This is a genomic window from Chryseobacterium sp. TQ-BC-N36 (genome assembly GCF_058382295.1).
This window is the reverse complement of record NZ_CM178175.1, coordinates 2,364,532-2,479,874: the sequence shown is the minus strand read 5'-3', so window position 1 is coordinate 2,479,874 and position 115,343 is coordinate 2,364,532. Positions and strand designations below refer to the sequence as shown.

At 36.1% G+C, this 115,343-nt stretch carries 99 protein-coding genes and 1 riboswitch (1 of these 100 running past the window's edge); of the genes, 44 read left to right on the top strand and 55 right to left on the bottom strand.

All coding sequences use genetic code 11. The features are described from left to right. Positions 1 to 119: 119 nt before the first annotated feature. From AC3FI7_RS11030 to AC3FI7_RS11020, 3 genes are all read right to left on the bottom strand, one after another. Positions 120 to 2,888 (bottom strand): outer membrane beta-barrel protein, encoded by a 2,769-nt coding sequence (locus AC3FI7_RS11030; RefSeq protein ID WP_491462038.1) that lies wholly within the window; start codon positions 2,886 to 2,888, stop codon positions 120 to 122. Positions 2,889 to 2,983: 95 nt separating this feature from the next. Then, complete coding sequence (locus tag AC3FI7_RS11025; RefSeq protein ID WP_142724818.1) at positions 2,984 to 3,403, bottom strand: SH3 domain-containing protein; 420 nt, start codon at positions 3,401 to 3,403, stop codon at positions 2,984 to 2,986. Between the two features lie 6 nt (positions 3,404 to 3,409). Then, on the bottom strand, positions 3,410 to 3,901 hold the full coding sequence (locus AC3FI7_RS11020) for a BON domain-containing protein (RefSeq protein ID WP_142724817.1): 492 nt from the start codon (positions 3,899 to 3,901) through the stop codon (positions 3,410 to 3,412). Positions 3,902 to 4,123: 222 nt separating this feature from the next. Here AC3FI7_RS11020 and AC3FI7_RS11015 point away from each other — a divergent pair, with 222 nt between their 5' ends. Then, on the top strand, positions 4,124 to 5,374 hold the full coding sequence (locus AC3FI7_RS11015; RefSeq protein WP_491462037.1) for a dicarboxylate/amino acid:cation symporter: 1,251 nt from the start codon (positions 4,124 to 4,126) through the stop codon (positions 5,372 to 5,374). 8 nt (positions 5,375 to 5,382) lie between these two features. Further along, positions 5,383 to 6,105, top strand: a complete 723-nt coding sequence (locus AC3FI7_RS11010) for a phytanoyl-CoA dioxygenase family protein (RefSeq protein ID WP_142724815.1) — start codon at positions 5,383 to 5,385, stop codon at positions 6,103 to 6,105. A 146-nt stretch (positions 6,106 to 6,251) separates the two neighbouring features. On the opposite strand, the gene AC3FI7_RS11005 is transcribed toward AC3FI7_RS11010, so the two are convergent. Then, positions 6,252 to 9,053 carry a GH92 family glycosyl hydrolase gene (locus AC3FI7_RS11005; RefSeq protein ID WP_491462036.1) on the bottom strand — a complete coding sequence of 934 codons (2,802 nt, stop codon included), beginning with the start codon at positions 9,051 to 9,053 and terminating at the stop codon, positions 6,252 to 6,254. Positions 9,054 to 9,149: 96 nt separating this feature from the next. Between AC3FI7_RS11005 and AC3FI7_RS11000 the strand changes: the two genes are divergently transcribed. After that, the gene (locus tag AC3FI7_RS11000; protein WP_491462035.1) at positions 9,150 to 11,492 is read left to right on the top strand and encodes a TonB-dependent receptor domain-containing protein; all 2,343 of its coding nucleotides are present in this window, start codon (positions 9,150 to 9,152) and stop codon (positions 11,490 to 11,492) included. Between the two features lie 112 nt (positions 11,493 to 11,604). Here the strand turns inward: AC3FI7_RS11000 and AC3FI7_RS10995 are convergent, their stop codons facing one another. Next, on the bottom strand, positions 11,605 to 12,060 hold the full coding sequence (locus AC3FI7_RS10995) for a hypothetical protein (RefSeq protein WP_491462034.1): 456 nt from the start codon (positions 12,058 to 12,060) through the stop codon (positions 11,605 to 11,607). A 151-nt stretch (positions 12,061 to 12,211) separates the two neighbouring features. Here AC3FI7_RS10995 and AC3FI7_RS10990 point away from each other — a divergent pair, with 151 nt between their 5' ends. Continuing rightward, positions 12,212 to 13,318: an Mrp/NBP35 family ATP-binding protein gene (locus AC3FI7_RS10990; RefSeq protein WP_142724810.1), complete on the top strand. Its 1,107-nt coding sequence runs from the start codon at positions 12,212 to 12,214 to the stop codon at positions 13,316 to 13,318. A 47-nt stretch (positions 13,319 to 13,365) separates the two neighbouring features. Beyond that, complete coding sequence (locus AC3FI7_RS10985; RefSeq protein ID WP_002977212.1) at positions 13,366 to 13,614, top strand: NifU family protein; 249 nt, start codon at positions 13,366 to 13,368, stop codon at positions 13,612 to 13,614. A gap of 124 nt (positions 13,615 to 13,738) precedes the next feature. On the opposite strand, the gene AC3FI7_RS10980 is transcribed toward AC3FI7_RS10985, so the two are convergent. The 7 genes from AC3FI7_RS10980 to ppk1 form a co-directional block, all read right to left on the bottom strand. Beyond that, on the bottom strand, positions 13,739 to 14,446 hold the full coding sequence (locus AC3FI7_RS10980) for a barstar family protein (protein ID WP_491462033.1): 708 nt from the start codon (positions 14,444 to 14,446) through the stop codon (positions 13,739 to 13,741). 22 nt (positions 14,447 to 14,468) lie between these two features. Continuing rightward, positions 14,469 to 14,861 (bottom strand): DUF3060 domain-containing protein, encoded by a 393-nt coding sequence (locus AC3FI7_RS10975; RefSeq protein WP_491462032.1) that lies wholly within the window; start codon positions 14,859 to 14,861, stop codon positions 14,469 to 14,471. A gap of 185 nt (positions 14,862 to 15,046) precedes the next feature. After that, positions 15,047 to 18,085: a choice-of-anchor I family protein gene (locus tag AC3FI7_RS10970; protein ID WP_491462031.1), complete on the bottom strand. Its 3,039-nt coding sequence runs from the start codon at positions 18,083 to 18,085 to the stop codon at positions 15,047 to 15,049. A gap of 137 nt (positions 18,086 to 18,222) precedes the next feature. Beyond that, positions 18,223 to 18,372, bottom strand: coding sequence for a hypothetical protein (locus AC3FI7_RS10965; protein ID WP_172617085.1), 150 nt, complete (start codon positions 18,370 to 18,372; stop codon positions 18,223 to 18,225). Beyond that, complete coding sequence (locus AC3FI7_RS10960; protein WP_491462030.1) at positions 18,369 to 19,022, bottom strand: NAD-dependent epimerase/dehydratase family protein; 654 nt, start codon at positions 19,020 to 19,022, stop codon at positions 18,369 to 18,371. The genes AC3FI7_RS10965 and AC3FI7_RS10960 overlap by 4 nt, the downstream gene beginning before the upstream one ends. Positions 19,023 to 19,330: 308 nt before the next feature. Then, positions 19,331 to 20,215 (bottom strand): Ppx/GppA phosphatase family protein, encoded by an 885-nt coding sequence (locus tag AC3FI7_RS10955; protein WP_142724805.1) that lies wholly within the window; start codon positions 20,213 to 20,215, stop codon positions 19,331 to 19,333. Beyond that, entirely contained in the window at positions 20,212 to 22,284 is a 2,073-nt protein-coding gene (ppk1, locus tag AC3FI7_RS10950; protein WP_142724804.1) for a polyphosphate kinase 1, read from the bottom strand. The genes AC3FI7_RS10955 and ppk1 overlap by 4 nt, the downstream gene beginning before the upstream one ends. Before the next feature lie 236 nt (positions 22,285 to 22,520). Between ppk1 and AC3FI7_RS10945 the strand changes: the two genes are divergently transcribed. The 10 genes from AC3FI7_RS10945 (at position 22,521) to AC3FI7_RS10900 (ending at position 34,815) form a co-directional block, all read left to right on the top strand. Next, positions 22,521 to 23,759, top strand: a complete 1,239-nt coding sequence (locus AC3FI7_RS10945; RefSeq protein ID WP_172617084.1) for a zinc-dependent metalloprotease — start codon at positions 22,521 to 22,523, stop codon at positions 23,757 to 23,759. 152 nt (positions 23,760 to 23,911) lie between these two features. Further along, positions 23,912 to 25,810 (top strand): molecular chaperone DnaK, encoded by a 1,899-nt coding sequence (gene dnaK / locus AC3FI7_RS10940; RefSeq protein WP_142724802.1) that lies wholly within the window; start codon positions 23,912 to 23,914, stop codon positions 25,808 to 25,810. A 238-nt stretch (positions 25,811 to 26,048) separates the two neighbouring features. Next, entirely contained in the window at positions 26,049 to 26,618 is a 570-nt protein-coding gene (locus AC3FI7_RS10935; protein ID WP_260124465.1) for a helix-turn-helix domain-containing protein, read from the top strand. Further along, positions 26,615 to 27,862 carry a site-specific integrase gene (locus AC3FI7_RS10930; protein WP_336667678.1) on the top strand — a complete coding sequence of 416 codons (1,248 nt, stop codon included), beginning with the start codon at positions 26,615 to 26,617 and terminating at the stop codon, positions 27,860 to 27,862. Before AC3FI7_RS10935 ends, AC3FI7_RS10930 begins: the two co-directional genes overlap by 4 nt. Next, positions 27,859 to 28,638 (top strand): hypothetical protein, encoded by a 780-nt coding sequence (locus AC3FI7_RS10925; RefSeq protein ID WP_491462029.1) that lies wholly within the window; start codon positions 27,859 to 27,861, stop codon positions 28,636 to 28,638. The genes AC3FI7_RS10930 and AC3FI7_RS10925 overlap by 4 nt, the downstream gene beginning before the upstream one ends. A gap of 125 nt (positions 28,639 to 28,763) precedes the next feature. Beyond that, the gene (locus AC3FI7_RS10920; RefSeq protein WP_491462028.1) at positions 28,764 to 29,141 is read left to right on the top strand and encodes a helix-turn-helix domain-containing protein; all 378 of its coding nucleotides are present in this window, start codon (positions 28,764 to 28,766) and stop codon (positions 29,139 to 29,141) included. Beyond that, on the top strand, positions 29,138 to 30,367 hold the full coding sequence (locus AC3FI7_RS10915) for a primase-helicase family protein (protein ID WP_260124466.1): 1,230 nt from the start codon (positions 29,138 to 29,140) through the stop codon (positions 30,365 to 30,367). The genes AC3FI7_RS10920 and AC3FI7_RS10915 overlap by 4 nt, the downstream gene beginning before the upstream one ends. A gap of 221 nt (positions 30,368 to 30,588) precedes the next feature. Next, positions 30,589 to 31,572, top strand: coding sequence for a DUF8464 domain-containing protein (locus AC3FI7_RS10910; RefSeq protein WP_491462027.1), 984 nt, complete (start codon positions 30,589 to 30,591; stop codon positions 31,570 to 31,572). Between the two features lie 278 nt (positions 31,573 to 31,850). Continuing rightward, positions 31,851 to 33,008: a plasmid recombination protein gene (locus AC3FI7_RS10905; RefSeq protein WP_260124468.1), complete on the top strand. Its 1,158-nt coding sequence runs from the start codon at positions 31,851 to 31,853 to the stop codon at positions 33,006 to 33,008. Between the two features lie 103 nt (positions 33,009 to 33,111). Further along, on the top strand, positions 33,112 to 34,815 hold the full coding sequence (locus tag AC3FI7_RS10900; protein WP_491462026.1) for an SEC-C domain-containing protein: 1,704 nt from the start codon (positions 33,112 to 33,114) through the stop codon (positions 34,813 to 34,815). A 341-nt stretch (positions 34,816 to 35,156) separates the two neighbouring features. On the opposite strand, the gene AC3FI7_RS10895 is transcribed toward AC3FI7_RS10900, so the two are convergent. Continuing rightward, positions 35,157 to 36,251, bottom strand: coding sequence for a hypothetical protein (locus tag AC3FI7_RS10895; RefSeq protein ID WP_260124469.1), 1,095 nt, complete (start codon positions 36,249 to 36,251; stop codon positions 35,157 to 35,159). Positions 36,252 to 36,271: 20 nt separating this feature from the next. Further along, entirely contained in the window at positions 36,272 to 37,066 is a 795-nt protein-coding gene (locus AC3FI7_RS10890; protein WP_238557195.1) for an RNA polymerase sigma factor, read from the bottom strand. 379 nt (positions 37,067 to 37,445) lie between these two features. Here AC3FI7_RS10890 and AC3FI7_RS10885 point away from each other — a divergent pair, with 379 nt between their 5' ends. From AC3FI7_RS10885 to AC3FI7_RS10845, 9 genes are all read left to right on the top strand, one after another. Next, positions 37,446 to 37,727 carry a helix-turn-helix domain-containing protein gene (locus tag AC3FI7_RS10885; protein ID WP_238557196.1) on the top strand — a complete coding sequence of 94 codons (282 nt, stop codon included), beginning with the start codon at positions 37,446 to 37,448 and terminating at the stop codon, positions 37,725 to 37,727. A 212-nt stretch (positions 37,728 to 37,939) separates the two neighbouring features. Continuing rightward, positions 37,940 to 38,965, top strand: coding sequence for a type IV toxin-antitoxin system AbiEi family antitoxin (locus AC3FI7_RS10880; RefSeq protein ID WP_238557197.1), 1,026 nt, complete (start codon positions 37,940 to 37,942; stop codon positions 38,963 to 38,965). Next, on the top strand, positions 38,955 to 39,794 hold the full coding sequence (locus AC3FI7_RS10875) for a nucleotidyl transferase AbiEii/AbiGii toxin family protein (RefSeq protein ID WP_491462025.1): 840 nt from the start codon (positions 38,955 to 38,957) through the stop codon (positions 39,792 to 39,794). Before AC3FI7_RS10880 ends, AC3FI7_RS10875 begins: the two co-directional genes overlap by 11 nt. A 2-nt stretch (positions 39,795 to 39,796) precedes the next feature. Next, a complete protein-coding gene (gene mads2, locus AC3FI7_RS10870) occupies positions 39,797 to 41,812 on the top strand; it encodes a methylation-associated defense system DNA methyltransferase MAD2 (RefSeq protein WP_238557199.1) in 2,016 nt (671 codons plus the stop codon). Between the two features lie 3 nt (positions 41,813 to 41,815). Next, entirely contained in the window at positions 41,816 to 43,162 is a 1,347-nt protein-coding gene (gene mads5 / locus AC3FI7_RS10865; protein ID WP_238557200.1) for a methylation-associated defense system restriction endonuclease subunit S MAD5, read from the top strand. Next, positions 43,147 to 47,274 (top strand): methylation-associated defense system protein kinase MAD6, encoded by a 4,128-nt coding sequence (gene mads6 / locus AC3FI7_RS10860; protein ID WP_491462024.1) that lies wholly within the window; start codon positions 43,147 to 43,149, stop codon positions 47,272 to 47,274. Before mads5 ends, mads6 begins: the two co-directional genes overlap by 16 nt. Before the next feature lie 2 nt (positions 47,275 to 47,276). After that, positions 47,277 to 48,833: a methylation-associated defense system protein MAD7 gene (gene mads7 / locus AC3FI7_RS10855; RefSeq protein WP_491462023.1), complete on the top strand. Its 1,557-nt coding sequence runs from the start codon at positions 47,277 to 47,279 to the stop codon at positions 48,831 to 48,833. A gap of 10 nt (positions 48,834 to 48,843) precedes the next feature. Continuing rightward, positions 48,844 to 54,231: a methylation-associated defense system ATP-binding protein MAD8 gene (mads8, locus tag AC3FI7_RS10850; RefSeq protein WP_491462022.1), complete on the top strand. Its 5,388-nt coding sequence runs from the start codon at positions 48,844 to 48,846 to the stop codon at positions 54,229 to 54,231. Further along, on the top strand, positions 54,231 to 54,920 hold the full coding sequence (locus tag AC3FI7_RS10845; RefSeq protein ID WP_491462021.1) for a PP2C family protein-serine/threonine phosphatase: 690 nt from the start codon (positions 54,231 to 54,233) through the stop codon (positions 54,918 to 54,920). Before mads8 ends, AC3FI7_RS10845 begins: the two co-directional genes overlap by 1 nt. Positions 54,921 to 55,388: 468 nt before the next feature. Here AC3FI7_RS10845 and AC3FI7_RS10840 read toward each other — a convergent pair whose 3' ends face one another. After that, positions 55,389 to 55,751, bottom strand: a complete 363-nt coding sequence (locus AC3FI7_RS10840; protein WP_142724801.1) for a winged helix-turn-helix transcriptional regulator — start codon at positions 55,749 to 55,751, stop codon at positions 55,389 to 55,391. A gap of 93 nt (positions 55,752 to 55,844) precedes the next feature. Between AC3FI7_RS10840 and AC3FI7_RS10835 the strand changes: the two genes are divergently transcribed. Both AC3FI7_RS10835 and AC3FI7_RS10830 read left to right on the top strand, forming a co-directional pair. Then, complete coding sequence (locus AC3FI7_RS10835) at positions 55,845 to 56,288, top strand: DUF3291 domain-containing protein (protein ID WP_228451267.1); 444 nt, start codon at positions 55,845 to 55,847, stop codon at positions 56,286 to 56,288. A 150-nt stretch (positions 56,289 to 56,438) separates the two neighbouring features. Further along, positions 56,439 to 57,581: a cytochrome-c peroxidase gene (locus tag AC3FI7_RS10830; protein ID WP_491462020.1), complete on the top strand. Its 1,143-nt coding sequence runs from the start codon at positions 56,439 to 56,441 to the stop codon at positions 57,579 to 57,581. A 49-nt stretch (positions 57,582 to 57,630) separates the two neighbouring features. Here AC3FI7_RS10830 and AC3FI7_RS10825 read toward each other — a convergent pair whose 3' ends face one another. Together AC3FI7_RS10825 and AC3FI7_RS10820 are read right to left on the bottom strand one after the other, a co-directional pair. After that, entirely contained in the window at positions 57,631 to 58,464 is an 834-nt protein-coding gene (locus AC3FI7_RS10825) for a C10 family peptidase (RefSeq protein WP_491462019.1), read from the bottom strand. A gap of 83 nt (positions 58,465 to 58,547) precedes the next feature. Beyond that, entirely contained in the window at positions 58,548 to 59,708 is a 1,161-nt protein-coding gene (locus tag AC3FI7_RS10820) for a helix-turn-helix domain-containing protein (protein ID WP_343659427.1), read from the bottom strand. A gap of 229 nt (positions 59,709 to 59,937) precedes the next feature. Between AC3FI7_RS10820 and AC3FI7_RS10815 the strand changes: the two genes are divergently transcribed. Continuing rightward, a complete protein-coding gene (locus AC3FI7_RS10815) occupies positions 59,938 to 61,047 on the top strand; it encodes a heparan-alpha-glucosaminide N-acetyltransferase domain-containing protein (RefSeq protein WP_491462018.1) in 1,110 nt (369 codons plus the stop codon). Positions 61,048 to 61,118: 71 nt separating this feature from the next. On the opposite strand, the gene AC3FI7_RS10810 is transcribed toward AC3FI7_RS10815, so the two are convergent. The 3 genes from AC3FI7_RS10810 to AC3FI7_RS10800 form a co-directional block, all read right to left on the bottom strand. Continuing rightward, positions 61,119 to 61,472, bottom strand: coding sequence for a cupin domain-containing protein (locus tag AC3FI7_RS10810; RefSeq protein WP_491462017.1), 354 nt, complete (start codon positions 61,470 to 61,472; stop codon positions 61,119 to 61,121). A gap of 12 nt (positions 61,473 to 61,484) precedes the next feature. Then, positions 61,485 to 61,910, bottom strand: coding sequence for a DoxX family membrane protein (locus AC3FI7_RS10805; protein ID WP_142724794.1), 426 nt, complete (start codon positions 61,908 to 61,910; stop codon positions 61,485 to 61,487). 168 nt (positions 61,911 to 62,078) lie between these two features. Next, entirely contained in the window at positions 62,079 to 62,870 is a 792-nt protein-coding gene (locus AC3FI7_RS10800; RefSeq protein WP_142724793.1) for an AraC family transcriptional regulator, read from the bottom strand. Positions 62,871 to 62,993: 123 nt separating this feature from the next. Here AC3FI7_RS10800 and AC3FI7_RS10795 point away from each other — a divergent pair, with 123 nt between their 5' ends. Further along, the gene (locus AC3FI7_RS10795) at positions 62,994 to 63,506 is read left to right on the top strand and encodes a thioredoxin family protein (protein ID WP_142724792.1); all 513 of its coding nucleotides are present in this window, start codon (positions 62,994 to 62,996) and stop codon (positions 63,504 to 63,506) included. A gap of 131 nt (positions 63,507 to 63,637) precedes the next feature. Here the strand turns inward: AC3FI7_RS10795 and AC3FI7_RS10790 are convergent, their stop codons facing one another. The 4 genes from AC3FI7_RS10790 to AC3FI7_RS10775 form a co-directional block, all read right to left on the bottom strand. Beyond that, the gene (locus AC3FI7_RS10790; protein ID WP_142724791.1) at positions 63,638 to 64,033 is read right to left on the bottom strand and encodes a DUF7674 family protein; all 396 of its coding nucleotides are present in this window, start codon (positions 64,031 to 64,033) and stop codon (positions 63,638 to 63,640) included. Between the two features lie 51 nt (positions 64,034 to 64,084). Then, positions 64,085 to 64,216 carry a hypothetical protein gene (locus tag AC3FI7_RS10785; RefSeq protein ID WP_262484568.1) on the bottom strand — a complete coding sequence of 44 codons (132 nt, stop codon included), beginning with the start codon at positions 64,214 to 64,216 and terminating at the stop codon, positions 64,085 to 64,087. Positions 64,217 to 64,298: 82 nt separating this feature from the next. Further along, positions 64,299 to 64,655: a DUF7674 family protein gene (locus AC3FI7_RS10780; RefSeq protein WP_142724790.1), complete on the bottom strand. Its 357-nt coding sequence runs from the start codon at positions 64,653 to 64,655 to the stop codon at positions 64,299 to 64,301. A gap of 11 nt (positions 64,656 to 64,666) precedes the next feature. Beyond that, positions 64,667 to 64,831 carry a hypothetical protein gene (locus AC3FI7_RS10775; RefSeq protein WP_228451266.1) on the bottom strand — a complete coding sequence of 55 codons (165 nt, stop codon included), beginning with the start codon at positions 64,829 to 64,831 and terminating at the stop codon, positions 64,667 to 64,669. Positions 64,832 to 65,173: 342 nt separating this feature from the next. On the opposite strand from AC3FI7_RS10775, the gene AC3FI7_RS10770 reads away from it, so the two are divergent. The 3 genes from AC3FI7_RS10770 (at position 65,174) to AC3FI7_RS10760 (ending at position 68,101) form a co-directional block, all read left to right on the top strand. Next, positions 65,174 to 66,187, top strand: a complete 1,014-nt coding sequence (locus AC3FI7_RS10770; RefSeq protein WP_142724789.1) for a nucleoid-associated protein — start codon at positions 65,174 to 65,176, stop codon at positions 66,185 to 66,187. Positions 66,188 to 66,248: 61 nt separating this feature from the next. Beyond that, entirely contained in the window at positions 66,249 to 67,211 is a 963-nt protein-coding gene (locus tag AC3FI7_RS10765) for a hypothetical protein (protein ID WP_491462016.1), read from the top strand. Between the two features lie 116 nt (positions 67,212 to 67,327). Then, entirely contained in the window at positions 67,328 to 68,101 is a 774-nt protein-coding gene (locus tag AC3FI7_RS10760) for a cyclase family protein (RefSeq protein ID WP_142724787.1), read from the top strand. Positions 68,102 to 68,187: 86 nt separating this feature from the next. Here the strand turns inward: AC3FI7_RS10760 and AC3FI7_RS10755 are convergent, their stop codons facing one another. The 6 genes from AC3FI7_RS10755 to AC3FI7_RS10730 all read right to left on the bottom strand — a co-directional run bounded on the left by AC3FI7_RS10755 (position 68,188) and on the right by AC3FI7_RS10730 (position 75,367). Further along, a complete protein-coding gene (locus tag AC3FI7_RS10755; RefSeq protein WP_491462015.1) occupies positions 68,188 to 68,940 on the bottom strand; it encodes a succinate dehydrogenase/fumarate reductase iron-sulfur subunit in 753 nt (250 codons plus the stop codon). Between the two features lie 14 nt (positions 68,941 to 68,954). Then, positions 68,955 to 70,871, bottom strand: coding sequence for a fumarate reductase/succinate dehydrogenase flavoprotein subunit (locus tag AC3FI7_RS10750; RefSeq protein WP_142724785.1), 1,917 nt, complete (start codon positions 70,869 to 70,871; stop codon positions 68,955 to 68,957). An 11-nt stretch (positions 70,872 to 70,882) separates the two neighbouring features. Continuing rightward, positions 70,883 to 71,539, bottom strand: a complete 657-nt coding sequence (locus tag AC3FI7_RS10745; protein ID WP_142724784.1) for a succinate dehydrogenase cytochrome b subunit — start codon at positions 71,537 to 71,539, stop codon at positions 70,883 to 70,885. Between the two features lie 16 nt (positions 71,540 to 71,555). Further along, complete coding sequence (locus AC3FI7_RS10740) at positions 71,556 to 72,986, bottom strand: anion permease (protein ID WP_343659414.1); 1,431 nt, start codon at positions 72,984 to 72,986, stop codon at positions 71,556 to 71,558. 19 nt (positions 72,987 to 73,005) lie between these two features. Further along, the gene (locus AC3FI7_RS10735) at positions 73,006 to 74,172 is read right to left on the bottom strand and encodes a porin (RefSeq protein WP_142724782.1); all 1,167 of its coding nucleotides are present in this window, start codon (positions 74,170 to 74,172) and stop codon (positions 73,006 to 73,008) included. 145 nt (positions 74,173 to 74,317) lie between these two features. After that, positions 74,318 to 75,367, bottom strand: coding sequence for a linear amide C-N hydrolase (locus AC3FI7_RS10730; protein WP_491462014.1), 1,050 nt, complete (start codon positions 75,365 to 75,367; stop codon positions 74,318 to 74,320). Between the two features lie 381 nt (positions 75,368 to 75,748). Here AC3FI7_RS10730 and AC3FI7_RS10725 point away from each other — a divergent pair, with 381 nt between their 5' ends. From AC3FI7_RS10725 to AC3FI7_RS10715, 3 genes are all read left to right on the top strand, one after another. Continuing rightward, complete coding sequence (locus AC3FI7_RS10725; RefSeq protein WP_232720973.1) at positions 75,749 to 77,947, top strand: ATP-binding protein; 2,199 nt, start codon at positions 75,749 to 75,751, stop codon at positions 77,945 to 77,947. A 20-nt stretch (positions 77,948 to 77,967) separates the two neighbouring features. Further along, positions 77,968 to 78,519: a biliverdin-producing heme oxygenase gene (locus AC3FI7_RS10720; protein ID WP_142724779.1), complete on the top strand. Its 552-nt coding sequence runs from the start codon at positions 77,968 to 77,970 to the stop codon at positions 78,517 to 78,519. Positions 78,520 to 78,636: 117 nt separating this feature from the next. Further along, positions 78,637 to 79,563, top strand: a complete 927-nt coding sequence (locus AC3FI7_RS10715; RefSeq protein WP_002977420.1) for a malate dehydrogenase — start codon at positions 78,637 to 78,639, stop codon at positions 79,561 to 79,563. Positions 79,564 to 79,718: 155 nt separating this feature from the next. On the opposite strand, the gene AC3FI7_RS10710 is transcribed toward AC3FI7_RS10715, so the two are convergent. The 13 genes from AC3FI7_RS10710 to AC3FI7_RS10650 form a co-directional block, all read right to left on the bottom strand. After that, a complete protein-coding gene (locus AC3FI7_RS10710) occupies positions 79,719 to 80,636 on the bottom strand; it encodes an alpha/beta fold hydrolase (RefSeq protein WP_491462013.1) in 918 nt (305 codons plus the stop codon). A 45-nt stretch (positions 80,637 to 80,681) separates the two neighbouring features. After that, a complete protein-coding gene (locus AC3FI7_RS10705; protein ID WP_142724777.1) occupies positions 80,682 to 81,155 on the bottom strand; it encodes a PaaI family thioesterase in 474 nt (157 codons plus the stop codon). 913 nt (positions 81,156 to 82,068) lie between these two features. Beyond that, positions 82,069 to 82,650, bottom strand: a complete 582-nt coding sequence (locus AC3FI7_RS10700; RefSeq protein ID WP_491462012.1) for a hypothetical protein — start codon at positions 82,648 to 82,650, stop codon at positions 82,069 to 82,071. A gap of 2 nt (positions 82,651 to 82,652) precedes the next feature. Continuing rightward, positions 82,653 to 83,828 (bottom strand): RHS repeat-associated core domain-containing protein, encoded by a 1,176-nt coding sequence (locus AC3FI7_RS10695; RefSeq protein WP_491462091.1) that lies wholly within the window; start codon positions 83,826 to 83,828, stop codon positions 82,653 to 82,655. Positions 83,829 to 83,974: 146 nt separating this feature from the next. After that, positions 83,975 to 86,107, bottom strand: a complete 2,133-nt coding sequence (locus AC3FI7_RS10690; protein WP_491462011.1) for a DUF6443 domain-containing protein — start codon at positions 86,105 to 86,107, stop codon at positions 83,975 to 83,977. 6 nt (positions 86,108 to 86,113) lie between these two features. Next, positions 86,114 to 89,545, bottom strand: coding sequence for an RHS repeat domain-containing protein (locus tag AC3FI7_RS10685; RefSeq protein WP_491462010.1), 3,432 nt, complete (start codon positions 89,543 to 89,545; stop codon positions 86,114 to 86,116). Positions 89,546 to 89,553: 8 nt separating this feature from the next. Continuing rightward, on the bottom strand, positions 89,554 to 91,143 hold the full coding sequence (locus AC3FI7_RS10680) for a T9SS type A sorting domain-containing protein (protein WP_491462009.1): 1,590 nt from the start codon (positions 91,141 to 91,143) through the stop codon (positions 89,554 to 89,556). 283 nt (positions 91,144 to 91,426) lie between these two features. Next, on the bottom strand, positions 91,427 to 91,978 hold the full coding sequence (locus AC3FI7_RS10675; protein ID WP_491462008.1) for a putative glycolipid-binding domain-containing protein: 552 nt from the start codon (positions 91,976 to 91,978) through the stop codon (positions 91,427 to 91,429). 46 nt (positions 91,979 to 92,024) lie between these two features. Then, positions 92,025 to 92,597, bottom strand: a complete 573-nt coding sequence (locus AC3FI7_RS10670) for a Crp/Fnr family transcriptional regulator (RefSeq protein ID WP_491462007.1) — start codon at positions 92,595 to 92,597, stop codon at positions 92,025 to 92,027. Positions 92,598 to 92,715: 118 nt separating this feature from the next. Beyond that, the gene (locus AC3FI7_RS10665; RefSeq protein WP_142723082.1) at positions 92,716 to 92,949 is read right to left on the bottom strand and encodes a hypothetical protein; all 234 of its coding nucleotides are present in this window, start codon (positions 92,947 to 92,949) and stop codon (positions 92,716 to 92,718) included. A 112-nt stretch (positions 92,950 to 93,061) separates the two neighbouring features. Then, on the bottom strand, positions 93,062 to 93,598 hold the full coding sequence (locus tag AC3FI7_RS10660; RefSeq protein WP_142723083.1) for a GNAT family N-acetyltransferase: 537 nt from the start codon (positions 93,596 to 93,598) through the stop codon (positions 93,062 to 93,064). A 16-nt stretch (positions 93,599 to 93,614) separates the two neighbouring features. Beyond that, the gene (locus tag AC3FI7_RS10655) at positions 93,615 to 94,007 is read right to left on the bottom strand and encodes a VOC family protein (protein ID WP_343659397.1); all 393 of its coding nucleotides are present in this window, start codon (positions 94,005 to 94,007) and stop codon (positions 93,615 to 93,617) included. A gap of 22 nt (positions 94,008 to 94,029) precedes the next feature. Next, a complete protein-coding gene (locus AC3FI7_RS10650) occupies positions 94,030 to 94,815 on the bottom strand; it encodes a hypothetical protein (RefSeq protein WP_491462006.1) in 786 nt (261 codons plus the stop codon). Positions 94,816 to 94,919: 104 nt separating this feature from the next. Between AC3FI7_RS10650 and pafA the strand changes: the two genes are divergently transcribed. Then, a complete protein-coding gene (pafA, locus tag AC3FI7_RS10645) occupies positions 94,920 to 96,566 on the top strand; it encodes an alkaline phosphatase PafA (protein ID WP_142723086.1) in 1,647 nt (548 codons plus the stop codon). A gap of 59 nt (positions 96,567 to 96,625) precedes the next feature. Here pafA and AC3FI7_RS10640 read toward each other — a convergent pair whose 3' ends face one another. Together AC3FI7_RS10640 and AC3FI7_RS10635 are read right to left on the bottom strand one after the other, a co-directional pair. Continuing rightward, the gene (locus tag AC3FI7_RS10640; RefSeq protein ID WP_491462005.1) at positions 96,626 to 97,759 is read right to left on the bottom strand and encodes a tetratricopeptide repeat protein; all 1,134 of its coding nucleotides are present in this window, start codon (positions 97,757 to 97,759) and stop codon (positions 96,626 to 96,628) included. Then, a complete protein-coding gene (locus AC3FI7_RS10635) occupies positions 97,756 to 99,384 on the bottom strand; it encodes a helix-turn-helix domain-containing protein (RefSeq protein ID WP_491462004.1) in 1,629 nt (542 codons plus the stop codon). The genes AC3FI7_RS10640 and AC3FI7_RS10635 overlap by 4 nt, the downstream gene beginning before the upstream one ends. A 155-nt stretch (positions 99,385 to 99,539) precedes the next feature. On the opposite strand from AC3FI7_RS10635, the gene AC3FI7_RS10630 reads away from it, so the two are divergent. The 3 genes from AC3FI7_RS10630 (at position 99,540) to AC3FI7_RS10620 (ending at position 104,097) form a co-directional block, all read left to right on the top strand. Beyond that, on the top strand, positions 99,540 to 100,853 hold the full coding sequence (locus tag AC3FI7_RS10630) for a T9SS type A sorting domain-containing protein (protein ID WP_491462003.1): 1,314 nt from the start codon (positions 99,540 to 99,542) through the stop codon (positions 100,851 to 100,853). 132 nt (positions 100,854 to 100,985) lie between these two features. Continuing rightward, positions 100,986 to 101,163, top strand: a riboswitch (cobalamin riboswitch). Positions 101,164 to 101,194: 31 nt separating this feature from the next. Continuing rightward, on the top strand, positions 101,195 to 103,021 hold the full coding sequence (locus tag AC3FI7_RS10625; RefSeq protein ID WP_491462002.1) for a TonB-dependent receptor plug domain-containing protein: 1,827 nt from the start codon (positions 101,195 to 101,197) through the stop codon (positions 103,019 to 103,021). Positions 103,022 to 103,041: 20 nt separating this feature from the next. Then, positions 103,042 to 104,097: a YncE family protein gene (locus AC3FI7_RS10620; RefSeq protein ID WP_142723091.1), complete on the top strand. Its 1,056-nt coding sequence runs from the start codon at positions 103,042 to 103,044 to the stop codon at positions 104,095 to 104,097. A gap of 170 nt (positions 104,098 to 104,267) precedes the next feature. Here the strand turns inward: AC3FI7_RS10620 and AC3FI7_RS10615 are convergent, their stop codons facing one another. From AC3FI7_RS10615 to gldB, 10 genes are all read right to left on the bottom strand, one after another. Next, complete coding sequence (locus AC3FI7_RS10615) at positions 104,268 to 105,686, bottom strand: CCA tRNA nucleotidyltransferase (protein WP_491462001.1); 1,419 nt, start codon at positions 105,684 to 105,686, stop codon at positions 104,268 to 104,270. A gap of 39 nt (positions 105,687 to 105,725) precedes the next feature. Further along, complete coding sequence (locus tag AC3FI7_RS10610) at positions 105,726 to 106,070, bottom strand: nuclear transport factor 2 family protein (protein WP_491462000.1); 345 nt, start codon at positions 106,068 to 106,070, stop codon at positions 105,726 to 105,728. Between the two features lie 106 nt (positions 106,071 to 106,176). Beyond that, positions 106,177 to 106,725, bottom strand: a complete 549-nt coding sequence (locus AC3FI7_RS10605; RefSeq protein WP_491461999.1) for an L-threonylcarbamoyladenylate synthase — start codon at positions 106,723 to 106,725, stop codon at positions 106,177 to 106,179. A 108-nt stretch (positions 106,726 to 106,833) separates the two neighbouring features. Then, positions 106,834 to 107,430 carry a hypothetical protein gene (locus AC3FI7_RS10600; RefSeq protein ID WP_491461998.1) on the bottom strand — a complete coding sequence of 199 codons (597 nt, stop codon included), beginning with the start codon at positions 107,428 to 107,430 and terminating at the stop codon, positions 106,834 to 106,836. A gap of 6 nt (positions 107,431 to 107,436) precedes the next feature. Further along, complete coding sequence (locus AC3FI7_RS10595) at positions 107,437 to 107,883, bottom strand: hypothetical protein (protein WP_343659382.1); 447 nt, start codon at positions 107,881 to 107,883, stop codon at positions 107,437 to 107,439. Then, the gene (locus AC3FI7_RS10590) at positions 107,874 to 108,386 is read right to left on the bottom strand and encodes a DinB family protein (protein ID WP_343659380.1); all 513 of its coding nucleotides are present in this window, start codon (positions 108,384 to 108,386) and stop codon (positions 107,874 to 107,876) included. Before AC3FI7_RS10590 ends, AC3FI7_RS10595 begins: the two co-directional genes overlap by 10 nt. Before the next feature lie 100 nt (positions 108,387 to 108,486). Then, positions 108,487 to 108,936, bottom strand: coding sequence for a GNAT family N-acetyltransferase (locus tag AC3FI7_RS10585; RefSeq protein WP_343659379.1), 450 nt, complete (start codon positions 108,934 to 108,936; stop codon positions 108,487 to 108,489). A gap of 66 nt (positions 108,937 to 109,002) precedes the next feature. Further along, complete coding sequence (locus AC3FI7_RS10580) at positions 109,003 to 110,142, bottom strand: cystathionine gamma-synthase (protein WP_291895318.1); 1,140 nt, start codon at positions 110,140 to 110,142, stop codon at positions 109,003 to 109,005. A gap of 111 nt (positions 110,143 to 110,253) precedes the next feature. Then, the gene (gene gldC / locus AC3FI7_RS10575; RefSeq protein WP_123872449.1) at positions 110,254 to 110,577 is read right to left on the bottom strand and encodes a gliding motility protein GldC; all 324 of its coding nucleotides are present in this window, start codon (positions 110,575 to 110,577) and stop codon (positions 110,254 to 110,256) included. A gap of 32 nt (positions 110,578 to 110,609) precedes the next feature. Beyond that, on the bottom strand, positions 110,610 to 111,593 hold the full coding sequence (gene gldB / locus AC3FI7_RS10570) for a gliding motility lipoprotein GldB (RefSeq protein WP_142723099.1): 984 nt from the start codon (positions 111,591 to 111,593) through the stop codon (positions 110,610 to 110,612). Between the two features lie 52 nt (positions 111,594 to 111,645). Here gldB and AC3FI7_RS10565 point away from each other — a divergent pair, with 52 nt between their 5' ends. The 6 genes from AC3FI7_RS10565 to AC3FI7_RS10540 form a co-directional block, all read left to right on the top strand. Next, positions 111,646 to 112,284, top strand: coding sequence for a leucine-rich repeat domain-containing protein (locus AC3FI7_RS10565; protein ID WP_491461997.1), 639 nt, complete (start codon positions 111,646 to 111,648; stop codon positions 112,282 to 112,284). Positions 112,285 to 112,289: 5 nt separating this feature from the next. Further along, on the top strand, positions 112,290 to 112,820 hold the full coding sequence (locus AC3FI7_RS10560) for a GNAT family N-acetyltransferase (RefSeq protein WP_228451188.1): 531 nt from the start codon (positions 112,290 to 112,292) through the stop codon (positions 112,818 to 112,820). Continuing rightward, positions 112,817 to 113,350, top strand: a complete 534-nt coding sequence (locus AC3FI7_RS10555; protein ID WP_142723102.1) for a GNAT family N-acetyltransferase — start codon at positions 112,817 to 112,819, stop codon at positions 113,348 to 113,350. The genes AC3FI7_RS10560 and AC3FI7_RS10555 overlap by 4 nt, the downstream gene beginning before the upstream one ends. A gap of 15 nt (positions 113,351 to 113,365) precedes the next feature. Further along, positions 113,366 to 114,160 (top strand): NAD(+) synthase, encoded by a 795-nt coding sequence (nadE, locus tag AC3FI7_RS10550; protein WP_142723103.1) that lies wholly within the window; start codon positions 113,366 to 113,368, stop codon positions 114,158 to 114,160. Between the two features lie 107 nt (positions 114,161 to 114,267). Next, positions 114,268 to 114,777, top strand: a complete 510-nt coding sequence (locus AC3FI7_RS10545; protein ID WP_491461996.1) for a ribonuclease domain-containing protein — start codon at positions 114,268 to 114,270, stop codon at positions 114,775 to 114,777. A gap of 90 nt (positions 114,778 to 114,867) precedes the next feature. Then, positions 114,868 to 115,343, top strand: the 5' portion of a protein-coding gene (locus AC3FI7_RS10540; RefSeq protein ID WP_228451190.1) for a Zn-dependent protease. Its footprint extends 151 nt past the window's final position; 476 of the gene's 627 nt are visible here — the first part of the coding sequence; it begins with the start codon at positions 114,868 to 114,870; its stop codon lies off the right edge, out of view.

The window sequence follows — 115,343 nt, the reverse complement described above, 5'->3', positions numbered from 1 at the left end:
CACCCCTCCAAAGGAGGGGAATATTACGTCTTCAGTTGTAATGAAATTAAGGCTATTCATAGAAATAGCCGGGAAATATCCGGCCATTATCAGAAATTATATAAAAGTATGGTGTTGCTTTATTGCGTCTTTTTTCCTGCAAACTTATTCAGTTTCATGCTGATGGAGAACATGATATATCTTTTCAGAATCAGGTCTTCACGGTCTTCAAAATAAGAATCGGTGATGGTTCTTCTCACACTTTGATTTTGGTTCAAAACGTCATAGATTTTTACTTTTGCCGTAAACTGTTTTTTGTAGAATGAGTATCCCAGACTGGTATTCCAGAAGTAGAAATCTTTTTTAAAGCCCGGGGCAATATTGGAGTTGGTATTATATTCAAAATCATTTCCAAAAACAAGCCTTCCCTGCAGCATATAATTGGTCAGTTCCAGCTTTAAGGATTGATTGGCTGTATTTACATTCGTTACATTGTAATTGGTATAATTTGAAAAACTGTATCCAAGTCTGTAAGAAGGTTTGATGGTCATTTTATCCTTGATTTCATAGGTAAGATTAAGTCCCGGATTAAGACTGTATGAGTTGCTGGTAAAGGGCTGTCCGTCTATAAACCCATTATTATATGCATATACCATGCTGAATCTCGGGTTGATGGTAAGCTTGTTGTTTTTCCATTTCAGGGTTTTACTGAAACCTCCGCCTGCGTTGATGTTTTTATTTCCGCTTACATTGCTGTAAGTAATTACTTGCTTTCCTGCATTATCATAGGTGGAAAAATTGATGATGTCATTATTTCTGTACGTAAAACCAATATTGAAATAGTAGCTGAGGTCTTTTACTTTATTATAATTATTGAAATACAGATAAAGATTGTTGATCCAGGTATTTTTCAAATCAGGGTTTCCCTGATAGGTAATCAAAGGATTTGATTCATCCTTATACGGAGTAAGCTGTTCTGCTGTAGGAATGGTAAAGTTGGAATAGTTATAAACACTCAGGTATTTTCCTTCTCCCATCTGGTAGTTAAGATTTACATTATACTGGGGGAGTACAAAATTTTTCTGCAGGTCATATTGCTGTCCGTTATAGATAGAGTTTACTTTCATGTCTGAGATGTCAACATTCATGGAAGCCCAGAAATTCAGTTTCTTTTTATTAAGCTGGTAGGTGAACTCAGGAGAGATCTGATTAATTCTTTGCTTCATATTGTTGGATAAAAGCTGATTGAATTTAGTGTAATCTCCGGTCGTATTATCAAAATCATTGACATTCCTCAAATTTCTGGCAGATCTTGTTTCATACTTTACTTCAAAACTTACACTGGCCGAATCGGAAACAGGTTCTGTATAACCTGCAGTAAAATTAAAACTGCTGTTCTGATTTTTATTCCTTGCCAATTGATCCCTGTTGTCTACAGTTACTCCATTAGTTTGATAGAAAGTGTTCTGGGACTGGTTCAGGTTATCCCTTCTGGATTCTGAAATGGAACTGTTCATATTGGCTGTAATAGAACGGCCTTTTTTCCTGAATTTTCTGGAAAAATAGAGATAAGGATTGAATGAATTGTTTTCAGAATCATTGCTTGAATAAGAATTACTTTTATTCAACAGACTACCGTTATTTAAGGTAGAAGATTTTGAATTATTAAAATTAAAACTGCTGTTTTTTGTAAATCTTGGAGAAAGGTAAATACTGGTCATGGAATCCAGTTTAATTTTGGCTGAAGTATCAAAACTGTATTGTTTCGATTCATTCTCTCCATTACTTTCAGAATTCGTCTGAAGGGTATAAGTGGGCAAAAGGGTAGACCTTGAAACTTTGGATCTTGTTTCTGTATTGGAATCGGAATGCATAAGGCTGAAAGAATCCAGATCAGCATCTTTTCCCAGTTTGTCACTATAGTTTAACCCAATGGTGGTAGACCTTTGAATTCCTTTCGTGCCGCCTCCCTGGTTAAAGTAGGTAACATTTCCTACTGTTGAGACAGATCCTCCCTGCATCATCCAGGCATTTCGTCCGTTACCCATACTGTCAAAGACCTCATCTCTGGAAAATCCCTGTGAATTGATGTTATTGGAAGAGGCCAACAGACTTATTTTTGTATCTCCTTTAAAATAGCTGGCCAGTCCGCTTGCTTCATATCGTTTGTCAGATCCGTAGCCAACAGTAAGCCTGGTCAGCAAACCTTTATTTTTCTTTTCGTCAATGGTAAAGTTGATGGTGGTATTCTGCGATTTGGCTGTTTTTCCGCTGAGTTCTTCTTCCTTTGTTTTGGTGGTGGTAAACTGAATATTCTTGATGATATCTGCCGGTAAGTTCTGAAGGGCAATTTTACCGTCTTTATCAAAGAAAGGTTTTCCGTTGATCATGATCTGATCCACCTCTTTTCCATTCACCGTAATTTTTCCCTCATTACTGATTTCCACACCGGGAATCTGTTTCAGAAGCTCCTCTATTTTACTGTCAGGTCTTACTTTGATAGCAGCAGCATTGAACTCAATCGTGTCTTTTTTAATTTTTACGGGAGAGACAGTGATCTTTACCTCATCAATAGCATTCACCAGACCTTGCTTTTCAAGCTGAATATCCCCCAGAGATAATGACTGGTCTATTTTTTCAAATTTTCTGGTGTAAGAAGATAATTTCTCAGCATCAATTTTAAGAATGGAGGGTTCTTTTACATCGTCTATTTTCAGAGAAAATTTTCCCTCTTTATTGGTTGCCGTGTAATTGACAATAGATGAATCTTTTACTTTCAAAAGATAGACGGTCGCATTTTCTATCGCTTTCTTTTCAGAATCTGATATTTTTCCGTCAATGTGTAGTTTTTGGGCGTGCAGTATAATGACTGTGAACATCAAAGTCAGTAGCAACAGAGTTTTCTTCATTAGTTTTTTTTCAGAGCCGTAAAAATATAAAAACATCCCAATTTTGGGATGTTTCTATGCTTTTTTTGTGAAAATTTATAATTTTTTAATAAAAATTATGCTCTTAAATATCTTGAATAAGCATATCCTTCCTGACCGTCTGCCGTTTTCACTTTCCACCAGTCATCAGAAGTCTGCTCAATAAGAGTTACAGAAGATCCTTTGGCAGCTTTACCTACCACAGCAGCTTCAGTAGAAGGCTCCTGTCTGATATTAAGATTAGATTCTTCCGTAGCTACTGTTAAAGAAGCGCCTGAAGCAAGACCTGCAACCTGTACATCAATATTGATATCTGAAGCAGAATAAGTAGAATCGATCGCTCCTAAGGCATTCCATACAGCATCTTTAGCCGCAGTATTGGAAGCACTTCCGGAAACATAAAGAATTCCGTCCTGCTCCTGAACCTGAAGATTTGAGATCCCTGCAGACTGTGCTGCTGAGACTACGCTTGAATATTTATCTTGTAATTCGCTCATTTTAAATTATTTTACGATTAGGTTGTTGTTATACTTTCCGATTTTCAAAGCATCTACTGATTCTTTGATTTTTCTGGCCTGCTGGCTGGAAACATTTCCTGTAAGCGTAAGCTGTCCGTTTACCACTTCCACTTTTACAGAAGGGAAATCCTTTACAGCATCCTGAACTTTTTTCTGAACAGCAGGATCTACAGCAGAAGCTGTTTCCACAGGAGCTGCTGGTGCAGGAGCCGCTGCTATAGTAGACATATCCATGACGTCTTTTACTCCGTTGATTGCTTTTAACTTGGCAATCATCGCGTCTTTAGACTGTTGATCTGTGAAAGTACCACTTAAGTGAGCTACACCTTCTTTTACTTCAACAGAAGCATTGGGATTAGAAGTTACTACAGTTGTAGCCTGAGTCTGAAGGTCGGCATCAGAAACTTTCTTTTTACAAGAAATAGCACCGAAAGATACAGCTACAGCTAATGCAGCCATTGCAATAGTTTTTTTCATATTGTATATTTATTTTAATGTTGTTATACACTCAAATGTAATAATAAAATTTATACCAAATGAATAAAATTTAAATAAATGTTTCTTAATTTTTTTACAATATTTTCTGTACCAGGGTTTTAATTTTCAGAGATTATAAACCTAAAGTAAAATTCATCCTCACAGAAGAAAATCTTCTGCCAATTGAAAAACCATTATATTTGCGCAAATTGAACTATATATATGAAAGGACAGAATAAACTTTTTATAGCAATTATCATTGCCCTTCTTCTGGGAGTAGGAATCGGAGGTATTGTACATGTAAATTACCCGGACAGTGCCGAACCTTTTTCCAAAAATATAAAACTGTTGGGAACCGTTTTTATCAGGTTGGTACAGATGATTATTGCTCCATTGGTTTTTACAACCCTGGTAGTAGGAATCGCCAAAATGAGTGATATCAAAATGATCGGAAGAGTAGGGACGAAAGCCATGCTGTGGTTTATTTCCGCTTCTCTGGTTTCTCTTTTCATTGGGTTGATGCTTGTTAACTGGCTGGAACCGGGACATGTCACAAAACTGCCGATTCAGGATGTAGCTTCTGCTGATGAACTTCTTAAAAGCAGTAAAAGTTTTTCAATGGAAGATTTTGTAAAGCACATGATCCCTAAAAGTTTATTTGAAGCCTTTGCTACGAATGAAGTATTACAGATTGTTGTATTTGCGGTTATGTTTGGAGTTGCGCTGGCTAATTTAGGAGAAGAATATTCAAAGCCTGTTGTGAAACTTTTTGATATTATTGCTCATGCCATCCTTAAAATGGTAGGATATATCATGTGGTTTGCCCCGCTTGGAGTATTGGGTGCTATTGCAGCCGTAGTGGCAACCAATGGTTTTGAAATCTTTAAAGTATATGCTATTTATTTAAGAGATTTCTTCTTTGCGATAGCATTTCTTTGGGTGGTCCTTTTATTAGTGGGGTATTTCATTTTAGGAAACCGTCTTTTTGATCTCTTAAAAAGAATTAAAGAGCCATTACTGATTGCTTTCTCCACTACAAGCTCGGAAGCAGTATTCCCGAAATTGGTTGAAGAACTTGAAAAGTTCGGGTGTAACAGCAGAGTAGTATCTTTTATCTTACCGTTAGGATATTCATTTAACCTGGACGGAAGTATGATGTACATGACGTTTGCTTCTATCTTTATTGCTCAGATCTACGGAATCGAAATGACTCTGGGGCAACAGATTACGATGCTTTTGGTATTGATGCTTACCTCAAAAGGAATTGCAGGGGTTCCGAGAGCTTCTCTGGTAATTATTGTAGCAACATGTTCAATGTTCGGTATTCCGCCGGAAGGTATTGCTTTGATTTTACCAATTGACCATTTCTGTGATATGGGAAGAAGTATGACCAACGTGTTAGGAAATACTTTGGCAACTTCAGCGGTTTCAAAATGGGAGGGACAATTAACTGAGCCATTAGACAAAATTTAAAAACAATCATGAGTTTAAATAACTTAGACAATCATAAAAGCCATATTCTTGAATATGGCTTTGCTGTTATCAATAATGTGTTTTCAAAGCAGGAACTTGAAGAAATAAATACTGTTCTGCAAAGTATAGACACTTCAAAAGAAAATTTCAGAAAATCTGAAGATCTGTTCGCCATAAGACAGTTTTTAAAAGAAGTTCCGGAAATCAAAGACCTGATTTTTAATGAAAATATCAGGAAAGTGGTACAGGAAATCTTTGGAGAGAAATATTTTGTAGTCAAAAGTATCTACTTTGATAAACCTGAAACCTCCAACTGGTATGTTGCCTATCATCAGGATCTGACGATTTCTGTAGATAAAAAGCTTGAACTCCCTGGCTTTGGCCCGTGGACGACCAAGCAGAATCAGTTTGCTGTACAGCCTCCGCTGAATGTTCTGAAAAATATCTATACCATCAGAATCCACCTGGATGATACTGATGAAAATAACGGAGCTTTGAAAGTGGTTCCAAAATCTCACTCAAAAGGTATTTACAGACCAGAAACCATTGACTGGACCGTAGAAACAGAAGAAATCTGCAGAGTAGAAAAAGGTGGAATTATGCTGATGAAACCTTTGACGCTTCATGGTTCCAACCGAACGACGAACGGAAAGAAAAGAAGAGTTATCCATATTGAGTTTTCTGATACAGAACTTCCGGAAGTCCTGCAATGGTCTGAAAGAATGAATTGATTAAAAACGCCCTTCGAATTTTTCGAAGGGCGTTTTTATATTGGGAAGCCTGGTACTGGGAGAAGGAAGTTTTGAAAGTCTATAGATCAATATCAGCCGGACTTCAGGAAGTCAAATAGAAACTTCTATCTCTTCTCCCATCTTCCTTACTTTATACCAATTTCATCAATAAAGATATAAGCATCACCGCCTGCTCCCTGATGCCATTCCGGAAGTTTTCCGAAGTAGTACGCTTTTACTTTGATGTATCTGGCTTCGGTAGGAAGAATTTCAGTAGAGAAATCTTTGATCTGTACTTTCTCATCTTTAGGATCAATATCATTATCAACAGTTTTCAGAAGAACAAAATCTTTTCCGTTCATAGAAGCATAATATTCTACTTTTTTAGGCATCAGAATCCATGCTCTGCTGTCCTGAAGATAAGTAGATGATAATGACTTGATTTGCTGAGGAGATTTAAAATCGATAATTGCTTCAAAATTCTGCCCCTGATATCCATGCCATTCACCTTTTCTCCAGTTCACATCTCCTCTGATTCCGTCGATAAGAGCAAGATTTCCGGCAGCACTGTATTGCGGAGTAACTTTAGACAGGATATTAATGTTCCAATAATTGGGTCTTCTGTTAAAATTAGCGGTTGTTACTGAACTTTTTTCGCCGTTTCTTTCAGCATAAGCCATTACCTGAGTAGTTTTGGTAATGGAGAATGGAGCTTTATACGTAGAGAAAGTCTTTCTTTTATTGTTGTCATTCTCATCCATTGTCACATAATATACTTTGTCATTCGGATTCAATGGAGTAATCTCAACTTTGGTAGAAAAGTCGAAGATTCTGTCAGCTGCAATTACCGGTGAAGCTGTCTGCTCAGAATATTTAAAATCTTTAACAGGTTTTACATTTTCGAACCCCAATTTTTTAAGTTCTGCTCTGCCGGTATTTTTAGTAATCGTTTTTGTGCTGCCATCTTCAAGATGAATTTTAATTTCATCAAAATAAGGAGTGGTCGTTTCCCATTCCGGTAATCCCGGCGTTACAGAATAAATTCCCATTGAGCTTAAAACATACCAGGCACTCATCTGGCCGCAGTCTTCATTTCCGATCAGTCCATCAGGAGTGTTTTTATAAAAATGATCAAGGATGTATTTGATTTTGGCATCTGTTTTTTCTGGTTTATCTACGAAATTGTACAGGTAGGCAATATGGTGGCTCGGTTCATTTCCCTGTGCATATTGTCCTATCAGTCCTGTGATGTCTACCTGTTCTCTGCCCGTGGTTTTATCAGGAGCGGTAAAGATGGCATCAATGAACTGTTCGAATTTTTCTTTTCCTCCATGAGCTGCAATAAGTCCCGGAATGTCCTGCTGTACAGAATAAGAATAATGCCATGAATTTCCTTCCGTATAATTGTTGTTGACCTCTCTCGGATCAAATGGCTCATACCAGTTTCCGTTTTTTCTTGGCTGCATGAAACCTGTCTTAGGATTGTAAAGATTTTTCCAGTTCTGAGAACGTTTCATGAAATACTGATACTCTTCTTTTTTGCCTAAAATTTTTGCCATCTGGGCAATGCACCAGTCATCGTAAGCATATTCTACGGTTTTGGAAACACTTTCATGCTCATCATCAATACTGATGTAATTATTCTGTTTATAAGCATTCAGTCCAAAAATATCCTGCATGGCTGAAGCTTTGGCAGCCTGAAATGCCTTTTCGTAATCAAACCCCTGAATTCCTTTACTCATAGCATCTGCAATGACAGAAACCGAGTGATAGCCAATCATACATTCCGTTTCATTGGAAGCGAGTTCCCATACCGGAAGTTTCCCTCCCTGTTCATATTGCTTGATGAATGTATTGATAAAATCAGCAGTTCTTTTTCTGTCTATTAAAGTCATCAGCGGGTGGGCTCCTCTGAAGGTATCCCAAAGTGAGAATACCGTATAATAATCAAAACCATTGGCAATATAAAGCTTGTTATCCCTGCCTCTGTACTTTCCATCAACATCCATATTGATGTTCGGTTGTGTAAAAACGTGATAAAGCGCAGTGTAAAAAACAGCTAATTTGTTTTTATCATCAGACTTTACTTCAATCTTTGAAAGTTCTTTGTCCCAGTCAGATTGCGCCTGTTTTCTTACCGCGTCGAAATCTTTGGACTGTCCTTCTGCCAGCATATTTTTTTCTGCTCCTTCATAGCCGGTTGGAGAAACAGAAACTTTTACATTGATCTTTTCTCCTTTTTTAACATTGGCTGAAAACGCCAGAGCTAGCTTTGTTCCTGTAAAAAGGTTGCTTTCCTGCTTTCCGTTGACTTCCTTTTTTGAAATTTTCATCGGCTTTGAAAACTCAATTCTGGCGTAGATATACTGGTTAGTAGCCCATGCTTCACTTCTTCGGAAGACTTCAATGGTTTTATCATCAATGATCTTTACTTCACCTTCCAGAAGTTTATCCCTGTGGTTGAGGTCCAGGATAATATTAGCGTTCCCTGCGTTGTTGAAAGTATATTCGTGGTAGCCGACTCTTTTGGTAGCAGTAAGACGAACATCAATATTATTTTTATCTAATCTGACAGCGTAGAATCCTGCTGTTGCTTTTTCATTTTTATGCGAGAATTTTGAAGAATAACCTTTACTGTCCAAGCTTGGATTTCCCATGGTAGGCATCAGCATAATATCTCCATAATCCGAAACTCCTGTTCCGTTCAGATGGGTGTGGGAAAAACCATAGATTACAGAATCTGAATAATGATATCCGCTGCATCCGTCCCAGCTGCCGTCAATTCTTGTATCAGGAGACAGCTGTACCATTCCGAAAGGAACGATTGCCCCCGGAAAAGTGTGGCCATGTCCTCCGGTTCCTATGAACGGATTGACATATCGAGAGTAATTCTGTGCGAAGATGATCTGAGTAATACCTATAGAAAATGCAATAAGCGCTTTTTTCATATTCTGATTTTATAACAGCGAATATATCGAAAAAACGATAAAAGAGATGTAATAAAAGACGTTAACGGTTTGTCTTATTAAAAAACAATATCATTCATGAAGAAGATAGTACTTGCTGTGGTCATGCTGTTGCCTTTAGCTGCAATGGCTCAAAGTATAACAGGGAGAATCACTCAAACCGGAAATGCTGTTCCTTACGTTGAGGTGGTTGCCATAAAACACCAGAAGAAACAGACTGCTATTTCAGATGAAAAAGGAAATTATTCACTGAAACTTTCAGAAAACGGTAACTATAATATTACGCTTATCCAGGACGGAATAGAGATCTCCTCTAAGCAGGTAACCATAAACGGAGAGGTGAAGCAGGATTTTTTTATCGGAAAAAATAAAGAAAAACAGATAGAAGGTGTTACGCTGACTGCCAGAAAAAAGCTGATTGAGAGGAAAGCGGACAGGCTTGTATTTAATGTTTCCAATTCTGTTGCTTCACAGGGGATGGATGGAGCAGATGCCTTGGCCACAACACCATTGGTAAAAGTAGATGATAATACCGGTGTCTCAATTGTCGGGAAAAGTGGAGTAGCAGTGATGATCAATGACCGGATCCTGAACCTGTCAGATGCCGAACTGGTTACCTATCTGAAAAGTCTCAGGTCTGAAAACATTGAAAAAATTGAAGTCATTACTGCACCTCCAGCGAAATACGAAGCCCAGGGAAACAGTGGACTGATCAATATCGTTTTAAAGAAAAATCAGAACCTGGGATGGAGCGGAAGTCTTACGAGTACGCTTCAGCAACAGACCTATACAGGTAATTCCAACAGTGTGACCATCAATTATCAGAACGAAAAATTACGGACTTCATTAAAGCTGAGACAAAATAAGAATGAAAAACATTCTTATGAGAATTATTGGATAGAAGGCGTGGATGGTCTTAAAAGTAATGATAACAGAAGGGATTTTGGAGATGGACTTGGAGCGAACTTAAGTCTGGATTATCAGCTGAGTAAAAAGTCTAATATTGGATTTATTTATGATTTAGGATTCGGGCATTCCAATATGGATATCACAAATACTTCCAACTATTTCCAGAATGGTAATTATACCAATACACTGCTGACTTATGCTGAACACAGAGCGACCAGCAGACAGCATACTGCCAGTGCTTACTATGATCTTAAATTCGGAAAACAGGATAATAAACTGAGTATTACAGGAAATTATTTTTCCAATACACCAGAAACAACTATTGATTTTAACACTACAGAAAGCTCGGGAGACCGATTTGTCGTAAAGTCGCCATCTAGTGTAGATTATAAAATTTATTCCGGGCAGGCGGACCTTACATTGCCTTATCAGTTTGCAAAGACAGAAACTGGAGTGAAGTTTACTAATTTTGATAATAATTCCAATATATTCTATCAGAATTTAACCAATGGAGAATACATTACGGATCCTTTGAAAAGTAATGAATTTGAATATCATGAGAAAAACTATGCTGCATATATCAGTTTTGAGAAATCTTTCAATGAAAAATGGTCAGCAAAAGCAGGCTTACGGTATGAGTATTCTGTAGTCAACGGAAATTCTCTGACTTCCGGGCAACAGACTGAAAATTCCTACGGGAAATTTTTTCCTACAGCTTATATCAGCTATAAAAGCAATGAAAACCATACCTTCAACCTGAATTATTCCAAAAGAATTAACAGACCTGGTTTCCGAGCAATCAATCCATACCGCTGGTACATCAATATCAATTCTTATTTTACAGGAAATCCTTTCCTGAAGCCGTCTATCAATCATAATTTTGAGTTTTCCTATGTTTATAAAGGAAAATTATCGGCATCAGCTTATTTTCAGAGAACATTGGAGGCTTTTGGGCAGCTGGCCACTTTGAAAGGGGAAAACAGAGTAAGTACCTTTGAAAACTATTACAATCAGAATAGTGTTGGGATGTCGCTTAACTATTCTGATACTTTTTTCAAAAAATGGGAAGCGAATTATTCTGCCAATTATTCTTATATGAGTACTGATGTTTTTGCAACAGATGCCCTTGCCAGAAAAGGAAACGGCTATGATTTTGATTTTCAGAATAATGTATCGCTCAATCAAAGCAAAACCGTACAGCTGATCCTGAATTACTGGTTCCGTCTGCCTTCCAATTCCGGGAATTCTTATATGAAATTTGCAGGAAACTTTACATCAGGTGTTAAGATAAATCTTATGGAAAAAAGCCTACAGCTGAATGCTTTTGTCTCAGATATTTTCAAACAAAGTAAAAGCTTGGGTGAAATCTATTATACGACAGGAACGCATTCCTACAATAATTACTATGATGCCCGAAGACTTACGGTATCTGCAACCTATACTTTTGGAAATAAAAAAGTAAAAGGAATGGACCGTAATGTAAGATTTGATGAAAAAAACAGAGCGAACTGATAGTCTGGATTTAGATTGTTTTTTATACTTATGTCATTCCGAATAAAACGGAGTGGAATGAAGAAGCTCTTCTTTTTGTGAGATTCTTCATTAGAATGATAATGCAAAATATTTAAACTTCTCCCACAAAGAAATCCTTAAGATATTCATCTTTGTTTTTTCCTTCCCGTCCGGAGCCCAGATATTTTTTCCAGGATTGAGATTCATGATAGACAATTCCCATTTCCCAGACGCAGTACGTGGGAAGGTGGGTTTTGCTTCTGTCCCATACTTCAAACTTTCCGGAACCGTCATAATATACACTTTCCCACAGTTCGTTTTCGCTTCGCCAGGTACAAACAAGCAGAAGATAATGTTCTCCGCAACGGTGCATAATGACGAATCCGAGATCATCAATATTCTGAAAGTTTTCCCGGGAATTTTCAATACAATTCTGTGCATTATTGATATCCTGTTGGGAAATTTCTGCAGGATCAGATGCCAGATCATACCATTTGAATCTTGTTTTTCCAAGGTTGAAAATCCCTTTTGGTTGTGCATATTTGGTAGGATAAGACGAAGTTTTCATATCAATTATTTTCTAAAACTTGATGTGGCATCAGAATATAAAACAGAAATAAAAAATTTTTAATGATCTGATTTATCACCTGATATTATAGATTTTATTGATTCTAAATTACCGAAAAAAATGCGTAAATTTGTAAACAATTTATATTTATATGTTGACGAAAGAAAAGGTTCAGGAATTCCTTAAAGAAATAGAAGTAGATGATTTGGTGAATAATCTTCAGATTATGGGTGATGATGTGTATATTGACATGACTGCTCATTCTCCTGCAATGCACGAAAAGAAAAAACTGGAGGCAGCCATGAAACAGGCTTTTGCCAGTGAGTTTGGAGAAAACGTTCATTTGAAACTTAAAATCGTTTCTCCGGAACCTAGTGAAATTCAGCAAAGCCAGATCAAAGGAAAACAAATTCCGGGAATTCAAAATATTATCGCTATTGCTTCCGGAAAAGGAGGCGTAGGGAAATCTACAGTGTCTGCAAATATGGCAGTAACACTAGCTAAAATGGGCTTTAAAGTAGGATTGTTAGATGCTGATATCTATGGTCCTTCAGTGCCTACCATGTTTGATACAGAAGGTGAAAAACCAATCTCTGTAGAAGTTAATGGTAAGAATCTGATGAAGCCTATTGAGAATTATGGGGTAAAAATGTTGTCAATAGGATATTTTTCAGGGGCTAATCAGGCTGTAGTATGGAGAGGTCCCATGGCTTCAAAAGCATTGAACCAGATGATCAGAGATGCTGCCTGGGGAGAGCTGGATTTCTTATTAATTGACCTTCCTCCGGGAACAGGTGATATCCACTTATCAATTATTCAGGAAGTACCGGTAACAGGAGCGGTAATCGTAAGCACACCTCAGCATGTTGCATTGGCAGATGTAAGAAAGGGAATTGCGATGTTCCAGATGGAAAGTATTAACATTCCGGTTCTTGGTTTGATCGAAAATATGGCGTATTTTACACCGGAAGAACTTCCTGACAATAAATATTATATCTTTGGAAATCAGGGAGCACAATATTTAGCTGAAGATCTTGGAATTCCTGTATTGGGAGAAATTCCATTGATCCAAAGCATCAGAGAGGCAGGAGATGTTGGAAGACCTGCTGCGCTTCAGGAAGGATCTAAAATTGCAGATATCTACACAGAAACTGCCAGAAAAATGGTGGAAAGCTTAGTGGAAAGAAATAAAAATCTTCCTCCTACTGAAGCAGTGAAGATTTCTACGATGGCAGGATGCTCACCCAAAGCAAAATAATAATAATTTCAATAAAATTTGAAGAAACCGAATTGAACTGAAAAAATATGGAAACAAACATAACGCACGAAGATACAGTAACAAGAGTAATGGAAGCTCTGGAAAGCATCAGACCGTTTTTGAATAAAGACGGGGGTGATATTGAGCTTATTGATGTGAAAGATAATCAGGTGTTTGTGAAACTTTTGGGTAACTGTTCCGGGTGTTCATTGAATTTTTCAACCTTAAAGCTGGGTGTTGAAAATACCATTAAACAACATGCTCCGGAAATCGAAAAGGTAATCAACGTAGAGTAATTATATCTGAGATATTTTTAAAAAGACAGGCTTTTTTATTAAGGCTTGTCTTTTTATTTGTATTAACAGTAATAAGTTTAACCTGTTAAGCTTAACCAAACCCGTCAGGTTTCTGATAATAAATTTAATTCAATAGAACCTTTATATTGTGATCTTCAAAAATCTGAACGATTTGTATAAATTTTGTTTTCAGGATTTTTTTACTTCTTTTATGATTGATCCAATTGAGTTCCGAAATGGATTTTACTCCGAAATCTCCCCGGAGACAATCATACAAAGCATATAGACTTCGTCCGAAATATCCAGAAACTCCATGGATTTCTTCTCCCAGTATACAGAAAAAGCCATCTAGACTATGAAATTCATTTCCATCAATCTGAATGCTGATATTTTCCCTGTTTATTTTAGGGTTATGGGAATGTAAAGCATAAACAAGCCACCCCTGCAGTTCATCTTTTCTGAAACTTTTCCAGATATTCTTTTTATTAATTTCATTATTGAGTTTCATATCCAGAGCTTTTTGATACCCTTTTGGACTTGTCCATGCAAAACCGGTTAGAATAATGTTTTTTTTGGACTTACTTATTTTAATGCTTTTGATAAAAGTACCAGATATAATATTGTTTTGTGAATCAAGTTTACAAATAAGACCATTATTCTGGTAAATTTTAGAGGCATTTTCTATAGCAGAAATAAGATTGGAAATGTTATGAACATTTACCAGCCTGATTTTTTTATAAGCAATAGGATTAGATCCCTCAATATTCTTTACCTGATCTATTAACGTAATGATTTCAGGTTCATTTCCTGTATCTAATGCAAATCCGAACATGCAACTTATCTTTCTAAATATTTTACTGTTTTACAGCTTTATTTCCTATTCCCGTAATTGAAACATCAGGTTTCCCTGATTTTGTTCCGGAAGTACGATAGTAGACTATATTATCACCACCCTCCATGGATATTTTATCTACTTTGTCAATGTATACTTTATTGCCTGTTCCCGATACTGTAATTTTTTTTGCACTTCCTTTGATGGTTACAGTATTACCACCTCCTTCTACTTCTGCAACTCCTCCATTAAGAGTATAATTGAGTTTGTGTCCTACACCTTCCACCTGTACGATTTTATCATTGTCGGTTTTTTCTACCCCTTTTGCAGATTCTGTTTTTCTGGACTGTGAAAAAACGGTCCCTGTTCCTAATAACAGGATGGCAAGAATTCCTGCTCGTTTAATATTTTTCATTGTGAATTGGGTTTTTGTTAAGGGTAAATATAGAAATAAAATGATTTGTGCAGGTATCTCAAAAGTTAAATCATATTAATTAAAATGCTTTTTAAGGATTACTTTTAATGAATTTCTTTGATTTCCCCATAACAAAAAGCTCCGGAAGTCCGAAGCTTTAATCTGTGATATACTGTGATGTATATTTATTTTACAATGACTCTTTTGATCTGTCCTTCCGAAGTTTTTACAAGATAAACACCTGTAGAAAGATGGGAAGTGTTTATTGTTAAGGCATTCTTTTCTTTTCCAATTAATTTTCCGGACATATCGTACAATTCGTAATCCTGTTTTCTGTTGAAATAAAGTGTATTTCCTTTGATTACAGGATTTGGGAACACATTGAAGGTAGCCTGTTCAGCCTTTATCTCACCTGCTCCCAGTGTAGCAGGTGTTGACACTTCATACATGGATAATGTTCCACTGATTTCGTTGGCAACAATTACATATCCCTTATTGGTAGTTGTATTTTCAGGAGCAATGTAGATGATTCCTTCAGGACCATTATCACCTCCGTATGCGGATGTAGAGCGGGAATGCTTATAATCGGTGAAAGTAGGGTTGTTAGGATCTGTGATATTATATGCCATAACACCGCCGGTTCTTTCTAATGTGATGAAAGCGTAAGTCTGCCCGTTGATGTTTCCTAATGCTATCCCTTCCGGTTCAGGTCCTTTTGCACGGCTTCTGCTTTTAACTGCGTTCGATTCATTATCTGCATTGAAAATCAACGGATGATAGGCTGCAATATATCTTTCAAACTGATCGCCACTGTCATATACAATCTGTCTGGTATCTGCATTGAAAATAGAGAATGAGCGTGCTCCCAAAGCTGCCATTTCTTCAAACTCTGAATCTCCATCTGTATTTCCTGTAGCCGATGAAACCCTGAATCTTCCAAGGTTATGTGAAGCTTTTAAAATGCTTGAATTAGGGAATATAACAGGATCTAAAATATAATTAGCTGCTCCCACAGTGGTTCTTTCGCTATAACCTGAAAGATCTTTTTCATCTCCTTCATTGGCTGTTACAATATAATGGGTATTTCCTACTTTATAATTCTGTACCGCATCAGGAACGTAATAGGCTTTTACCGGCCAGTTGGCAATGAGCACCTCACCATTGTTATCTGAAGCATCAAAACCATTCCCCGGAAGGCTCATATCTTTTTTACCTAATCCCCAGATTCCTGTGATGGTTTTGGTAGCCAGGTTAATTTCTGCCACTGCATTATTTTCCTGAAGTGTTACCCATGCTTTCTGGCTGTCTGCGCTGATGGTAACATATTCAGGTTCCAAATCCTGGGAAAGCGTATTGTTGGTTCTTACCTTTCTTAAACCAGTCGCAGTCAATGCAGCCAGTTGAGATTCAAAACCGTTGAAATTAAGCGTTGTCACATTACTTTGGGTAAGATTTCCGATACCTCCTGAAATATCAATGATACTGATTGTCCCTTCAGGATCTATCGTGTATGCATCATTAGGCTCACCCTCGTTGGCAGTAACGACTTTTGTTCCGTCAGGAGAAAAAGTTACCATATCAGGTAAAGCCCCTACAGTCACCTGTTTAATGAAGTTTCCGTTGATATCAAAAAAGACTACAGATCCATTTTGCTGAGGATCGGTATTGGGAGATGCCGCCGCAATAATTCCGTTTTTCACAGCAATGCTTGTGATCCCGCCATAAGGAGCCATATTCACTGTCTTTACAACTGAAGGTATTGCCGGATTACTAAAATCAATAATATCGAAAACATCCGTAATGGAACTGATGGTGAACAGACGCTGAGTTGATGGATCATGAACTACAATTTCTGTAGAACTGTTATTATTTCCTGACGGGTCAAAACTTCCCAGGTAATTCAGTTGGATCTGATGTGAAGGAACCGGTGCCGGTTTATCGTTATCTACAATATAAACAGTTGCCGTATTGTCTCCGGAAATAGTTGCACCAACAGGGTTTTCAAGGCTTACTGCAAAGTATTCTGCCTGTTGTTCTGCCACTGTGTCATCAATAATTGGGATATTAACGGTATAACTTGTAGTGGAAGGCGTAATATTGATCGTCTGATTGGCTAACGTAAAATCATTACTGTCTGCTGTACTGAAAGGTACGGGTTTTACGACAAGATTTACCGTAGAAGCTGAAGGATTCGTGACGTTGATTTTAAAGGCAAGATTTCCTGCGTTCTCATTGACTTTGATGAAATTCTTTTCCAAAGAAATTGTTGTCCCTGCAGTGGTGAAAGTACTGGATGTAACTGCGGTAACACTGTTATCACTGAAGTCCTCTACCATATTGGGTTTAAGGGCTACATAATAAGTCTGCCCAGGTACCAGTATGGATGCTGGAATCACGGTGATCATATTGTTACTGAAAGTCGTAGTAAAGGGAACTTGTGTACCTGTAACATTTCCAAGACGGAAATCTATAAGGTTTTGTGCATTAGAATCGTTGATCGCGGAATTGTCTGTTAATCTTATATTTTCGTTAAAAGATAATGTAGGATGTACAGCAATTGATGCGTTATTGGTATTATTGACCGGAAGATAGGTAACCGTTGGCGGAGTAGTATCAACACCTCCTGTAGGAGTAGCATCTACTGTAAAGTTATCAAAGCGGTTGTTTCCTCCCGTTCCGCCACCTGTTGCGGAGAATTCAACCTTTAATTTAAAATCAGGATTGTTGTTAGCTCCCTGAATGGCAGAAAAATCAAGTGTAATCAATTGTGGATCATTATCCAGAGGATTGACAGTCTGGAATGGGACAAATGTAGTTCCGTCTGTAGAATAAGACCAGGTCTGAGTTCCTGCTCCCTGTGCAGATCTCCTGGTGGTAAACTTAGCAATGACATTATTATATCCTGTTGTAGGAAGGTTAAACTGCAAAGCTCCTCCGATCGGATTATTGAATCTTAAATGGGTACCGGGTACATCACCGTTTCTGGCATTTAAATTCTGAGAACTAAAATTCTGCCCTGTACCTCCTGCAAAATCAATGGCACTTGTACCTCCTGCTACCGCCGCAAGAGAACCATTCACCAGCGTAGAAGAAGGTGCGGTAATAGCTGCTGCGGAAGTATTATTGTTAAAATTCCAGTAATGAATCAGTGTCTGTCCGAAAAGTCCGCTCTGAAAAAAGAATGCGGCAATGACAGACCCTTTTAATAGGTAGTTGTTAATCATTTTTACTTCAATTAGATATGCAAAAATGAACTTTCTGTTCCGCAACTATTTTAATGGAATCTTAAGAAATGTTTAAAAAATAGGTATATTTCCGATAGAAGATAAAATTATTTTCAAAAGAGTATTTTAGGATTCAGCTATTTTCCTGACTTTCCTGAAAAGTTTAAAATCTTTCCTGATTTATTTCCTTCCAAAGGATGTTTCTGCATATAAAAATATCCTGAAACAGCAGTCACAAGCAAGAGTACAAAAATAACCAGAACAATTCTTTTTAACATGTCTCTCATATCGCTAAATTTTTAATATCTCTAATTTCTAAAGTAGCTGTAGGGTATCCATTTTGTGTTACATTGATCATTGCTCTACCCACTTCCTGTAAAGTTAATGATTTTGACTGAAAAAATACAGGAAAAATCCAAATAAAAGGTTTAAAAAACCATTTTACATTCGATTGACCTTCAATAGGTTTCATGAACCCGGGACGGAAATTATAAGCTCCTTTGAAGTTCATTCTTTTCAAATCATTCTCTGTCCGGCCTTTTACGCGTGCCCACATCAGTTTTCCGCTCTCTGTGCTGTCTGTACCGGCTCCGGAGACATAGCTGAAAACCATTCCCGGATTTTGGTTCAATACAGTTTTTGCAAAATGCAGGGTAGTATCGTAAGTGATTCTGGTATAGTCTTCTTCATTCATCCCTATACTGCTGATTCCCGCACAGAAAAAACAGGCATCATAACCTTTTAGCTGTTCATCATTAAGATCTATTGACAGGAAATCAGGAATAAGGTATTCCTTCAGCTTAGGATGTGTTTTTCCGGAAGGCTTCCGGCTTATACTCAGTATTTCAGAAACACGAGGGTTATCAAGGCATTCCATTAAAACACCTTCGCCTACCATTCCTGTAGCTCCTGTAAGAATTATTTTGATTGGATTCATTGTTTTACTATTGCTATTGGTATGACGGATGGGGGAGAGGTTTTACTTTAAAATTTTAGATAAAAGATAAAAGATAAAAGATAAAAGATAAAAGATAAAAGATAAAAGATGTTGTTGATAAAATTCAATAGGGGTGGGCTTTGGCCCGCCTTAAAAAATGATCTACCTTCCATTGGCTTTAGCCAAAATCTAATAAAAATTGTAAAAAACCATCTGAGAGCATAGAGATTGCTTCGTCGCGTTGCTCCTCGCAAAGACAAAATAAAAGCCAGCACAAAATGGCTGGCCTTCAATACTATTGTTTGCTGTTACTTTTTATGTTGCAGCTGACTGTAGATATTATGAATCAATCCGTCTGCTACCGAGATTTTAGGAACAAATATTCTGCTGATATCAGACCATGACATCACATTGTTGAAAATACTCAATGCATGTACCAAAACATCGGCACGGTCTTCTCTGAGGTTATATTTTGTCATTCTCTCTTCTACAGAAAGCTCGTTGAACTCTTTGTATGTTTTTTTCAGGTGAGAAAGAGACATGGGCTTTCCGTCTTTGGTTTTGCTCATAGAGAATACTTTATTAATATTTCCTCCTGAGCCTATGGCAACGATAGGTTTTTTACTGACAATATTTTTCTTGATTTCATCTTTCATTTCTTTCCAGTTATCCATTGTTACAAGATTATTGAGAAGACGGATGGTCCCGATATTGAAAGACTTTTCGTAAACCATTTTACCGTTTTCGTAAAAGGTAAGCTCGGTAGAACCTCCTCCTACATCAATGTATAGATAGGCAAATTCTTTATCAAGACCTTCTGCAACATGATTTTCATAGATCAGGGTTGCTTCTTCATCTCCGGAGATGATTTCGATATTGATTCCTGATGCTTCTTTTACCTGGCTGATAATTTCAGTACCATTGGCTGCATCGCGCATAGCACTGGTAGCGCATGCTCTGTAATGGTCTACTTTGTATATTTTCATCAGATCACTGAAGATTTTCATAGAATCAATAACCATTTTTTCTCTTTCCGGACCTATTTTACCGATGGTAAAAACATCCATTCCCAGTCTCAGAGGAATTCTGAGAAGGTTCAGCTTGATAAATTCAGGTTTTCTGTTATTAATCTTTACTTCATTGATAAGAAGGCGGGCTGCATTACTCCCTATGTCTATCGCTGCTATCTTCATTTTTTGCTTGTTTTAGCTTTTAAATATGTATAGGTTTCTATTTGTGAACGGCATTCTTTTTTATCATTCCTTACGTATTCATTGCTCAGTTTCTTGTCTAAAATCCTTGCTTTTACATTATCTCTGAGCTGAATATCAAGAATGTCTTTTAATTCTTTCTTCAGATTCTTGTCAGTGATTTTAGCGGCTGCTTCAATTCTGTAGTCAAGGTTTCTGGTCATCCAGTCTGCAGAAGAAATGTACATATCCTCAGCCCCTTTATTGTAAAAATACATAACTCTGGCGTGTTCCAGGTATTCGTCTACAATACTGATGGCTTTTATTTTTTCTTTGAATTCCTTTTGATTTACGGCACAATAGATTCCTCTTACGATCATTCTGGTCACCACTCCGGCTTTGGCAGCTTCATATATTTTCTCGATCAGGGAACGGTCACTCATAGAGTTTACTTTCACGATGATCTCAGCTTTTCGTCCTGCTTTAGCCTCCTCAATTTCCTTATCGATATGATGAACAATCTTTTCACGCATAAACTGGGGGCAAACTAATAAATTTTTACATGTTTTCAAAACAGGAAGATAATCATCTTTCGGTTTTTTCAGCACATTGAAAACTTTATTGATATCTGCCATGATGCCACGATCGGCTGTCATCAGCAGATGGTCTCCATATATTCTTGCTGTTTTTTCGTTGAAGTTCCCTGTGCTTACGAATCCATACTGAATGGTTTTGTTATGGGCTCTTTTTTTGATCACACAGAGCTTGGCATGTACTTTTTTGTTGGGAAGCCCAACCAGAACGGTAATTCCTTCCGGTTCCAGCATATCTTTCCATTCCAGATTGGATTCTTCATCGAATCTGGCCTGAAGTTCCAGCATTACTGTTACTTCCTTACCGTTTCTTGCAGCATAGATCAATGCATTGATAATCTTTGAGCTGCTCGCCAGACGGTAAGCGGTAATCTGTATTGATTTTACGTCCGGATCCATCGCGGCTTCACGAAGAAGGTCTATTACCGGATTGTATTTGTGGTAAGGGAAAGTAAGCAGGACGTCTTCTTTCAGGATAACATCTGTCACTCTTTCTCCATGTTCAAAGGCCTGATGGGTAAAAGAAGTTCTCTCCTCCGGCCTTTCATAGGCTTCAAAAACATCAGGAAAATCCATAAAGTGTTTGAAATTATGGATTTTTCCTCCTGGAATGATACTGTCTTTTTTCGTTAAGTTCAGTTTCCTGATGAGGAGCTCCAGCAAGGCTTTATCCATATCTTTATCAAAGACGAAACGGGTAGGCTTTCCTTTTCTTCGGTTTTTGAGTCCTTTTTCTATTTTTTCTGCGAAGTTGGTTCTGATGTCATTGTCCAGATCCAGTTCGGCATCTTTTGTCACCTTAAAAGCATTGGCTGCAAATTCATCATACCCGAAATAAGAAAATATATGCGGAAGATTGAAGGTAATAACATCTTCCAGCAGCATTACATTTTTTTCTTCCGGATCTTCCGTTGGCAATAATACGAATCTGCCTACAAAGCGGGAAGGAATTTCAATAATTGCATAATTACTGGAATACTGCCAGTCTTTCTTTCTCATGGCTACTCCCAGATAAAGACTTTTGTCCCTCAAATAAGGCATCGGTGTATTTTCATGAAGAAGGATCGGGATTACATTGGATTCTACCACTTCATCAAAATACTGTCTGACAAATTCTTTTTGTTTTGCGGTCAGGTTTTTGGAATTCTTAATGAAAACTTTATGTTCAGCCATTTCGTTCTGGATTTTTTTCCAGGTTTTATCGAAGTTCTGTTGCTGTCGCATCACTATTTCGTTGATGCGCTGAAGGATCTTGGAAGGGGGCTGGTAGAAAGATTCAGCAATTACTTTTTCTTTAAAATCCATGGCGCGCTTTAATCCGGCTACACGCACTCTGAAAAACTCGTCTAAGTTGTTGGAGAAGATTCCGAGGAAACGTATTCTTAGATGTAAAGGAACCTTTTCGTCCATGGCTTCCTGTAAAACTCTTTCATTAAAGGCAAGCCAAGTAATATCCCGTGGATTAAAGTGTAATGACATTCTGAATGTGTATATTTTATCAAAAATAATAATTCGTAAAGATTCTTCCTCTATTTCTTAGGTTAAACTTTGATTAATTTTTAAGAGGAGTGAATTGCTTCCTATAAAACTGAGAAATAATTATGTTACCAGACATATTATTATTATTTATTTCTAAAAAAAACGAGGATTTTTAGTTTTACGAAGTAAAATTTAGAATAATGATTATATTTGCCGGTTATATATATAATATTTCCATGAAAAAAATTTTACTATTGACCGCCGGCTTTCTTATGGCTAATGTGTATGGTCAGAGAGCATGTGCCACTGATTTGAAAATGAAGGAGTTTTATGCGAGAAATCCGCAGGCTCTGGCAAAAAAAGAAGATTTAAGAAATTATTTAACGAGCAAAAGTGCAGCAGCGAATACCACAGCTAAAAATGGCCAGACTGTAGTGACTATCCCGGTTGTAGTACATGTCCTGTATGGAAATGCAGCACAGAATATTTCTGATGCTCAGATTGCTTCACAGATAGCTGTTCTTAATAATGATTTCAGAAAGCTGAATGCGGATTTTAATTCTGTAGTGCCTGCTGCATTTCAACCTTATGCCGCAGATATGGAGCTGAATTTCTGTATGGCAACAAAAACTCCTACCGGAGCTTCTACAACAGGAATAGAAAGAAAGTCTGTTGCTTCAAATTTTGATTTTGCCAACCAATATTATCTGTCTTCAGGACTTACAGCATGGGATCCTACCAAATACCTGAACATATGGGTAGGAAATATGCCTAGTCCATACCTGGGATGGGCGTATTTGCCAGATGCAGCCGGATACCCGGAAGACGGTCTTGCCATTGGTTATAAATATTTCGGAACCACCGGTGCTGCTACATATCCTTATAATGGAGGACGAACTGCAACGCACGAAATTGGACATTATTTCGGATTTCTTCACCCATGGGGAGAAGATGGAAGTGCATGTGGAACACTGGATAATGATGATGGCTGTGCAGATACGCCTGCTATTAATGATGCTCATTATGGAGGGAATGTTTTTCCGGATAACTCTTTTATGTGTACGCCTACTGCAAATGGCGCTATGTTTATGAATTTTATGGATTATGTGACAGATACAGAGATGGCTTTCTTTACCAATGATCAGAAAACAATCAAGACCAATACAATGGCAGGGCCGAGGGCAAGTCTTCTGAATTCCAATGCATGCGCATTTTTATCAGTAAATGAAGTTGAAAAGGCCAATTCTATCAATCTTTTCCCGAATCCTACCACGCAGTATATTTCTATTGCTTCTCCTTTGGCACCGATCAACGAAGTGGAGATTTTCAATGCTGAAGGAAGATTAGTTAAAAAAGCGTTCATTAAGAATGAAACAGATAAAATTGATGTGAAAGATTTTGTCAGCGGTGTTTACTATGTAAGAACTTATAATGGCAAAGACTTCGTGAAATCCATGAAGTTTATCAAGAAATAATGAAAATATTTCCATGTAAAATTATACAAAACCTCGATTTTATCGGGGTTTTTATTTTTATTGTGTCATTTTGTCATATTTCTTCGAATGGTACAGATATTGAGAAATTGAGAGTGTAAATTAAATTAAAAATAGAAAAAATATAAAATATTATGAGTAAAATAATTGGAATTGACTTAGGAACAACCAACTCTTGTGTTGCTGTAATGGAGGGTAAAGACCCTGTTGTTATTCCTAACGCTGAAGGTAAAAGAACAACTCCTTCTATCGTAGCATTTACGGAAGATGGAGAAAGAAAAGTAGGTGATCCTGCAAAAAGACAGGCGGTAACGAATCCAACCAAAACTGTTTACTCTATCAAAAGATTTATTGGAACACACTTTAAAGATGATGCTTCTGAGATTACAAGAGTACCTTATAAAGTAGTTGCCGGACCAAACGATACTGTAAAAGTAAAAATCGACGATAGAGAATATACACCACAGGAAATTTCTGCAATGATTCTTCAGAAAATGAAGAAAACTGCTGAAGATTACCTTGGACAGGAAGTAACAAGAGCAGTGATCACGGTTCCTGCATACTTCAATGATGCACAGAGACAGGCTACTAAAGAAGCTGGTGAAATCGCTGGACTTAAAGTAGAAAGAATTATCAACGAGCCTACAGCTGCAGCATTAGCTTACGGTCTTGATAAAAATCATAAAGATCAAAAAATTGCAGTATATGACCTTGGAGGTGGTACTTTTGATATCTCTATCCTTGATTTGGGAGACGGTGTATTCGAAGTATTGTCTACAAATGGAGATACTCACTTAGGAGGGGATGACTTCGATGATGTGATTATCAACTGGATGGCTGACGAGTTCAAAGCCGAAGAAGGTGTAGATTTAAAAGCGGATGCAATTGCTCTTCAAAGATTGAAAGAAGCGGCTGAAAAAGCTAAAATTGAATTATCTTCTTCTCCTCAGACTGAAATCAATTTACCATATATCACAGCTACTGCTACAGGTCCTAAACACTTGGTGAAGACTTTAACAAAGGCTAAGTTCGAGCAATTATCTGCGGATCTTGTAAGAAGATCTATGGAGCCTGTTGCTAAAGCATTAAAAGATGCTGGTTTATCAACTTCTGATATCGATGAAGTAATTCTGGTTGGGGGATCTACAAGAATCCCGATCATCCAGGAAGAAGTAGAAAAATTCTTCGGTAAAAAACCATCTAAAGGAGTGAACCCTGATGAGGTGGTAGCAATTGGTGCTGCTATTCAGGGAGGTGTATTGACAGGAGATGTTAAAGACGTATTACTTCTTGACGTTACACCACTTTCTTTAGGAATCGAAACGATGGGTTCTGTATTCACTAAATTAATTGAAGCAAACACGACGATCCCAACCAAAAAATCTGAAGTATTCTCTACAGCTTCTGACAACCAGCCGGCTGTAAGCATCAGAGTTGGACAAGGAGAAAGACCCATGTTCAATGATAACAAGGAAATCGGTAGATTTGACCTTACAGATATTCCGCCAGCACCAAGAGGAGTTCCTCAGATTGAAGTAACTTTCGATATTGATGCTAACGGTATCCTAAGTGTATCTGCTAAAGATAAAGGAACCGGTAAAGAGCAGTCTATTAAAATCCAGGCTTCTTCAGGTCTTTCTGAGGAAGAAATCGAAAGAATGAAGAAAGAAGCTCAGGAAAACTCTGCAGCAGATGCTAAAAGAAAAGAAGAAGTTGAAATCTTCAACAAAGCTGACGGATTGATCTTCCAGACTGAAAAGCAACTGAAAGAATTCGGTGAAAAACTTTCTGCTGACAAAAAAGCAGCTATTGAGGCAGCTCATGCAGAATTAAAAACAGCTTTCGAAGCTAAAAATGCGGATGATGTAAAAGCTAAAACTGAAGCATTAGATGCAGCATGGATGGCCGCTTCTGAAGAGTTATATGCAGCTGGTCAACAGCCAGGTGCTGATGCAGGTGCAGGAGCTCAGAACCCTGGTGGTAATGCAGGAGGTGAGGATGTACAGGATGCAGACTTCGAAGAAGTCAAATAAGTAGCAATTATCATCGATTAATATCGATTGAAATAAATTAGCAAATCGCTGTAAATGTAATGTTTACAGCGATTTTTTTTGCTTTTGTAATTTTTGATAATAGTTGATTTTAATCATTTTTTATTGTATTTTTGTCTCTTATTTGTACCGAGCGTTATTTGGATAGTATGTGCGTCTTATGCGCCTTATTTTATTTTAGAAACCGAAAAACAGAAAATGTGCAGGATGTTATTTCAGAATGGGATTTAGTAAATTAAAAATACCGAGGGTTTGTGAGCATTGCTCGAAACCTTTTGAAGCAAAGACAGTTACAAGTCGTTTTTGTTCTACTTCTTGTAACAATAAAGCATTAAAAGCAAAGAAGAAGCTTGAAAAAGAAAAAGTAGAAAAAGAAATTCTTTTACAAAAATATAAAAACAAGATTGCTGAAGTACAAACAAGGGATTTTATTTCGGTTGCTGAAGCTACAGTTATGTTTGGAATATCAAAAGATACCATTCACAGATATATAAAAAGAGGAGTAATTACTGGGACTAACCTTGGAACAAGACTGACTCGCGTGAAGCGATCAGATTTGGAAGCTTTGTTTTCAGCCGTTGAAATGCCAGAGAAAAAAGAAATAGTAGTTGAGAAACCCAATTTTGAAGTTGGTAATTGCTACACAATTTCCGAAATTAGTTCAAAATTCCATGCTGATCCAGGAACCGTAACAAACCTTATTAAAAGAAACAAAATTCCGACAAAAAAAGTTGGAAGTTTCGTATATGTGCCTAAAAATTTAATCGATAAAATTTTTGACGGAAAATGAAAGAATTATTGAAAACTAAAGTTACAGTAAGATTGCGAAAAGCCGAGTTCCGAAAAGAATGGTTCATTTATTTGGAAAGTTATCCTGTTATTGTGCCTGGTAAAGAGAAAGCACAACGAGTTCGGGAATATTTAAACCGAAGTGTCACAACTGTAGATTTTGACAAAAAAAGGCCTGCAAGAACTAAGCAAGATTCAGTTTCATATAAACCTAAAAGAGATGATAACGGTATCATCATTTGTAAAAGTGAAAATGACCGAGAAACAATGATCTACGCAGATTCTCTTCGCAAATTACGTCAAAGAGAATATGATAATATAGAACTCTACAGTGAACTTGACGCAATAAAGGCTGAAGAAAAAGAAAAATCTCAGCAGGATTTTGTTAAATATTTTGATTTGTTAGTCACTAAGAGGCATAAAAACAGTTCAGAATCTATACAAATAAATTGGTATCGCTCCATTAAATTTCTAAAAGATTTTGGAGGTGAAAAAATTACCTTTTCACAGATAAATACAAAATTCTGTGAAAAATTTAAATCATATCTTTTGACTGCAAAAAATGGAAATAATAATGAGAATACTATTTCTCAGAATACCGCTTCAACATATTTTTCCGTTTTTAAAGCTGCGTTAAAAGAAGCTTTTATTGATGGTTACTTTACTTCTGATATTTCTGCTAAAGTAAAATCGATTCCACACGAGGAGTCAAGACGAGAATATCTAACTCTAGAAGAACTTAATACCTTGGTTGAAACACCTTGCGAACTTGATGTCCTTAAACGTGCAGCATTATTTTCAGCTTTAACCGGTCTACGGCATTCTGATATCCAAAAACTAACATGGGACGAAATAAGTATTGAAAATGAGCAAGCAAAAATCAATTTCACGCAGAAAAAAACAAAAGGTGTAGAATACATGCCGATTTCTAAACAAGCATTACAGCTTTGTGGTGAAGTAGGTCTTCCTACTGATTTGATTTTTAAAAATTTGACTAATCCAGCTTGGATTTCCCGACCACTTAAAAAGTGGATTGAAAGTGCAGGAATTACCAAAAAAATAACTTTTCATAATTTTAGACATACTTTTGCTACTCTACAGCTATCTAGTGGAACAGATATTTACACCGTGAGTAAAATGCTTGGTCATACAAATGTAAAAACTACTCAAGTTTACGCAAAAGTGGTAGATGAAAAGAAAAATAAAGCTTCACAAGCCATTCATCTAAAGAATTTACAAAAATGAATTTGAAATATTTTGAATATATAGTTATTTATCTTTCGGTTCTGCTCGTATGTGTAGTTGCGGGGACATTGGCGAGACTTTCTTTTCTTCATAAAGGTGGAGATGAATATACTGCGAATATTGTTTTTTGGTCAATTACCGCTTTTAGTGTTTTGATTTATGGTATTATTATTTTATTTCTGGATGTAATTTTGGTAGGTATTAAAAAATTTATACAGAAACGTAAGAATTCAAAAAACACCGTGATAAAATCAGTTCCAGCTAATAATTTAGATGAAAAAATTGAGGTGCAAGAAACAATAATAAACGATAATTCATCAATTCATTTCAACGAAGATTCACAGGAAAATAATTTAGCTCAAACTTCTGTATTGGTAAATTTGGAGTCTCTAAGAAAAGTTCAACTTCAAGAAAAGCAACAGATTGAAAATCAAAAATTACAAATAGCTATTGATTATACCCGTAATCAATTTGCTTTATATGTAACTGACGAAAGTCTTGCTGAAATTTGCAAATCAATAAGTCTCTATTCAAAACAAGAAGAAATCCCACCTCACACTTCAGTCGTTACTAAAGAACTTTCAAATCTTGATCTCTATCATTTTGGTTGGAATATTTGGAATCATTTTAAACCTATAAAACAAGAACGAGTTTCGAAATTATTAAAAACTGTGTTCGTTTCGCTTGATGATATTGATGTTGATACCATCAAATCACATTTAAAGGACGAGCCTAAAAAAGGCATAATCAAAATTCAAGAAAATTTGACGTACTAATAAAACTTATAAAAAATTACAAAACAAAGTGTTTGTAGAGTGATTCCTCTGTAATTGCGTGTTTACGGTTATCACGGAGGAATCACTTTTTTTCTTTGCACCATAACAATTAAAAACGATTAGTTATGGATAGTAACGAAATTTCATTTGAAAACCTGCCAAGAGCAGTCGCACATTTAGTTAGCGAAATCGCAGAGATTAAGTTTCTTGTAGAAAGAAAAGAAGTTCCTATTATTTCTCAAAAGAGAGTTCCGATTGACATTGATGCAGCTTGCCAATTAATTGGCAAAGCAAAACCAACTGTCTACACATTGGTCAGAACCCGAAAAATTCCCTGTTATAAAAATGGGAAGAAACTTTATTTTTTTGAAGATGAACTTTTAGACTGGATTTCTAAAGGTAAAAAGAAAACTCTACAGGAAATTCAATCAGAAGCTGAAGCCAGCTTCAAGAAAAATTCACGACAGTCAAATATAGGTTCTAATCAAAATCTGTCAAAATGAGCAAGAAATCCCCTTATTTGAGAGTTGGAACCACTTACTATAAAAACATAGAAAAGCCTTTAATCTCAGGTGATACAACTTCGGTTTTGGTTCGTTGGAATCGGGAAACAATTATCAACGACCACGGAAAAAGTTTTGTTGGGGATATTCCGAAATATGATGGGTTTTGCTGTATTCCGGAACATTTAGATTATCAACAAATCGTTAAAGGTTTTTATAATATTTATAATGAAATTCCTTTTGCTCCTTCTTGTGAAAAGGAAGATTTAAAAAACTTGATTCCTTTCTCGTTAAAGTTTGTCGACCATATTTTCGGCGAACAGCTGGAAATGGGTTTGGATTACTTAAAAATTCTGTTACAATTTCCGACGCAAATTCTACCAATTTTATGTTTGGTTTCTAAAGAAAGATCAACCGGAAAATCTACATTCATCAAATGGTTGAAAGAGATTTTCGGTTTGAACATGACCTACATTAAAGGTGATTCTTTTGGAAGTCAATTTAATTCCGATTGGGCAGCAATGCTATTGGTGGCTATTGATGAAGTTTTCTTCGATAAAAAAGAAATTACCGAACGATTAAAATATCTATCGACAACCAATAAAGATAAACTCGAAGCCAAAGGGAAAGACAGAGAAGAAATCGACTTTTTCGCCAAGTTTATTTTGTGTTCCAATAACGAAGAAAATTTCATTCAAATTGATGAAAATGAAATACGATTCTGGATACTGAAAATCAATCCCATTAAAACTGAAAATACAGAGTTTCTTAGCAATCTTATTTCTGAAATCCCCTATTTACTTCGGTTTTTAATTGATCGACCATTTTCAACTGAGAAGAAAACCAGAATGTGGTTTTCTGCCGATGAAATAAGAACTAAAGCACTTCAAAAATTAGTTTTTAAGAATAATAATAAACTGGAATCTAAGATAATTGAGTTGCTGTATGAGTTTTTTGAAAGCAATAATGATGAGCAGATCAATGTTGTTCCACAGGATTTACTGAATATGATGAATCGAATGTTCAGACCAACGTATTGGACAAGAAATGATATTCGAAATATACTCAAAGAAACTTGGAAATTAGTTCCACAAACTAATGGTTTGACTTATATCAGATACGATATTGATTTTGCTGGAATCTTTTACCAAAACAATTCAGTTGGTCGGTTTTTCACCATAAACAAGGATTTTATTCTAAATAAATATGTTGAAATGTTGAGTTGATTGATAATGAAAACAAAATCAAATATTTAACAGTCAACAAAATCCTCAACAAACTTCTAAACCAAAATTTTTGTTGAATGTTTGTTGAGCGCAAAAACTCTTGTTTGTTGAATTGTTGAGACTTTGTTGAATATCCAAATTGTATTTAATCAATAGGTTACAATGTTTACTCAACAATTCAACAAAAAAAATTACACTCAAAACACGGAAAATTTAACTCTATGAACTGCAAACAATTTAACAGCATATCGTTGGAGGAAGTCCTCCTTTCTCTCGGACACCTTCCCACGAAACAAAATGAAAAAGAAGCTTGGTATCTCAACCCCTTTGCCAGCGAATTCCAAGCCTCTTTTAAATTGGATAAAAGACTCAATGCTTGGTATCTTCATTCAGAAGGCATCGGTGGTAATAACACTGATTTTATGAAGAAATATTTAAAGACCTCGGTAAATGAAGTTTTGGACTGGGCGAAAAAACAAAATTTTTCTTCTTTTCATCAGCAAGCACAGGTGAGAAAGTCAGAACCAAATTACAGAATTAATGAAATACTGAATCTCCAGAATCCAAACCTAAAACAATATTTGCAGGGACGTGGATTAAGTTCTAAAACTTATGAGTACATAAAAGAGGTGCGATTTACAATCGGAGAAAAAAAACTCTATGCAATTGGCTTCGAAAATTTATCCGAAGGCTTTGAGCTTCGCAATTCTTTTTATAAAGGTTCATTGTTGAAAAAGGATATTTCAATAATTAATCTCAATAGTAGTGTACAGGATAGATCAAATGTTCAAGATAAAAATATCAAATCTGTTGCAGTTTTTGAAGGTTTTATGGATGCCTTGTCTTTTGTAGAAATGCAGAAATCTTTCTCAGGAGATATTCTCGTAATGAATTCCATTGCTCTTTTAAAAAAATCCATAGAACATCTGAATAAATATTCTGATATCAATCTTTTTTTAGATAATGATAATGCAGGAATTAAATGTAAGTCTTTAATCATAAAATTTTTTCCGGAAGCAAAAGATCATTCCGATATCTATTCAAACCATAAAGATCTGAACGAATTTTTGATGCATCGGATAATCAATGATGTCTCGATTAACTTAGGTAAGAATTCTATAAAATTTCCTGAAGCTGATAAAACAGAAGAGAGAAAGCCGGAACCAGAAATTAGAAATTCAAATGGTTTTAAAATGAAACGTTGATAGAGCGTGCTGTATGTTTTTATCAACTACCGGCAGAAGTTAGGAGCGCATTCGCAACTTTGAAGGTCGTTCCTCCCAACAAAGTTTCAAATACGCTCTGCGAGGCTTCTAACCTGAGTGAAATAGACTAAGGTTGACTGATGAAAACCTGTGTAAAAAACACACAGGTCTATTTCAAAGGTGCGTAAAATATCCACAGGTAAATTGGAATTCTGCATAATATTTTGCAGCAATTTTAATCAAAGAAATCTTTGATAAATTTTTAAAGATGAAAAATAATGAAGACTTCAATTAATTTTAAAGCTGTCAAATCGGATTCTGAAACTCATAATTTCAGAAAGAAGACTTTCGACTATATCCGTAAAGATCTGACATCAAAGAATGAATATTGGATTGAGCAGAAAATAGCAGACCGAATCCAACAAATCGAAGCATACTGTAAAGAAAAGTCCGGAAGAAAATTGCAGAAGAATGCAATGCCAGTTCGGGAAGCTGTAGTTGTAATTAAAGAAGATACAACCATGTTGGAACTTCAAAATTTGACGAAGAGATTGGAAGAAGAATTGAATATTCGTGTTTTTCAAATTGCTATTCATAAAGACGAAGGTCATACCGATAAAGACACGAAAGAATGGAAGCCAAATTATCACGCTCATCTTGTAGCTGATTGGCAGGATTTGGAAACTGGTAAAACACTTAAGCATCAATCTTACCACTACTCAAAAATGCAGGATCTGACAGCTGAATGCCTGAATATGGAAAGGGGGATTTCTGGATCGAAAGGAAGATTAGAGGCTATTCAATTTAAAATTCAGCAAAAAGAAGAAGATCTTAAAGTTTTGGAAGAAAGATTCAATACGATGAAATCTGAGATGAGTTCCAAAAAATCGGAAGAGCTGATAGTAAAGGAAAATGATTTTTTAGGTTTTAAAAAAATTAAGACTGACAAAACAATTGCGAATTATGAAAAAGCATTTCGAACTTACAAAAGCACAATTCTTAAAAATAAAACTGAGTTAGAGTCTAAGTCAAAACAAATTGTTGAGCTTAATACAAAGGTTGATGATTTAAAAAAACAGGTAAATCTATTCAAAAACAAAAACGCCGTTCTATTGTCCAATCCGACCGTCTTTGCTTCTGAAAAGAAAAAATATTTAGATTCTGTCACCAATATTCTTGAAAGAGAGATCAAATTTTCAAGATATAGAAGTCCAAACCTAGATAAAACAGATAAGCAAAAGCTTATATCAGAAATGGGGCAGATTGCAGAAAAAATTTGTAAAGAAAATAATATCCCATTCTCTGCTATTAATGAGGTTTTTAAAAATAATGAGATGGCAAATCAGCTTTTCAATTTCCTACGATTCGGTAATAATATAGACTATGACGCTGAGAATATTGCAATGCAAAAGAAAAAAAAAGGTAGAAAATTTTAATACGACTATAATCCAAGAAAACTTAAGATAAATAATATGTCTAAATCTTCACAAAATTAAATCTTCAAAATAAAACTTTATATTAGCAATAGAAATACAAACAATGAATATCTCAATAATAATAGATAAATCAACATTCCAATCATTAAGTTTTGAGGAATTGTATAGATTAAGTTGCTACTACAAGCACATAATCACTCCAGTGCTCACTATGGAAATCTTAGGGGACTTAAAAAAGGAAGTGCAGGAAGGAAATACACCATCTGAAGATAGAGTTAAAGATTTTGCAAATAAACTGTTTCCTATGGAGACAATTGTAAACTTACATTACAAGACTATTATAAAGAGTGAGCTTTTAGGAAACACTATTTCATTTGATGGTAGACCTCATGTTGGTATGAAGAAAGCTGTTACTTCTGAAAGTGGAATGAAAGGTTATCTAATTGAAGAGTCAGAAGAAGAAAAATCTATCTATAAATGGAAAGAAGGAAATTTTACTGAAGCAGATCACGAACTATCTGCACTTTGGCGGATGACAACAACTCAAGAGGATTTACTGGAGCGATTAAAAAAATCTTTAAAACCTGATAAATCTTTAAAGTTTGTAGATTTTAAAGAACTAGATAAATATGTTACTGAGGTTCTTAATGACCCGAATATACAAGAATTCCTATTAATTTCTTTGCTTGAAAATTATGATATTGAAGCTGATGCAGCCGTTCAAATTTTTGGAAGATGGTATCAATCAGGCAACCCCTTGATAAAAGAATTTGCACCTTATGCATTTCATTGCCTAAGAGTTGATTCATTATTTCTTTTTGGCCTAACTAGTGGATTAATTGGAACCAGACCAACCAATCGAGTAGATTTAGAATATTTCTATTATTTACCTTTTGGGAACGTGTTTACATCAAATGATAAATTTCACAAAAGTCTCATACCTCTTTTACTTAGAGAAGATCAAAAGTTTATAGTTGGGCAAGAATTAAAAGAGGATTTAAAAAACATTGTTACGTTTCTTAATACTCTTGAAACTGATGAGAGAAAAAAATATAAAAATGTTCCGCCGATTATTGAATCATCATTTACTTTTCAACTATGGAAAGAGTTTTTCAATTATCCAATAAAAAGTAATTGGAACAGAGAACTTTCTGAAGCAGAAAAAGAGATGATGAAAGAAAAGATGCAAGAATTTGAAAGAGCGTTAGAGGGTGATAGTATAAATCTTGAATCAGGCGATGATGCAGAATTTATTGTTAAAAAATCGTGGCTAAGTAAAACAGATCCTTGTTTTTGTGGTAGTGGGAAAAAAGTGATTGATTGTTGTATTTCCGATGATAAGTTTAACGAGATGGCTATAGAAGAAAAAAGGAAAAAGATAAAGGAAGAAATTATAACATCTTATAGTAAGGCTGACCATGTGAGATTTTCGTATGCAAAAGGTGCTCAACCTCCCACTATTATTTTTGTATACAAAATGTCGAATTTGGATCCCAATGGTCTTAATGGTCTTATTCATTGCTATCAAAATGAAGATTTGAAAATATCTGCCTCTCTCAATGGAAATATGATAACTATTTCCTTCCTTGATAACGATGGGAATAAAGTTATTACTCTTCAACCACTTCCTTGTAATTTGAGACAATTAGAAAGCTTTTTAGAAAATAAATATAGTAAAATTAGTATATTAGATGGTTTACTAAATCCTCAAAATGAAAGAGATATCATTATTGTTGTTCCAGAAGAAGGAGATTCACCTAAGCAAATAATAATTAATGGGATTGAGCTTAATAATATAGGCGGCTAACGGTATTATTTCTACTATTTATCAGTTTCCAACTTAATCTAAAAACCGATAATACTTAAAATCAATAATACATTTACTATTATAGTTTTTAGGTGTTAGTTCATAAAAAGTTTGTTGGTTAAACAAACAAAATAAAATTAAGCTTCCTAGCAATCTTTAATCTTCCCTGTAATGGAAATTATGAAATTATGTTCTGTGATTTTCTTCTTTTTCTTATTTACCATTTTTGTATTCCATGCTATATTAAAAAAAAGAACCCACGCCGTTGTATATACTTTTAAAGTATTTAGTGAGAGTTAAAAACCTCACCCCACGGGTTTACAAGCACCCTCATTTTTTAGCTATCCGATGATCAATTCGATACCAGCTTTTTCTGCTTTGTATTTTATTTTGGTCTGCAGTTCATAATAGCTCCAGTTGCGAAGCACAAATTCCTGTTCTTTTGCAATCCCGATTTTTTCTTCCTGATTTTTAAGAACAAGTGTGCCTGCCTGTTGTCTTATGCAGAAATCTATAAGTTTTCGGCTATACAGGTGAAGCCGATGACTTACATATTTACTTTCCATATTATCTGATTTATATAATGCTTTCTGTTTGCGTTTAGTTCCATTTCCTGAACGGGCATAGGCTATGCCGTCTTGAATCCTTTTTTGGCTTGCCTGAATCGCAAGCCTGCGATACAAAAACTCTTCCTTCGAGCCAATATTGATTGTTACATTGTTGGCTTTTACAACTATTGGATGTTCCAAAGAGAGAGAAGCTTCCGCAATGATTTCGGGTTTTAACAAGTTTTTCTCTTTTTCAAATTCAAAAACTGCAAGCCAAAAGATTTTCCTGTCTTTTAATTGTATCTGCGAAGTGCATAGTTTTATCTCTTCTTTTAGCAGACGTTCCATTATCACTCGCTTATCTGTGTAGTCTTTTCCTAAATATGTTTTAACAGGTATTGCAAACATATTGAAGCAAAAGGCTTTCGTTTCTTCCACGTATCTAATTTTGCTGAGGCATTTAACCGGAAGAGGAATTGGAATGTCTTTTTTAAAATTTCTCAATGATTTTGTTCCTTGCCAATAGTCGGCTTTATTTTTAGAAAAAGTAGACTGAATTGTATTGTTTAGGCTTCCTAAAATATCAGTCGGAATCTCTCCTTTGAAACGGTCAAATACCATTCGTGCGGTAGTTCCAGTTTTCGAACGGTTAAACATTCCCATCTCATCTTTTTTTTCATCAGCCAACTTGTATTGAAGTTCTTCTGTAAGGTAAAAGAAATCTTTGATCATTTCCTGAACATACAGATGAGAAGCGATTAAGTTAGCTGCTCTGAAACATCGATTCTGATATCGATAGAGTTTTTCCCACATTTCATTCTTTTGATCTGATGGAACATCGATCAGCAACTGAATTTTTCGGGTAAGTGTAATCGTCGATTTTTCCATATCAAATAGATATTTCAGAGTTATTTCGTCTGTAAATAATGGTAGGCATAAAGAAACTCCTGGTGGACTTCTTTTTCAGAAAGTTTTAGTTCTCGTGCAATAACTGCAAATGAAGATTTCTGTTCAAATCTTCTATTTATAATGTCGAGTTGCTGACTACTTAGTTTTTTAGTTTGCTCTTTGTTACCGAAAGCTTTTTCCGTTGGAAGTTCTAGAGAACTTCTATTAAGAATTTTCCGAAGATCATTTATAGCTCTGCTCACCTCATTGCTGATGCCTGTCACACTACTTCCCATTGCTTCTGCGATTGGTTTGTATTGAAAACCATATTCAAGACAAAGTTCAATAAGGTGTTTTCTTTTGGGATCGAGTACGTTTACAACCTTTTTAACTTCATCAAATTTCTTTTGTTCAGATTCCTGATCGAGGAGATTCTCTTTATCATTTTGGGGATCAAAACCTATAAGATAATCCTGATAGTTCTCAAAACTTTCAAGTGAAGCCGTTAGGCGTGCGAATTTATTTTTCGGAGCAGTGAAATAAGATATGCAGTCTCTTTTTAAAACAAACCGTAAAAAGCCAAGAATATGATTTGGAGTTTCAATGGTATCACGGTGTAGCCAGAGTTTAAGAAATGTGTCCTGCACCAAAGTTTCTACAACAAAATCATCTTCAAGCATCTGTTTTCCAATCCAAAAAAGAAGTCTTTTGTATCGTAAATGGATATGTTCTAATGAGGTGGGATCACCTTTTTTCAGCAGTTCATATAACTGAAAATCAGTTAGCTTTCGGGGTAGTGAGTATGATCTTTTCATAAGCGGTATTTTTCAGCTTAATGATTGCTAAAAGAAACTGCTTAGATCCGAATGAATTATCTGTACCACTTTATGCACTATCTCACTACATCTTGCCTCCAAATAAATGGCGTGAAACTCAACATATCCGAACTGGGGCACTGGTATACCTTATATGCAGATAAGTGAGCTCACGCCTAGGTCGTGAGCTACTTACTTATCCTCTCGCATATTAAAAATTACCAGTTTTCAGTTCGAGATTCTAAGCAATAGCTTCTATATTTCTTTGAAGTATCGCAAAGTTACATTTCAATAACTTATTTTACAAATATAAAAACATTTTCTATAATATGTACTATAGTACATAATATTTTTTGATGTTTTTCATTCACTTTGATTTATGAATGAATCGTTAGAGGAAATAGAAAGATATGTTATAAAACGTGTTAAAGAAATACGAGAATCAAAGAGCATTACCCAAGAGGAGCTCTCTCTTTCTATTGGGAAGAATATTGGATTTATTTCACAGATAGAAGCCCCATCTAAAAAAGCAAAATATAATTTAATCCATCTGAATTTAATTGCAATAGCATTAGGATGCTCGATTAAGGATTTTCTTCCTGATGAACCAATCCTAGATAAGAAATACGATATTAAAGAAATTAAAAATAAAAAATCCTGACTTGACTAATGTTGGGATTTTTGTTAATAGTGATGAGAATATTATATATTTCGATTCTAAATTTTACTGGTAATGTAATATTCTAGTAAAGACATACTGATATTGGTGTAATCCCGAATACCTAGTTAATGCATAAACTTATATTTTTCTTTTCTATCATAAAATTTAATCTTGTAAAACTTGTATAGTATATTTTTGTTCATTATTTTTGAATGTTCATTCCTACTGAACACTTAATTTTATTGAACAAAGAAATGTATAGAGACAATGATTTTGTTTATGAGGCTATTGCTTCCCTAGAAGACACAACAGGGCTTTCTATCACAATTGAAAGTGTTAGAGAAACCTATGATGTGGTGCTTCAAATTAACAATGAGACCTTTTATTGCATTGCTAAAAAGAATGCAAAAAATGCAAATTACGGCATCATTATGTCTTCTTTGAAGGACATTAATAATTCAAAAAATAATATTGTCATTGCTGATTATTTAACTAAAAAAACAGCAGAAGAACTTAAACAAAATAGCATCAATTATCTTGATGCGTCCGGAAATGCCTTTATTAAGACAAGGGATTTTTTTGTATATGTAGAAGGCAGAAAAACAAAAATCAATAAAAAAACGAACCAAACCCGAGCATTTCAGGAAGCAGGTTTGAAATTACTCCTATTGCTTATCTCTAATCCTGAAACATTGCAATTTTCTTATAGAGAATTAGCAGAAAAAACAGGAATTGCTTTGGGGTCTGTAAGTAATATCTTTAAAGAACTGGAGGAAAGCCATTATTTATTAAAAACAAGAAACAAAAGGGTTTTAAAAAATCAGGACGACATCACTGAACGTTGGATAATTGCCTACAATGAATTATTAAAACCCCGCTCTTTAAGGAAGAAGATGAGGGCGATAGGAAATGAATTTAATACAAATAATATTATAAATAAGAATAACATAAAACTCTACTTCGGAGGAGAGCCAGGAGGAGAACTTCTGACTGGTCATTTAAAACCCAAAGATTATATCATATATACGGACGAAGAGACAAGTAAAGTTGCAAAAGAACTGAAACTTGTCCCAGACGAAGAAGGAAATATTGAATTGTATAATAAATTCTGGACAGATAGTCTTCATTTGAAGAATGAACATACTGCACCTCCGTTGGTCGTATACGCAGATTTACTAGGAACCGGAAATAATAGAAATATAGAAACAGCTAAAATTATTCTAGAAAATGGATTATAACATATCAAGTGAAAAACTAGAACATCCATTATTAAAAAAATTATTGGATGAGCTAATTCCTGTATTTCAAAAATTGGAAATCAAGTTTTTTGTCATCGGTGCAACAGCTCGGGATATCATTATGGAACTTCACGGAGAAAAATCTGGTAGAAGAACACAGGACATAGATATTGCCATAGTTGTAGATAAATGGGAGGAGTTTTCAACTATAGAGAAAGAAATAATACAACTTACTGATTTTGAGAAAGATCCAAAGCAACAGCAGCGATTTTTGTATCTAAATGATTTTCAATTAGATGTAGTTCCGTATGGTGGAATTACAACTGCTGAAGATAAGATCTTCTGGCCACCAGACCAGTCTTTTGCAATGACCGTATTGGGGTTTGAAGAAGCAGAAAGGGATTTAGTCAGAGTTAAGATAGATGATACACTGGAAATAGATATTGTTTCATTGGCTGGAATTTTCATTTTGAAATTGGTTGCCTGGAAAGACAGGCATCATAAAGGAAATAAAGATGCGGATGATATGGGATTTATTTTTTTAAACTATCTAAACATCCACGAAGAGAGAGCAGCTACAGAACATTATGAAGAGGTGTATGAAATAAAAGACTTTACCACAACAAAAGCTGGCTCAGCTCTATTAGGTATTGATATTAACAACCTTTTGACTGACAATGAAGCCAACAAAGCAAAATTAAAAGCAATTATCGAAATAGAAATAAATGCAAAAGAAAACAGTGTTTTATTCAATCAAATACTAGAAACAAATCATATAAAATTTGATGATATACAGGATTGCTTTCAAATCCTCAACCAAAAAATATAATAATGGCAACCAATAATACAAAAGAACAAATATTAGAAGACAATCAGGTGATGTGTATTCTTACGGAAAAACCAAGAAAAGCAACATCGCAAGAAAACAATCTGCAGTCCATTATCCGTATGCTCAACGAAGAGTATGGTTTTGATCTGACCGATATGGAAAGGGATTTCAATATTATTTATACTGATCCTGACACTGGAAAAAATAAAAAACAAAAGATTGAACTCGTTATTTTTGAAAAAAGCAAATCACACGAGCAAAATCATATTATTCGAATTGCCATCGTACAGGACGAAAAGATAAAAGAAAATGATAAGAAGAAAGGTGTAACCATCACATTGGAGAATGCTCTTGCTGCTGTCGATAATTGCGAATTTGGCTTGTGGACAAACGGAACAGACATCAAATATTTACAAAAAGAAGATGACGCTGTTGGTTTTGATTATACTTTTTCTGATTTATCGGATTTCCCTGGATTTGGAGAAAACTTAGACGATTTAAACCGTGGCGATCGTTCACATAGTCGTAAGCCCGCAAACGATTCCTTAATCAAAGTTTTTAAGCGTTCACACGATTATATTTATGGAAACGAAGGTCGTAAGAAAGATGCTTTTTGGCAATTGCTCTATCTTATTTTCTGTAAATTGTACGATGAAAAAAGACGTTTTATGCCTCAGCCAGACGGTGTTTCTTATCGTCGTTATTTTTGGGTGGGTGTAAAAGAACAAAATACGGTTGAAGGTAGAAAAGCCGTTGCAGAAAGAATTAAGAAAATATTTGAAGAGCTAAAAACAGAAGGCACTTTTTCGGATGTCTTTGATGGGAATGAAGCAATAGAATTAACCGACAAAGGAATTGCATTTATTGCAGGGGAATTGGCAAAATACTCCTTCCTTGATGCTTCTGTAGATGTGAAAGGCTTGGCTTACGAAACAATTGTCAGTAATACCTTGAAACAAGAGGCTGGTCAATTCTTTACTCCTCGCAACATCATCAAAGCGATGGTGGAAATGATGAATCCAACTGAAAATACCCGAGTGCTCGACCCTGCATGTGGTTCGGGTGGTTTTTTGGTAATGGTGTTGGATCATGTTCGTAAACAAATAGCAGAAAAACTGTATCCAGAAATTACAGATGAAGTATTACTTGCTGCAAAATATAATACTTACCAAGTAAACGAAAGAGTTCGTGAATATGCCGAAAACAGCATTTTCGGTTTTGATTTTGATCCGGATTTAAAGAAAGCGGCACGAATGAATATGGTAATGGCTGGTGACGGACACGCCAATATCTTTCATGTTAATTCTTTGGCTTATCCTAACTGGGAGCATCCTACCGAAATTGAAAAGATTGAAAAAGCAATCAATCGGAGTTTAAAGGCAATGAAAGATGATGAAGGAATGTATGGAAATAGTGCGAGAGAAAAATTCGACATCATATTTACCAATCCGCCATTTGGAGCTAAAGTAAAAGTAGATGAAGATATTGCGGTTAATTATGAATTATCCAAGTATTCAAACGCTCCCGAAGTGTTGTTTATAGAAGCCTGTTACAATTTTTTGAAAGAAGACGGAAAAATGGCTATTGTATTGCCTGATGGTATTTTAGGTAATCCGAATACATTGCCTGTCAGAGAATGGATATTGGATAAGTTTAAAATATTAGCTTCGGTAGATTTAGCTGTAGAAGCATTTTTACCGCAAGTTGGTGTGCAAGCTTCATTATTGTTTTTACAGAAAAAATCTGCCAATGAACGCAATATTGCTCACGAAGGAGAAGAAGATTACGACGTGTTTATGGCAATAGCCGAAAAGTTAGGTAAAGACCGAAGAGGAAACCCTATCTATTTGCGAGATGAAGACGGAGCTGAAATTATTTTCCCAGTGGAGAACAAATATGTAGCCTATCGACCGGAAGATGGGAAGCCAATTGTAAAAACTCGTGTTGAAAAACAGCGTATGTTGGATGATGATTTGCCAAAAATTTCAAAGGCATATTTGGAAAATTTAAATAATTAGGAAATGATAATACAAAAGGTTAAAAAGCAACATATAATTGAATCGTTAAGATTCGATGGAAGTTATCATCTTTCCGATGGCACTTTGTATTTAAGAAAGTTACGAAAAATGCCACATCAAGAATTACAAAGTTTATGTTCTGATATTTTTACCGCAGGTAGAAGTAAAAGAATATATACAGAAAAAAATAAAGGATTTCCTTACTTGAGCAATTCAGACGTTGTTAAGGGAAATCCTTTAGAGGGTTGCAAATATAATTCTAAAAAATATGCTTTTGATGAACCTTCTTTTCTGAAAGAAGGGATGATTGTAACGGGAAGGGTTGGGGCAATAGGTCAAACAGCCTATATTACATCTGAATTAGAAGATAATCAGGTAATGGGTTCTGATAACATTATTAGAATTGTCTGCAAAGACAAAAATATATCGGGCTATGTTTATAGTTTTCTTACCTCAAAATATGGAAATACACTAATTAATAGATTAGCTGCTGGAGGTGTTCAACCCTATATATCTGAAGATATGTTGAAAGATATTCCTATACCTATCTTATCAGCAGAAACACAGCAACAAATTCATCAGCTTATAGTGGAGGCATCTGAATTAAGAGTTGAAGCGAATAGGTTGCTGGACGAGGCTCAAAACAAAATTACATCGAAATTAAATTTTAGAAAAAGCACAATTTATCAGAAAACTTCTATAACAGATATTATTACATCTCATCAGAAAAGATTTGAATCTCAATATCACAAATCTATCGGAAGCAATTATCGTGATAGAATATTAAATTCTGACCATATTCTTTTAAGGGATGCTTCGGAAGATATTTTTAGACCTGGTATTTTTAAACGAAATTATGTAAAGCAAGGAGTAGATTTTTTAGGGGGGGCTGATATTACTAAATCCATTCCTGATAGTGATAAAAAATTATCTAAAAGAAATACACCAAACTTTGACGAACTGACATTAAAAGAAGATTGGATTTTGGTTACTTGTGGTGGTACAATAGGAGCGTCTGTACTTGTTAATTCCTATTTGGCAACAAAATTAGCATCACAACATATTTTAAGAGTTATTCCAAAGGGCATTAAAACTGGTTATCTATTTGCATTTCTCTCATCAGAGATTGGGGTAAAAGTAATTCAAAGTTTCACTTATGGTTCAGTAATACCACAAATAGAACCTCATCATCTTGAATTGGTTCCAATTCCCTTATTAAATGATGAGATAATGAATCAAATTGATTCAGATGTTATGAGATATAAGCTCAACATAAATGAAGCTATTCTCAAAGAAAACCAAGCCATTGCATTAATAGAAAAAGAGATTGACCTATGGCAAGTATCATAAAACCGCCTTATTTCGAATCGGTCGTTAATGCCGGGGAAAAGAGATTATTGGATTATCTGGAAGTTCATCTTCCGGATAATTACTATTTAATTCCCAATGTGGAGATTGCTTCTACCAATCCCAAAAACAATCGTACCCAATACTGGGAATACGATTTAATTTGCGTAGCTCCGCATGGTATTTACAATATCGAAAACAAAGATTGGAAGGGACGTATCGAAGGCGATGACCATTACTGGTATCTCAATGATCGGCAAATGCCCAATCCACTTAAAACAGGTCGGCAAAAGACAGCGATATTAGCATCCAAACTCAAAGAAGCCAACTTTACTTGGGGGAAGGCGTGGATTCAAAATATGCTTACGCTTTCTTTTAATAACACTTATCCTCCTGTTATTTCCCACGAAGCTCAAAAGCTTACCTTCGGACTGAATAAAAAACTGATTGACTTTATTACCGATGCGTATAGCATCGGGAAATTAGGAGATGATATTGCTGACATTCAACAAGCAATAATGCAATTCTTAATCGGTCAACAATCAAAGAAATCTCCCGAACAAAAAAGAGAAATTGAAGGTTATGAAGTGTTGGAAATCATTCAGCAAGAACCAAATTTTACGGAATATCTAGTAAAGCCAAAAGGTGTTACTTCGGTACGTCGTAGAATTAAAGAATACGCCTTACAAGTAAGCGGTTTATCTGTAGAAGAGCTGAAAAAGCGGGAAGACAAAATCAAGAACCAATACCACGCACTCAACAAGTTAAAGGCAAAACCTTTTATCCTCAATGTCGAATTTCGTATTGACGAAGTCAATCATTTGTTCTATGAAATTTCAGATTTCTTGGAAGAAAATTCTTTACGTTCAGAAGCTCGTGTAAAAACCTTTACGTTCAAAGAAAAGATTGATATTATAACCAATGTGATGGTAGCTCTGAAAGAAGCTCATAAAGAAAGCATCTTCCATCGTGACATCAATCCTGATAATATTTATTTGAGTAGTGGCTACGCCTATTTGGGCAATTTTGGTAAATCTTATTTCATTGATCACAGCGAAGAAGGATATACCGTTATGCCGACCATTAACCAAAATAATGCAACGGCATATCATCCTTTGGAATTGACGGTGAACGATGCAAGTGCGGTTTCGGATATTTATTCATTAGGCGTTTTAATCTATTGGTTATTTACGGATAAAGAACCATTTAGTACACCTTATGACTTAGATAAAATGGGTGGTAAGCTGAAAGCGGATTTACTCCCAACACATATCAATTCCAATTTGCCTAAATGGATTGATGAAATCTGCTCACAAACCATTTTAACAGACGATTTAAAGCGAATAGAAAGCATAGAAACCTTACAGGATTTTATTGCCAATGCCATAGAAAGCAAATCTATTGCAGAAGTAGCTCCTGTGGTTGCACCTGTTGTAAAATCATCCACTTTTGAAGAATTAAAAGAAGGCGATTCTATCGGAACGTATTCTATTCACAAAACATTGGGCAAAGGCGGTTATTCCAAAGTATTCAAAGTAAAACACCGCATTCAAGATACTTTTTATGCTTTGAAATTATTCAATGAAAGTGTAAATTTTAGTTCTGTAAAAGACGAATACGATGCGTTAATCAATTTAAATCATCCCAACATTGTTCAATTCAAATGGAATGATGAAGCGGCTTCGGGACAGTTTTTTACAGTAATGGAATTTTTAGATGGGGAGAATTTAAGCATTTACACACGTACAGATGCCAAATTGCCTATTCACAAGATATTTCAAGTAGGTAAGGAAATTCTTTCTGCTTTGATAGCAATGCAGTCCAAAGAAAAACCTGTTTTGCACAGAGACATTAAACCACAGAACATTATTTGGGACAAAGGAGAACGTTTTGTGCTGATTGATTTTAATGTGGCTTCTTCCAATCAAACCAACAAAGATTTTGTTGGTACCAATCCGTATTTAGCTCCTGATATAATTGCTGACAATTATAAGGTAAACTGGGATTTATCGGCTGATACTTTTGCTCTCGGAGTAACTTTGTATGAGTTGGTTTGTAAACAATATCCGTGGCATCCATCTAAAATGCCGATGAGCAGCAGACAACCTAATAATCCGAAAGCATTTGAATCTAGAATATCAAATGAATTTGCTTCTTTTTTATTGAAAGCCATTGCTACTGATGCTTCTCAGCGTTTCCAAAATGCACAGGAAATGTTTGATGCCTTGGTTGCCATAGAAAATAAAATTTTAGAAGATATTGTCCCAAAAACTAAAGAGAGTTTTATTTCCGATGTTAATATAATTCAATACATCAACTCGCTGTATAGCCAATCGAAATATGGAAATTTTGGAACGAGAGTAAATAGCAATGCTCATCAGTTAGACGAGCAAACCTACACGCCTACCAAATTAGATAAAAGTTTAATTCCGGCTATTGTAGATGGACAATATAAATTGGTCATCATAACTGGAAATGCAGGGGATGGAAAAACAGCATTTATCAAGAAAATAGAACAACATACTTCAGTAAAAGATGTTGAACACTTCACCCATCATAACGGAGCAAAGTTCAAAATAAATAGTGTTGCTTATGAAAGTAATTATGACGGTTCGCAAGATGAGGAAAATAACATCAATAATGATGTTTTAGAAAGCTTTTTTCAACCTTTTGAGGAAGTGAAAGATTATGATAAAGCCACCGAAGGACGGATTATCGCTATAAATGAAGGACGTTTGGTTGAGTTTTTAACCACTTCAAAAAAACATCAAAAATTAGCAAAGCTAATTGAAGACTATTTCAATAATGAAGGGCATACAGAGCTTCCAAAAGGAATAATGATTGTCAATTTAAATCTTCGCTCGGTAGTAGCTGATGATTTAGGGACAGGAAGTTTGTTTAAAAATCAGGTAAAAGTATTAACACAAAAATCGCTTTGGACAAAATGTGAAGGATGTGAGCTGGCAAAAGATTGTTTTATCAAATATAATGTTGATACGTTAAACGATACAGCTTCTGGAGAAACGGTAATTAACCGATTGGAATGGTTGATAAGAACGGTAAGCCTAAAACGAGAATTGCATATTACAATGCGTGATATACGGTCGTTTATTGCTTTTATGCTTACCCGTGATGTTTCTTGTGAGGATTTATCAAAAGTTGAAGAACTGAAAAATACGGCACCTGAAAAATATTGGCAGTATTATTATTTCAATATTACCAATCCTAATTTAGATGATAGCGGTAATAGAGACCGTTTGATAAAACTGTTGCGAGAAACAGATATAGGAGAAGTTGCTATTCCGCATTGGGACAGAGAATTATTTTTCAGCAAGCACAATCCAAAAGATTACGTTGAGTTTTCGGAAAGAGAGCAGAATTTGTTAGATTCTTTTAACGACGAAAAATCATTTATTCCAGCACACGAACAAACTCCAGAACTCATTCGAGAAATAAGAGAAAAGCACAAAGTGTTTGCAAGACATCATTATTTCGAGGGAAAAACGGCTTGGTTCAAAGAAGATGAAACGCTTGAAGATAAAACCGAAAAGACCAATAAAAAAGGGCTAAAACCTTCCTATTTATTACGCTTACCTTACAAGTCGGTTTTTGATTTTGTTTCTATACTATCTCAATCAACTATAGATGAAAAAACAAAGCAGGTGATTTCCAGAGCGGTTTCATTAAATGAAGGTTGTGATAATGAGGCATTGGACAAAGAAAATTTAATCCTTGCCTCTACCGATGTGAAGGATATTCGAGGAAAATCGTTCAAAATGTTTCCTTTAGAGGATTTTGAATTGATTGTAAATCGTACCGATCATTTAATCAAATATCTAGAATATGAACCAGACAGTTTAATCTTCAGACATACAACGAATAAGCAGATACAATTGGCTATTTCATTAGATCTTTATGAGATGTTGTATTTTATAAAGAAAGGTTTTAGTCCGTCTTTGAATGATTTGAAAGGCAAATTCATCGAATTAATTGTATTCAAAAATTTATTAGAAAATCTAAACTACGATGAGATTGTGGTAACAGCAGACAACCGTTTGTTTTATTCCATTAAAAAGAAAAACAACAAAATTGCTATTAACAAATTAACCTATTAGATATGGCAATCAAATTAAACAAACAGGAAAGCACATTCAGAAATGAGCTTCTTTTTACCGCTGATGCCAAAACGATTAGAATTGATAATACGTTGGTCAACCTTTTTATGCTTTTGAAGCACGAAGGTATTCGTCCCAAACAACGAACCAGAAGAGGAGATAGTGTTTTCATTGAACTGGATAAACTCAAAAACATCTTTCAAAAATTAGAGGAAAATAACGAATTAGAAGGTTTTAACGAAAATCCTGAAGCGGTGGAACTTTGGTTACGTACCAACCTTGTTAATATGGTAAACCGTGGAAATTCGGAGAAAGAAAAAGTATCTTCATTAAGACCTATTCATTTGGAAAGTTATCGGGTACGGAACGTTCCGAACACAAGAGATTATTTCACGGCAGACCAAGTTTACCTGATGTTAGGACAAAATTCTATCGTAAAGGATGAGCTTCGGAATTTTTTAGCCGAAGGATGGGATAAAACAACAAACACATTGCTACATTCAAAAGAGTTAGATGTGGATAGTTTGGGTATTCTTTATTTAATCAAGAATGTTAATCCCGGTTTTTTGGAAAGTAATACAACCCTTAATAAGATAAAACCACTTTTAGAAAAACAAGCCGAATTGTTTTGTGATGATGTTAGAAGACTATTGGTGTATAAATCTAAAATCCCTCGAAATGTGCTGATAGATTATCTGAAAACAATTACTTCGTTTCACCTCTCTTTGTATGTGCACAAAGTTATTTATTTGTTGCCAAAAATGGTGGAAGAAGGAACTAAAGATATTGTTGATGATTGGAGTATAGTATTGGATACCACAGACAACTTTGAAAGTAAAGTTGCTTTCATTGCAATTGCAGATGCCGAGCGAACCTACAATTCCCTATATGAATACATCAAGGCTACGTTTAAAGTTAACAGCGTTATACAAAAACTAAAGTTAGATGAAGCTAATTCAGATAGCGTTGAAAAAGCATTGGACATTCTGAAAAATGAAATAAGCCAATACGAAACAAAATTTGAGGCTTATTGGGATATTGTGTTTCAAACACAGGACGAAGACGATAAAAACTTACTGGCTGAAATGGTAAAGTATGAAACTACATATTTCGACAGGTATGTAGAGTTGTTGTTAAAAGTGAGAGGGAAATATCAACATAAATCTTACATAGAATTATTGGATAGTTTATCTCAAAAGAATAACGAAAGAGGTTTTTTGGCTCAGGGAAGAAGCAAAAAACATCCCAGAAGATATGTGCTTGGTACCAGATTGTTAGAAGCTTTGGTTCAAATACAAGTTTTGCATCTCGAAGAGAATAAATTTATTACCCAAAGTTTGTCTATTGAAGAATTGATGAATAATCTGCGAAACCGTTACGGGCTAATTATAAATGGATTGGAAGAAGAACGTTTTAAAAATGTTGATATCCATACGCATTTAGCATTTAAAGAAAATGTAGAAGCATTCAAGATTAAATTGAGGCAGATAGGATTTTACAATGATTTAAGCGATGCTTACATCTTACAGAAAATAAGACCTCGTTACGAATTATCATAATTTAGAAAGAATGGACGTAAATATTTTAACTCGTTATTATCAATACATCATCGAATTGATTGTAGCTATATACAAGAAGGAATTTGAAGATGCAAAACCCGGTCACTGTATGAAAATTACAGGATTGGGAAATGAGCAGTTGTTTTCGCTTTGGAAATTGATAACCAATCATTTTGAGAATTTAGATACTTATATTGTTGATGAAACACTACAAGGGGATTGTTATATTTCTGCAACAAAACTAATAGAATTGCGTAATCAGCAGAAAAAACCCTTGCTCATACTTGTTCCTTCAAATAGCCGAACCGCAGCAGAAGATTCTTACGGTAATGCAACCTTTAAAGAAATTTCTTTAGATAGTATAGAACCTGTTTTGGTAAAAAAATTGAAAGAAAAACTTCCTATTGAGGTATCTGCATTTGTTAATACCATAACGAATTATGTAAATCCCACTCAATCAAATTTGTTAAGCTATTTATTAGCCGTAGAAGAGGAGTCTTTTACCAAGGAAAGTCTCGGAAAAAATTTATTCCATTTGGAGTTGTTTCCTGATTTAAAGTTAATTGCTGATGAAAATTTAATTCGTTCCCGACTTAACTTAAATACTACGAGCTGTAATATTCTGACATCATTTAATAAATCTGTCTATGAAAGAGTAGATGAACTTCAAATAAAGAAAGGAACTTTTCAAAAAGATTTCATACAGTTATTTAGAAATGGGCATAGTATCACTTCATTAAATGGTCTTGTAGAAACTGTTGCAAGCAAACATCCAGAACTTTGGTTTGACAAATGGGATATCCCGAATCTTAATTTTCAAGAAATCAAATTGGAAATTGTTGAAATAAGATCAACAGATTTTACTATTGAGGAAGGCAAAAAAGTTCTTTTGTCTGATGGTGCATCAAATTCCAAAGTTACTATCCGCTTTAAAACACTGCCAGAACCCAAAGATATTGAAGAATTAAAATATTTTAGAGTTGTTTTGATGGCTGTAGATGGTTTTTCGGGACAAGAGATAACAACATTAAGAAAGTTAAAAAATACCAACTCCAAACAATCTTACAGAGAAGCTAAAATTGAACTTAATGCCAATAATCTTGAAGAAGGCTCTTACTTCTTTAAAGTACTTGCTGAAGATGAATTAGGGAATGTTCTAAATGTAAATGATAATTTTTATGAAGATGCTATCCAAAGAGTTTGGGAGGAAAATAACCATTCTCTTGAGAGCAAAAAAGATCTGAATTATAAACTAAAATGCGATTCTGAAGATTTTGATTATTTTATTGACATCAATACCGAAAAAGAAGAAACAATACGCAAGGATAAATTAAATAATGTTCTTCAAGCATTCTTTAAATATAACATTGATAGATTACGACAAGAAGCAGCATTGGATATTCCTCAGCCAAGTGAACAATCTAATGTGTGGTTAAACGATGATAAAACAAAGTTGTCATCAGTCTTTCATATTAATTATTCTAACAAGCATAATTACCAAATTATTTTGTCTTCAAAACTTAGAATGATTGAAAATGAGATTCTAAATAATAGTAATCATTTTGGCTTTGTAAATACTGTAATTAGTAATAACAATACATCCTTAGGTTTACAAAACAGCGAGTACACAATCAGTAGCCTAACAGAAATAGCTCCCAAAAAGCTATTAGAATTACGAAAAATTGTTTTTGAGAAAATTAAAAAATCAAATGATGCTGAAAACGGAGTATTTGAAACTGTAAATCTATATACTATCAAAGAAGATATTAAAACCTATCTGGAACATTACAATAATTGGTTGGTAAGTCTCAATAAAAAAATTGAAAAGACCGATGTTTCTATAGGAGAAAAAGAAAATATCAAACTTCTATACACCGAAGTTCAATTTTTAGATACCGTAAAAGTAAAAACAAAATTGCCAACCGGAGGTTCTATTTCTGCGGTTTTATTATCTCCGTTACATCCTATTAGATTAACTTGGTTTATGAACCTAATAGATCAATTTGATGAATGGTTAGCTAAATCACTTTTATATAATGATCATCTTCGTGAATGGCAACAATTGGAGAACTTGTTTTTAGGAGAACTGAACCCAAGCAACAATCCGTTTGTACTGGTTGATCCAAACCAGTTTATAAATTATGAATACCTTGGAGAGTTAAGTTTTGGTTGGGGAATATATATTAATGCATCTACTCCTAATTCAAATGATTCACTTGTTCCTATTTCGCACCAATTAAAGTACTATTTCAGACATTTACTGAATATTGATTCTGGAAATATTGTGAATAATGATGTTAGTAGAGCATTGGTAGTAAAGCATATAAAAAACTTTTTAATACAGCACCCCTACACAGATACATTAATAATAAACCTATTTAATGTTGGTGATGCAGAAGTTTTTGCAGATGCGTTTGTTGATTTAAGTAAATATTCCGAATACTATAATACTAAATTTGAAGTTCGGATTTTTGTAGGGCAAGAATCCTTGATTGAACACGGATTGGCTCTAAAGGCATTGCTCAACCCAGAAACGAATATTAGTGAAGAGGCAGAGTTGTTTTCACAACCTTCTCAAAATAGGTTATTCCCTAAATTAAGATTTTCTATTAATAACATTGAAGATTTTGTTGAAAATCCGATTGTTTATAATGCTCATATTAGCTTTTTGGTCAATCCATTTGCTGCAAAAATTACTTTATACAAACCTTATAGGGAATATAAATCTACTTACCTAAATAGTTTAATTATTGATCGGGCAACAGATGTTGAGATGGTTCAAGAACCCCAAAGAATTACTTGGAATAATTATGTGAAAATAGAAAACCCAAAAGAGAACTTAATAAATAAACTATATGCTTCATATCAAGTTTTCACATCAGGATCTTTGGCAGCGCACGCTACAGATTCTATTCCTGCCACACAATTAAGTTTAACCAATAGAGATCAGGTATTATTATCTCATTTACACGAATATTCGGACTGGGTTATAACTTTTGACAAAAACTTAGGTCCACATTTTTTTGATCAGCCGTCTGAAAATGGAAAAACACCATTTCTGCTAGACTATATTCCAGGAGAGGAAATCTCAGGAATTTCTTCTTATCTTACAACGAAGCCCTCAAGTGAGATAGTAGGATTATTAAGTCCACATTTTGAATCGTTCGGAGTAGATATTAATAGTCCCGAAGGTATAAGTAAAATTCAGACCATCCTTGAGGATTTAAGAGCAATTAGCAGCTCTTTAGTTCTTCAGCTAAATTCTTCAAAAAGCAAAGCTTTTGAAGCCATAGGAACAGCTTTTTCTAAAAGAATTTTAGAGAAAAAAGGATTATTGGACAATGCGTTCCTGATTCCAATTGATTTACATCAAAATCTTTTCGAGAATTTAGATACAAATTCGAAAAGCAGAGCAGATAATCTTTTTATTTCTATCAATAAAGAGAAAAGAGAGATTAAAATAGCAATATTAGAAATAAAATGTAGAAGCTATTTGGGGGCATCAGAACGTGATGAACTTAAAACCAAAATGGTAGAACAGATTGATAATACAATCGTTGCCATTAAACATCATTTTGACCCAAATGATTACAAAAGTAGTGACCGCTTAGATCGAGAAATAAAAAATAAGGAATTAAAATCGCTATTTAGCTTTTATATAGAACGAGCATACAGATATAATTACTTGTGTGAAAATGCTTATAACAGTTATATTGATTTTATTCAAACCTTAAATAATGGATTTGAATTTAAATTCACTCGATTAGGTTTCATCTTCGACTTCTCTTTTGAAAAAAAGCATCAAAAGCAAAATATTGATGATAAGACCATCATTTTTACTTTTGGGCATAAATTAATCAGCGATATATTAGACCCAAATTCTGATCTGAATACCAAAAGATTGGAAGATACAGAACTTAATAAAGAATTGGTTTCTGCTTTTGAATCTAATAACAAATTAAAACCGTTTATACAAAAGTTTAAGTCAAAGCTTAAACCATCTTCTAATGAGGAAAAAGAAGAATATTTAACAAATGAAATTCAAGATTTACCTGAAAAGGAAACGACAAGTTTAATTGAAGCGTATGTTAGCGAACAACCAAAAAATACTGAAGTAGCAGAATCTAACGAAGAGGAATATAGTAATCATCAAACTGTACCTGAAAATAATGGCGAAACTCATACCATTCCAGAATTTGACATTATTGTAGGGAAGAATAGTGTTTCTGACCAATTTGGCATTATCGGTACGTCAATACACAATAAAAAAATCGCAATTGATTTGTCTGAAACCAATACGATAAGTTTATTCGGTGTACAAGGTGGTGGAAAAAGTTATACTATCGGTACGATTAGCGAAATGGTCTTGAAACAATTTTCAAATATCAATAAACTTCCCGCTCCTTTAGCAGGCGTTATATTCCATTATAGTGAAAGTATGGATTATGAACCAGAATTCACTTCGATGATTAATGCTAATACGAATCTTCCAGAATTAGAAAAGCTAAAGGAATTATATGGTGCTGAACCAGATGCTATTGAAGATGTTATAATATTAACTCCTTCTGATAAGGTTGAAGAGCGTAGAGAGGAATTTCCATCTATACAAGTTGAGTCAATAGCTTTTAATTCTAAAGAACTCAATGTTCAAGATTGGATGTTTTTATTAGGCGCAATTGGAAACGACTCATCGTATATCAAACAGTTGAAATTTATGATGAAAGAACAGCGTAGAAACATAACGTTGGATGGATTAAGGGAAAGCGTGGAAGCATCAGAATTACTTTCGAATACACAAAAATCTTTAGCAAGGCAGAAACTTAGTTTTGCTCAAGAATATATTGACGATAGATTTTTCTTAAAAGAAGTTTTAAAACCAGGACGATTGGTCATTGTAGATTTGCGCGATGAGTTTATTGTTAAGGATGAAGCTCTAGGATTATTTGTGATTATGCTTAATATCTTTTCAGGAGTCAAAACCTTTAATGGTAAGCACTTTAATAAGTTCATTGTTTTTGATGAAGCTCATAAATATATGGACAATAAAGATTTGACAAATAATATAGTTACTGCAATTCGAGAAATGAGACATAAAGGAGTAAGCATCATGATTGCAAGTCAGGATCCGCCTAGTTTACCCAACGAAATTATCGAATTGAGCAGTATTGTTCTACTTCATAAATTTAATTCACCTCAATGGTTAAAGCATATTCAAAAATCCTTGACCCAGTTAAATAGCTTGACTGCTTCTGATATGAGTGTTTTAAAACCAGGCGAAGGTTTTCTTTGGGCTTCTAAAGCATCAGAACAAAGTATAACAACAAAACCAGTAAAAATAAGTACAAGACCAAGAGTAACGAATCACGGAGGAGCAACAAAAAAAGCAACTGGAAACTAATGGAAGTAAAACAGTTAACAGGAATAGGAAAAAGAGAAACCAATCAAGATTTAATTTATGTGGATAAATTAGAGTCTGATGCTTCTTTTTTTCTGATTGCCGACGGTATGGGAGGTTATGAGAAAGGCGATGAAGCGGCAAGAATTGTTACTGAAAACATTTTCACCTTCCTAAATTTTGTCGGTAGCATCAACAAACAAAATATTCAACAAGCTGTTCAAAAAGCCAATTTAGCTATCAAACAGTTCAATAGTAAAAATAACATAAAATCTGGCGCTACAATAGGTGGTATTATTGTAGCAGAAAATACTGTTCATCTTTTTTGGATTGGCGATGTGATGATTTATCAAATAAATAAGGAGAATGTTTTGTTTCAGACCAGAAGCCATACATTGGTAAACAGCCTTTTAGAAACGGAAAGCATAAAAGAAGAAAAGTCTTTGGAGAAATATAAGCACATCGTGACCAGATCTATATCAGGCAAACCTTCGGAATCCAGTATTGGATATCAGCTTATTCAGTTTTCCAAAGATGATTCATTTATTATCTGTTCAGATGGAGTTCACAATACGGTTTCCCTTGAACAGATTCTTATGTATATCAATCAAGAAAATGGTTTACAGCAATTGGAAAGGGAATTCCTTAAAGATTCGCAAGATAATTATTCAATTATTACTATAGGGTTTTAGACATTTAAAAAAAAGTACTTTCTATGATGCGTCAAAAGTTAAAATGGCTTTTAGTAGAAAATTAGGTCATAACCAAATGATTTTTTTCAAAAAATGTAATATAGATTTGTGACAGGATATGTGTAACAATATTTTATTCTGTACCTTATTTGTACCATAATTTCGTAAAGTGTTGATTTTCAAATATAGTCATTTTTGAAGAAGTAAAATAAGTATTAATTAAACCATTAATAAAATATAGAACAATCCCATAAACAGCTGTTTATGGGATTGTTCGTTTTGATATTTATACCGGAGTTTTTAAGTGATATTTTGTAAAATTGTAATCTAATGATAAGCAGTAAATGAATTTGAGATTATCCTTTGTCTAAACACTAACATTTATAATAAACCCGCAGTAAACTTGTTTAGCGCGGGTTTTATTTTACAGAATATTTACTGCCCAGTCAAAAGTCTGAGTGCGCATTTTTAAGTATCTTTTTTATCTTTCAGAATCATTTTACCCCAATCATTGATGTGATCCAATAATGGAGTAAATGACAACCCCAAATCTGAAAGACTATATACAACTTTTACAGGAGGCTTTGTTCCGAATACAGTCCGTGTTATCAGCTGGTCTCTTTCCAGTTGTCTCAGCTGGATACTTAACGTTGTTTCTGTAATAAAAGAAAGGTCTTTCTTCAGTTCGCCAAACCTTTTATCCCCATTTTTTAAGTGGCATAAAATGACACCTTTCCATCTTCCTCCAATGAGATCCATGACGTAACTTACTGCACAGGGATAAGATTTTTGATCAACATTGATATAGGAAGTCTCACATTCTTTTTTCATTTTTTTAGTAGTATCTATATGGATAGTTATTTTATACTCATGGTACAGGACCTATTTTTACACAATATTAATCAGAATAAAAGAAATAAAAAAATGTACCACTTAGCACAAATTAATGTTGCCAGAATGATCGGGGCCAACATTGAAGACCCTGTAATGAAAGAGTTTGTAGACCACCTTGATTCAGTAAACCAATTGGCCGAAGAAAGTGATGGGTTTATCTGGAGACTGAAAGATGATGAGAACAATGCTACAGGCTTTAATCCGTTAAATGATGAGCAGGTTATCATCAATCTATCCGTATGGAGAAATATAGAATCGCTGGAATATTTTACTTATAAGACATTTCACGTTGATTTTCTGAGAAGAAGAAAAGAATGGTTTCAAAAATATGGAAAAGCTTACTATGCACTTTGGTGGATTAAAAATGATGAATATCCAGATATAGAGGAAGCATTGAAACGTTTAAAATATTTGCAGGAAAATGGTCCCTCTTCTTATGCATTTAATTTTCAGTCTGTTTTTCAAAATCCGTAGAAATACACTGTCTGCCAGTTTTTAGTTAATAATAAACAGTACAAATTATTTTTCTCTGATAATTTTTTCTGATGTTGTAGAATTCAACTTTTTTGTAGCAGCGATTAATAAAGCTATCTTTGTAATGCTCAGTATTTATCATTAAAATAAATGAAAGACAGATATATTGCTTTTCTGGCGGTTACCGGTATAATATGTTTACTAAGCTATACTTCTAATGATTCTACAGGATATACCGTGGAGGAGCTTCGTGCATTATATGGCAGCGGAGATCAGAGTAAATGGCCTGCTCCTCAATTATTTGATGAGGTGAAAAAGGACTTTCAGGATATCGGGCCTTTGTCAGAAATGAGCTTTCCTGAGGATAATCTTTATTCTGAAGATAAAATGGAACTGGGGAAAATGTTGTTCTTTGATCCGAGGTTATCAGGAAGCGGACAAATTTCCTGTGCAACCTGTCACAATCCTGAAATAGGATGGTCAGACGGCAGTAGGGTTTCTCTGGGACATAACAAACAGACAGGAACCAGAAATGCACCTACACTGATGAACATCGGATATGCCAAAACATTCTTCTGGGACGGCCGTGCAGCCACTTTGGAGGAGCAGGTGAAGGCACCTATTGAAAACCCGATAGAAATGAATCTTCATATGTCAATGGCTACAAAGAACATCAGTAAGATCAAGGAATATAAACCCTTCTTTGTGAAAGCTTTCGGAAACGGAGAAGTGACGGAAGAGAAAATTACAAAAGCCATTGCTACATTTGAGCGCTCTCTGATAAGCCCGCCTTCGAGGTTTGATCAATTTGTTGCCGGAAAGAAAGAGGCGTTAACGGATTCTGAAATCAACGGTCTGCATTTATTCCGGACCAAGGCAAATTGTGTTAATTGTCACAACACACCATATTTTTCTGATCAGAAATTTCACAATCTGGGTTTGAGTTATTATGGAACACAATATGAAGACCTGGGAAGATATGTTGTGACTAAAAAAAATGAAGATGTAGGAAAATTCAAGACCCCTACACTAAGGGAAGTTTCTGTGAGTAAACCTTATATGCATAATGGCTTTTTTCCTGAGCTGGCCAACGTTGTTATGATGTACAATACAGGTATGATGGATGAAACTTCAAAAGAGAACCTTATCAATGATCCCAAATTCCCTCACAAATCAGGTATGGTAGAAAAACTGAATCTTACGGACGATGAAGTTTTTGATATTGTAGCCTTTTTGAAAACTCTAAGCACCAACCGATACAAAATACACCCGGCAGTGTTGCCTAAGTCATAAAAAACTCTTCCAGGGGGAAGAGTTTTACATTTTAAATTATTGTTTTAATTTATTTCTGTATCGGCTCTATGGTAACAAATGCGCGTAAACGGATATCATCTTCTACGTCAATAGGTCTGAATAAATCATACCAGCCTGTACGGAAACCACCCGAACCGTAATTAATATGCACATAAAAAATATTGTTTTTTTCCAGATATCCGTCTATGACTGTCGAATGTCCGTATGTTGTAAAATTTCCCATATGAAAGTAGACGGGTCTTTTTTGGCTGATCTCTTTTTTGATGAGCAGAATGATGCTGTCTTTGTCTATTAAATGTTTGATTTCTTCTTTTTCAGCAATATGCTGCATTTGCTCCTGTGAAAAAGGGATCTTTCCGGTAAAGCTTGCATAAAAGGTAGCTTTACAGGTGAAATGTTTTTCTATCTGAGGTGCAGGATTGATCATTTCCAGGTATTTGGGAGTCCCGAAATCTTTCCCGATGGCTATAGCGGTAAGATAGGAATAACGGGCCACAGCATTTATGGTTTCCGGTTTGCTTCTGTTATTGATATCTGTTGCAAAATTCTTCCATTCCGGAGAATAATCTGATAAAGTATCCTTAATGAGATACCCTTTGGAACAGCTGTAGGAAACAGTACCTGATGGTTTTAAGCGGTGATAGTAAAGGATCTGCGCCAGAGCAGTGCTCCAGCATCCCAATACCTGTTTTTCAGGAGTGTATTTTGCATATACCCCCCACTGGTCCCAGTTGGTTTCCAACAGGAAAGGTGCGTCAATTCCAGCAGGCTTTTGTGCAGGAGTTTGTTCTGTACTGATCTGAGAGCAGGCAGGATTGGCAGTCAGTAAAAAGATGACGGATAATAAGTTGATAAGCTTCATAAGTGAGATTTTATGCAGCAAATAAACAGCATCCTGAATCCTCAGCCCACTCAAAACAGGTTTTGAGAGTGATTAAAATACTCTCATTTTACAGATTGAAGATATGTTTTGGGAGAATGTCCCGTATGTTTTCTGAAAATTCTGTAAAAACTGGCCTCAGAATTAAAACCGCAGTCAAAAGCGATACCTGTAAGGCTGAGATGCCTGTATTCCGGATTGTTCAGTCTTTTCTTTACTTCTTCCACGCGATAGCTGTTGACCCAGCTTCTGAAATTCATATTAAACTGAGCATTGATGGCAGCAGAAACCTGCCCTGTCGGAAATCCGGTTATTTTTGCAACATCCTTCAGACTTAATTCCGGCTCCAGAAAGAGATTTTGTTTTTCCATGAGTTCCAGCAATAATAATTGAATGGTATGAAAATATTCTTCATTTACAGGAGCTTTTATATCCCCATGTGTAACTTCCGGCTGAACTGTATTCACTGAGGTCCGTATGATCTGCATTTCGGCTGCAAGCAGAGTCCGGTATCCCTGAAAAGATAGAAAATAAATCAGAAGAGTAATGTATCCATAAAATATTTCCAGATAGAGAAATGAATTATTGAGCTGTAAAATATTGGATGATATAGAAGATAAAAACAATACAAGTACAAGTATTCCGGTTCCGATAAGAAGATTCCGAAGCCACGTCAGTTCCGGATAATGGGTTGAAGATTGACTGGTAAAAAGCCATTGCCGGTACATTTGTATCTTTCGAAAGCTCAAATACCAATAAACACCTGCTGAACAAAGGGCAAAAACATCTTCTGCCCATTTCACCGCATTATAAAACAGATATTTTTCAGCAATGATATCCATTGCGTGTATATCAGGTTGCATAAGACTGGCAGCATACACAATGATTGCATGAAACTGAAAGACCAATGCAGGAGCAAAATGCCACCATTGCCTCCGTTTCAGTGTAAAGTTATTTTCCGTGAGCAAACAAGTATACAGATAAAAAAGCGGCTGAATGAGAGTATCAATGGCCAGAGGAAAATAATGAAAACCGATATATTGCCACAATCCCAGCGTATGCAGCAATATTTTACTGCTTAAAAAAGCGAGGGTAATTAGTATAACGGACAATATTTTTTTCCCTGAAGTAAGGGAAGGATAAAGCCCGATAGCTATTGCTGCAGCTATTCCCTGTATAAAGCCTACGATAACAACTGTATCAAAAATAGTAAAGGTTCCGCTCATCTATAGAAAGCTATCAATAATGTCCCACTAATATACAGACTTCTATGATTATTTATTAACGAAAATTGTATCCCGATATTCTTTGTTTCTGTAATAACTGTTTTATTATTAATTGGTTATAATAAATTTATCAGTAAAAGATGTAATGTCGTTTTAATTTGTATATTTGATTTTATTTAGAATAAATAAAAATATTTTATCCATTAATCCACAATTTTCACTAAAAACTATGCAACAATTTAACAAAAGAATCCTCACTCTGGATTTAATAAAAGGGATAAGTGTTATCGGAATGATCATTATCCATACTTTATTGGTATATGCCGACGTAAAATCACAGTATGAAACAGCCATTGGCAGTTTTATTGTTTTTCTCGGAAGGGGAACTTCCATTTTCCTGATCTGTATGGGCATCACCTTCATGACTTCCAGCCATCAAAGTCTTAAAAGTGCTTTAAAACGAGGTGCTTTGCTGGTATTGGCGGGGCTGTTTATGAACTTCATGAAGTTTATGATCCCTGTAATTTTTAATTTTGCTCCTGATAATTTTATTCAGAAATACGGATGGCATGCGCCTATAGAACAGCAGTATGTATATCTGGTACAGCTAGGGGATATTTTACAGCTGGCAGGAATGTCTTTATTATTCGTTGGGTTTATCAGAGAATATGTGAAAAATAAATATATTATTCTGGCTATTGGTTTATTCGTTGCACTGGTATCCAGGGAAGTAAGCGGAATGAATCTTGATTATCCTGTGATCAATTATGTTCTGGATCTCCTTTTCAGCACTGATTATCCAGCATACGTCTATTTCCCTGTTTTCCCGTGGATGGCTTTTATCATCATCGGAATGTTCTTTGGTAAATGGTTTCAGGAGCTGAACTACGATAGCCAACAGATATTTAGAAATATGCTCTATGTGGGATTGTTGTTCATTGCAATAGGAGCACCGTTGGTTTTTCTTTATGGCGATTATCATTACAATGGTTTTTATCACATGGGACCTGGTGGTGTTATTTATTTTGCAGGCTGGACTTTATTCTTTTTATGGCTGATTAATACGATTACGGCCAATGTTAAGGAAAATGGCTTTATGCGTGTCCTCAAATACTGCAGTAAAAATTTAACCTCAATGTACATGATCCAATGGATATTAATTTCATGGGGAAAAGGAATTTTCGGATACAGACAACATGAAGTCGGTTATGTATCTGTGCTTATCCTACTGTATATTATTCTCACTTTTTCAGTACAGACTTTGGTGGATATCATAAGAAAGAAAAAAACATTAATCGATTTGAGACCGGTACCATCGGATAAAACAGTTTTGAAGTAGTAATTTCCATCTTGTCATTTAAAATTATAAAGCCACAGTAAATTTTTACTGTGGTTTTATTTGTAATAGATTTAAAGAATTTCCACTTCTTCCGGTACAACAAAAAGAATGGTACAACCCCGCTCAGATTTTACAGAATGTTTAAAATTGGACGGAGTATACAGATAATCCCCTTTCTCAAGATGTGCTCTTGCTATAAAAGCATCACCTTCCATGATAAAAAGTTCCTCTCCTGCAGGGTGATTGTGATAAGGATAGCTGGCTCCCGGTTCAAATTTTAATAGAATGCTGGTAGAACGGTTTTTTTCAGGATCGAATTTCAGAGACTTTACAAAAATCCCCTCATAATGAATACCTTTTTCAATCAAAGGCTGCCATTCTTTCTGTTCTGTTTTTACGATGTAATCGTGAATGTTGGTGTTCATGATATATAAATTTTAATTGTTATGGATATAAAACTGGTCTAAACTCCATTGGTAATGGGAAAAGGTACTCAGAAGAAAAGCTCCTGCACTAAATGCAAAAACTGAATAATCCAGAGGTTCTTTAATACCAAAAGAAATACTCATTGCAACAGCAAATAATAAAGTGAGAAGAGAAGCGCACCATGCCGTCCTTTTTGTCTGAAAACCCAGCAGAAGCAGGATGCCCAATGATAACTCAGCGCTAGTGGATAATACAGCAATAGCAGGTGACCAGGATTGAGGTAAAAACGAATTCGTTTCAGCAGCATAGTCTACAAATTTTTTCCAGCCGGAAGATTGGGTTCCCCAAAGGCTCAGCCTGCTTGCCACTGCCGACAAAAATCCGAAAGCCAGAGCTATTCTTAATAGAAAAACGGCGATATCCTGTTGCGTTTTCATACGTATAATATTTTTGGGTTTTAATTACAGTACAAAGTTCAGCAAAAGCTATTGCCTAAAGAATAGACAATTCAGGAAAAAGCATGTAATATCTGGGGGAAGAAGGAAGCCGGAGGATGGGAGTTAATAAGAGACTGTTAATTTTTTCTTCAGACTAAAACTCCTTTTTTACATTTCCTTTACTGCTTTCTGGTAGTCCTTGGGAGAGCGTGAAGTATGTTTTTTAAAGAAATTTGAAAAATAAAACGGATCGTTGAAGCCAAGCAGATAGGCAATTTCCTTTACGGTCAGTTTTTCATACAGTAAAAGCCTCTTAGCTTCAGAAATCGTAAGGCTGTAGATAACATTCTGAGCGGTCTTGTTGGTGTGAAGTTTTGAAACCTCATTCAGTTTCGCTTCGGTGGTTCCCAGAAGATCAGCAAAATCAGAGACCTGATAATTGCTTTTAAAATGATCCCTCACACTTTCAAGGAACTTTAAGAATAAAGCATCCGGTTTCCAGATTTCATCGCCATTGGCAATTTTGCTGCGGTTGATTTCTACCAGCAGCAATTCAACCAGGGAATGCACAGAGATCAGATACTGATAGGGCTGTTCCTGGATTTCTTTTTCAATGGTGTTCAGCGTTTCAGTGAAAAATAAAGGATTTTGTACAGTGATCATTTCATTCATTCCGAAGTGGCAAAAGAGCCCGTTGTGGAAAATAAGCTCAATATCACTGTCGCTTTTACAGAAAAAATCCAGGGTGAAATCCAGGGCTGTAAGCTCTCCTTCAACAGATTTTAGCTGATGAAACTGTCCTGATGTAATGGTTACGGTCTGTCCGGTTTTCAGGGTGAAAATATTTTCGTCGATCAGGATCTCAGCACTTCCCTGGCTGCACCAGAATAAAGTGTATCTGATGACCCGTCGCGGTTCAGGATATCCTGTCTGGTTGGAGTATTTTCTTATTTCAATCATTTTGGAAAATCGGTGCTTTAGCGCTGACTAAATTACACAATGTTTAAACAAATTTATAAAAATATGCAGTTATATTATTAGAGGAAATACCTAAATTCGTGTAGATTTAAACAAAAATTCAGAATGAAATACTCCAAAATTATTATTGTTGTAACGCTGCTGCTGTTTCAGCTGGGAGCAGCACAGGAAAAAGCGGATGTGGTATTAAATAAGGCTTTTACAGAGGCTAAAGCAGGTAAGAAAAATGTTTTACTGGTGTTCCATGCTTCATGGTGCAAATGGTGTAAGATGATGGAAAAAAATATGGATCTTCCTGAAACCAAGCCCATTTTTGATAAAAGATTTGTCACAGCTTACGTAGATGTTCAGGAAAGAGGAGATAAAAAGAGTCTTGAAAACCCCGGCGGCCAGGAACTGATGAATAAGTATAAAGGTGAAAATGCCGGACTCCCTTTCTGGCTGATCCTGAATCCAAAAGGAGAAGTTTTAGCTGATTCTTTTGATGCCAAAGGAGAAAATCTGGGCTCACCGGCAACACCGGAAGAAGTAACCACTTTCATTGCCAAACTGGGAAAAGCATCAGCCCTGAATAAAGAAGAAGCACAGATGATAGAGAAAGTGTTTGTAAAGAAATAAAGAATATATAAGTCTCCAAAGAAATTAATTTCCGGGAGATTTTGTCTCATTAATGTAATCACATTTTTTGTGATGCTCAATTTATATAAAAGGACGAAAACAACATTGTTTTCGTCCTTTTTACTTTTAAGTTATTTTCCAAAATACATCTGATCCTGCTTCTGCTGTTCATTATAAATGATCTGGAAGCTTACAGGCATATATTGATAAAGAAGTTTCCAGTGCTGGATCTTTGCGTGTTTTTTGAAGCTTTCGAAAGACCTTACAAAAAGGTTTTCAATCATACTTCTTACATAAGAATTTCCGTTTCTGTAAAGCCAGTCCATCAGCTTGATGTGATGGGCAATGATATTGATCTTCGATTCCTGCAGCAGGTTTTTCAGATAGTTCACGGTAGCCTGCATGATCCCGGCGAAATTGTCCTGTACAGACAACTGTGTGATTTCATTGCGAAGTGGCGGATAGAAAAATTTTAAGTATTCAACAGCTATTTTTTGATTAATAGTTTGCATTTGTACTTTCATCATAATTAAGAATTTTTCAAACACTTTGTATTGCAGCGAAATGTATACCAAAATTTAAAGACAGGCTGCAAAAATAAATACCCCTACGATCACAGCGATGTGAGTGAGTAATATCTCTGTATTGTGTCTGTTGGTCGTTGTTTTCCAGGTTTTCCAGTCTGAAATTCTTCGGATTTTATTTTTCATAATCTATTGATTGTGAGTTATTTTTAATTTTGTTTAATTTAAACACTTTGTAATGAAACGGATAAAAAATGTAATAAAACCTTTATATGCCGTGACTGTAAATTTGTCTTGAATACACCTGCTGAAGGTTGGCAGAAATGTGACTGAAAATCACTTTTCTGTATTCCTCACCGCAGAAAGCGGTACAATTGTCCAGAGAATAGATAAAAGTAGTCTCAACAGCATTCTTTAATACTGTATCCCCGTCAGTGTAGATTTTGTCCATTTTCTGTAAACTTCTGAACAGCAGATTTCTGTCATTCTGGCGGATCATATTTTTAATGCGTTCCGTGAAGGTACGGATAATGCTGTATGAGTTTTGAATTTTGATTGCTTTTACTTCTTTTTCAAAATCAGGAACCACATCAGTGATTTCCTTTACGGCTTGTAAATAGTTCATAATACGATATTTTAATTTGGATGATGTTCTAACAGTTTGATGATGCCACCAAAAATGAAAACGGTTAAAAAAGCAAAAAAGAGCAGGTGATAAGGCTTCAGCCATTTTGGCGTTTCAGGTCCTCTGCTTTTCAATCTTCTGAGCTTGTCGAGTCTGTTTAAGGTCTTTAAGTCCATTTTACTATGTTTTCAAATCATGATGCCAATAATATTCCTCTGAAAATAAATATTATATAAGGTATTGATATATAATTATTTATGATTTTTGAATCTGATTTTTTTGAATAAAAAAACATTTCAAAATGATAAGGTTTTTATCAATTTGGAAAAGGGGAAGGCAAAAGACTATGTTACCTGCCATAACAAATGAACGACTGATCATTCTCCTTCCTTGGAGGGGTGGCGGAAATTCAAAGAATTTTTGACGGGGTGGCCAAAAGAGAGTAGTATAAAATGGCATTTTTAATTTTCGCAGAAAGAATTAGAATGAATATCTTTGCAGTCCAAATATTCAGAAAAATGTTTTCAAAAATAATAGTACACAGAGTCGGAAATAAGATCAACGGAGATTCCCTGACACTTTCTCAGGAAGAGTTGAAGTTGGAAGAAGGAATGGCAGAATTGCTGGAAGATTACTTTTTAGGTTCTTTTAAGTCAGAAGAAACTTTTCATTTTTACAGCGATACCTATCTGGTAAATAATCCGGTTTACAGTGCGGTATCTGAAATTTTTGATGATAAATCCAAGTTTATCTGGGAATCTGAGAATATTGCCAAACATCTTTTTGAAGCTGCAGAAAACCCAAGGGTTCAGAGCGGAGAACTTTTCATCGTACTTTTTGAAGATGAAAGTGACAGACCTGATAAAGTAGACAAAATCGGGATCTTTAAAACAGAAAAGAGAGAGTCTTTCCTGAAAATCAATCCTGGGGAAGAAACATTTGATATTGAAAAAGATCAGGGAATCGGTTTATCCAAAATTGATAAAGCTGCTTTGATCTATAATAACAATAAAGAAACAGGATATGTACTGTCTGTGGTTGACAACAACAAAAACGGCGATATGTATTACTGGTTCGAAGATTTCCTGAAAGTAAAACAGCGTGATGATGAATATTTTCACACACAGGAAGCTTTGATGGTGTATAAAGATTATATCACCAAACAGCTTCCTCAGGAATTTGAAGTTTCCAAAGCAGACCAGGCAGATTTCCTGAATAAGTCTATCAATTTTTTCAAAGAAAAAGAAGAGTTTAAGCTGGATGAATTTGCTAATGAAGTACTGGGTGATGAACATGTAATTGAAAGTTTTGTGAATTTTAAAACAGATTACGAACAGGATATGCAGGTGAATATTGCTGAAGAATTTCCCATCAGTGAAGCTGCTGTGAAAAAGACACAGAGACACTTTAAAAGTATCATTAAATTAGACAAAAACTTCCATATCTATATCCACGGAGACCGACAGAAAATTGAAATGGGTGAGGATGATAAAGGAAAATACTACAGACTTTATTTCGAAAAAGAAGTATAAAAATAGATCTCCGGTTCCATAATAATATCATAACTTTATTGCTGATTACAAAATAACAGCTATGAAATTTCTGATTATTTTCTGGGGAGCTTTTTTCATTTTTTTCTGTGCTCCTTTTCCGATTTTATTGTATATGCTGAATGAGGAGCTGACAACAGAACCGAGAAATTCATTAGCGGTGAGCTATGGATATCTCGGTTTTTCTTTGTTAATATGGGGATATGTGATTATTTTCTTTATCAATAAGCTTTTCATTACCACTTTTAAAGAGAAAAATACGATAAAATCTATTCTTCGGAACGGAATTCCAAGAGAAGCCAGAATCATTGATTATAGACTCCTCAAATACATTCCTAAAAAAAACATGAATCTTATTCAGGTTACGCATTCATTCCCCAATCTCAGCAATACTGTGATAGAACATAAAATGATGTTTCATGATTCCAAGCCACACGAAAAAAGATTTGATGTCGGAAATAAAATCAAAGTAATGCTGAATCCTCAGGTATCAAAGGAACCTTACTTTATTTTAAGTGATCAGAAAGTGGAATTCAATACATCCGGGATGATATTAAGAATTATTTTTACCGGATTGCTTATTGCTTATGTCATTGGTTTATATTGCTATTTTTATATGAGGGAATCCTTTGATTTTGGCTGGAGGTTTCTGACATTCATGCACCCGATTATTTTCAGCGGTGTGATGACCATGATCTATGTATTGGTTTTTCAGTTGATTTTCGGCAGGTTTTTTAAAAATACAAAAGAAGAACGGATCCTTTTTTCGGGAAGAAATGCTGAAGCCAATATCATCAGTGTCAGTGAGACAGGGCTCACAGTGAATGATCAGCCTCAAATCATGTTTCAGCTAAGTTTTAAAGATTTCAGAGGAACCGAACATATTGCGGTGCATAAGAAAATTGTCAGCCGTCTGAATCTGTCTTCTGTTCCTAAAAAGGGAACCATAGAAATCATGTATGATGAGAATGACCCGAAGAAAATTATAATCCCCAGAGGGTTTTAGATTGCAAAAAAAAGTAAAACTACAAAAGTGCAAATTTGCTGATTTGACAAGGATTAGCTTTTTACCCTTTTGTCCATTTACCTTATTCGCTATCTTTGTATCCTTAGCTAAATCATATGAAAACAACAATTGTTGATCTGACGAAACCTATCCAATACAATGCCGGAGACCCATGGTTCATGCGGGTAAAAATTAAACATAAGGCACACCGTCAATCACATTGGCTGATACGCCTGGCGTTGAGATTGCCATCAAGGCTTTTTCCTAAAAACTGGATTGGATGGGCTGATGATACCATCAAAAATATGGGACTTCATGCTACTACTCACATTGATGCTCCGTGGCATTACGGTCCTGTTGTAGAGGGAAAACCTGCCAAAACCATAGACCAGATTCCGCTGGAATGGTGTTATGGAGATGGTATTGTGATCGACTGTACCCATAAAGAAGATTTTGTAGCCATCACCGTAGATGATTTGAAAAAAGATCTTGATAAAAACGGAATTACCATCCGGGAAGGAAATATTGTTCTGATCAGAACCGATCGTGACAAAATGATGGGAACTCCTGATTTTGTGGAAAAAGGAACAGGAATGAGTAAAGAAGCTACCGAATGGCTGATTGATCAGGGGGTGAAAGTCATGGGAATCGACCAATGGGGTTGGGATCTTCCTCTGAAATATATGGCTCAGAAAGCCAAAGAAATGAACGACCCCGAATTCTTCTGGGAAGGTCATCGCGTAGGAATTGAAAAAGAATATTTACACATAGAACAACTTACCAATCTGAGTGCATTGCCTCCATGCGGATTTAAAATCTGCGTATTTCCGCTTAAAATCGTTGGTGGCTCTGCAGCTCCGGCAAGGGTAGTGGCCATGATGAATGAATAGAACATAAATAAAAAAAGAAAGAGCAAACCTGCATTGCAGATTTACCCTTTCAAACATTATCATTTTTAGCATTATTTTTTATTGAGCTAAGCTTTTTTCCTAAAAAATAAAGCCCTGTTATATTCAAAATTCATTCTGGCAATATTCAGTACAGAAATTCCCTGAGGACATTCCACTTCGCAGGCTTCTGTATTGGAGCAGTGCCCGAATAATTCAGTATCCATTTGGGTTACCATATCCAGTACTCTTTTGTTTCGCTCTTCTTTTCCCTGAGGAAGGAGTGCCATATGGGTGATTTTTGCTGAGGTAAACAGAGCTGCACTTCCGTTTTTACAGGTGGCAACACACGCTCCACATCCGATACATGCTGCAGAATCAAAAGCTTCTTCAGCCGTCTGATGGGTAACCGGAATAGCAGTCGCATCAGGCGCCTGGCCCGTATTCACCGATACAAAACCTCCCGAAGATATAATTCTGTCAAAAGCAGAACGGTCTACTTTTAAATCTTTCTTCACTGGGAATGCTTCAGCACGGAAAGGCTCTATCAGAATGGTTTCCCCATCTTTAAATGATCGTAAATGGAGCTGGCAGGTCGTTGTATTTTTTAAAGGACCATGGGCAATACCATTAATCATCATACCACATTGTCCGCAGATTCCTTCACGGCAGTCGTGATCAAACTCAACGGGTTCATCTCCTTCAATAATCAGTTTTTCATTTAAAGTGTCCAGCATTTCTAAGAAAGACATATGAGGATTCAATCCTTTCAGGTCGTAAGGGACCAGTTTTCCTTCACTTTTTCTGTCTTTCTGTCTCCATATCTTAAGATGTAAATCCATAATTTTCTGTTTTTTTATTTGTAACTTCTTACCGTTGGCTGGATCTCTTCAAAAATCAGAGGTTCTTTAATCAGTTCAGGTTCTCCATTTTCCCCTTTCCATGCCCAGGCAGAAATAAATTGGTATTCCGCATCATTTCTCATGGCTTCACCATCCGGAGTCTGGAATTCTTCTCTGAAATGAGCGCCGCAGGATTCGTTACGGGTTAATGCATCGTAGCACATCAGTTCTCCTATTTCGAAATAATCGGCTACACGGCCGGCTTTTTCCAGTTCTGTATTCATTTGATCTCCCTGTCCGGAAACTCTTACATCTTTATAGAATTCCTGTTTTAGTTTTCTGATTTCCTGAATGGCATACTTCAGACCTTCTTCATTTCTGGCCAGTCCGCAATAATCATAGAGGAGTTTTCCTAATGTTTTATGGAAATAATCAACGGTTTTGGATCCTTTGATATTAATAAAATGATTAATCTGTTCTTTAACTGCTTTCTCAGCCTGCTCAAATTCAGGAGTATCTGGTGAAATTTTTCCGGTATGAATTTCATCCGCCAGATAATTGGCAATGGTGTAAGGCGCGATGAAGTATCCGTCTACTGAAGCCTGTAAAAGTGAGTTGGCACCTAATCTGTTGGCACCATGATCGGCAAAATTAGCTTCACCTAAAGCAAACAGTCCCGGAACCGTTGTCATCAGTTCATAATCTACCCAAAGTCCACCCATTGAGAAGTGGGCAGAAGGGGAGATCATCATGGGTTCTTTATAGGCATCGTATCCTGTTATTTTAAGATACATATCGAATAAATTCCCATATTTTTCCTGGATCTTCTCTTTTCCCTGTTCCTGTATTGCTTTTGAAAAATCAAGATAAACAGCATTTTTCAAAGGCCCGATTCCGAAGCCTGCATCAATTCTTTCTTTCGCAGCACGGGAGGAAATATCTCTCGGAGCAAGGTTTCCAAATGCCGGATATCTTCTTTCAAGATAATAATCCCTTTCATTTTCCGGAATATCATTCGGTAATCTGTTTTCCCCTTCTTTTAAAGGAACCCAGATTCGGCCGTCATTACGTAACGATTCAGACATTAAGGTCAGTTTAGACTGATAATCTCCGGATTGTGGAAGCGAAGTAGGGTGCACCTGAATCCAGCTAGGTGAAGCCATTAAAGCGCCTTTTTTATGAGCTCTCCAGATGGCAGAGCCGTTACATCCCATTGCCAGTGTAGATAGATAATAGATCTTTCCATAACCTCCGGTCGCCAATATTACAGCATGGGCTGCATGTCTTTCAATATCTCCGGTATCTAAATTCCTTACGATAATTCCTCTGGCTTTACCATCAACAGTAACCAGATCAAGCATTTCATGTCTTGAAAATAATTGTACAGAGCCTTTTCCAACCTGTCTCATCAAAGCCTGGTAGGCACCCAGAAGCAATTGTTGTCCCGTTTGTCCTCTTGCATAGAAAGTACGGCTTACCTGAACACCTCCGAAAGAACGGTTGTTCAGATATCCCCCATATTCACGACCGAAAGGGACGCCTTGTGCTACAGCCTGGTCGATGAGGTTCAGAGAACATTCTGCCATTCTGTATACATTGGCTTCACGGGCCCTGAAGTCTCCTCCTTTTAGTGTATCTACAAACATTCTGTACACACTGTCGCCATCGTTTTTATAATTTTTTGCAGCATTCACCCCTCCCTGTGCTGCTACAGAGTGTGCTCTTCTCGGGCTGTCCTGAAAACAGAATGATTTGACATTATAGCCCATTTCTCCCAGAGAAGCTGCAATGGAACTCCCCGCCAGGCCTGTTCCTACAACAATGACATCTAGTTTTTTACGGTTGGCAGGATTAACGAGTCTCGCTTTCTTTTTATAATTTTCCCATTTATGTTCCAATGGGCCTTGTGGTATTTTTGAATCTAAAATCATGATCATTCTGTTTATTGATAAGTAAAAAATACATAGATGGGCATCAATGCAAAACCCACACAGATAATGATTGAATAAGCAATCCCAACAGCCTTGAACCATTTTACGAACTTAGGATGGTAAAGTCCCAGCGTTCTTACGGCACTGTGTATCCCGTGAATAAGGTGATAACACAGAGCGATCATTGATAAAACATAAATGATAACGTACCACCATTCTTTAAAGATATTCACTACCAGAATGTAGAGGTCTTTATTCCCATTCTCGTCCAAAGGAGGATTTCCGAATTTGTAGATATACCAGAAATTCTGGAAATGGATCACCAGGAAGATCAGGATTAATGTTCCGAGGATTCCCATATTTCTGGAAGCCCATTGGCTGGCCCTTCCTCGTCTGTCAGTCTGGTAACCACCACCGGATTTTTTATTTTTCAAAGTAATAATCAATCCGTCAACTGCATGCAGAATAATACTGGCATACAAAACATAAGAAACTATTTTGATAATGATATTTCCTGATAAAAAATGCGAATAGGCATTAAACTGCAGGTGCGCCTGTTCTTGTGGAAGGAAAAGCTGAAGATTTCCAAGGAAATGAATCAACAGGAAGAATCCCAAAAAGAGTCCTGTAAGGCACATCAGCATTTTTCTTGACAATGTTGATAACATATTTTTGATTTAAAAATTAATAATATCCTAAGACTTTCATCCACAATCCTCCTACAACCATATAAATGATCAATAGAACTATTCCTATTTCAAGACCTCTGAGCCACCAGGCTTTCAGATCAACATATCCGCTTCCGAAGAATACCGGAGCAGGGCCGTGACCGTAATGAGTAAGTACTCCATAAATAGAACCCATGAAACCCAACATCATAGCCAACAACATAGGAGGAATTCCCAAAGAAACACCCACACCCAGCAATGCTGCATACATGGCAGCCACGTGAGCGGTAGCACTTGCGAAAATATAATGACTGAAGAAATATACTACAATAATAACAGGGAATGCTACCTGCCAGCTTAAACCTCCGATCTGTACTTTGATAAGATTGCTGAACCAGCCAATGAATCCCAATTCATTCAGTGAACTTGCCATCATCACCAATACGGCGAACCAAACAATAGTGTCCCATGCCCCTTTTTCACCTTTTACATCCTCCCAGGTTAACACTGAAGTTAGTAGCAACAATGTCAATCCAATAAATGCAGTAGTCGTGGCATCAATTGAAAGCGCTCCTCCAAAGATCCAAAGACCTAAAAGAATGAAGAATGCTAACAGCATCAGCCATTCGTTTCTGGAAATAGGGCCCATTTCTTTTAATTTCTCAGCCGCCATTTTCGGAGCATCACCTGTTTTTTTCAGTTCAGGCGGATACAATTTGTACAATACCAAAGGAACTACAAAGAATGCTACCGCACCGGGAATAAAACCTGCAGCAGCCCATGACATCCAGGTAATATCAATCCCAAGGTTGGCGGCAAACTTCTGACACATCGGGTTACTGGCTGTCCCGGTAAGGAACATGGATGAAGCGATGAGGTTCATATAGTAACTGTTTAAAGTAAGGAATGAACCTAATTTTCTATGGGTTTCCGGCTTTTCAGGAACGGAATCAAAGCTTATGGCCATAGATTTCATAATAGGATAAATAATTCCGCCACCTCTTGCAGTATTACTCGGAATAGCGGGAGCAAGGCAAACATCGGCAAGTCCTAATCCGTAAGCCAGTCCCAGTGAGCTTTTCCCAAAAACTCTGATGAATAAAAAGGCAATACGGTTCCCAAGTCCTGTTTTGATAAATCCTCTGGCAATAAAGAATGAAATCCCGATCAGCCAGATTACTTTATCTCCAAAACCGGAAAGAGCTTTGGTTATAGATTTTCCTGCATCTCCAGGAGCAACCACCTGGGTAAGAGCTGTAAAGGCAATCGCCATCATACACATCGTACCCATTGGAGCCGCTTTAAGAATGATTCCTAAAATAGTTGCAGCAAAAATAGCAAACAGATGCCAGGCATTCTCGGCAACTCCTTCCGGTGCAGGAATGAACCATATGATCAACGCAACGACAAATGTGATCGCTACGTTTTTGATATTAATTTCTTTCATGATACTAACTGTTTAATCTTTAAAATCTACTCTGTACCTGTACAATGAATAGATTATTGTTGTATTGTGATGTGTTTTCTATCTGATGTTTGTAGCGGTCAAACTGTACTCCCAGCTGAATTCTTGCGCCATAATTTTTCAAAAATTCCAATCCGAACATCGGGGTGATTGTCTGTCTTGGGTTGGAAGCCATTCTGAAATTAGTATCAAGATATTCGTATCGGCAGGATAATTCGAAAGCACTGAGATTTTTATGGTTGATCTCATACCTCAGATTTGGCAGGAAATAAACGCCGCGGATCAGGTACTGATCCGGATTCTCAGGCCGCAGCTCTGGGGCTATGGAATTATACAGAACATGATTGGTGGCCTGCTTGCCTTCCAGCTGCATATCAAGGCTCCATTTCGGGTCAAAATGGATCAGTGAGCTCAGGTCTACTCCCAGCGCATATACTTTTTTGCTGAAAACTTCCCCGATACCACCATTTAAACCTACATTGAAATTATATTTTTTAGATAATCCGAAAACAAGACGGGTGGAATACTGTTTTCCGTTGTCATTGTCATTGATCTGATTTTTCCCGTTTCCGTTAACCACTGAAACCGCATATTGGAAGGGGATTTCTCCCAGCTGAAGCTGTCCCGTGGCAGACATTCCGATCTGGAAGCTTGTCCAGCCCAGTTTTCCGAATTCTGTGTATTGATTAGACCAGTCTAAAGACTTAATAATATCAATAGGATAAGTTTCTTCAATGCCGAACCAGGGTCTGAACTGTCCTACGGTAATCGCTAATTTAGGATTGAAAGTATATTTCAGGTAAGCATTTTCCAGGACTCTGCTCTTTGGATCATTTTTAAAGTCAGCAAGATTGGCCAATACAACCACTTCTGTACGTTTACTGATCTGCGCGCGTACCTGAACCCTCATATATTTGAGCATGAAATTATTATCTGTTCCGGATCCATCGGTATGATGAAGTCCGTTGACGTCAACATCTTTGCTCATTCCTACAAGATAACGTGCCTGGAAAAGGCCCTTGATCTGCAGCTGTGGATATTTTATATTATCTTCTTCCTGTGGAGGAGGCGTGGTCTTCAGAGAATCCTGATTCTGTGCGTAGGCAGATAACCCGCAGGCCAGCATGCACAGGATCAGGCTTTTCTTTTTAATTGAAAAAAAGGCCATATCTATTTTTGTTTTTTATTGAGAACTTTATTCTATCACGAGCTTTTATAACTGCCGACAGATCTTTATGATCGGATTTTTGCTTAGCACCTGTCATCTGTATAGAGCAGATTGATGGGATGTTAAGCGTTTTTGTGATAAAATATTACTTTAATCCTAAGAATGCAAACGGTGCAGATTCTTTAAATTCTGTATTGGATTTACCGTTATAGGTGCGGTTGTTACTCAGATCCAGTTTCATCACTTTTCCTTTAGGGCTCAGGTCAAAATCCTTAAGGTCTACCCAGAAAGTATTTGGGGTGAAAACGGTTTCAAAATAATATACCAGGTTTTTCTGATCCGAAACAGAACGCCATCTTGTTGATGAAATATTAGGTTCAGTCGCGGAAGTAATTCCGTAAGGCACTGAACAGTTTCTGATCACACTGAAAACGCTGGCTACCGCTGTACGGGTATCAGCTGTCTGCGGAATTGCATTGATGTAGTAAGAAGCTCTTACGAAACGGTCGGCTGCACGGTTGGTCCCCGGAAGCATAACCGTTCCCGGAATCCCTTTCCAGTAATTGTTGAGTGCCAGCTGTTCTTCAAAAATAGGAGAATTGGTCATTACAGTATAAGATGGATCATGGTGAATCACCAGCTTTCCGTCAATATATTCAAATACTGCATTATCCCCTGAGGCATCGGAAATAGAAAGATGGACGGTTGTAAACCTTTCTGTTCCCGGAATATAATCACTTACAATAACGAAAGGTTCCTTTCTGGAAAACTCTACAGCTTCTTTTACGGTGGCAAAATTATCAAGATAATACTGGGCCCATAATGAAATGGCAATGCCTTTTTTACTGCCTTTTCCATCAAATTTAGGATATTGAGATTCTCCCAGCCAAAGCAGGTTGGCAACCAGTCCTTTTTCGTTCATGCCGTCAGCTGAAGCAATATCCCATGAAGAGCTTACAAGACTTCCGTATTTGGCGGTCCATTTCACAGATTTAGAGCCTACCAGTCCATTTCGTTCTATTCCTTTTGGGAGAACCCAGAGATTGACAGGGATTTCGTCACGCCAGTCCATAGAACGGGCTGTAATAACGGTATTCTGCGGACCTTTGTACACTACTCTTGTACATGCTTCAGAAGGATTCCATAATCCTATAGAAAGGGTCAGAGAAAATAAAATTAATGGGAACTTTTTCATAATAGTATTATTTGAATTTAAATTTTATATTGAATTTATTGTGAATAATTCAATGTATTTTAATCATATTCATTATTTGGTGATATAAATTTAGCAAAATTTGTTTAAATAAAGTAATCATTTAGGTTAATATTATGTAATTTATGTTATGAATCATGGTTAAAGAATGATAATTGGATGGTTACAATTTTTTTTGTATATTTTAAAGATATGATATAAAACAGAGGGTAAAATAAAGAATGTTTTAATGCTTATTTTCTTCTGTTTTTTCAATGTTTTACATTGTAAAACATTGTTATACTGTATTTTAAAATTAGGTACCACAAAATAGAAAGCTGTTCAGAAAAATCGTTATATTTGATTAACAGACTGAAAAGACATATGAATTTTATAGAATGCCATGAAGAGCCTATCCATATTCCGGGTTCTATACAAAGTTTTGGCTATTTGATTGGCATTGACGCAGAGTTTCGTACCATTACTTTTTTTAGCAGGAATATTTCGGATCTATTTAAAATCGGGAGCCCGGAACAGCTGTTCGGAAGAAAGCTCACTGACTTTCCGGAAAGTTTTCAAGGCATTATAGACTCAGAAATCTATACTTCACTGGACAAATTTACAAGACGTAAAAATGAAACGTATTTTGATAAAATTTTTATCAATGACAGAGAGTATCATTTTTCTGTTTTCAGAAGTGAGCTTTATATTTTCCTGGAGTTTGAAGAAGTTATCATAAATCCAAATAAACGGATTTCCAATAAGTATGATAACTTTTACATCATCGATAATGAAAAAGAGCTGTGGAATCATCTTCTGGAAACCCTTTCAAAAGTGGTCAATTATGACCGGATGATGGTCTATAAATTCATGATGGACGGTTCCGGGAAGGTAATTGCCGAAAAGAAGAATGAGGATATGGAAAGTTTCCTGGGACTTCATTATCCGGAATCTGATATTCCGAAGCAGGCGAGAGATCTCTACCTGAAGAAAAGGAAAAGGATTTTCAGTAATGTATATGCTGATGCAGTTCCTGTTCTAAGCAAGAGTCCTGACCCTATTGATCTTACTTTTTCAGCATCCAGAGGAATGTCACCTGTTCACGGACAATATCTTAAAAATTCTGGTGCAGCTTCCAGTTTCAGTATCTCAATTATTATTGATGATCACCTCTGGGGATTGGTAACATGCCAGAATGTTGAACCCAAACATATTGATCTTGAAGACAGGGTACAGGCCGGGATTTTTACGGCTTTGGCTGCCAATGCTTATTCCTCTTTTAAATCAAAAAGCGAATTGAATTACCGTCTGGAATTGAACGAAAGAATGTCTCAGCTGAAAACGGAATTTTTAAAACATAATATTTTGTTTGATTCTCTTATTGAATGTAAAGAAGAGATCAGAAACTTACCTGAAGCAGACGGGTTAGCTATTGTTTCTGAAGAAAATATTATAACGGATGGCAGTACGCCTGATCTGGAAACTATTAACAGAATCGCACAATGGGCTCTTGGTAATACTGCAGAGGGGATCTATGTAAGCAGGAGTTTTCTTAAAGATCATGGTGAAGCGCTTGGGTTGTCTGAAAATGCTGCCGGAATCATTGTTTATTTTATTGAAAGAGATAAAAATGAAATGCTGGTCTGGTTCAGGAAAGAGTTTGATGAGCACATCAACTGGGCCGGAAATCCTGAGAAAAAAATAGAGGTATTTTCTCAGAACGGAGAGGAAAAGCAAATGGTATCACCAAGAACTTCCTTCCGTATTTTTACCGAAAATATAAAAGGACATTCTAAAAGATGGAATTCCCGAAATATAAGTGCAGTGCAGGCTGTAAGGGATCTTATTTTAGAAACCTCCCACAAAAATTATAATGCAATAAAAAGGCTTAATGATGAGCTTAAAAAAGTAAATGAAGAGCTTGACAGCTTTTCGTACACCATATCACACGATCTTGGAACACCGCTTACCGTAATGAAGCTGAATGCACAGATGCTTTTGGGAAATCTTGCTGATCATTCTGAAAAAAATAAAACCAAAATCAATACAATTATCCAGGAAATCGATAACATGGCTGAAATGATGCATGATGTGCTGCAGCTCAGCCGTGCCAAGCACAGCGAAATCCAGCTTGAAAGCCTGAAAACAGCTCAGACGATTGAGAAAATATCTGAAAATGCTAAAATGACCTACGGGAGTCCAAACAGTGAGATTATCATTAAAGAATGTCCCGATGTGCTGGCTGATAAAACATTGCTTCACCAGGTATTTCTGAATATCATTAATAATGCTGTGAAATATTCTTCTCATAAAGAGCTGCCAAAAGTAGAAATTGAAGGGACAGAAGACGGACAGACCATTATTTACCGAATTTCTGACAATGGTATCGGGATCCCTCAGGAGGAAAAGCATAAGATGTTTAAAATCTTTAACCGAATGGATAATGCCAAAAAATTCAAAGGAAATGGAGTAGGATTGTCTATTGTACACCGTATTATGAAAAGAATAGGGGGTAATGTTGATTATGAAAGCAATAATGAAGGAACTTCCTTTATTTTAACTTTTAAAAAGCCTTACATTTGAGAAACTTTTAAAATGTTATTATGGTATCAGAATATCTTAAACAGAATACGGCAGACTATCACGATGCAGCAGAAAAACTTTTTAATTCTGAAAAGATTTTCAATAAGACTTTCACTTTAGAGGATTATAAAAAAATCATCCATACCAATTACCTGATGCTTCTCCACAGCGAAGATAAAATATTCAGCAGTCTTTCGGATAAGTATGCCGCAAAACTTCAGCTCGATGCAAGAAAAAAGCTTTCCCTCATTGAAAAAGACCTTAAAAGCCTTTCTCTGAAAAATCAGGAAGCTTCCCATCATCTTGAATTTGATAATGAGCATGAAGCCCTTGGCGCTATGTATGTGATTGAAGGTTCTACGCTGGGAGGGAATGTTATTGCAAAACAGCTTTCTAAAACAGACGGTTTCGATGAGGTTACTTTCAACTTTTTCGGATGTTATCAGGAAAATACAGGGCCTATGTGGAAAAACTTTAAAGAAGTCCTGGATACGGAAGTGGCTGAAGAAAACTACAGCAAAGTGCTTTCAGGAGCGAGAAAACTCTATACGTTTTTACTGAACGTTAATTAATTCATTTAATTCTAATTAAATTTCTGAAAAATTGCGCATTTTTTCAGGAATTGTTAAATTTGGGGAGTTTCAAATTTAAAACTTAACTAACAAAAAAATAATTTAAAAAGTAACAATATGAAAGTAACTGTAGTAGGTGCAGGCGCTGTAGGAGCAAGCTGTGCAGAATACATCGCAATGAAGAACTTCTGTTCAGAAGTAGTTTTGGTAGACATTAAAGAAGGGTTTGCTGAAGGAAAAGCAATGGATTTGATGCAGACAGCATCTCTTAACGGATTTGATACAAAAATTACGGGTACAACAGGAGACTACAGCAAAACTGCAGGTTCTCATGTAGCAGTAATCACTTCAGGGATTCCAAGAAAACCTGGAATGACAAGAGAAGAACTGATCGGTATCAACGCTGGTATCGTGAAAGACGTTACTGAAAACTTAGTAAAACACTCTCCGGAAGTAATCATTATCGTAGTTTCTAACCCAATGGATACTATGGCTTACCTTGTTCACAAAACTTCAGGTCTTCCTAAGCACAAAATCATCGGAATGGGTGGTGCATTAGACTCTGCAAGATTCAAATACAGATTGGCCGAAGCATTAGAAGCTCCGATTTCTGATGTTGACGGAATGGTAATCGCTGCTCACAGTGATACAGGTATGCTTCCATTATTAAGCAAAGCTACAAGAAACGGTGTTCCTGTAACTGAGTTTCTGAGTGATGAACAACAAAAATATGTAATCGAAGAAACGAAAGTAGGAGGAGCTACTCTTACCAAATTATTAGGAACTTCTGCGTGGTATGCTCCAGGAGCAGCTGTTTCTGTAATGGTTCAGGCCATTGCATGTGACCAGAAGAAAATGATCCCTTGTTCTTTAATGCTTGAAGGAGAATACGGACAAAACGATATCTGCTTAGGTGTTCCGGCTATCATCGGAGCTAACGGAGTAGAATCAATCGTAAATGTAACATTGACTGCTGAAGAGCAATTGAAATTCGCTGAAGCTGCTAATGCGGTAAGAGAAGTGAATGGAGATTTGAAATTTTAATGATTTACCTGCCTTTTAAGCAGAAATTAACAGATAAAACCCGGCTGTTTCAAATTTGAAACAGCCGGGTTTTTTTATGAATGTTTTTATGGGAGAATTTTATGGCGCGGCCGGAGGCCGCGCCATAAAATTGATTATAAAAATAAAAGCTGCTATTACTTCGTTGTTTTTACGAAATGAGTAACAGACTTCGCAAATTCTTTATTTTTCTCGTAGTACAAAAGATGTCCGCCATCAATAGAAACTACTTTTTGATTGGGAAACTGGAAGGTTTTATAATGCTGAGTTCCGACTGCTTTATCATTTTTTCCGGTAATGATAAGTACCGGAACACGAATGTCCCTGGTGATGGGTGCATAATCGGCATAATATTCAGGGAAATCTTTGGGTTTTGAGATCACTGCCATTCCGAAGTCGATGATGCGGGGATGGAGAGAATCTATTTTATCCATCTGCTTTATGGTTTCGATATCTTCAGTAAGAAATTTATACCCGATTCTTTTTTTCCTTAATGCACTGCTGATTTTAGAAAGCTCTAAAGAAAGGCTGTCTTTAGAAATAAGTCTGTTTTTTGCCTGTAGAAGACTGTTTCCATATTCAATCTGTTCTTTGACGGATTCTTCATTCAGAAAATGAAGCGTAACGTTGGCCAGAATGATTCCTTTGGTATACTGAGGATATTTTTTTGCATAATTGACTGCTATGATTCCGCCAAAGGAATGAGCCAGTAAGAATACCTTGTTCAATTTCAGATGCTGTCTCAGTTCTTCAATATCCTGAACCATTTTATCAAGATGATAATTTTCCGATGTGCTGGATTCCCCGGAACCCCGCTGATCCATGTAAACCATCTGCATGTTTTTTTCAAGGGTATTGCCTCCCATCAGTTCAAAAGATGGATATCCCTGCCCCGGACCGCCTGGAATATAAATACAGGTTTCTCCTTTTCCGGAGACTTTATATTTGATCTTTACATGATCTGAGGTTTCAAAGTAACCTTCTGACGGGTGATTCTGAGCTGAAACAACGGTCAGAGAAACGAAAAAAAAGAGTAGGAGTGCAACTGTTTTCATATTAGTATAACAATTGTAAAGGGGGATTTATTACTAAATACCAGATTATCTTCCTTTTGCCTTATCACCTCTTAAGGTCATAACAGTGCTGGTTACTGCTGCCACCAGTTTTCCTTCGGTATTGGATATTTCGCAATGATAGACAGTGATGGTTTTACCTGATTGTATGGGCTTTGCATAAGCCGTAAGTTTATCTTTCCAGGTTGGACGGAAAAAATTGATCTTAAGTTCAATACTGGTAAAGCTTTCACCTTCATTCATCAGAGTAGAGTGAGCTGTTCCGATGGCTGCATCTGCCAGTTCACATAGTAATCCGCCATGGATGGTTCCCTGTTGATTTCCATGTATTTCATGATCTGCATTGATGGAGACTTTGGCTTCTCCGGAGGCAACATCAGTTATTTGAAATCCAAGTGTTTTTGAAATCGCGGTAGGATAGATCTGATAGGTTGTAAATTCATCTACATTTTCACTGTTGACTACTTTGGTAAGGTAATCCAGAATAGGAATTTTTGTCATGGATACAGGATATTTTTACAGATAAATATACAGATCTTTACATGAGAAAATCTGAGGTTAACGAAGGTATTTATTTTTTCTATTGAACTAAAATTCTCTAAGAGCAGTAGCTTTTTTTCATTCCTGACAGCGCATCATTTGTCTGGGAGAGAAAATATTCCAGTTTCAATATTCTACTGCTGTACAAAGTTGTGAAACTTGCTTTATCAGGCTATGCTGCTTGACCGTGGAAATGACTTTCTCAATCCAAAATAAACCACTGCAGTTTAAACTAGCAGTGGTTTTTATTTATATGCATATGTACAAGGAAGATTATGGTGTTATCAAGGATTTCAAAATATTATTTAGGAAGTTTACCAGAAAAAATGAATAATATCCAAAACAAAAAACCAAAAATAACATCAAATATTATGTTAGCTGATTTTAATTGATGAAACACTGCAATATTATATGTAATATCGATCAATATGATAATTCCACAAAATTTCAATAAGTATATAATTGATTTTACAATTCTATTATTCATAATTATTTTTATTTTGTCTCACACACGAATCTTTTCGTGTGGTTTAATTTAAAACTATAGATCAAACCATCAGGTTGAATTCCTAAAAATTTTTGTTTTTTATGATCTTATATTTTAACAGATGCTCTTTATTATTCTGAATTACTATATCGACATCACACACGATAGATATTGATTTGATAGTATAAGTTCCACACGAATGATTCGTGCGACAGCAAGGGGTCTGCCACACGATGCAATCGTGCTGTAGGGGGATTTTTTTGCTAAAAAAATGCTGCTGCTTTATAAAAACATAAAACCCACCGCAATGCGGTGGGTTTTATTATTATCCGCGCAAAGTCGGAAGACTTTGCGCAGCGCGGGGGATTACAAATCCGCGACATCGGGTTATTTGTTAGATCTTAAAGTCTCACTCAACTTTTCTATTAAAAAATCATCAGCTCCTGTCAATGGACGATACACAATAATTTTGTCATTAGGATTTCCTGACAAAATTAAATTATGCCCATTTTTATTAAAATATTCTTTTGTCATTTTTACAACTATAAATATTACATTCTTTTCTGTAACCTTTAATATATCATATTCTTCTCCCTTCTTAAATGGTTTTTTTTCAATTTTTAAGCTATCCATATAATGAGTAATCTCTACTGGTATTTTAATATGATTTTTAGAGTCAATAATAGATTTCAAAGGAATATCAATATCATTATTTACAATCGTATCTTTTTTTAAAACTTTGAAAACTTTTCCTCTCTTTTGCTTTTTAACTCTACTAAAATTCATGCAAGAATTAGTAATAAGAGAAAGATTCTTCCCTGTTGTGTACTCATCATATTTTTTAGAATCTATATGATAAAATGAGATATATTTTAAAGAAGGAGAGTATTTAATGTCTATAATTTCTATTTCTTGCGAAGAATAGAAAAAAGGTATTATTACACATAGTAAATTAATTATTTTTCTCATAATTATCTGCCTGTCGCTGTTGTTGTTTCAACTCTACGGTCTGTAAAATTACCTGGTCCAGTGTAAGTTCCACTTACATTTATGATAACATTAGGTGTATTTGTAGTATTTGTAGCTTTACTTCCTTCCGTATTTAAAGTGCTTGGAGTTGTGGCTTTATTCATTGCTCCAGTCAATACACTTTGAAGATTTGTTCCATTCGGAAGTGACATACTGGAAAGACTCTCGGCATAATCCATAACTCCACCTTCGTTTTCTCCAAGTCCCAAGGTATGTCCCTTTTCGTGTGCTCTGGTTTCTGTGTTTGCTACAGAAGCTTTATTTGCTATATTTTTTTTATTAACAGTCATACCGCCTCCACCATTATCCCGATGATCACTAGCTCTAGTTTCACCCGCTTTGGCAGTAACCCAATTGTTATAACCTGTATCAGATAATTCTTGAACTGAATTACCTATAGGATCTGCTCCTGCTGCTGCTTGAACTGTTTGGTCTCCTGTAGTTAGGCTACCCTGCAAATTAAAAGAAACAGCATATTCTATTCCGTCTGCTGTTGTATAAGTCCCTGTAAGATTATTCCAAGAGGTACGAGCTGCTTGATTATTATCCATTGCTGTCTGGTTTTGGTAATAATAATTTGCCTCTATTATTATAGTTTTAGTAGCATGGTCGATTCTTACACCAAAATCTTTTCCATTAAAATCTACAAATATTGCTGGATTATTTCCTACATAATTATAAGGAGACATCGGTTGGTACTTCTCCGCCAGCGGATCTACAACGCCCCATCGTCCAATATCCGGCATATAAAATCTTGCTCCATAATCATACATTCCCGTCTCCTGTAATTCCTTCCCATTGTACTTGTAATTATAAGGCACACCTGCAAAAGGAGCCGGTACAACAGGTCCGTTCTGGTGTTTTAACCCAAAAGGATAATAGCTGTTGGCATCAATAACCTCCAGTGCAGTACCATTATTCTTATAGCTCACTCTTATATTTCCTAAATGATCCGTGTAATTGTAAATATACTTATTTTCAGTAAAATCATAATACCCTTCTGAGGTGGGTACAAATTTCAATACCGGAACGGTGTAAAGAGATGCTGACGTATCATAGGCATGCCTGTTATCATACTGGAAACCGTCTAGATAATTGGTTTCTATGGATCCGTTCATACTATATGTTTTAGATACTTTCGTGCCATCTGCCCTGTAGGTGTAGCTGGTGTTGGAAATACCTATCAACCCTTCGTTAACTGAAATATAACTAGGCAGATTCAGATAATTATAACTGATATTCATTTTCTTATCAGGATGATCCGTTATATTCCCATTAAGGTTATAGCCCATGGTTCCCTGCAAAGCATTATATCCTGAACTGTTGTTAATAACACCAGGAGGAAGGGTGATTCTGTCCAGGGTATTACTTTTGTCCCCATTCTGATAGTTATAGACCAGATCATCGATCTTCTCTGCAGTCGTTCCCCGGAAACAGGCCATGAAAATCTTTTTAAGGTTTTAATGTTTCCATTGAGGTCATAAGTAAGCTCTTCATTAAAGTAATTATTCTGGGCTACAGAAGAATTGGGCTCGGAATACACTCCTTTTAACATCCTGTTTAAAGGGTCATACTGATAATTGTATCTTTTCAAACCCTCTGCACTGGAAATATTCCAATCAATCTCTGTGATATTTCCATTAAAACTTCCTGATGAAGTATTGGTATACACAGGATTGTTATACTTCATTTCATATCCAAATAATTTCCCGTTCAGGTTGGCAGGATCATTGATCCTGGTCATCCAGCCGCGGATATTGTATTTATAATCTACAGCCTGTAATGGGGATGCAGCAGCTGTTCCTCCTACTTTTTTAGATTCCAGCTGGGAAATTTCATTGTATTTATTTTGAGCAAGGTATTCAACAGGATTATTACCAACCTGGTGGGTATGGGTCAGCAGCCTGTTCTGGGAATCATAAGTGAACTTTTCCACAATGACCTTTTCAGGATCTGAACCCAATCTTCTGTGGTAGGTATTTGTTTGAAGGACAACCCCGGCAAAATCAAGCTTATTGTTGATCACGGTGTAGCCTCCCAGATAATTGTTACTTCTTGAGCCAATGTTTCTTCCTTTGGTATCATACCAGATAAAGTTCTTTGTCCATCTGTCATCTTCTATATTTTTGATATAGGAAGCGGTAAGCATTCCCTTGGTGGTTTGGGCATTAGCGGGGTTATCCGTAAGAAGGGGCTGGGCAAATACATTGGTGACCGCAGAGGAGCCTGTAGGATAGGTGTCATAATAATTGACAGTCAGTAATTTAGTAACAGAACCCGGATAGCTGGTAGAACCACTGTCATAATACACTCCCAGTCCACTGTTTGTGAATCCCACCGTAGCAGATCTGGCTACATTGTTGCTGCCTTTAGCATCTGCCAACACCTGCTCAGCTGCTCTTCCTGCGGCACTGTATACCTGGGAGCTGGTATATATTCCCGTATAAGCTGCTCTTCCGAACTGGTCATACTTGGTAAACAGCCACTGTTTTAAAGCTCCTATGACAGCATCCTGGGTCATGATCAGCCTGTCCTGCCTGTCATATACCATGTATTCCCAGGCTTTACCGGGAAGTTTCTTTTCAACCAGACGTCCTCTTGCGTCATAACGGTACTGGTAGCAAAGGGCATTAAGCAGATCATCTGTCAGGCTCTGATTAGCAGCCTTGGGAGGAAGAACAAAAGCCAGCTGGTTATATTCATTATATACATAATAGGTGTCTGCATATTCTGTATCTGAAATCATTTTCCTTACCAAAATAGTCTGTCCCTGTCCGTTTTTATATTCATAGGTCCTGTTCCCGTCTTCATCTGTGACCATATTCCTGTAAAGCTGATTGGCACTGCTATATGCAGATACCGTTAACGTCGTTTTTGTAGCTCCGTTTTCCCATATTGTTGTAGGAACAAACTTGTAGGCATCATTTCCTATGTTGGCTGCATATTCAAACTTAACAGGTTTATTACTCCAGTCATTCCCCACCTGGATCTGCTGCTGAATCCTGTCCAGAGGAGAGTTCTCAAGGATCTTTTCTGAATAGATCTTTTCCGGACCATAGGGAGTGCCCGCAGCATTGCTCAAAGGATTAGGAATAATGGCACCATTTAAAGTGTTCCCCTGGGGAACAGGAAGATAATCTTTCACCTGCCTTCCAAACTGGTCATACTCGATATGGGTCACTACATCACGTCCCAGAGGTGATGCTTTTACATTAACGATTTGCTTAGGCCTTCCCAATCCATCAAAATACTGGACTGTTTCAGAGGTTTTTGTATGTGTAGTTCCATTGTAGTCAAGATAGGTTTTGGTCTGAACATAGTTTTCTGTGGTAGAAGCCTGCCCAAATACAAGGTTGGACAGAAGCAGGGCTCCTGCCGGTATTAATAATTTTTTCATCGGTTTTTAGTTTTTATAGTTGTATTTCATCTCCTTCAGCACTTTGCCATTCACATCAATCACTTTTTCAAGTCGGTTAGCTGAATCATAAATATAGCTTTCCCTGATTCCTGATGGCGGGGTGATGCTTCTTACTCCTACTAAAGGGTCATAAGTATAAGTAGTGATCTGATAACCAGATAATGCGGTATTACTTCTGAAGGTATTCAATGCTGATAAAAATGAAGTCTCATCATTATTAACTGTAGCAGATGCATCTGTATTGGATGCGGTCACAATAGAGTCAATGAATGACTGCTGGATATCTGTTAATTTCGCTCCTTCTATTTTGGCAATAGGTTGGGTTTGATTGTAGCCCCAGATGATGACTGTGGGAAGGCCGTCCTTAGTCGTGTACTGCTGTAAATTACCTTTGCTGTCATATTGATCGTAAGTTACTTCTGTAGTAGCAATATTTTGTAAATCAGTGGAGACAACAGAACTTGGAAGTAAGTTCAATGGATTGTCATACTTCGTTTCCGTATTTGACACAATTACATTATCTTTTTTTGTTATCGTTTGCAGTGGAATACCTATTATATTAGCATTGATCAACTTCTGATTATTTTTCTCATGAGCATAACTGGAGGTAGTTTCCGAAGTTGTATTGTCGGCAAAAGTTGTTTTCTGTTTTATAGGATAATCTCTGATATTATAGGTAATATCTTCAAGTGTTTTGACAGCAGTTCCATTGGCATAAAAATCTTTGTTTTCTACGTGAATCTGATTAGCTTTCCCTACAATTTCCATATTTGAACTGAATGCGATCATATTGGCAGGGTCGCTGGTACCGCAATAGGCATTTGAACTGCCTGTATTCAGGCAGCTTGAGATATAAGTATCATAAGTTTTAAAATGACCGGCATAGATATATTCGCTATAGGGAGATCCTGCATACCTTAGGCTGATTCCCGTCAGCTTCCCTGTATCATAGGTATTATACTGGGTACTTCTTTCTGACTGAAGAACAGCGTTGTTGTCTTTCTTTTGCTCATCAATTAACAAACCTCTTTTATAATCATAATTAGCAACAGGTATAAATGGAGGCGAGGCCGATACCTGGTCAGGATTGGGTTTGTCAATGGGTGATGTAAAGGTATATATACTCCTGCCTTTATCCGTTTCATACACCGTTACATTCTGGTATCCTACGTCTGCTCCCTGTGTTTTCTGTACAGGAAGGAAGTTTTCAGAAGAATAGATGGTAAATGTATTGGAATAGTTATACTTGTTAAATCCTATTCCAAACTGATACACAAAAGCATTATTATAAGGATACTGGTAAGTATGAACAGGCTTGGGAAATATCAGTGCTCCACTGCTCTTTCCCGATCCTGCTATGTCGCTATAAAGGAAGTTGACCTTCTTTGCCGGAATCTGGTTCCCTGAATATTGATCCGGTCTGTCATAATAGCTGATACTGTTGATCCTTACCCCACCCCCAAATACATAAGGACTGATGTTACTTTTCTTATTTTTATAAGTAGCGGTAAAATTAACGGTTCCCGTAAAATCAACCTTTTGCTCTACAAATGAAAGCTGTGCATAATATTCTCCGGCTTCAAACCCCAGAGAACGGTATTGAGGGTAATCTGGATCAGGATCTGTAACAGGACCTATACTGCCTGCCATGGTATATGAGTTCCCTGTTTTTTTATAAAAAGACAGAGTCCATGCATAGGCTGCAAGCTGGCTGCTGAGATTCTGGATCTCTACAGTCTTTGGTGAGGTGAGGGTAAAGAAATATTTCTTTATATTTTTTTCTGTTTTAGTATAGCCAACTTCTTTTTCCTCACTTTCCCAGTTATCCGGATTTTCATAAGGATCTACTGCATCAGAACCTATATAGGAATAGGTATTACTTCCAAAATCAAAAACCCTCAGCCCTCCTGAAGGAAGCCTGATGCTTTTTAACAGATTGATGTTCACACATGATGGAGAGGGTTCTTTTGCAAGCGGATCCTGATCTGTAGGCCTGACACAGTTAAACCAATCCCAATGGTCCTTTCCTAAAATTGAATTGGTGGTGTTTTTATAGTAATCAAATACATAATCAAAATCTTTGACAGAATCTGAATTATATTTGGTTATTTTAGATAATGACAATCTTGCATCATCCGATGCTCTTCCTAATACATTAAATCGGAAATAGTCATAGGAAAATGTATAGGTTTCAATGGTTTTTCCGGACAAATCAATGATCTCTATTTTATCAAGCTTCTGTAATTGCTCAGGATGGGTATAATTGGTATCTCCCCGGCCCTGTACATATATAAAGCTGATTTTCCCTTTGCCTACGATTTCAATATCCTTTAAAGAGCGAACAGCTGTATTCGTTGACGCTGTATTTATTTCCTGCATAGCAGGAATCTCTGCGTCAAACTGTATTCTCACAGGTTCACTGACAATATCATCATCCGGAAACTTTTTACTTCTGTCAATTTGGGAATACTCCGTATAAAATACCTGTTGGGAAGGGTAATAGCTGAATGTAACAAGGTCAGCATCCGATGAACTGCGTATTTTGCTTAAGTGAAAAGCAGAATTAATATCTCCTAAATTAGATACATTGGTATTAATATTTCCGGAAAAGCCTGTTTTATTGGAAAGCGTTGTTCGTACGGATTTTTCAGGAACATCAAAAGAATATTTATTGCCCTGCTCATCAATGATCAGAAATGCTATGGCCTCAAGGCTGTTTGAAGGATTGGTGGCACTAATGGTAATTTTCAAATTATTTTTATCCAGTTTCTCAGCATACAACTGATTGTTGGAGTCTTTTTTAACAATAAACCTCCCGGTGTATCCCATGAAATTATATTGATACAGATCATATTCTGTATCAAATCTGTTTAAAAATAAACCCTCATAAAACAGTTTTCTAAACTGAACATTACCCGGATCTATGCCGACTCCTGTTTCCTGAGCATCCAGATATTTCCGGCTGTAGTTCTTATCTGTAAAGTTTGAAGTAAACTCATCAAACAAAATGCCTATAGTTGCCTGTCCTCCGTAAGAAGCCGATACAGCCTGGTCATCAGGAGTACCTCTTACCGTTCTGGTAATACTTCCCCCGGCAAACAGACTCCATCCCAAACCGACTTCCCCGGACTTATCATCAGGCCTGGCATTTGAAGGATGATAATTTAAGGAAACATTCATAGAAATTTCAGCATCATGGGTTGGGATCCCTGCAAGTGGAACTTTAATATCCGGGATTCCTGTATAATAGCTTACAGGAACTTCCTCAAATTTCATTAAATTATTTGCAGTGGGAGCAGCCGGATAGATTTGTTTTATATTATCCATAGGACTGCTTACCGAACCAGGAGCAGGAGTTGTCTGGGATTGAAAAAGTTGTGCTGCCAGTAAAGGCAGTAATAAGTATGATCTTTTCATTATCTGTGTTATTTCTTTATCAGTTTAGCATTAGCCGTTTTATCTGTATCCGTTTTTATCGTGATCAGGTAAGCTCCTTGTACCAAAGCCTGGGTATTGATCTTTGTCACTTTATTCTTTGTTTTAATACTCTGCAGCTGTCTTCCGCTCATATCATACAAAAGAATATCCGATTCCTTAAAATCAAAACCGATTTCTATGTAAGCATAATCTGAGACAGGATTCGGGTAGATCTTGATATCGTATTTTTCAATTAACTGGTCAACCTGTTTGTCTCCCAGCTTTACAATCTTCCAGTTTTCTTTACCGAGTTCTTCAGCACTAGTTCCGGCCAGAATAATAGAACCGTCTCTGTTTAGTTTAATGTCTGAAAGTCTTTCCTCTCTTTTTCTGGATTCTCCTTTCACGTGCTTTCTCCACTGTTCATTTCCATCCTGATTCAGATACAACATCCAGAAGGTTTCATCATCATTTTCTATTCTTCCTTCTGCCTGGGTATAGCCACCTAATAAGATTCCTTTGGAAAATTTGTCATCTGCAGAGTGAAGAACACTCATTCCCATCAGAATATCACGGTTACCCAAATTGTAAGATTTCTGCCACTGTTCATCGCCTCTGTCATTTAAAGAAATTAACCATAGGTCCGTTCCTTCTTCTAATCCTACCGTTTTATTTCCTGATCTTTCTGATCTGGATTCTCCACCGATAATGAATCCGGTTGAGGTCAATGCAAGGGTTCTCAAATGATCATCACCTTTCCCTCCGAAGTTCTTTTCCCATTCCACTTTTCCTGTTTTATCCAGCTTTACGATCCAGTAATCGCCTTCGCCAAAGTTGTCGCTTTGTTTTTGTACCGTTGTCAGATGTCGGGTGTCGGATGTATTTTGAGGACTTTGTACAGCTGAACTTCTTGAATACATTCCTAGTAAAGCTCCGCCGTCTTTTGTTGGAATCATTTTCTCTACCTCATCTAAACCTTTTCCTCCCAAAATAAGCTGTGAGAGCTCTTTTCCATCTTTGTCCAGTTTTGTGATGAAGACATCCTTGGAACCGTAGCCTTTTGATGACCCCTGTATATTTCCGGCTACAAAGAATCCCAAATCGGTAGTCTGGATAACCGCTCTGGCTTCTTCATCAGAAGAGCTGCCTAAGGTCTTCTGCCATAATTCATCTCCAAACTCATTGATTCTAATGAGCCAGATATCAGATCCTCCTTTGGAATCCTCTTTTTTATCCAGCCCTTTCCCTGAGTAGGAGGTTCCTGCAAGAAGAAATCCGCCATCCTGTGTTGTAACAGTGGCTGACAGATAATCATGATTTTGTCCTGAGAAATATTTTTCCCAGATTTCTTCTCCCTGCTGGTCCAGCTTGACCAGATGAAAATCATAACCGTTGTTCTGCTTACTTCCAGTCTCCAGCTTTCCGCTTCCTGACTGTATAGAACTTCCTGTAATTAAATATTGCTGATCGATGGTTGTGGTGATCTGGCTCAGGAAAGCCTGGGTAGAGGATCTGATGTCTTTCTGCCATACCACTTCCTGGGCCGATACTCCCGGAATCATGCACAAAGTAAGTGCACTGAGATAAAACTTTCTCATTCAATGTTGTTTTTTGAGTTAGTAATTAGTTTTTTTTGAAACTTTGCAAATTTAACACTTTTTAAGAAGCGAAACTCACGTTAATGCGATTTAATATAAATCATACTATACATTATTTGATTATATTTATATTATAATGATTTTGTCTGGTTCTGATGCGAAATTATCTAAACACGGCGACAAAAGCTGTCGTGTTATTTTATAATTTTAAAATGTTTTTTTGATATTTAAATAAAAGATACTTGATTTATTATCTTCTGATTAAATTGCTGTTGATTGGTTTTCAGAGTCCTGTAATCTTTTCAAACAATTCCGGATAGCTGGTGACTAATCCCATTTCATCTACCGAAATTTCTGCTTTAAAATCATTTTCAATATTCTCATACAGGTATTTATTAGCGGTTGTCCGGGTATATTGCTGTTTTACAGGCCGGATGCAATGGTTTAAAATATCAATATACATCACATCGATCTTATGAGGAATGTTTTCTGAAAGTTTTAAATTATTGATGGGAAGCGTGTTGGTGAATGGGGTCAGGGAGATATCTATAAACTTAAAGTTGTTAAAATCAGGATTTATTTTGCCGTTGATTTCCCACTGATCCTGATTTCTTTTTCCTCTAAAAATTCTTTTAACCGTATTGATCTCAGATTCGATTGAAAAACTGTGAACAACCCAATTTTTATCAGTGAGGATTCTATACTCTAAAGCATATATTTTATCCTCGTGACATCCGATAATTTTTGATTCCGCAGTATAGTTTTTATCCTCGGATAATAGATTAAAATATTCGAGAGATTGATAAAAGACTCCCTGCCAGACTAATGTTGTCATAGTATACTATTTTGAGTGTGGTGTGATTTTTAAATATAGGCTTGGTTTACCTGGATATTCTCCGTTTCCGGATTCTGCTTAATGTTTCTCTTGCAACACCCAGAAATGAAGCCAGCTGAGTGAGAGGTATGCGCTGAATCATATAAGGGTGTTGGTCTTCAAGATATTCGAGTCTTTCCTGCGCTGTATAGAGCTTGAACAGATTGGAAAATTCTTCCTGTCTGGAAGCAAACTGACGGATACAATGGCGGCCTAAACTCTCAATTTCTGAAGATTTTTCTGCAATTCCAAATAATTTTGTTTTATCAAAAATAACTGCATGAAGTTCCTCGCAGGCAATGATATTAAATTCGGATCTTTGTCCACTCCCAAAGCTGCTGATATTGGTTGCAATTTCGTTTTCAAAGAAGAATCCGGTGTTTTTAACGTTACCTTCTATCTCAAAATAGCTTTTGCAAAATCCTTTGTCAATGAAGAATAAGGATTTGCAGATTTCACCTTCCCGCAACATCAGTTCATTTTTTCTATAAATTCTTACCGATAAGGCAGGCTGAAGCATATTCCAGCTTTCGTCGGAAAATGAAGTGAGTGATCTGATATAATTCAGAAGATTTTGCATATTATTAAGGGATCCTGTTTGCGAAAGTAATAAAATTGAAGGAGATATATTCTGAGGCAGGTATAAAAAAGAGCGGTAAAAACCGCCCTCAACAAAATTTTATCTAACAAATTATACTTTATATATAAACACATCCGCATCCTGTTTCCCATTCCTGGCAAAGACGCATCGGTTCATTACATCCCGGATTACCGCCTCCACCGCCGGAAACTCTGTAACAGGTACCGTCGCTGCAATAGTATGATCCTATCGTAGGAGGGCAGTTGCCATCAATATCACATAAAGCATATGGAGTATCACCACCACTAATCAGGACGAGCTGATTCCTTTTTAATTTTTTTAGATTTTTCATAGTAATACTTTTTAATTTGTTGATTACTAATGTATATAAAAATTAGCACACCCACAAGTGTTTTAATTGAACGGGATCAAATATCGTGTATTAAGTATCTGTTTTATAATATTTATTCCATGTCTAAAGTCATGAAAAGAGCAATTTCCTCAGCATTATTATACAGTCTGGTGTTCAGCCCGGTAACATTGAATCCCATTCTTCTGTAAAACTGTATGGCAGGGTAGTTGGTGTTTTGGGTTTCCAGCTCTATAACTCTGCAGTTTAATCTTCGGGCTTCTTTAATAGCACTTTTGATCAGCATAATTCCAATTCCCTCCCGTCTGTGTTTTTCGTCGATCAGAATATTTTCAATATAAAAACTGTTGTTCCATTTCCTGTGTTCACAGATGATCCAGCCTGCCAGTTTTTCATTGACAAAAGCACCGAAAGAATTTCCCTGCTCAATAATGGTATTCAGCTCCTTAAGGTCTTCGGAAGTTGTTTCCCATATTTTGGTATAAGGAAATGCTTTTTCTTTTAAAATAAACTCAAAAGAACCTCCGAATTCTATGGAAGAAACTGAATATATTCTGTCTGTTGTATAACCGTTATGTCCCCATTCAGAGCTGGGGTTGGAGGTTAGCTTTTGTAAATTTTTTATTTCCACATCAGATATTTTAGGCTTATTGGATTTCAGTACATATTTCTACAAGATAATTGTTGGGATCTTTGATATAAGCTGTTTTTTGTCCCCATGGTTTTACAGCAATATCTTCATAAAGAACAGCTCCGTTCTTTATTGCCTTTTCTACCAATGCTTCCACATTGTCTGTTGTAAATCCCAGTTCCATTCCGAAAGGCTTATCTTCTGTTTTTGAGGTTAAAAATCCCTGTTTAATATTGGAGCCTGCAAGACTTACAGAGGCGAATGCAAGAGTGGTTTCTCCGGTCAGAAGCTCTCCATAGTCTTTTTCAGGAGTGATGAATTTTATTTCAGAACCGAAAGTATTTTTGTAGAAATTCATGGACTGTTCTACATCTTCTACATACAGAATGATATATTTAAATTTGATCATGTAATTTGAATTAAAATGGTTTTTATTTTTTGTTGATAATATATTCTTCATCTACGATCAGTTCTGTATGAGGCCCCTGTAAAGGATACTCTTTGAAGCTTCCGAAATGACCGAAGTGAAGAGGGTATTTTTCAGTAAGACGGTGTACTTTACTTCCGAAAGAATTGATATCAACCTTTTGAACGCACTCTTTTTTCTGTCTGCCATTAGTGAAAAAAAGCATCAGGTTACAATGATCTTTAAAATCAAAATCATTATAATAAAATACCTGGAAGTTTTCTTCTTTGCATATCTTTACTAAATCATTAATAAGATTGTGCTTATACAGCAAAGGCAGATTGCAATCTACTCTGACAGCATAATTCTCTGCATTATTTTTTTTGAAATCTGAACCAACCATCTGAATGAAGCGGTGTTCTATATTTTTGAATGCTTCTCTTTCCGGAAGATAGCTTTTACTGGATTGAACGGTAAAGGGAACATGGGTATCCAATGAAACAGCATGTTCAAGAATCAATAACTTTTCAATCTCTTTTGCAAACTGAAAATGAAAATCAAAAAGCTGATGATCTCCAATATTGATGATGAGTTGATTCCCGTCAATATTCAGTTGCAAATAAGTTTCTTTGAAATCTGTTTTCAGTTCTTCAAGCTTACGGATAAGATCATCTGTGTTTTCAACACGGACTCTCGCTGCCAGTTCGGCTGGGTTATCGGCGTGTCCTCCGTATCCCGGATAAAATTTGAAAAACTGAAAGTCATATAAATTTTCCGGAAATTTAAAATACCAATATACGCCTAGAATCATAGAAGATAAATTGATGAATTGTATAATAATCAAAATTAAATAAAATTTCACACTCCAAAACTTTCAAAACCCTTAAATTTGTGGTCAATAAAAATTTTACTTGGATGCTTAGGAACATTTCAATTGCGGCAGCTACTTTATTGTCCGTAGTTACAATCAATGCGCAGAAGAACAGAAATACTCAATTGGAAAGACCCAAATTAGTCGTAGGTCTGGTCGTAGACCAGATGCGTTGGGACTATCTTTACCGTTTTTATGGTAAATATGGAAATGACGGTTTCAAAAGACTTTTGAATACAGGGTATTCTTTGAATAATGTACATATTCCTTATGTTCCCACCATTACAGCTTTGGGACATACGTGTATCTATACAGGATCTGTGCCGGCTATTCATGGGATTGCAGGAAATGACTGGACGGATAAGGAAACCGGAAAAGGAGTTTACTGTACCGCAGATGAAAGCGTTCAGCCGGTTGGAACTACCAATACAAAAACCGGAAGCCACTCTCCGAAAAATCTTTGGTCTACGACAGTGACTGATGAATTGAGACTGGCTACCAACTTCCAGGGAAAAGTAGTGGGGGTTTCTTTGAAAGACCGTGCTTCCATTCTTCCTGCAGGCCACACACCCAACGGGGCCTTCTGGTTTGATGACAGCACAGGAAATTTCATTACCAGTACATGGTATATGAATGATCTTCCGCAATGGGTGAAATCATTCAACTCCCAGAATCTTCCGGAAAAATTAGTTGCCAATGGTTGGAATACTTTACTTCCGATTAATGAATATACAGAAAGCGCACCTGACAATTCTCCCTGGGAAGGTCTGTTGGGAAGCGCCAAAACACCTACTTTCCCTTACAGCAATTTAGCAAAAGATTATCAGGCTAAAAAAGATAATATCCGGTATACACCTTTCGGGAATACGCTGACATTAAAGCTGGCAGAAGCTTCTGTAGAAGGTGAAAAACTGGGTGGAGATAATATCACAGACTTTTTAGCTATCAACCTGGCGTCTACAGATTACGCAGGACACAAATTCGGACCGAATTCTATTGAGGTGGAAGATGTTTATATCAGATTGGATCAGGATCTGGCAGAATTCTTCAAATATCTTGATTCAAAAGTAGGAAAAGGCGAGTATACGGTTTTCCTTTCTGCGGATCACGGGGGAGCCCACTCTGTAGGATTCCTTAAAGAGCATAAAATTCCGACAGGTTTCTTCGGAGAAGATGCAGAAAAGAATCTGAATCAGAAACTGAAAGAAAAATTCGGAGCTGACAAGCTGATCAACGCCATTGATAACTACCAGATTTATTTTGACAGAAAAGTATTGGCTGACAATAAGCTTGAACTGGATGATGTAAGAAACTTTGCCGTTAAAGAAATTGAGAAAGATCCTACAGTTTTATACGCCGTTTCTGTAGATAAGGTTCAGGAATCCAGCATTCCGGAGCCAATCAAACAGAGAATTATCAATGGAATCAACAGACAGAGAAGCGGAGACATCCAGCTGATTTCTCATGACTCTATGCTTCCGCCATATTCTAAGACAGGAACTACACACAGTGTCTGGAATTCTTACGACTCACATATTCCACTGATCTTTATGGGATGGGGAGTGAAGCAGGGAGAAAGCAATAAGGAATATCATATGACGGATATTGCCCCTACCGTATCTTCTTTACTGAAAATCCAGTTTCCAAGTGGAAATGTGGGGAATCCTATTACTGAAGTTATTGGTAAATAAAGTTGAAAATTACAGATCATAAAAAACGTTCCGGCTCTGGAACGTTTTTTTATTATAGGTTATGAAGTTCTTATCATTTGCTGGATTTCTTTCTGAAACTTTTTATTTTGTCTTCTGACCTTTACAATAAAGTACAGGAGAACAGCCATTACAACACTTCCCAGTGCAACAGAAGCTATTATTATGGAATGATGATAAGATTTCAGTTTTTCGCTTTCTAAAAAGGTTTCCTTATTATGATTATCGATAATCTGATTAATGGATTTCAGTTCGTTCTGCTTTCTCCTGAAACGCATTTCCAGGTATTTTCTGTTATACTGCTGATAGAGATTCTGTTCTCCCAAAGCAAGATAATTATCAGCTAATTCTTTATAGATTCCTTCATTCAGGATGATATCTCCTGTATTTTTACAAAGGTTTTCTGCTTTTAGCAAAAGATTGATTGCTGATTGATTTTCATGTTTTTGCTTATAGATTTCAGCAATTCCTTTCAAGGCAAATGCTTCCAGACTTTTAGCGTGATTTTTCCGGGCATAGTCCAAAGACTGAACAAAAGCCTCCTGTGCTTTATCAATTTGATTGAGATTAAGATAGCAGTATCCGATGTTGTAGTATACCACACTCATATTAGCGTAAGTGGTCTTTTTGAAAGATACTTTTTCAAAATTCTGTATCGAAGTTAAAAACTTTTCCAGGGCAATTTCTGAATTAGACTGACTCTTGTAAATCATTCCTTTTATAGCATAACTTCTTGCCGTTTCAATATATTTAACAGGTGTTTTTTCCGGTATTCTGGCCAGATACTGATCGGCCTCATTCAAAGTTTCTAAACTCTTATTAAAAAGTTCCATCTGCTGATATTGTATGGCAACGGAAATAAGAACACTTGCCTGGCTTTTGGAATCGTTGGTTTTCTGTGACAGCTCCTTAGCTTTTAAAATATACTTTAAAGATTCCTCGAAGTTTCTTTTGGCAATATTCGCTGTGGAAAGCAACATATAAATATCAATGGATGTACTGATATCCGGTTTTTTCTTTAATAACTGTTCCCCGGTTTTAATAGTATAATCAGGGTTGTCATAAATGTCTAGCCGGGCTTTTCTGATCAATTCACGATCCGGTATTTTCTGAGCTTTCATGACGAGACAAAATGACAGAAAGATTGGTGTAACTATTTTAAAAAAGAGTTTCATACAGTTTTACTTTTACTGATTTCCTGAATATAGGTGTTGGGAGACATCCCGGTGACAGACTTAAAGACAGTAGTAAAGGCACTGTGCGATGAGAACCCTGAATACTCTGCAAGATAGCTCACTTTATAATTGAGAAAAGTAGAATCATTCTTTAATAATTGTACAATATGATTGATCCTCAGTTTGTTGATGTAACCGTTAAAATTTTTCTCTTTGTTATTAATAACTTCCGAAAGGTACTTCGTATTAACCTCCATCTGAGAGGAAAGCATGGATAACGACATATTTTTGTTCAGATAACGGTCGGATTGTTCAAATTCTTCAAGTTTGCGGAGAATCTCATCTTCTTTTTCTCTGGATATTTTGGTAGAACCGGAATCTTTTGCCGTTACAGTAGCCTTCTCTGGAATGGCAGATTGAGACTTGCGACTGATCTGTTTTTCAAAGAAATCAAATTGTTTTTTTAAGTCTTTACCTTTACTTTTAATACTTAAAAAATAAGCGAATAGTCCCAAAATTATCAAGGACAAAATGAGCGCTAACGGCCAGAAGGATTTAACAAACATCAGTTTTTGAAATTCAATGTTTTTATTCTGACTGGTTTCTACAAGTTTTACGATATACCGTATTCCTTCCCTTGAGCTGGCATCTGTTTTTGTTTTTAGATCATTGTAGAGTTTATTGTATTGATGGTACTTTGTATCATCATGAAGTGCATAATAGTTACGGGATAATGATTCATATATTTTAATTTTTAAATTATTGAAAGGCAGATTTTCAATCATTGAAAGCCCGGCTTCCAGCTTTTCAACAGATGCACTGTAATCCTGCTTCAGAAAATAATATTGAGACAGGTTTTCATAGGCAAGACCTAACAGAAATGGCTGGTTTTTCTGATGCTCAAGATCATCAATAATACTTTTTATAAGAGGTTGATATTCGATAAGTTTATTTTGTTTCAGCAGATAGGAAGAACGGAAAATCCTATTTTCCAGTTTTAATATTTTATTTTCTTCATTATGACTGCTGAGGTATTGATTGCTTTTGTCCAGATTTTGAAGCGCTGTGGGATAATCCCTGTTGATTCCTGAGTTCAAAGCCTGAAGCTGATACAGTTTTGCAGCAGTAACTCTTAAAGCCGGATCGTTACTTTTAAGAAGTTTCTGATCAGACAGGAGATAACTGATAATTCTCTTAGACTGATTGTATAAACCCAGATTCTGATATTGATCAGCAAGGTTATAATCATTGAAGATCTGCATAAAATAAGAAAGATTATTATGCAGATCAGGATCTTCTTTTTGAGCGAAAATATTCACAGATTGTACATAATCACCCTTCATGGCAAAAGCCTGGGAAATAATATTCTGAAGGATCATTTTATGTTCTGTATTCTGATCGCTGACAAGAATTCCCTGAGTATAGCTGATGCATTCGTCAGAATTCTGATAGAGTTTTAAAAATGCCTTATCTGCCAAAATACTAAAGTCAGGGCCGGATTGTGCATTGGTGATAAGAGAAAATCCAATGAAAATAACAAGGAGTATTTCTTTGCTATGATGAAATAATTTTTGAATGAATAATGGGTTGTTTGTGTTTTTTTGAATAATTCGGGTAAAATCCATATTCAAAATAATGTTTTCTTATTTATTTGATTATTAATGTTTTAAAAATTGTATTCTTTTGAAATTCACGAATTATGAAAGTCAATTTCTTTGGGTGTCGTAAATATTGTATTAATATTGTTTTCACCAATTAGAAAGTCTAAATATAATAAAATATGAAAAATTTTTACAGAATGTCAATGAAAATATTAACAGCTTGCCTTTTTCTGAAATTCGGTATTGCGGAAGCTCAGCTTACTGTAATTGGCTTGGGAAATTATAATGTAGGGGCGGTTTCGGATAATGGAGTGGTAAGTATGCATACAAGTGCAGGAGGTATATATAAATGGAATATGGCGGGAGGACTTGTACTGATAGGCTCAATATCAAACGGATATCCGGCTGCGGGCAGAACCATAGTTTCGAATGACGGAAGTAAGATCTCGTCTTCTGTTACAAATGTTGCAACAGGGTTCAATGAGATATCTACTTATGATGTGGCAACAGCCACATGGGTAAACAGAGGAGGGTTGGTTCCTACCGGATGGGACGGCAGTGTGAGTTCTACCTGGGGTATGACAGCCAACGGAAACATGATTGTAGGACTGGGATTCCTTACAGCTGCTAATGCACATGCTGTGAAATGGGACGAAGTCAACGGAATGGTAGATCTGGGAAGTATTGTTCAGGGACGCAGCTCCAGGGCAAATGCAATCAATGCTTCAGGAACGGTGATTGTAGGATGGCAGGACGAATCAAACGGTACCAGAAGCGGCGCGAAATGGCAGGATGGAGTGGAAAGCTTTATTACAGATAACAATGGGAATAATGTTGGGGAAGCGGGAGGTATTTCCGCAGACGGGAGTACCATCATCGGTTCAGCCAATCCTAACCCCTATGTTTGGAATGCGGTAAGTGGACTTACTTATATTACGCATCCTAATGCATCATTCAGTTTCAAAGGAGGAGCAACAGGAATTTCAGCGGATGGGACAAAAGTTATTGGATATTACAGAGCATTTGGAGCTCCTCCAATGTCAGGAGAAGGCTTTATCTGGACCTCAGCTACCGGAAGGGTTAACCTGAATGATTATGCTGTATCCTTAGGAATTGCCACCAATGGGGTAACAATGGGACTTCCTCTGGCTATTTCTCAGGATGGGAAGAAAATTGCGGGAATGGGAGTCAATGCTTCCAATCAAATGGTTGCTTTTTATCTGGATACATCTGAATATTTATCCGTGAATGATGTGGCAAAAGAGAAAAACAGCATGAGTATTTATCCTAACCCGGTCACTGATATTCTATATTTTAAAGGCACAGGAAAAATAGAGAAAGCAGAAATTTATAATTTGGTTGGACAAAGGGTGAAATCATTCAATACTGTGGAAGGGCAGATTGATGTTTCATCCTTGTCAAAAGGAGCTTACATTCTGGAATATTTAGTGAAGGGGGGAAAACAACAGACCTATAAATTTATTAAAAAATAACACATATAATAGTAAAGTCATGGGATGAATGGCTGTTTTCAATATTGAAAACAGCTGTTCTTTTTTGTTTATATGACAAAAGATAGTGCTTTTATGAGTAATTGCGTTTTTTGGCGGATACATATAAAAAACTATCTTTGCAAAAATTTTGGTTTCCAGTATTTTGGAATGAAAAGGGAATCGGGTGTAACTCCCGGACTGTCCCCGCAACTGTAAATCGCAATACAAGTTTCTGCAAAAAACCACTGTTTAATGACGGGAAGGGGCAGAATGCGAAAGTCAGGAGACCTGCCGGAATTATAATCAAAAACATATTGCTTTCGGAGGAAAAGTAAAAAGGTATGGATATAAAAAGATCTTTAGTACTGCTTTTTTCATCTTATGGCTGTTTTCTTTTTGGACAAGAGAAGACCATTGACACTATTTACGTCTTCGACAATCAGATGAATAGGGTGAAGCTTTTTCATCCTGTAAAAATAATTTCGGCGGAAGATGCTGAGAAAAATTCCAGCAACCTTTCAGAACTTCTGAGATTTCAGTCACAGGTTTTTATTAAGGAAAATGGCCGCGGAGCTGTTTCTTCACCTTCTTTCAGGGGAACTACTGCCCAGCAGACTGCATTTGTATGGAACGGAATTAATATCAATTCCAATTTTCTGGGGCAGGGAGACATCAATAATATTGCTCTATTCGGATATGATCAGATCGGAATAAAAGCTGGCGGCGGAAGTGTGGTCTATGGAAGCGGAGCTATCGGAGGAAGCATTCATCTGAATAATACCCTTGATTTTAATAAAGGGTTCCATGGTTCATTATTTTCTGAAGTGGCATCGTTTAATACTTATAATAATTTTATAAAAGGTTCTTACAGCAATGATAAGTTCAGTTTTAAAGCTTCCGGAAATTATTCTGTAAGTGAAAATGACTATAAAGTAAGTGATCTGAACTATATCAACAGAAACGGAAATTATTACAATACAACGTTCAATGTAGGAGCATCCTATAAAATCACAAATGATCATAAAATTTCTTGGCAGAGCCAGTTTTTTGATTCTTCACAACATTATCCAGTGTATGAGGAAACAGGAACAAAGACAAAATATAAGACTCAGAGTATAAGAAGCCTTCTTTCCTGGGACTGGAGCAGAACAAAATTCAGCAACTCCTTTAAAGCTGCCTATACAGAAGAGAATTTTCAGTATTTCGGTTCGTTGAATATGCCTAAATCCAGTGGTGGAACCGGAAAAAATTATATCTTTAAAAATGACTTCAACTATTTCCTGAATTCAAAGTGGAATTTTAATCTGATCGGAGAATTTCAGGTTAATAAAGGAGAAGGATATCAGAGCGGTATATCGGATGTAAGCAGAAATATTGGTTCTGTTTCGGGGCTGTTAAGATATTTTGCCACAAAAGATCTGCGTTTTGAAGGAGGATTTAAGAAAGATTTTGTAGAAGATGTAAAATCTCCAATTATGTATTCATTTTCCGGGAAATGGAGTACAGCAAAATGGTATGATGTGAGCATTAATGTTTCAAAAAACTTCAGATATCCGTCATTTAATGATATTTATTATGAACCGGGAGGAAATAAAGATCTGAGACCGGAAACTTCTACTCAGGTGGATATGACCCATGAATTCAAAGTGGGAGGTTTCAGGATTGCTTTGTCTCCATACTATATGAATATAACAGATCTTATTGTATGGCTTCCAACTGCTAAAGGTTACTGGCAGGCCTTTAATGTCAATAAATCAGAATCCTACGGGCTGGAGTCCCAGCTGTCTTTCGGCAAACAATTTGGTAACCATAAGTTCAGAGCAAATGCAGGATACTATTTTGCAAAATCTATTGATAAAGAAACCAAAATGCAAAGGCCCTATGTTCCGATACACAGAGGAAGTGCCGATATAGACTATGAGTATGGGTTTATTAAGTTTTTTGTACAGGGATTATTAAACGGAGTTACCTATACCACAAGTGATGAAAAGAGATCGGAAGCCATAGATCCCTATTTTCTTTTAAATATGGGTGTTTCTGCAACGGTTGCAAAAAAATATACTTTAGGATTTAAAGTGAATAATCTGACAAATACATATTATAAAACCGTTTCTTTCTATCCTTTACCCAAAAGAAACTATAGTGTGTATGCCGCAATAAATTTTTAAAAAATTAAATTGAATAAATTATGAAATTAACTAAACTTTTAACTGTATTATTTGCAGTAGTGTTATTGTTTAACATTTCTTCATGTACAAGCAGTTCTGAAGAATTTGAAGTTTCTCCGATTACGTACCAGAACGGATATTTTATCTCCAACGAAGGTAACTTTAACAGCCAGGGAGCCAAAGTAACATTCGTTACCAGGGATTTGAGCCTGAAGCAGGATGATGTATATGGTTATAACAACAATAAAGAAATTCTGGGAGATGTTCTTCAGACTATTGGTCTTAATGGAAATAAGGCTTATCTAGTTATGAATAACTCCAATAAAATTGTTGTAGTAGACCGTTATACATTTAAAAAATTAGGAGTAATTACAGATCAGATTGATAATCCAAGAGGAATTGCTTTTGCAAATGACTTTATCTATGTTGCCAACACCAACTTCTCTACCAATGCAAAAAGTATAACGAAATATAAAGCTTCCGACTATACATTTGTAAGCAAAATCAATATGACTGAGGTTTCTGATAAAACAGTAGAAGCAGGAGGGAATGTTTTTGTACAAAATGCTTCATCAGGATATGGAAACAAGATTACTTATATCAATACTTCCAACGACAGCAAAACTGAAATTACCGTTCCGAATGGTCAGATTGGAAATACAGTTTCCTACAAATCCAATGTTTATACGATTTCTTCTACCGCTACAGATTCTTATATCTATAAGATTTCAGGTACAGGAACTCTTACACCGGTAGTTACACTGACTGGAATTCCTAGTGCAACGAACCTTCAGATCGATAATGATAAATTATATTTCAGCTCAGCTAATAAAGTGTATACAACAAGTTTAGCAACTCCGACAGTTCCTTCCAGCCCATTATTAACAGCAGCAGATGGCGGGCCTTATTTTACCCTTTATGGATTTAACGTTATCGATGGAAGAATTTTTGCTTCAGACGTAAAGCAGTTTACACAAGAAAGTGAAATGGTTGTATATTCAGCAGCTACAGGAAGTAAGATTATCACTATAAAAACAGGAGGCATTGGTGCTAACGGCACTGTTTTGAATCAATAATAATGCTTTACAGCATGTAAAAATATAATTTTTTATTTTTTCATCATTTGTGTTTTTTTCCGGCCGGTTTCTTGTAAAAGAAACCGGCCGGCTTTGTTTTCATAGTAAGCATAAAAAATTCCGGCGGGATGGAACATCCCGCCGGAATTTTTTGTTTTTTTATATTTAAATTATAAGGTCAGTCCCAGCTTTTCAGCTTCAGCAATGACAAACTTTGTAGCTTCTTCCTTCTCATTGGGAATTTCACCTTCCAGAATGGCTTCTTTTACCTTCTCTTTTAAAATGCCGATTTCTCGGCCCGGCTTAAGATTAAACATTTCCATAATCTCTTCACCTGTAATAGGTGGCTGAAAATTTCTTACCTGATCTTTTTCTTCCACCTCCTTGATCTTTACCGCTACATATTCAAAGTTTCTTTTGAATTTTTCCTGTTTCCTGGAGTTTTTCGTGGTAATATCTGCCTTGCAAAGGGTGAAAAGATCTTCCAGGTCTTCACCGGCATCGAATAAGAGCCTCCTCAATGCCGAATCTGATGCATCATCAGTGATCAGAGCAATTGGTCTTGACGAAAGCTTCACCATTTTCTGAACATATTTCATATCACTTCCCAACGGCAGTTTTAGTCTTTGGAAAAGTGTTTTGACCATTTTTGAGCCTAAAAATTCATGTCCATGGAACGTCCATCCTGTTCCTTCCACAAATTTTTTGGTTGGAGCTTTTCCAATATCATGAAGCAGAGCAGCCCAACGCAGCCAAAGGTTATCTGTAATCACGGAAATATTGTCTACTACTTCCAATGTGTGGTAAAAGTTATCCTTATGTGTTTGTCCTTCCACTTCTTCCACCCCCTTCAGTTCAATCAGTTCAGGAATAACCAGCTTTAAAAGGCCCGTCTGTTCCATTAATCTAAGACCAATAGAAGGTTTTTCGGAAAGCATGATCTTGTTGAATTCTACCATGATCCTTTCCATAGAAACAATCCTGATTCTTTCAGCTTCCTGCTGGATAGCTTTCAGAGAGTTTTCCTCAATTTTAAAATGTAAAGTAGAAGCAAAACGCACTGCCCTCATCATCCTTAAAGGATCATCAGAATAAGTCTGCGCAGGTTCCAGCGGAGTCCGTAAAATTCCTTTTTCGAGATCATCGATTCCATTGAATGGATCGATCAGTTCCCCGAAATGGGCTTTATTTAAAGAGATCGCCATCGCATTAATGGTAAAATCCCTTCTTTTCTGGTCATCTTCCAGACTTCCCCCCTCTACTTCAGGTTTTCGGCTGTTTTCTGTGTAGCTTTCCTTTCTCGCTCCTACGAATTCAAGTTCGAGATCCTTATACTTGATCATAGCAGTACCATAGGTTTTGAATACGGAAACCTTTAATTTAGGATCTATATCCTGAGCTACATTCTGGGCAAGCTCAATACCGCTTTGTTCCGTTACAAAATCTATATCTGTAGAAGCTTTTCTGTTCATCAGAAGGTCGCGTACATAACCCCCGACAATGTATACGGACTGGTTATTCCTTTCTGCTGCTTCAGAAATGATTTTAAATAGTTTTAAATTTTTATTTTGATTAAGATTAATTTTCATCGTTAATAACAGTGTCAATTTCTACCAATGTTGCCATCATTAATCATAATGTGCATACATTCTACTAATTTTTCCATCTTCATTGAAAAACATCACTTCAACAGCATGTTTATCCATAATCGACTTATAAAATAAAGCTACCGAATCTACACCTGCTGTGGAGTGTATCAGATCAAAATGGAGGTCCGGAAATTTTTTCAAGGCCTTGCTCCAGTACTCACGAATAGCTTCTTTTCCTTTTAAAGAACTTTCCCTGTCGCCTGTCGCCATAGCAATCATGGGGGTTGTGATCTCAATATCATCCGAATAATGGGACAGAATATCCTCTAAATGATGAGAATTCCATGCATTGACCCACATTTGAGCAAATTTTTGATGATCCATAGCAAATAGTTTATGAGTTGAGTTTGCAAAGATAGAATTAAAAAAAAGAAATCCTGCCGATATGAACTGACAAGACTCTAAAAATAAACAAATAACTTCAGAATAATTATTCTCTAAGAACCTTTATTCTGTTATCACTCCATATCTTAATCACCGAAGAGCCTGAATATTTTGAAACTTTTTCTCTGTCTTCTTCTACCGCATAATCTACAAGGTTGATCATTTCCTGAGAGATATCAGAAAATTTCAACGGGCTTTTTTCACCACTGAAGTTGGCGGAAGTGGATACCAAAGGTCTGTTCAGTTTCGTAATCAGCTTTTTGCAGAAATCATTTTTTACAAGACGAATTCCGATACTTCCATCTTCAGCAAGGAGCTCTTTAGGCAGGCCTCTTGGATTTTCATAAACGATGGTTACAGGCTTTTCACTAAGATCAATAATTTCCCACGCCATTTCAGGGACATCTACCAGATCCTGAAGTCTTTTCTCAGACTCCACTAGGATAATCATAGATTTATTCTTTTCACGTTTTTTGATTTCAAAAATTTTATTGACAGCTTCTATATTGGTGGCATCACAACCAATTCCCCAGATGGTATCTGTAGGGTAAAGAATCGTTCCGCCGGATTTTAATATTTCGATAATATGTTCCATAATTTTATATGAGTTCAAAGAGTGGATAAAGGTAGAAAATCTGTAAATTTTGGACAAAAAAATAGGGTGTAAATATGGTTGTTTGATTATTATGACAAGACGGAAAGATTATAATCCATGAAAAAATGAATTAAAATAAGTTATGCGCTTAATAGGCTCAATATAATCAGGATGTAGTATTTTTTTGAAATCTTTTTTGGTAAGATGTTGTGAAATCAATACAGGAAAATTTGATCTTGAACCTTCTTTAATTAAAGTATAAAGAATACCGTTATTTTTAAAAAATACAATGGTTGTCTGTTCATACTCTTTACCTAAACTGTAGAGATCTGTCGGTTCATTAAGGAAAATCAGATTCCCAGAAATCTTTGAAATTCTGTAATGATGTTTTTTTCCATATTCAATAATTCTGCTTTTAGCTTCTTCTTTAGGAATTTCAAACTTAATTTCTTTCAAATGTTTTTCGGTGTATTTACAATACAGTATATATATGCTAAAGGTGAATAAACTTATAAGAATTGCACACTCGAAGCTGTTACTAAGAGAAAAATCTACTTCTTTTAATAACAGCAGAGAAGCTATTGCCAATGCTGAAAATCCAAAATAGATCGAGATCGTATCAAACTTATCGTATGAACTTTCTTCATAAACTAATTTTTCAGTTTGAATACTTTCAGTAATTTTTAAATTTTTTAGAGATCTCATGGGACATCAGTATGAGAGTTTATGATTCTTAAATTTAGATTTTATGAATAAATATAATGAGCCAATTATTAAAAATGTAATAGAGGCTATCCACAAGAAATAACCTTTTTCCAAGCTGTATATTCTTCCCATTCTTCCATTTTCTGCAGCCAGAATTTCCTTCCAGAAAAAAAATGTTCCTGCAATTAAAAAAGCTACTACAGCCAATATCATAGAAATTAAAAAATATTTTTTATAACAGAATATCACTGCAATAAAGAACCAAATATTAGCTGTCCATACCAGAAATTCAAATAGGCCCCCGCCTAAAAAGCTAATCGGACCTATAAGAAAAGTTTCAAATGATTTATAATCTTTAATCTCTCCCATATCTTCAGCTTTAAAAGCTGTAAAACAAAAAGAAATTATGAAAATTAACAGGCTGGCAAGGGGAATTCGTTTTCTTACATCCATCCCAATTTCGATAAATACCTTTCCTCAATAATACTCAGGTGATGATAATTGTGTCCCACGATCAGTTTTCCGATGGTTTCCACAGTAATTTCGTGGCCATTCGCAGTACCAGTATGTTGTAAAGCGGAAGGATGAAGTGTTTCTAATAAAATCTGAGAGGACTTCCTTACCAGTTTATATTCTTCTAAAAGAGATTCCAGACTTCTTTCATTGGCAAAAGATTGGTCAGCATATTCATTTTCATCAAATCCAGGAAGGTTGTTTTTCTCTCCTCTGGCGAAAGCCAATATTCTGTATTGGAAAACTCTTTCCGTATCCGATAAATGTAGCAGGAGTCCTTTTAAAGTCCATTTTCCTTCTGCATAAGCAAATGTAGATTGCTCTTCAGTAAGATTGGAATAAATGCCTATGGTTTTGTCTGCGGATATTTTTAATTCGTTTAACCAGTCTTCTGATGGAATCTGATCTAAGTATCTTTGGATGTATTTTTGAAATTCGGTCATATTATTTTTTGTTTTTAGTAGTAATTTAGGGATACAAGTTTTCTGGATTCTGGGTTTGTTCGTGCGTATAATGTGAAAATTATTTATTACTTATTGCTCATTACGCATGATTAGTCCATTCGTAGAAATTTACAGAATCATAGAGCTCAAAACCGCAGGCGGGATAAAGCTGGTTTCCTATGTCATTACTTTTTCCTGTTTCCAGCAGGATGCCACAGGCTTTTGAAGAACGACAGAGTTCTTTGGATATTTCAATCAGTTCTTTGGAATAGCCTTTACCTCTGTAGTTTTCATTAACATAGAGATCATTCAGAAGCCAGTAGCGCTGCATTCTTGTAGATGAAAATATGGGATATAACTGAACAAAACCTGTCAGTTGACCATTTTCTTCTGTAACAAAAACTTCGGAATCTTTATTTTCAAGTCTTTCTCGAAGAAAGTCTTTTGCTGCGGAAATATCAGAGTCTTTATGGTAGAATATCCGGTATTGATCAAACAATTCCGCAAGTTCCGGTAAGTCAGAAATGACTGCCTTTCTTGTATTTTTCATAGTACAGTTTGTGGTTATAATAAAATGAGAAAGATTTTGCAATCCTTCTCATTAATGTATTTTCTGCTAAGAGAAAGCTCTCTCGAGATCTGCAATAAGATCTTCCGCATCTTCAATACCTACACTTAAACGGACAAGATCATCAGTGATTCCCAGTTCAGCACGTTTTTCTGCAGGAATGGAAGCGTGAGTCATCAGAGCAGGGTGGTTTGCTAAAGATTCTACTCCTCCTAAAGATTCTGCTAAAGTGAATACTTTTACTTTTTCTAAGAACTTAATGGCATCTTCTTTTTTTCCTGATTTAAAAGTGAATGAAACCATTCCTCCGGATTCCTTCATTTGAGATTTTGCCAGTTCATATTGGGGGTGAGATTCCAATCCCGGATAAATTACTTTATCAACCGCCGGATGAGTCTCAAGATATTTTGCTACAGCAAGGCCGTTATCTGAATGTCTCTGCATTCTTAAGGCCAGTGTTTTAATTCCTCTCAATACAAGATAAGAATCATGGGGTCCTAAAATACCTCCACTCGCAAACTGAATAAAGTGAAGCTTTTCTCCCAGTTCGGCATCTTTGGCAATAAGAGCTCCGGCAATAACATCAGAGTGTCCTCCTAAATATTTGGTTGCAGAGTGCATTACAATATCAGCACCCAAATCAATCGGTCTCTGGATATAAGGAGTAGCAAAAGTATTATCCACTGCTACTAAAATGCCTTTCCCTTTTGCAACTTCCACTACCGCTTTGATATCTACCAGTTTCATCAATGGGTTCGTTGGCGTTTCTACCCAGATCAGTTTTGTTTTATCTGTGATAACATCAGCAATTTTAGAAACATCATCAAAATTCACGAATGTAAATTTAAGCTGATATTTTTCGAAAAGTCTGGTGAACATTCTGTAGGTACCACCATAAAGGTCATCTACAGCAATTACTTCATCACCGGGATTTAATAATTTTAAAACACAGTCGATGGCTGCAAGGCCAGAACCGAAAGCTAGACCTCTTGCTCCGTTTTCAATACTTGCTAAAGAGTCTTCCAGCGCCTGTCTTGTTGGGTTGGCTGCTCTTGAATATTCATATCCGGAATGTACTCCCGGGCTTTTCTGTGCAAATGTAGAGGTTAAAAATACAGGTACATTTACAGAACCTGTTGCAGACTCATGGTGCTGCCCTCCGTGAATTACTTTTGTATTAAAATTCATAATATTTTATAATTTATCAATCTGAATAATCTAATAGTGTACCAATACTTTTCTATTTAAAGATTGTTATATTGTTACACTAATACATTGTTACATTGAATGTGTTACATTTTACTTGATAGCCGATTTCACAGCAAACTCTTCTGCAATTTCTTCCATCCACTGTGCTACATCCTCTTCTCCTGTTGCTCTCTGATACGTGTTTCCTAAAGATATTAGAATCTGGTGGATAAACATCTTCATCTGGTCTACAGGCATTTCTTTGGTCCAAAGATCAATTCTTAGCGCTTCTCTTGTTTTATCATCCCACACAGAAATCATGGTTGCTTTGGTCTCCTGCTTTTCAATACCGCCATCCTGAGCGTTCCATGTAATGTTTTCCGGGACATGATTTTCATCAAGCTCTACATCTATCGTAATCTGAGTCTTTCTCATTTTTTCTATTTTTTCTGAATTCTAAATTTTCTTTATTTAAGTTTCGGCTTATAACCGGATTGATTAAAAATTGTGGTGGCATCCATTTTCAGAAAATCCGTGAGCTTCGTTTCAGGCTTTTCCTTCAGGTATGCTTTGCAGATTTGCCATCCTGTAAAAATTCCGATCTGTGGTGAAGATTCATTGTCAATTTCTGTGTAAAATTTTGAGAATGGTCCCGGCGAGATGAAACGTTCTCCCAGTCTCGGATCATCTCCGAAAATCAGATTGCTTTCCACAAAATAATTCCAGATATTGGCTTCATTAGCTGTTGCCCATTCATACTGCTTTCTGGTATAATTCATTTTCAGATAATCAGGAACATCAGGCAGAAAAGCATCCTGAAGAATCATTACTTTTCCATTCAGAACGATCTGGTCAATAAACTTCTGATGATCAGGAGACTCTGTTACAATATTTTCTGCAAAAAGCTGTGATACTTTCGGAACAATATTTTGTGGATTCATGGATTTTTGGAAATACAGCTCCAACCCTTTATAGTTGGCATTTCCATCTCCCATAAAGCCCGTAACATCTATAAAAAGAAGGTTTCCTTTCTGATCATAAAATATCGGATCCTGTACCATCTGTAAGGCTGAAGAAAACAGATATACTTTTGGGCTTTTGAACTGTGGGAAGTGATATTTGATATGTGAAAATAAATTCTGAAGTTCTTTTTGAAGCTTTGTCTGATCTATTTTTCCGATCGCTTCCCTGTAGATTTTTATCTCTTCAGCATCTGCTCTTCTTTTTTCGAAATCAGTATCAGAAACACTTCCCTGAAACCATGGAAATTGAGCTTTAAACTGATTCAAAGGGATACCGGGATTATAAAATTCTTTGGAAATATCTGTGATATCAACTTTTTCAGCCGGTTCTTTAACCTCTACCTTCCATTGATTTTCAGGTTCTTTTTTGCAGGAAATAAGTCCGGCAGCTAAAACAGAAGAAAGTGCAATATATCTAAAAATCTTCATTATTTTTACATGAAATTTAAGTTTACAAAAATAAGGATTAAATACACAATTTATGATGAAAATTAAAATATTTACAGCCCTTTGCCTTATTTTTACGATATATTTTTTCTATGGACAAAAGCTTGAATTTAAAGATAAAAACTTTGAAAAAGCAGTGCTGGAAAATTTTGATCTGAATAAAAACGGACTGCTGGAATCTCCTGAAGCAGCTATGGTAACGAATCTGTTTCTCGTTGACCGGGGAATTACTTCTGCAGAAGACCTGCGCTTTTTTAAAAATGTAAAAATGATTGTTATGGATGATAATGTAATTCCGTTGATAACAGTCAGTGATCTGGATCAGCTGGAGCTATTTTCGTGTACGGGATGCAAAATGTCTTCGTTCAAAGCAGACCATCTTAAAAACTTAACCTCGCTATATCTCGATAATAATAAACTGGAGAGTATTTCACTGGCAGGAATTCCAAAAATTGACCAATTAACATTATCTTTAAATCGTTTAAAAATAATTGACCTGACTCCATTTAAGACATTGAGAAAACTGAATTTGGAACATAATAAGCTTCAGGAAATTGATATTTCCGGAAATCCGGTTTTGCAAACCCTGAATATAACAGGTAATAATATAAAAAAAGGATCAGATATAAAGAAAGCAGATGTCACCATTTTTGGCGCAGAGAAGCAAAATTAATGAATATGAAAATAGAAACAAAACGGCTTATTTTAAGAAAACTTGAAGATACAGATGTAGATCGAATGTTTCTTCTGGATTCTAATCCTGAAGTGATGAAATATATTGGAATACCGGCTTTGACAGATATTAAAGAATCAGAAAATGTAATTAAAATGATTCAGAAGCAATATGAAGAAAACGGAGTCGGAAGATTGGGCGTCGTGGAAAAAGAAAGCGGACTTCTGATAGGATGGAGTGGACTGAAATTGCTTACCCTTGAAACGAATGGTTACAAAAATGTACTGGAACTCGGATATCGTTTTCTGCCGGAATCATGGGGGAAAGGATATGCAATGGAGTCCGGTACTGCTTCTCTGGAATATGGTTTTAATGATCTGAATGCAGAGGTTATCTATGCCTATGCTCATTCTGAACATGATGCTTCCAATCATATTTTAAGAAAATTAGGCTTTGAAAAGACCGGAGAATTCGAAGAACCTGATGGTACCTGCTTCTGGTATGAACTGAAGCGTGAAAAATATAATAAAAAATGATAACAATACGTCAGGAAGAAAAAAAAGACCATCAACAGGTCTTCCAGCTTACGGAAGAGGCTTTCAGGAAAATGGAACACAGTGATCATCAGGAACAGTTTCTGGTAGAAAAACTGAGGGAATCCGAAGCATTTATTCCAGAATTATCATTAGTGGCAGAAGATGAAAACGGTATTATTGCCGGGCATATTCTGTTCACAAAAATTAAGATTGTCAATGATAAAGAATCATTTGATTCCCTCGCACTGGCACCTGTTTCCGTGAAACCTGAGTTCCAGAACCAGGGAATCGGAGCTAAGCTTATTCTTTGGGGACATGATAGAGCGAAAGAGCTGGGATATGAATCTGTAATACTCATCGGACATGAAAAATATTATCCGCGTTTTGGTTACAAAAAAACGAGTAATTTTGGGATTTCATTTCCATTCGAAATTCCGGAAGAAAACGGAATGGCTATAGAGTTGGTAAAAGACGGATTAAAAAATAAAAAAGGAGTGGTGAAATACCCTCAGGAATTTGGAATAGATTAAAAAAATATATAAACGATGCAGACACAAAAAGTAATAGATCATATTGTAAACTGGTTAAAAGATTATGCAACAAATGCCGGAGTAAAAGGATATGTAATTGGAGTTTCCGGAGGGGTAGATTCCGGAGTGGTTTCTACGCTGGCTGCGATGACAGGGATGAAAACATTACTGGTCGGAATGCCGATCCGTCAGAAAGCTGATCAGGTAGACCGGGCACAGGATCATATGAATGATCTTAAATCCAGATTTTCTAATGTAGAAACAATATCTGTAGATCTGACGCCGGCATTTGAAGAAATTTATAAAACCTTCCATGTAAATGATGAGGTGTATCCAAATGAAAAACTAACTTTTGCAAATACCAGAGCCCGTCTTAGAATGCTTACTCTTTACTATTACGGACAGTTAAACGGACTTTTGGTTTGCGGAACAGGGAATAAAGTAGAGGATTTTGGGATCGGGTTCTATACGAAATACGGTGATGGCGGAGTAGACGTTTCTCCAATTGCTGACCTCTATAAGACTGAAGTCTATGAATTGGCTAAAGGCCTGAATCTTATAAAAAGCATTCAGGAGGCTATTCCTACGGACGGACTTTGGGATGTTGACAGAACAGACGAGCAGCAAATCGGAGCTACATATCCTGAGCTGGAAAAAATCCAGAAAGAATATGGGACTAAAACGGCTGATGATTACGAAGGAAGAGATAAGGAAGTTTTCCAGATTTTTGACAGAATGCACAAAGCAGCGAAACATAAAATGGATCCTATTCCGGTTTGTGATATTCCTGAAGAATGGAGAAGTAAATAAATAGCATGAAAGAACCTATTTAACAATGTAACGGTTTGTCAATATTTTATGTTTTCTTGTTGTTACACTGTTATATTGGTAAATTGTTACATTAATACAAAATTATCATGAATGGTAAAATAAGATCACTCTTTTTCATATGCCTGGGGCTCCTTTTCGGGATGGCTGTGATGTATATTTACAGGAATTTTATTGAAGACAAGAGAGATTTGTCGGGTCCTGTAAAAAAGGAGGCAGTGAGTTATGGCAGTACTTCTTCAGAAGAAGCATATAATTCATCGGCTCAGGTTTCTATTGAGCAGCTTACTGAAGAAAAAACGGTAATCAGTTATGTGAAGCAGAATCATAAGCTTCCGGATTATTATATTACTAAAAATGAAGCCAGAAAGCAGGGTTGGGATCCGTCCAAAGGAAATCTTTGTGATGTGCTTCCCGGAAAAGCTATTGGCGGAGATAAATTCGGAAACAGAGAAGGACGCCTGCCGGATGGAAACAGATATTTTGAAGCAGATGTAAATTATCATTGTGGCGGAAGAAATGCTGACCGTATCATTTATACTGAGAACGGTGATGTATACCTTACCAAAAACCATTATAAGAGTTTTGAGAAACAGTAATTATGCATAGTGAATAGTTATTGAGAGAAGTGCAAGCTCTTCGCAATGACTAGTGCATAATTTGTATTTAAATAATGATAAGTGTTAATTTTGGAAAATAGAAACTTTTTTTACCTTTTAATTGTTTTGCTTCTGACGTACTCATGTTCAGAAAAGAAAAATATAGCAGTAAAGGAAAAGACTGAAAAAACAGCTATAACAATACTTATACGACCATTTAAAAATATTAAACCGGAAACTGTAGCAAAAGTAGCTGAGGAAATACGAAGGGTATATCCGAATGTAACAGTGCAGGAAGCTATAGACTTTCCGAAAAATACTTTCTATAAGGAGAGAAACCGATATAGGGCAGATTCAATCATTAAATTCTTGAATAAGGAAACAAAAGAAGGTTTTGTTACAATTGGCCTGACTTCAAAAGACATCAGTGCCACGAGAGGTAAGATAGCAGACTTTGGAATTATGGGATTAGGGTATAGGCCAGGAAAAGCTTGTGTAGCCTCAAATTTCAGACTTGATAAAGAAAATTCGGATAAGCAGTTTTATAAAATAGCCATTCATGAGCT

What these genes read in the sequence shown, in the direction of transcription:
- AC3FI7_RS10985 (WP_002977212.1), top strand. Translation starts at nt 13,366, where the DNA reads ATGGAAACAAACATAACGCACGAAGATACAGTAACAAGAGTAATGGAA.
- AC3FI7_RS10835 (WP_228451267.1), top strand. Translation starts at nt 55,845, where the DNA reads ATGTACCACTTAGCACAAATTAATGTTGCCAGAATGATCGGGGCCAAC.
- AC3FI7_RS10590 (WP_343659380.1), bottom strand. Translation starts at nt 108,386, where the DNA reads ATGACCGAATTTCAAAAATACATCCAAAGATACTTAGATCAGATTCCA.
- AC3FI7_RS10990 (WP_142724810.1), top strand. Translation starts at nt 12,212, where the DNA reads ATGTTGACGAAAGAAAAGGTTCAGGAATTCCTTAAAGAAATAGAAGTA.
- AC3FI7_RS10820 (WP_343659427.1), bottom strand. Translation starts at nt 59,708, where the DNA reads ATGAGCGGAACCTTTACTATTTTTGATACAGTTGTTATCGTAGGCTTT.
- AC3FI7_RS10890 (WP_238557195.1), bottom strand. Translation starts at nt 37,066, where the DNA reads ATGAAAAGATCATACTCACTACCCCGAAAGCTAACTGATTTTCAGTTA.
- AC3FI7_RS10930 (WP_336667678.1), top strand. Translation starts at nt 26,615, where the DNA reads ATGAAAGAATTATTGAAAACTAAAGTTACAGTAAGATTGCGAAAAGCC.
- AC3FI7_RS10745 (WP_142724784.1), bottom strand. Translation starts at nt 71,539, where the DNA reads ATGTTATCAACATTGTCAAGAAAAATGCTGATGTGCCTTACAGGACTC.
- AC3FI7_RS10655 (WP_343659397.1), bottom strand. Translation starts at nt 94,007, where the DNA reads ATGATCAAATTTAAATATATCATTCTGTATGTAGAAGATGTAGAACAG.
- AC3FI7_RS10735 (WP_142724782.1), bottom strand. Translation starts at nt 74,172, where the DNA reads ATGGCCTTTTTTTCAATTAAAAAGAAAAGCCTGATCCTGTGCATGCTG.
- AC3FI7_RS10615 (WP_491462001.1), bottom strand. Translation starts at nt 105,686, where the DNA reads ATGAAAATTAATCTTAATCAAAATAAAAATTTAAAACTATTTAAAATC.
- AC3FI7_RS10565 (WP_491461997.1), top strand. Translation starts at nt 111,646, where the DNA reads ATGATGAAAATTAAAATATTTACAGCCCTTTGCCTTATTTTTACGATA.
- AC3FI7_RS11015 (WP_491462037.1), top strand. Translation starts at nt 4,124, where the DNA reads ATGAAAGGACAGAATAAACTTTTTATAGCAATTATCATTGCCCTTCTT.
- AC3FI7_RS10955 (WP_142724805.1), bottom strand. Translation starts at nt 20,215, where the DNA reads ATGAAGATAGCAGCGATAGACATAGGGAGTAATGCAGCCCGCCTTCTT.
- AC3FI7_RS10975 (WP_491462032.1), bottom strand. Translation starts at nt 14,861, where the DNA reads ATGAAAAATATTAAACGAGCAGGAATTCTTGCCATCCTGTTATTAGGA.
- AC3FI7_RS10790 (WP_142724791.1), bottom strand. Translation starts at nt 64,033, where the DNA reads ATGATGAAAGTACAAATGCAAACTATTAATCAAAAAATAGCTGTTGAA.
- AC3FI7_RS10690 (WP_491462011.1), bottom strand. Translation starts at nt 86,107, where the DNA reads ATGAAAAAATTATTAATACCGGCAGGAGCCCTGCTTCTGTCCAACCTT.
- AC3FI7_RS10605 (WP_491461999.1), bottom strand. Translation starts at nt 106,725, where the DNA reads ATGGAACATATTATCGAAATATTAAAATCCGGCGGAACGATTCTTTAC.
- AC3FI7_RS10680 (WP_491462009.1), bottom strand. Translation starts at nt 91,143, where the DNA reads ATGAGAAAGTTTTATCTCAGTGCACTTACTTTGTGCATGATTCCGGGA.
- AC3FI7_RS10765 (WP_491462016.1), top strand. Translation starts at nt 66,249, where the DNA reads ATGAAATTTCTGATTATTTTCTGGGGAGCTTTTTTCATTTTTTTCTGT.
- AC3FI7_RS10825 (WP_491462019.1), bottom strand. Translation starts at nt 58,464, where the DNA reads ATGAAGCTTATCAACTTATTATCCGTCATCTTTTTACTGACTGCCAAT.
- AC3FI7_RS11000 (WP_491462035.1), top strand. Translation starts at nt 9,150, where the DNA reads ATGAAGAAGATAGTACTTGCTGTGGTCATGCTGTTGCCTTTAGCTGCA.
- AC3FI7_RS10920 (WP_491462028.1), top strand. Translation starts at nt 28,764, where the DNA reads ATGGATAGTAACGAAATTTCATTTGAAAACCTGCCAAGAGCAGTCGCA.
- AC3FI7_RS10710 (WP_491462013.1), bottom strand. Translation starts at nt 80,636, where the DNA reads ATGAAAACAGTTGCACTCCTACTCTTTTTTTTCGTTTCTCTGACCGTT.
- AC3FI7_RS10545 (WP_491461996.1), top strand. Translation starts at nt 114,268, where the DNA reads ATGAATGGTAAAATAAGATCACTCTTTTTCATATGCCTGGGGCTCCTT.
- AC3FI7_RS11005 (WP_491462036.1), bottom strand. Translation starts at nt 9,053, where the DNA reads ATGAAAAAAGCGCTTATTGCATTTTCTATAGGTATTACTCAGATCATC.
- AC3FI7_RS10750 (WP_142724785.1), bottom strand. Translation starts at nt 70,871, where the DNA reads ATGATTTTAGATTCAAAAATACCACAAGGCCCATTGGAACATAAATGG.
- AC3FI7_RS10970 (WP_491462031.1), bottom strand. Translation starts at nt 18,085, where the DNA reads ATGATTAACAACTACCTATTAAAAGGGTCTGTCATTGCCGCATTCTTT.
- AC3FI7_RS10905 (WP_260124468.1), top strand. Translation starts at nt 31,851, where the DNA reads ATGAAGACTTCAATTAATTTTAAAGCTGTCAAATCGGATTCTGAAACT.
- nadE (WP_142723103.1), top strand. Translation starts at nt 113,366, where the DNA reads ATGCAGACACAAAAAGTAATAGATCATATTGTAAACTGGTTAAAAGAT.
- AC3FI7_RS10810 (WP_491462017.1), bottom strand. Translation starts at nt 61,472, where the DNA reads ATGAACACCAACATTCACGATTACATCGTAAAAACAGAACAGAAAGAA.
- AC3FI7_RS10885 (WP_238557196.1), top strand. Translation starts at nt 37,446, where the DNA reads ATGAATGAATCGTTAGAGGAAATAGAAAGATATGTTATAAAACGTGTT.
- AC3FI7_RS10965 (WP_172617085.1), bottom strand. Translation starts at nt 18,372, where the DNA reads ATGAGAGACATGTTAAAAAGAATTGTTCTGGTTATTTTTGTACTCTTG.
- AC3FI7_RS10945 (WP_172617084.1), top strand. Translation starts at nt 22,521, where the DNA reads ATGAAAAAAATTTTACTATTGACCGCCGGCTTTCTTATGGCTAATGTG.
- AC3FI7_RS10635 (WP_491462004.1), bottom strand. Translation starts at nt 99,384, where the DNA reads ATGGATTTTACCCGAATTATTCAAAAAAACACAAACAACCCATTATTC.
- AC3FI7_RS11025 (WP_142724818.1), bottom strand. Translation starts at nt 3,403, where the DNA reads ATGAGCGAATTACAAGATAAATATTCAAGCGTAGTCTCAGCAGCACAG.
- AC3FI7_RS10705 (WP_142724777.1), bottom strand. Translation starts at nt 81,155, where the DNA reads ATGACAAAAATTCCTATTCTGGATTACCTTACCAAAGTAGTCAACAGT.
- AC3FI7_RS10935 (WP_260124465.1), top strand. Translation starts at nt 26,049, where the DNA reads ATGGGATTTAGTAAATTAAAAATACCGAGGGTTTGTGAGCATTGCTCG.
- AC3FI7_RS10625 (WP_491462002.1), top strand. Translation starts at nt 101,195, where the DNA reads ATGGATATAAAAAGATCTTTAGTACTGCTTTTTTCATCTTATGGCTGT.
- AC3FI7_RS10775 (WP_228451266.1), bottom strand. Translation starts at nt 64,831, where the DNA reads ATGGACTTAAAGACCTTAAACAGACTCGACAAGCTCAGAAGATTGAAA.
- AC3FI7_RS10730 (WP_491462014.1), bottom strand. Translation starts at nt 75,367, where the DNA reads ATGAAAAAGTTCCCATTAATTTTATTTTCTCTGACCCTTTCTATAGGA.
- AC3FI7_RS10685 (WP_491462010.1), bottom strand. Translation starts at nt 89,545, where the DNA reads ATGAAAAGATCATACTTATTACTGCCTTTACTGGCAGCACAACTTTTT.
- AC3FI7_RS10815 (WP_491462018.1), top strand. Translation starts at nt 59,938, where the DNA reads ATGCAACAATTTAACAAAAGAATCCTCACTCTGGATTTAATAAAAGGG.
- AC3FI7_RS10900 (WP_491462026.1), top strand. Translation starts at nt 33,112, where the DNA reads ATGAATATCTCAATAATAATAGATAAATCAACATTCCAATCATTAAGT.
- AC3FI7_RS11010 (WP_142724815.1), top strand. Translation starts at nt 5,383, where the DNA reads ATGAGTTTAAATAACTTAGACAATCATAAAAGCCATATTCTTGAATAT.
- AC3FI7_RS10630 (WP_491462003.1), top strand. Translation starts at nt 99,540, where the DNA reads ATGAAAAATTTTTACAGAATGTCAATGAAAATATTAACAGCTTGCCTT.
- AC3FI7_RS10670 (WP_491462007.1), bottom strand. Translation starts at nt 92,597, where the DNA reads ATGCAAAATCTTCTGAATTATATCAGATCACTCACTTCATTTTCCGAC.
- AC3FI7_RS10585 (WP_343659379.1), bottom strand. Translation starts at nt 108,936, where the DNA reads ATGAAAAATACAAGAAAGGCAGTCATTTCTGACTTACCGGAACTTGCG.
- AC3FI7_RS11020 (WP_142724817.1), bottom strand. Translation starts at nt 3,901, where the DNA reads ATGAAAAAAACTATTGCAATGGCTGCATTAGCTGTAGCTGTATCTTTC.
- AC3FI7_RS10845 (WP_491462021.1), top strand. Translation starts at nt 54,231, where the DNA reads ATGGAAGTAAAACAGTTAACAGGAATAGGAAAAAGAGAAACCAATCAA.
- AC3FI7_RS10665 (WP_142723082.1), bottom strand. Translation starts at nt 92,949, where the DNA reads ATGAAAAATCTAAAAAAATTAAAAAGGAATCAGCTCGTCCTGATTAGT.
- AC3FI7_RS10755 (WP_491462015.1), bottom strand. Translation starts at nt 68,940, where the DNA reads ATGGATTTACATCTTAAGATATGGAGACAGAAAGACAGAAAAAGTGAA.
- mads2 (WP_238557199.1), top strand. Translation starts at nt 39,797, where the DNA reads ATGGCAACCAATAATACAAAAGAACAAATATTAGAAGACAATCAGGTG.
- AC3FI7_RS10695 (WP_491462091.1), bottom strand. Translation starts at nt 83,828, where the DNA reads ATGAACGGATCCATAGAAACCAATTATCTAGACGGTTTCCAGTATGAT.
- AC3FI7_RS10650 (WP_491462006.1), bottom strand. Translation starts at nt 94,815, where the DNA reads ATGATTCTAGGCGTATATTGGTATTTTAAATTTCCGGAAAATTTATAT.
- AC3FI7_RS10770 (WP_142724789.1), top strand. Translation starts at nt 65,174, where the DNA reads ATGTTTTCAAAAATAATAGTACACAGAGTCGGAAATAAGATCAACGGA.
- dnaK (WP_142724802.1), top strand. Translation starts at nt 23,912, where the DNA reads ATGAGTAAAATAATTGGAATTGACTTAGGAACAACCAACTCTTGTGTT.
- gldC (WP_123872449.1), bottom strand. Translation starts at nt 110,577, where the DNA reads ATGAGAAAGACTCAGATTACGATAGATGTAGAGCTTGATGAAAATCAT.
- AC3FI7_RS10620 (WP_142723091.1), top strand. Translation starts at nt 103,042, where the DNA reads ATGAAATTAACTAAACTTTTAACTGTATTATTTGCAGTAGTGTTATTG.
- AC3FI7_RS10830 (WP_491462020.1), top strand. Translation starts at nt 56,439, where the DNA reads ATGAAAGACAGATATATTGCTTTTCTGGCGGTTACCGGTATAATATGT.
- AC3FI7_RS10875 (WP_491462025.1), top strand. Translation starts at nt 38,955, where the DNA reads ATGGATTATAACATATCAAGTGAAAAACTAGAACATCCATTATTAAAA.
- AC3FI7_RS10925 (WP_491462029.1), top strand. Translation starts at nt 27,859, where the DNA reads ATGAATTTGAAATATTTTGAATATATAGTTATTTATCTTTCGGTTCTG.
- mads8 (WP_491462022.1), top strand. Translation starts at nt 48,844, where the DNA reads ATGGACGTAAATATTTTAACTCGTTATTATCAATACATCATCGAATTG.
- AC3FI7_RS10880 (WP_238557197.1), top strand. Translation starts at nt 37,940, where the DNA reads ATGTTCATTCCTACTGAACACTTAATTTTATTGAACAAAGAAATGTAT.
- AC3FI7_RS10895 (WP_260124469.1), bottom strand. Translation starts at nt 36,251, where the DNA reads ATGGAAAAATCGACGATTACACTTACCCGAAAAATTCAGTTGCTGATC.
- AC3FI7_RS10640 (WP_491462005.1), bottom strand. Translation starts at nt 97,759, where the DNA reads ATGAAACTCTTTTTTAAAATAGTTACACCAATCTTTCTGTCATTTTGT.
- AC3FI7_RS10595 (WP_343659382.1), bottom strand. Translation starts at nt 107,883, where the DNA reads ATGGATGTAAGAAAACGAATTCCCCTTGCCAGCCTGTTAATTTTCATA.
- AC3FI7_RS10795 (WP_142724792.1), top strand. Translation starts at nt 62,994, where the DNA reads ATGAAATACTCCAAAATTATTATTGTTGTAACGCTGCTGCTGTTTCAG.
- AC3FI7_RS10600 (WP_491461998.1), bottom strand. Translation starts at nt 107,430, where the DNA reads ATGAGATCTCTAAAAAATTTAAAAATTACTGAAAGTATTCAAACTGAA.
- AC3FI7_RS10805 (WP_142724794.1), bottom strand. Translation starts at nt 61,910, where the DNA reads ATGAAAACGCAACAGGATATCGCCGTTTTTCTATTAAGAATAGCTCTG.
- AC3FI7_RS11030 (WP_491462038.1), bottom strand. Translation starts at nt 2,888, where the DNA reads ATGAAGAAAACTCTGTTGCTACTGACTTTGATGTTCACAGTCATTATA.
- AC3FI7_RS10610 (WP_491462000.1), bottom strand. Translation starts at nt 106,070, where the DNA reads ATGGATCATCAAAAATTTGCTCAAATGTGGGTCAATGCATGGAATTCT.
- AC3FI7_RS10555 (WP_142723102.1), top strand. Translation starts at nt 112,817, where the DNA reads ATGATAACAATACGTCAGGAAGAAAAAAAAGACCATCAACAGGTCTTC.
- pafA (WP_142723086.1), top strand. Translation starts at nt 94,920, where the DNA reads ATGCTTAGGAACATTTCAATTGCGGCAGCTACTTTATTGTCCGTAGTT.
- AC3FI7_RS10725 (WP_232720973.1), top strand. Translation starts at nt 75,749, where the DNA reads ATGAATTTTATAGAATGCCATGAAGAGCCTATCCATATTCCGGGTTCT.
- AC3FI7_RS10980 (WP_491462033.1), bottom strand. Translation starts at nt 14,446, where the DNA reads ATGTTCGGATTTGCATTAGATACAGGAAATGAACCTGAAATCATTACG.
- mads7 (WP_491462023.1), top strand. Translation starts at nt 47,277, where the DNA reads ATGGCAATCAAATTAAACAAACAGGAAAGCACATTCAGAAATGAGCTT.
- AC3FI7_RS10700 (WP_491462012.1), bottom strand. Translation starts at nt 82,650, where the DNA reads ATGAGAAAAATAATTAATTTACTATGTGTAATAATACCTTTTTTCTAT.
- AC3FI7_RS10715 (WP_002977420.1), top strand. Translation starts at nt 78,637, where the DNA reads ATGAAAGTAACTGTAGTAGGTGCAGGCGCTGTAGGAGCAAGCTGTGCA.
- AC3FI7_RS10580 (WP_291895318.1), bottom strand. Translation starts at nt 110,142, where the DNA reads ATGAATTTTAATACAAAAGTAATTCACGGAGGGCAGCACCATGAGTCT.
- AC3FI7_RS10740 (WP_343659414.1), bottom strand. Translation starts at nt 72,986, where the DNA reads ATGAAAGAAATTAATATCAAAAACGTAGCGATCACATTTGTCGTTGCG.
- AC3FI7_RS10760 (WP_142724787.1), top strand. Translation starts at nt 67,328, where the DNA reads ATGAAAACAACAATTGTTGATCTGACGAAACCTATCCAATACAATGCC.
- AC3FI7_RS10960 (WP_491462030.1), bottom strand. Translation starts at nt 19,022, where the DNA reads ATGAATCCAATCAAAATAATTCTTACAGGAGCTACAGGAATGGTAGGC.
- ppk1 (WP_142724804.1), bottom strand. Translation starts at nt 22,284, where the DNA reads ATGTCATTACACTTTAATCCACGGGATATTACTTGGCTTGCCTTTAAT.
- AC3FI7_RS10780 (WP_142724790.1), bottom strand. Translation starts at nt 64,655, where the DNA reads ATGAACTATTTACAAGCCGTAAAGGAAATCACTGATGTGGTTCCTGAT.
- AC3FI7_RS10910 (WP_491462027.1), top strand. Translation starts at nt 30,589, where the DNA reads ATGAACTGCAAACAATTTAACAGCATATCGTTGGAGGAAGTCCTCCTT.
- AC3FI7_RS10840 (WP_142724801.1), bottom strand. Translation starts at nt 55,751, where the DNA reads ATGAAAAAAGAATGTGAGACTTCCTATATCAATGTTGATCAAAAATCT.
- mads5 (WP_238557200.1), top strand. Translation starts at nt 41,816, where the DNA reads ATGATAATACAAAAGGTTAAAAAGCAACATATAATTGAATCGTTAAGA.
- mads6 (WP_491462024.1), top strand. Translation starts at nt 43,147, where the DNA reads ATGGCAAGTATCATAAAACCGCCTTATTTCGAATCGGTCGTTAATGCC.
- AC3FI7_RS10560 (WP_228451188.1), top strand. Translation starts at nt 112,290, where the DNA reads ATGAAAATAGAAACAAAACGGCTTATTTTAAGAAAACTTGAAGATACA.
- AC3FI7_RS10720 (WP_142724779.1), top strand. Translation starts at nt 77,968, where the DNA reads ATGGTATCAGAATATCTTAAACAGAATACGGCAGACTATCACGATGCA.
- AC3FI7_RS10785 (WP_262484568.1), bottom strand. Translation starts at nt 64,216, where the DNA reads ATGAAAAATAAAATCCGAAGAATTTCAGACTGGAAAACCTGGAAAACA.
- gldB (WP_142723099.1), bottom strand. Translation starts at nt 111,593, where the DNA reads ATGAAGATTTTTAGATATATTGCACTTTCTTCTGTTTTAGCTGCCGGA.
- AC3FI7_RS10915 (WP_260124466.1), top strand. Translation starts at nt 29,138, where the DNA reads ATGAGCAAGAAATCCCCTTATTTGAGAGTTGGAACCACTTACTATAAA.
- AC3FI7_RS10675 (WP_491462008.1), bottom strand. Translation starts at nt 91,978, where the DNA reads ATGACAACATTAGTCTGGCAGGGAGTCTTTTATCAATCTCTCGAATAT.
- AC3FI7_RS10995 (WP_491462034.1), bottom strand. Translation starts at nt 12,060, where the DNA reads ATGAAAACTTCGTCTTATCCTACCAAATATGCACAACCAAAAGGGATT.
- AC3FI7_RS10800 (WP_142724793.1), bottom strand. Translation starts at nt 62,870, where the DNA reads ATGATTGAAATAAGAAAATACTCCAACCAGACAGGATATCCTGAACCG.